Source organism: Flindersiella endophytica (genome assembly GCF_054779015.1).
The window spans coordinates 99,991-210,003 of sequence record NZ_BAAGYY010000036.1; the positions used below are offsets into that span (position 1 = coordinate 99,991).

Consider the following 110,013-nt stretch of genomic DNA (forward strand, 5'->3'; position numbering starts at 1 on the left):
GGCATGGCTAGGTTGAAGGTCGGAATCATCTTCGGCGGCGTTTCCGAGGAACATCCCATCTCCCTCAAGTCCGTGCGCGAGATCGCGAGCAGCCTCGATCTCGAGAAGTACGAACCGTTCTGGATCGGCATCACGCAGGCCGGTGTGTGGAAGCTCTGCGACGGCCCTGGCGAAGGCTGGGAGAACGGCAGTTCCCGTCCGGTCGTCCTGTCGCCGGACCGAAGCGTGCACGGGCTGCTCGTCCTGGAGCAGGGGGAGTACGAGACGATCCGCCTCGACGTGGTGCTGCCCGTTCTGCACGGCAAGCTGGGCGAGGACGGCGCGATCCAAGGCCTGCTGGAGCTTGCCGGCATCCCTTACGTGGGTTGCGACATCCCGAGCTCCGCATTGTGCATGGACAAGTCCCTCGCCTACACGGTCGTCAGCAGCGCGGGAATCGGGACGCCGAAGTTCTGGATCGTCACGGGGGACGACGACGTCGATCCGGCCAGCCTCACCTATCCCGTCTTCGTGAAGCCGGCCCGTTCGGGTTCGTCGTTCGGTGTCAGCAAGGTGTCGCAGCGGGAAGAACTGCCGGACGCCATCAAGACCGCGCGGCAGTACGACACGAAGGTGCTGATCGAGGAGGGCGTCGTCGGGAGCGAGATCGGATGTGCCGTCATGGGCAACGATCTGGAGCTGACCGTGGGCGAGGTGGACCGGGTCGCCCTGACGCACGGGTTCTTCAGGATCCACCAGGAAGACGCACCCGAGACCGGCTCCGAGAACGCCACGTTCATCGTTCCCGCCGACATCCCTGCCGAGGCACGCACCCTCGTCCAGGAGACGGCGAAGGCGATCTATCGCGCCCTAGGCTGCAAGGGAATCGCCCGGGTCGACATGTTCCTCAAGGAGGATGGACAGGTCATCCTCAACGAGGTCAACACGTTCCCCGGCATGACGTCCTACAGCCGTTACCCGAGGATGATGGCGGCCGCCGGACTGCCGCTCACCAAGCTGATCGACCGCATGGTGGCGTTGGCGCTGGCGGGAACGGGCGATGAACGATGACTTCGATTTCCCCGTCACCTGGTCGAGCCGGTTGACAGAGGAAGGCATGCAGATACGACTGGCGCACATCGCCGACGCCGCGGCCGTCAACGAGCTGCTTCAGCAGCTCGGCTATCCGCAGGACGGGGTGGCGACGACAGCATCGCGGATCCAGACCTGGGACGACGACCCCTCCAGTGCCGCCTATGTGGCCGACGCCGACGGAAACCTGCTCGGCGTGGTCGCCGTTCACATCAGTCCGTTCTTCGAACGGACCGGCTCCTGGGGCCGGATCGTGGCCCTGGTCGTGTCCGACCAGGCACGCCGCCAGGGCGTCGGTAGCCGGCTGGTCACGGCGGCGGAGTCGTTCGCCGCCAGTCGCGGCTGCGTACGCATGGAGGTCACCAGCGCCGACCGCCGCGACGACGCACACGGGTTCTACCGGAGCAGCGGTTACGTCAGCCAGACCGGCAGGTCGTCCCGGTTCCTGCGCGATCTCGACGGCACCCGCCGGTGACGGCTCCGCGCGTCGTCGTCGCCGGCGGGCATTCGGCCGGGCACATCGAGCCCACGATGAACTTCGCCGACGCGCTGCGCCGGTTGGAGCCCGCGGCCGAGATCACCGCGCTCGGGACCGTACGCGGCCTGGACACAACGCTGATCCCGGCTCGCGGCTACCCGCTCGAGCTCATCCCGCCGGTGCCGTTGCCGCGCAAGCTCAACCTTGCCCTGCTGCGGACACCGGGCAAGCTGCGCGAGTCGGTCCAGGCGGCCGTGGCGGTGCTCGACCGCGTACGGGCGGAGGTCGTGGTGGGTTTCGGCGGCTACGTGGCCACGCCGGCTTACCTCGCAGCCCGCAGGCGGGGCTTGCCGATCGTCGTACACGAGGCGAACGCCCGGCCCGGCGTGGCCAACCGGCTGGCGGCCCGGATGACGCCGCACGTGTTCACCGCGGCGCCGAGCGTCCGGCTGGCCAACGCCACCGCGATCGGGATCCCGCTGCGGCCGGCGATCACCGGGCTCGACCGGCCGGCGCTGCGTGCGGCGGCCCGGCAGCGGTTCGGGCTGCGAACCGACGGCCCGGTCCTGCTGGTCACCGGCGGTTCGCAGGGCGCCCGGGCGATCAACGTCGCGGTGTCCGGCGCGGCCGCGGCGTTACGGACGGCCGGCGTGCAGGTGCTGCACATCACCGGGCCGCAGCACGTGGTCGAGGCGCCGGACGGTGGCCCAGCCGACCCGCCGTACGTCGTCGTCCCCTACGTCGACGAGATGGAGTACGCCTACGCCGCGGCCGACTTCGTGATCTGCCGCTCGGGCGCGATGACGTGCGCCGAGCTGGCGGCCGTCGGCCTGCCGGCCGCGTACGTTCCGCTGCCGCTGCGCGGAGGTGAGCAGCGCCTGAACGCCGAGCCTGTCGTCGCGGCCGGAGGAGCGCTGCTCGTCGACAACGCCTACCTCGGCCCGCCCTGGATCGAGACGACACTGATCCCGGTGCTCACCGATCCCGGGCGGATCGCTTCGATGTCGGCCCACGCCTCGGCGGCCGGCGCGCCCGACGCGGACGTCGTCCTGGCCCGGCACGTGCTCACAGTGGTGGGGCGGCGGGCAGTCGCACGGTGACGCGGAGCCCGCCGGTGGTGCGAGGCGTGAGCGTGAGGGATCCGTTGTGGGCTTGGGTGATGCTTCTGACGATGGCCAGGCCGAGACCCACGCCCGCGTGGTCGGAGCGGGTGCGTTGGGTGCCGCGCTGGAACGGCTCGACCAGCGTGGAAACCAGTTCCGGCGTCAGCAGCTCGCCGGTGTTCTCCACGGTGAGTTCGACGGCCTCCGCCTGAACGCTGGTGATGACCCACACCGTGCCCGGTCCGGACTGGTTCTCGGGCAGGTTGTGCGCGATCGCGTTGTGTACGAGGTTGGTGGCCAGCTGCAGCAGGAGCGCGGGCGAGCCGACGGTGGGGGTGATGTCGCCGGAGGTTTCGACGGCCAGGCCGCGTTTCTCGGCGAGCGGGAGGAGTATCTCGGTGGCCTGTTCGGCGATCAGGGACAGATCGACGGGTTCAGTGGTGAACGACCGCTGGCCGGCGCGGCTGAGCAGGAGCAGTGCCTCGGTCAGGTTGATCGCCCGGGCGTTCACGGCGCGGAGGCGTTCGTCCAGCTCGTTGTCGCCGCGGTTCGGATCGTTGCGGGCGACGTCGAGGAGGGTCTGGGTGATCGCCAGCGGGGTGCGTAGCTCGTGGGAGGCATTGGCGGCGAACCGCTGCTGTTCTGCGACGTGCGCCTCGAGCCGCGCGAGCATGGTGTCGAAGGCGTCGGCGAGCTCACGGAACTCGTCGCCTCGGCCGGGCAGCCGGATCCGATGGGACAGCGAGCCGTCGGCGGCCAGCCGGGCTGCGGCGGTGAGGCGGGCCAGTGGGGCGAGCATGCGGCCGGCGAGGATCCACCCTCCTGCCAGACCGAACGCCAGCAGGAACGCCAGCACCGCGGCTGACGCCGGTGCGAACGAGCGCAGCATGCCGCGCAGGTAGGTCTCGTCGGTGGTGATGACGACCCACTCGGGCCGGTTGTACTGAAGTGACGCCCAGACGGCGACGAGCAGCAGAAACCCTGCGACCATGAGGAATCCGGCGTAGCTGAGGGTGAGTTTGAGACGAACGCTCGACCCAGGCTGCCTGTCCACCTCATCGATGCTAAGAACCAGCGCATATCGCCGGCATATCGAAATCCGCATACGCGCCGGCAACACGGCTTTGCGTTGACTGGTGGCATGAGTCAGACCGCATCAGCGCGAACCACCGAGGCTGACGGTGCCCTTCCTGACGGTGTGACGGTGTTCGACAGGCACCCCGGCGTAGCCAACCTCGTCCCTGATCTGCTTCAGGCTCTCCGCGCCGCGGCGATGGATGCCGCGGACGACGGGGTGGGCTTCTTCGTCAACAGTGGCTGGCGTTCTCCGGAATACCAGGACGAGCTGCTTCGCAAGGCGGTCGCGAAGTACGGGTCCGAAGCCGAAGCCGCCCGATGGGTCGCCACCCCCGACAGGTCCCCTCACGTTGCCGGGATCGCGATCGATCTCGGCTTCGCTGCCAGGGCGTGGCTGTCGGAGCACGGTGCCGCGTACGGGCTGTGCCAGATCTATCTGAACGAACCGTGGCACTACGAACTGCGGCCCGAAGCCATCGAGAACGGTTGCCCTCCCATGTATCCCGACCCTTCACACGATCCGAGGCTGCTGAGCGGAGGCGGCTCGTGATCCCGATGACGCTTGCCGAGATCGCCGGCGTGGTACGCGGTCGCGTGCACGGGCCGGCCGATGTGGTGGTCAGCGCGCCGGCGTACCTCGACAGCCGGAGCCCGATCGCCGGCGGACTGTTCGTCGCGATCGTAGGGGAGCACGCCGACGGCCACGCGTACGCTGACGGCGCCCACGCCGTGCTGGGCACGCGGCCGACCAGCGCTCCCACCATCGTCGTCGCGGACCCTGTGGTCTCGCTCGGACTGCTCGCACGGCACGTGCTCGACCAGCTGGCCGTCACTGTGTTCGCGGTGACCGGCTCGCAGGGCAAGACGGGCACCAAGGACTACACTGCCGCAGTTCTCAGGGAGCTGGCCGGGACGGACGCCGTGGTGTCCGCCGCGGGCAACCACAACAACGAGCTGGGGCTGCCGCTGACGGCGCTACGGGCTACCGCGGGAACCCGGTTCGCGGTCCTCGAGATGGGTGCGCGCCACACCGGCCAGATCGCCTACCTGTGCGGGATCGCCCGGCCACGGCTGTCCGCGGTGCTCAACGTCGGCAGCGCCCACCTCGGCAAGTTCGGCGGCCAGGAAGCGATCGCGCGGGCCAAGGGCGAGATCGTCGAGGCGTTGCCGGCCGGCGGGGTGGCGGTGCTCAACGCCGACGACCCGCTGGTGGCCGCGATGGCCACCCGTACCAAGGCGCGGGTGATCAGCTTCGGGCAGACGGGGGCGGTGACGTGGCGCGACCTGACGCTCGACGAGCTGGGCCGGCCTTCGTTCGTCCTGGAGTACGAGGGGGAGGCGTACCCCGTCACGCTGCTGCAGTCGGGTGCGCACCAGGCCGCCAACGCCGCTGCCGCCGCCGCGCTGGCGATCGGCGCGGGACTGCCGCCCGGTGCCGTCGCGGAGGCGCTCGGGCACGCGCAGGCCGCCTCGCCGTGGCGTATGCAGGTGGGCCAGCGGGCCGACGGGCTGCTCGTCGTCAACGACGCCTACAACGCCCACACGGAGTCGATGCGGGCCGGCGTCGAGGCGCTGGCGGCGATCGGCGAGCGGAGCGGTCGTCGTACCGTCGCGGTGCTGGGGGAGATGCTCGAGCTCGGCGACGAGCACGAGGCCGGGCACCGCGCCATCGGTGCCGTCGCGGCCGACCTCGGCATCGACGTCCTCGTGGTCGTGGGGGAGGCGGCGTCGGGCATCGCGGCGGGCGCGGGCGACCGGATCGGTGAGGTGGTCATCGTTCCGGGACGGGAGGAGGCGACCGCGTGGCTGCTGCGAAACGCCGCCGCGAAGGACGTCGTCCTCGTCAAGGCCTCGCGCGGCGTGGCCCTGGAGCAGATCGCCGACGACCTGCTCGCCGGCAACCGCGGAAACGAGGAGCCGGGAACGTAAGAGACGGAGGGCTGTCGCGGCGGCTGGGGGTCGCGACACACGGCCCGGTCGCTGTCTTCGACGCCGGCGCGACCCACATCTTCAGCGCGATCCGCAAGCGGAGCCTGGCCCAGGTTTGGCCAGAATTTCCTACCATGTGAGTAGGAGATTGACAGGCCCGGATCCGCGGGCTAGCTTCGAGGCTGTCCCAGTGCCTTTCCGAAAGCGCCGACCATGGACCAGCCGATCACCGCGCGCGTCCTCGTACGCCGTCGTCATGTTGATCTGCGGCGAGTTGCCAGTGCAGCCTGTCCACGCTGACGCGTTCTGACGCCGCCCAAATCCACCCGGCTTCGAGCCGTGGCTACGCCTGCCCTCTCGCGGCCAGGCGGTGATTCAGCCTGCCCACCTGGGAGGGACCCAGATCATGTCTGTCGAAGGCGCTCAGATCGTCGTCATCGTGGGGAATCCGCGGCCGAACTCCCGTACGAAACAAGTCGCCGAGCGGCTGGCCTCCGGCCTGGCCGAGTCGGTGAGCCCTGTGCTGGTAGGCGTCTCGGTGATCGACCTGGCCGGCTTCGGCGGTGCCGTGCTCGAGCGCGACGCGCCGGATGTGGACGCCGCACTGGAAACGGTCCGGAACGCAGGTGTGCTGATCGTCGCGACTCCGGTGTACAAGGCGAGCTACACCGGTCTGTTGAAGGCGTTCCTCGACCGGTTCAACGGCCCCGCCCTGGCAGGGATCGCGGCTGTTCCGTTGACGGTGTCGGCCGCGCCGACCCACCGGCTGACAGCGGACGTCCACCTGCGCCCGCTACTGGTCGAGCTCGGCGCCAGTGTCCCGACCCGTGCGTTCGCGATCGAGGAAAGCGCACTGGCCGACCTGGATCCGGTGCTCACCGACTGGCTGAAAACCGAAGCCGGCTTCGTCTCCGGCGCCCTGCGTAAGGGAGTAGACGCATGAGTGCGCTGCCCTGTCAGAGTGTCGGTTCACCGGTTGACGCCGGCCCGGAGCTCGACCCGGAGGAGTTCAGGTCCGCCCTTCGGCGGCATCCCGCCGGCGTCGCCGTCATCACCTGCGACGGCGGTCGCGGTCCGGCCGGATTCACAGCGACGTCGTTGATCAGCCTGTCGTTGCGGCCGCCGCTCGTGGCGTTCGCGCTCTCGCACACGGCGTCGACCTGGCCGAGCCTGCGCGACTCCGAGACCGTTGTCGTGCACCTGCTCGGCGAGGACCAGCAGGACGTGGCGCGGACGTTCGCCACCAGTGGCATCGACCGCTTCGCCACGCCGATGAGGTGGTGCCGGCTGGCCACGGGCGAGCCGCTGATCGCCGGTACACCGACCTGGATCCGTTGCGACGTCGAACGCCGGATCGCGGTCGGCGACCACGACCTGGTGGTGGGCCGCGCGGTGCAGGTCGGGCAGCAGGACGCCGCCGCGCCGCTGCTGTACCACGACCGGGCCTACAAGCGGGTCCACCACCGGAGCCGGCCGTGATCGGCTGGCATCGCTACCACATCTGGGGTGGCGGTGTCGTTCCGTCCAGATGGCACTCCGCGACCTCGATGTCGTGCTCGATCTTCGCGGCTCGGAAGCCGTTGCTCATGGAGTAGTGCACGCTCTGCGCGCTCCGGTGCGCCCGGTAGATGTAGAGCAGGTCCGCGCCCAGCGCGGCGTCGAGGATCTCGTCGAGCCGGTCGAAGGCCGCCTGCCGCTCTTCGTACCGGTCACCCTCGTCGACGAGGTGGTCACGCAGGCCGAGCAGAGCGAAGTGCCGGTCGCCACGAGCGATGCCGTAGTTCCAGTCGACGACGCCGGAGATCTTGCCGTGCTCGTCGAAGAGGACGTTGCCCAGGGAGTAGTCGAGGTGCACGACGTCGTCGCCGGTCATCTCGAACGGATGCCCGGCGTCGATTTCCCGTAGCCGTCCGAGCAGCCGCCGGCTCCGTTCGCTGTATCGGCCGAGCGTCTGTTGCCATGGGTTCCCGGCGTCCATCAGCGCCGGGAACGCGGGCGGCGGAGGAACGTCGGGCCGATCGGCGAGCAGGCCGGCGAACCGTTCGTTCATCGCCACCATCTCATCGACCACACCGGCGTCGCAGTAGGTGAGGTGGTTGCCCGGAAGCCGTTCCTGTACGACGGTCACCTTCCCGTCCGAGAGCCGCAACACCAGTTCGTGGCGCGGAACGGGCAGGCCGCGCGCACGGATCAGCGACAGCACGCCGGCTGTCTGCTGCATCAGTTCGAGTGGGACGTTCGGGCGCGTGATGGCACCGGGGCGTCCGTCCGGCCAGCGCACGAACGCCGCGCTGCTGACGCCGCCGACCTGCGCGGCCAGCCCGACCAACTCGAGCTCGCTGCCTGTGCTGGCGTTGATCTCGGCCACGACTTTGGTCGGAGCCCACGGATTCTCTGACGCGGTGAACTCCAGGCGATGCTCTTCCAACACTCCGCTCCCTTCCAGACCGGCGTCAGTCTGCACAGGGAGAACGGGCGAAAACAAGTCTTGTTCCGGCCTCGGCGACGTGGTGGAATTGGCGTGGCTCACTCCTGGAGGAGTCAGCGGGCGGGGGCCTCTGGCACGACATAGACCGTGGCCGAGACCGTCGCGTTCTCACGGATTTCCTGCTCGGCCGCCGTAACTGTGCGAAGCACCTCGCTCGCGTCGCCACCGTCGGCAACGGCGACTTTCGCGACCACCAGGAGCTCGTCCGGGGCGAGGTGGAGGGTGCGGAGGTCGTTGATCTGCTGGATCGCCGGCACACCGCACAGCGCCTGTTCGATCCGATCGATCTCCTCAGGTGACGCGGCTTCACCGATGATCATGCTCTGGATCTCGAGGGCGAGGACGACCGCGACGAAGATGAGCAGCAGGCCGATGGCCCCCGATCCCAGGGCGTCGAAGAGCGGGTTGGACGTCAGGATGGTCAGCGTCACGCCGATCAGGGCGAACGTCAGTCCGACCAGTGCGGCGAAGTCCTCGAGGAGGACGACCAGGAGCTCCGGCGCCTTGGCCTTGCGTACGTACGCGATCCAGCCGGAGTTCCCGCGCCCGCGGCGCGACACCGACACGGCCGTACGCAGCGAGAAGCCCTCGAGCGCGATCGCCACCAGGAGAACACCGATCGCCCAGTACCACGTCTCCAGCGGGTGCGGGTCGCTGATCTTGCGATAGCACTCGTAGAGGCTGAACAGACCCCCGATGCTGAACAGCACGACGGAGACGACGAACGCGTACAGGTAGCGCGAGCCGCCGAAGCCGAACGGGTGCTCGGTGCTGGGCGCGCGCGTCGCCCGTTTGCGGCCGATCAGCAGCAGCACCTGGTTGCCCGAGTCGGCGACGGAGTGGGCGGCCTCCGCGAGCATGGCGGAGGAGCCGGTGAACGCGAACGCCACGAACTTGCTGATGGCCACGCCGACGTTCGCCAGCAGAGCCGCCAGCGTCGCCCGTACGTTGCCGTCCCGGCGCCGTAGCCGCTTCGGCCGCTCCTGCTCGCCCACGTCCCTTGGGTTCCCCGGACCGAGACAGGCATGCGCAACGCGCCCTCGTTCGGCGCGGCCTGGAGCTCAGTGTCCGCTGACAGCTGTCGGCCGGACCACCAGGACAACGCGCTTGGGCGCGTCCGGCGGTGCGTCCGTGCCGTTCGGCGCGTCGTAACGCTTGGCCAGCTCGACGAAGAAGGCACCTGTCGGATCGGGGTCGATGCGCTCGACGACGCCGCGTACCTCGAGGTAGCGGTAGGGGTTGTCAGGGTCGATGATCGAGATCGCCACGGCCGGGTTCGCCTGGATGTTGCGGAACTTGCGGCGGTAGTTCGTGTGCGTGAAGCGGATGAACTCGCCGTCCCACGCGAACCACATCGGGTTGACCTGTGGGGTGCCGTCCTCGCGTACGGTCGCGAGGTCGGCGAACGTCGGCCGCTCCAGCAGGTCGCGAAGCTCGGCGGGGATCTCGGTCGCAGACGTCATCGGGTCTCCTGTCGGTCATCGTCTCGTCGCGACAACGCCTGCGCCTGCCGCCGCATTCCGTTCCCAGCTGTCCGGTCGTCTGTCCGGAAACGGACTGGTTGACCAGGATCCGCCCGGGTACTGCCGCGACGGAGGTATCGCCATGACATCCTCGGCCGACCCTGCGCAAGACGCTCTCGAGCATCTGGACGACCACATTCCCACCTGGTTCTACTGGCAGCTGACGCTGCTCGCGACCATCGGCGGGTTCCTGTTCGGCTACGACACCGCGAACATCGGTTCGGTGTTGAGCTTCGTCCCGTACGAGATGAGCGATCTGGTGACCGGCTATCTGGTCGCCGGTGCGTCGTTGGGAGCGGCTGTCGGTGCGTTCCTCGCCGGGCCGTTGACCGACCGGTTCGGCCGAAAGTCGTTGCTGATCGCGGACGCGGGAATCTACGCGGTGGGTGCGATCCTGTCCGCGTTCGCCTGGAACGTCGAAGTGCTGTTGATCGCGCGGACGCTGATCGGTCTCGCGATCGGCGCCGACTCGGCGATCGCGACCGCGTACATCGCGGAGTATGCCCCGCGCCGGCGGAGGGGTGCGCTCAGCATGCTCCAGCAGTGGATGATCACGGTCGGCATCTTCATCTCCTACGTCGTCGCCGTCGTGGTGCTGTGGACGATGCCGGGCCGCGCGAGCGGTCTGGACTGGCGGCTGATCCTCGGCCTCGGTGCCGTGCCCGCCGTGTTCGCGCTCGTCCTGCGGACCCGGATGCCGGAGTCGCCGCGCTGGCTGCTGCGGCAAGAGAGATACGACGACGCGCGCAAGGCGTTCGGGATGCTGGGCATCGAAGTGTCGGAGGAGCAGGTGCACGCGAGCGCCCGCAGGCTGGAGGCCTCCGCACCACCGCCGGCGCCGGCGGGCGAACCGGCGGCCGCGGCCGCGAAGACGGGTGACAGGAGCAGCCGGTGGACCGCCGGTGTACGGCGCGCGCTCGCTGTTGTCGTCGTGTTCTTCATGTTCCAGCAGATCACCGGGATCAACGTGCCGTTCTACTACGGCCCGAAGATCGTCGGACCGTTCTTCGGCGGTGGGGGAGAGGTGGAGTCCGCGATCAAGGCGGTCGCGGTGACGGCGGTGATGAGCCTGGTGAACGTCATCGCCACCTACTTCGCGTTCCGCTTCATCGACCGGATCGGCCGGCGCAAGCTCGCACTTGGCGGCTTCGCGGGCATGGGCTTGTTCATGCTGGTCGGCGCTCTCGGCAACGGCGCGCTGGCCGGCGTGGCCCAGGTCGCGGTCGTGCTGATCGCGCTGGACCTGTTCATCGTGGCGTTCGCCATCGGCGTCGGCGGGACCGGCTGGCTGATCCAGGGGGAGTACTTCCCGACCGAGGTCCGCGGCCGGGCGGCGGCGTTCGGCGCGGTGTCGGACTGGCTGGCGAACTTCGCGCTGGTGCTGGTGTTCCCGATCCTGTTGACGGCGCTCGGTTTGTCGTGGGTGATGGTGATCTTCGCCGCGCTGTGCCTGGCTGCCGTCGCGTTCGTTGCCGCGTACGTACCGGAGACCAAGGAGCTGTCGGTCGAGGAGATCACCAGGCTGTTCGGAAGAGCCGCCGAACGCGGCGCGCTGACGCCCTCGGGCCGGGGGCAGCCGGAGAGCTGAGCGGCTGTGTCGGTGGCCGCACAACGTGAGTCAGGTCGTCGAGGTGCTGTCGGATGCGCGGGCGTCGGGCCGCGGCAGCCCATGTTGAGCCCGGATCGCCTGTGTTTCTTCGGGTTCGGTGATCCTGAGGAGGATCGGGATGGTCTGGTTCCGAGCCCTCGGTTTCCAGCCGATGCCGTCCGAGCCGATCCGCGTGGTGCGGCCCGGCAGGCGTTGGAGGCACTCTGCGCGGGTCGATTCGTCGTGCACTTCGACGTCGACGTGTGATCGATTTCTACGACCTGCCGGTTGCCGACGTTCCGCTCTACAACCGTGGGCTGACGAAGGACCAGGCGATGGCGGCGCTGTCGGAGTTCGTGACGCATCCGGGCTTCGCGGGTATGACGTTCGCCGAGTTCAATCCCGACCACGGCGAGCCCGACGGCAGCACAGCCCGTGAGCTCGCCCGCGCGCTGGCCGGTGCGCTCCAGCCGTTCGCGAAGGTCTGATGCCTATCGGTGGGCGGCCCAGAACTCCTCGAGCTCGGCGTCCAGCGCGGCACCTGCCTGCATGGGCAGCGAGTGTGTCGTACGTGGCCAGACCTTGACCCGCGCGTTCGGAATCAGCCGGGCCTTCTCGGCCGATCCCTTACCCGCAAGGGACTTGTCGCTCGCCAGCGCGACATAGGCGGGCATGGGCAACGCCCGCAACTCCGCATCGGTCAGTGGACTCGGTGTGGGCAGGTTCCCCGACTCGAAGTGCTCACTCCCGGCCGCGATCATGCGGGCGATCGGATCGTTCGGGTCCACCTCGCTGTCCTCCACGCCGCCGATCTTGTTCAGGGCATGGTCGCGCCACGACTTCGGTACGCCGGGCAGCGACGCCAGTGCCGTCCATCCGAACGCCCATGCCGGGATGGTCCCCAGCGTCATGATCGGATCCAGCACGGTGAGGCTGGCAAGTCGCTCGGGATGGCGTACGGCCACGGCAGCGGCCAGCCCGCCGCCCTGCGAGTGACCCACCAGATGCACCCGCCCGAGCTTCAACCCGGCCAGCGCCTCGTCGACCCATGTCACGTTGTCGGTCATGTCACGCAGCGGGGTGGTCTGGATCGACAAGCCGCTGTCGCCGATGGCGTCCAACGCGTACACCGTGCGGTTGGCGGCGAAGTCCGGCAGGTTGGTGCTCCACATCGGCACACCGCTCGACCTGCCGGGCAGCAACACCACGGGTACGTCGTCGGCGGCGTCGTCGTTGACCCAGACGTAGGCGCGAACCGTGCCGAACGTCGTGGAGACGTCGCGAACCTCGGTGGGCTCGGGCAAGGTCGCCAGCGCCGCGTCATACGCCGCGACGTACTTCGCGCGCCCCTCAGGAGTCCTGAAGTGGCCGACGCCGGGTCCGCTCACAGCGAGCAGCGCTACCACGGCGCTGGTCGACAACACCGCCACGCCGGCCAGGAACACCACGGGCCAACGCCGCCGCTTCCGGTTGCCCGGCGAGCCGGCCGGACTCTCAGCGATCCCGGTGTTCTCAGCGCTCGCAGCGGTCATCGAAGCCTCCCGTCAACGACCCAGCCATTGCAATACGTTCATACTGTAACAGTTAACGGTACGGCCGTACCGGATAGGCTCGTCTCGTGCCGAAGATCGTCGACCACGAGCAGCGCCGCCTCGAGATCGTGCACGCGCTCTGGCAGGTGATCGCCGCGAGCGGGATCGAAGGCGTCAGCCTGCGCGTGGTGGCGCAGGCCGCCGGGATCTCGATCGGCCGGATCCAGCACTACTTCGCCAGCCGCGAAGAGCTCGTACACACCGGTCTCGAACTGCTCATCGGCCAGGCCGAGGCCGCCTACGAGGCGACCGCGGCCGCCTCGCCGCGCGACCGCCTGCTGCACGTCCTGGTCCAGCAGGTGCCGCGCACCGAGCTGGGACGGATCGGGGTCACGGTCTGGTACGCCTACCTGGCGGCCGCGATCACCGACACCCGGATCCGCGAGATCCTCGCCGAAGCGCTCCGGGCCGGCGAGACCGAGTGCGCCGCACACGTGAGGGCGATCCGCGGTCTCGGAAGGGCGGAAGCCCGCGCCGTGGCCCGCCGGCTGCTCGCGCTGTCCGATGGTCTGACCCTGCGCGTACTGGTGCACGGCCTCGGCCCCGACGCCGCGATCGCAGCGATCCGAGCCGAAGTCGCCGCCATCTGATCCTGTCCTGATTCTGTTTGATCCTGGTTGGAGGAAACGCATGGAATCCGGTCGCCAGCCGTGGCTGCACGAGCTCGTCACGACGTTTCGCGCGCCGACGCTCGCGCTCGGCGGGACGGACGGGCAGATCCGTGCCGAGGGCGCGCAGGGTGTCATGCACGCGGACGTACGCGTGCTCTCGCTTGCCGTGCTGCGGTTCGACGGCGAGGAACCGGTGCCCGTCGGTCACGAGCTGATCGGCGCGGACTCGGCGAGGTTCACGGGCCTGCTGCCCCACCTTGGCCCACCAGGACCCGATCCGACCGTGCGCGTCGATCGGCGCCGGGTGGCCGGGCGGGGCTGGGTGGAGGAGCGGATCGAGATCAGCTCGACCGCACTCGAACCCGTCCGGGCGGTGGCGACGGTCGACGTCGCCGCCGATCTGGCGTGGCTCGACACCATCAAGTCCGGCGGTACGCAGGCGACGGTTGCCCCCACCCGTCGCGCGCCCGATGCCCTGGGCTGGAGCGACGACGGCGTCGACGTCGTACTCGAAGCAGCCGGAGCCGTCGTGGACGAGACGCGCGGCAGCTTGAGCTGGCCGGTCGACCTCGCGCCGAAAGGAACCCAGACGTTGCACTGGCGCCTGCGCGCACGAGTCGGCGGCGCTCCGGTGAGCGGGCTTCCCGACAACCGGCGCGACGCGTGGGAGCACGTCCACGTCGAGGCGGCGGACCAGCGGTTGCCTTCGCTGGTACGCCAGTCGCTGGCGGATCTCGACGCGTTGCGCATGACGCCCACCGGCGCTCCCGACGACGAGTTCATCGCCGGGGGAGCGCCGTGGTTCTGCACGCTGTTCGGCCGGGACGCGATCTGGACCGCCAGGTTCATGCTGCCGTTCGGCACCGACCTCGCGGCCGGAACGCTGCGGGCGCTCGCGTCGTTCCAGGGCACGAACGTCGTCGCCGAGACGTGCGAGCAGCCGGGGAAGATCCCGCACGAGGTGCGCAACGATCAGAGCAGAAGGCGAGGCGTCCACGGCCTGCCGCCGTTGTACTACGGGTCGATCGACGCCACCCTGCTGTGGATCTGCCTGCTCCACGACGCCTGGCGCTGGGGGCTGGCCCCCGCCGTCGTACAGGAGCTGCTGCCGAACCTGCGGCGGGCCCTGGACTGGCTGGAGCGGTTCGGCGATCTCGACGGCGACGGGTTCGTCGAGTACGTCGACGTGACCGGACGGGGATTGGCCAACCAGGGTTGGAAGGACTCCGGCGACGCGATCCGGTTCTCCGACGGCTCGCTGGCCGAACCACCGGTCGCGCTGTGCGAGGTGCAGGGCTACGCCTACGAAGCCGCGCTGCACGGTGCCGTCCTGCTGGACGCCTTCGGCCTGCCCGGCGCGGACAGCTGGCGTACGTGGGCGGCTGCGCTGGCTGAGCGGTTCCGCGAACGGTTCTGGGTGCGCGACCGAGCCGGCGCCTACCCCGCGCTCGCGCTGGACGCGGCGAAGCGTCCGGTCGACTCGCCGACCACGAACATCGGTTACCTCCTTGGCACCGGCATGCTGAACGACGCGGAGACGAGCCTGGTGGTCGATCGGGTCACCGGCCCCGCACTCGACAGCGGGTTCGGGCTGCGCACGATGGCCGCCGACGCCGGCGGCTACTCGCCACTGAGCTACCACTGTGGTTCGGTCTGGCCGCACGACAACGCGATCGTCATCCGCGCACTGGCCGCCGCGGGCCATGCCGACCGGGCGCTCGGAGCGATCGAGGGACTGCTGTCGGCCGGTGCACACTTTGGCGGCCGGCTGCCCGAGCTCTACGCCGGAGGCGATCGTTCGGCGACGCCATGGCCGGTGCCGTACCCCGCCGCGTGCCGGCCGCTGGCGCCCACCGCCGGCACGGCGGCGGCGATTGTCCAAGCCCTGTTGGGCATTCAGGCCGATGTACCCGGCAACCGGCTGCGCCTGCGCCCGATCCGTTCTCCGTACGGCCCGCTCCGCGTCGACGGACTGGTGGCCGGAACCGAGCGGTTCGGCTTGGCCGTGGACGGGACCGGTGCGCTCGGCTCGGCACCCGATCTCTCACTCGACCTCGACCTGCCGGGCGGCCGGCGTTGAGCCAAGCCGACAAGCGCGCGACGCCCTGACCGATACCTGGACGGCTGCCTCGACTACGGACGGCAACTACGGCAAGATCGAACCTGACAAGGCCAACGGCGGCTGAACACCCGTCGGTTGGTGCACGTGTTCGGCCCCACGTCGGCGAGGAGCGCTGCCCATGTCCGAGACGCAGAGCCCGGAGATCCGCACCGATATTCCACACTCCGCCCGGATCTGGAACTACTGGATGGGCGGCAAGGACAACTACGACATCGACCGCCAGATCGGCGACGCGAGCCTGCAGATCGATCCGGATATCGCCACGATGGCCGTGCAGTCCAGGCAGTTCCTGATCCGCGCGGTCCGCTTCCTCGCCAGCGAGCGCGGCATCCGGCAGTTCCTCGACATCGGAACCGGCTTGCCGACCATGCAGAACACCCACGAGGTGGCGCAGAGCGTCGCGCCCGAGGCGAAGATCGTCTACGTCGACAACGACCCGCTGGTGCTGGCGCACGCACGGGCGCTGCTGGTCAACACCACCAACGAGGGCGTGACGACCTACATCAACTCCGACTTCCACAACCCGGAGCAGATCGTCGCCGACGCCCACAACGTCCTGGACTTCACCAAGCCGATCGCCGTCATGTTCATGGGCGTGCTCGGCCACGCGCGAACCTATGAGGACATGCGCCGGATCGTGTCGACGGTGGTGGAGTCCGTTCCGTCCGGCAGCTACCTCATCCTCTGGGACGGCACCACCGACAGCCCGGCCTACGTCGCGTTGTGCGAGGAGTACGGCAAGTCCGGCGGTGTTCCGTACACGCCGCGCACGCAGGACGAGATCAGCGCCGTCTTCGACGGTCTCGACCTGGTCGACCCCGGCTTCGTGTCGATCACCGAGTGGCAGGTCGACGACACGACCGTCGGAGAGTCGCGGCCGATCTCCGCCTACGGCGCGGTCGCCAAGAAGCCCTGAGGTCAGAGCTCGGCGAGAATCGAACGCAGGAGGGCCGGCGTCTGGTCGGGCGATGCCGCCTGGACGCTGAGCCTGTCCATGACGGTGAGGTATTGCGTGGTGTCGGCCTGCTTGTCGAGGTACAGCGCGCTGGTCAGCTGCTCGAGGTAGACGACGTCCGGCAGGTCGGGCTCGTTGAACCGGACGATCGTGAACGGGCCCCCTGCCGCCGCGTGCCCGCCGACGTTGTAGGGCAGCACCTGCATGGTGATGTTGGGCCGCTCAACCATCTCGATGAGATGCTGCAGCTGTTCCTTCTGCACGTCGGTGCCGCCGATCGGCCGCCGCAGCGCGGCCTCGTCGATGACCATCCACAGCGTGAGCGGGACAGTGCGGGTGAGGGCGTTCTGCCGGCGCATCCGGAGTGCGACCCTGCGGTCGACCTCGTCCCTGGGGCTGTGCTGGTTGGCCAGCATGATGACCGCCCTGGCGTACGCGGGGGTCTGGAGCAGGCCGTGCACGAACTGCGACTCGAAGCCCCTGATCAGTGCCGCGGACTGTTCGAGACCGAGGTAGGTCTCGAACCAGCCCGGCAGCAGGTCGGTGTACTGGTGCCACCAGCCGCGTGCGTTGGCGCGTCTGGCCAGTGACAGGAACGTTTCGCGTTCGTCGGGCTGGTCGACGCCGTAGAGCGTGAGCAGGTCGGCGATGTCGCGTTCCTTGAACCCCACGCGACCGAGCTCGAGCCGGCTGATCTTCGCGGCCGAGGCACGGATGGTGTAGCCGGCCTCTTCACGGGTGACACCGCGTGACTCCCGAAGCTGGCGCAGCTGGCCGCCGAGGGCGATCCGCAGGACAGTGGGGCCGGCGTCGGCCGGATGGGTGTGTGACTCTGGCGAGAATCCTTCCCCGTGCCGACTCGGGGTCGAGGAGTCGCCGGCTGATCTCGCCGTGTTCATCGGGCTCGCTCCAGGCGTGATCCAACAGTGATGATCAATCTTGCCCTATGCCGGGCTGTTCCAGAAGACCCGACGCACGCTCAGCTTAGTAGATCGTCGAACTCGCCGTCCTTGGCGCCCGCGATGAATGCGGCGATTTCGGCCTGTGTGTAGACGAGTGACGGTCCATCGACATGCCTCGAATTGCGCATCGCAATCGAACCGTTACCCAAATCCGCCACCTCGACGCAGCTTCCGTTCGGGTTGCTGTGCTGGCTCTTGCGCCAGACGAGCCCCGAATCGTGGGGCGGAAAGGTCGAATCGTCGGGGGAATTGCTCTGCATCAGCGACTCCTGCCTATCTGCCGCGACAGGCGGAACGACACCCCGTCAACCGTTCGCCCGCGGATGTCTCCTTTGCGTTTGCACGTGCAGATTAGCATGCATGCGTGCTTGCATTTGCACGCTACGTGCGCCAGACTCGACTCTGAGCATCTAACGGACACGGTGGGCGGCCACGCGCGGGAGATGATCGGCAATGGTGCTGGTGGGAATCGTGGTCGGCATCGTGATCGGCGTCGTGATCGCCGTGTCGGCGATGAGGAGCTGGTCATGACGACAGCGGTCGATGTGCAACAAGCACTCGACGACTTGCAGCGTGCGCTCAAGGAAGCAGACCTGCCTGGCGTGGAGGTGCTCCGTAACCCGCAGCACATCGGGGTCATCAGCGACGGCGGCGACTTCGCGATCTGGGTGTCGCCCTGGGGCCGGCCGATCGTCTACAAGGTCGAAGGCGCCGTCGACTCCTATCGATGCAGCGCCACCCGTAACGTCGCGGCCCTGCTTCGCCGCCTGACTCAGCCGTAGACCCGGAACGCGGTCCGCAGGAAGTCGCGATAGACCTCGACGGACGCCCGGAGCGCGACGGTCGCGTTCGGCGGGTGCGGGCACCACGGTCTGGTGTCGACGATCAGCTCGCCCAGCGTGCGGTTTCCGGCTGTCTCGACACTCACGAAGGCTCGGACGCCTTCGGTGATGATGTCCGGCCGCAGCAGATAGGCGACGCACATCGGATCGTGAACGGGTGAGGCCACCTCGTCCGGCGTTTCGGCGGCGGCCTGGTCGTGCTGGAGACGATGGCGGATCAGCTTGGCCGCTCCCTGGGCGGCGGGCGTGCCGATCCGGTCGAGCTCGTCACAGTCGAGGCTGGACAAGGGTGCGCTGTGCGTGGCGTCGAGCGGGAAGACGACGACATCGCGGATCCCGGCGCTGAAGACCGCTTCGGCCGCTTCCGGGTCGACCCAGAGGTTGAACTCGGCGGAGGCCGTGACGTTGCCGTTGGCGTGCGCGCCGCCCATGACGACCAGCCGCGGGATCCGTTCGGCCAACCGCGGCTCAGCCGCGAGTGCGAGGGCGACGTTGGTCAGCGGGCCCGTTGCCACGAGCGTCACGTCGGCGTTGGCGTCCTCGAGGTAGGTGTCGATCAGGAACGAGACCGCTGTTCCTGGCGCGGCGGTGGAGGTCGGCTCGGGGAAGTCGAGGTGGGACTTCTGGAACTCGCTGCCCTCGTTCAGGATCGCCCGTGGGATCGGGAAGTCGAGACGCAGGAAGGGCCGGGCGGCACCGGCGTACACAGGGATGCGCGCACCGACCGAGTCGAGCACACGCAGGGTGTTGTCGGTGGTGTGCCGCAGCGAAACGTTGCCGTTGACGGTGGTGAGGGCGACCAGCTCGAGCTCGGGATGCGCCGTCGCCGCGAAGATCGCGACCGCGTCGTCGGAACCGGTGTCGCAGTCGAGGATGAACCTGGTGGGCAACGTCGGCTCCTTGTTCTACCGGGCAACGGTGAGCGAATGCAGCTTAGGACAACGGGACCACCGTGAGGTCGTCGAAGTCGTGCTGCATGCCGGTCGACTCGATACTCCACGAGCTGAACGTCACGCCCGTGTACGCCGATGCGTCGTGCCAGCGGGCCGTGGTCGCCGGGAACGTGGTTCCGTTCAGGCTCAACACCGCCGCCGAGCCCGTGGTGTCGACCGACATGGGCATCCAGGTCTCGTTCGGCGGGATCGGCGAGATGGAGCCGATCTCCTGCCAGCCCGAGGGAGTACGGGCGCGCACCTTCAGCTGCCCGGCCGTGAAGTCGGGCCGGATGTGGAACTGCCAGGCGTCGACGGGATCACCGGAAGAGTCCGTGCCGAGGATCGTCACGACCAGGCCGGCGCCGTACGCGGAGCCGGTGTACTGCAGCCCGACATGCTGCGCCGGCACTGCCGGACGAGGCAGCGTCGCGGTCGCGATCGCCTCCGGATCGTTGTCGACCAGCGTCAGGCGGCGCTTGCTCGCGACGCCCGGGATGATCGTGTCGGCGACCCAGGCGTAACGAGTGCCGGTGAAGCCGCGCGGTGCCTCGTCGACCGGATCGTTCTCGAACGTCATCAGATCCGAGGCGTAGAGCTCGAGCTCGGTGACGGCGTTCAGCTGTCCACCGTCCGGTGCCGAGATCCGCACGAAGCGAGCCCGCGTCGGCTCGAACGTGGAGTAATGCATCGCGTAGTCGACCGACCCGCGCCGCTTGACCACCGGCGCACTCCACTTGCGGCCGTCGACGGACAGCTGCACGTCGGCGTCCTGCGGTGTGCCGTAGCCCAGCATCAGCCCGAGCCTGTCCAGCGTGTACTCCCGATCCAGCTCGACCACCAGCTTCCCGCCTGGCCGCAGCGCCGCGGCCGCGTGCCGCTCGGCGCTGCCGTCGACGGCGCCCTGGATCCGGTTCTCGGGAAACGCGGGAGGGCCGGCCACGACGTCTCCGGACAGCTTCACCGATCCCGCCTTCACCTTCGTCGTCAGGTCCAGCTTGCCGGCGCCCGGCGTCGCCGTGTCGATCATCCGCGCCCACACGCGGTGCAGCTGGCCGTACTCCTTGCAGCCCCAGATGTTCGCGCACGCGTCGCCGAACAGCACGGCCTGGTTGGGGGAGACGCTGACCAGCGCGGTGTTGCCGGAGGACCCGTGGTACCGCCCTGGCTGCGTCGGGTGCGGCGGGTTGGCGAAGGCCTTGTAGTAGTCGTCCCAGACCTCGCCGGTTCCGTCCCGGCTCACCAGCACGGTGTTGTCGGGCCGGCCGTAGCTGGCCACCAGCATGCCGTTCGGCTGCAGCACCAGCGCGGGGTCGACCGACTTGTCCGGCGCACCGGCCGGCGGGCGGATCAGCTGGGGCGGCGTCCAGGTCACGCCGTCGTCGGAGGAGTACGTCTGGTAGATGCCCTCGGCACCCTCCGCCCGCAGCAGCGCGACCAGCCGCCCGTCGGTCGTGCGCGACAGCATGCTCTCGTTGCTGCCGAGTGTCGCGGTCGGAGGCAGCAACGCGGGGTTGCGTACGGACCAGGTGGCACCCTGGTCCGTGCTCTGCAGCAGGACCGTACGGTTACGGGTCTCGCCCTTGGCCACGCCGTAGACCGGCATCAGCAGCGTGCCGTCCGTCAGCACGAGGATGCCGCGGTGCACGCGGATCCAGGAGAGTTGCACCTTGTCCTGGACGAGTTTCGCGATGCCCTCGGTCCAGGTCTTGCCGAGATCGGTCGACCGCCGGATCGTCATCGCGATCGCGCCCGTCTCCGGGTCGGTCGCCGGCAGGAACTCGACGGACAGCAGCGATCCGTCGTCGAGTCGCGCGGTGCTGATGACCATGTGCGCGTCCTCGGGATAGCCGAACGTCCGCGCGCCGTTGTGCGACACCCCGAGGCCGTCGACGGAGGCCGCGGAGGCGACGTCGCGGTTGGCACCCCAGCTGACGAACACCTTGCGCCGGGTCACGCCGTCGACCACCTCGTCGGTGACGAACGCCTGCGGGAAGCCCGCCAGGAAACCCGGTCCTGGGCTGTAGACGTTCCACTCGGCGCCGAGCGAGGTGGCCGGCTGGTCCGCCGGCTTCCCGTCGGTGACGGGCGTAACCTCGGCGAGGCTGGACGAGGCGGCCGCGGTGAGCGCCACCAGGCTCGCCAGAGCCAGCCGCCAGACGGTTCTCGTACGGGACATCGGGACCCCTCCTCAGTGCTCGCGGTCGACGTAGGTGCCGACCAGCGAACGTGCGGTGTAGTCGAAGCCGAACACCAGCAGCCGTCCGGGCCCGATCTCGACCACCGACGGGTTCGCCTGGTCGTCGACGAGCGTGTCGAGCACGGGCCTGGTGGCGGCGTCAGCCACCCGCCACGGCCGCGACGGATCCTCGACGACCGCGGCCGCGGTGATCCGCCGTTCCCCGAACCGGCGACTCTGATCGCCGAACGCCACGAAGACGGCACCGTCGTGGAGCACCAGCGTGTCGGCCGATGAGGTCATCAGGTTGGTGGGCTCCAACGGACTCCACGTGACCCCGTTGTCGTGGGAGCGCGTGAGCTGCGACGGGTGGTCGTCGTGGCGGATCAGCGCCGTGACGCTGCCGTCGGGCAGCACCGTGAGCACCGGCTCGGCGGCGCCCGGTCCCGGCGTCGGCAGGAAGACCTCGCCCGCGGCCGGCCAGGTGAGCCCGCCGTCCACGCTGCGCACGACGCTCAGCCGGGAGAACGTCGCGTCGGAGGGCAGCTTGCCGTAGAGCGGCGCCAGCAACGTGCCGTCCGGTGCCTCGGCGATCCGCCCGTGGCTCGCCGCCCAGCCGGTGCCACCCGCCGCGTCCGTTCCGGACATCGCACTGCCGATCCGGAGCGGGTCGGACCAGGTACGGCCGCCGTCGTCGCTGTAAGCCACGTACGCACCGATCTCGGCGCCGATCCGCCCCGGATCCGAGGTGAACCAGTTGAGGAACACCCGGCCGGTGGAGGACTGGCTGATCATCGGGTCCCGGTCGTCGCCGGGTGAGTCGTGCACGACGCGCGGCACGCTCCAGGTCTTCGCATTGTCGCGGCTGGACGTCAGGACGAGCCGGCCGCTCGGGTCGACGTGGCTCACGCCCTCCCGCGCGAGGAGCAGGATCGTGCGCTCGGCGTCGCCGAGCCTGCAGGCGTTGGGGAAGTGGTATCGCCTGCCGGCGCCGGCCCGTGCGATGACCAGATCCGGCTGAGTTGGGTCGTGCGGCATCGGCCGGCCTTTCGGTCGAACGTGTCCTGCCATGGGCAGCTAATCTGGAATCGAGTTCCATGTCAAGGGAACAACCGACGTCACGTGCCCGAAACCGGCACGCTGGACGCAGGCCGCGACACGGGCAGATCCTGAGCAGGCACTTGACAGCACGCGGCAGAGGCGGACACTGTTCTGAAATCAGATTTCAGATCGCACGAGTTGTCTCCGCGCAAGCGACGACGCAGGGCGAGGCAGCGGAAGAGGTAACCATGGGCAAGCGGATGAAGCTGATCGCCGCGGCGGCCGCCGCCCTGCTCGCGGTCGGCGCGGGCTGCGCGCCGGACGGGACGGGTGGCTCCACCGGCAGCTCCGGAAAGCAGACCCTCAACGTCTTCATGTACCAGAAGCCCGCCGGTGTGTTCAGCCCGATCACCGGCGCGAGTGGCCCCGACAACGAGGTCATGTCGCTGATCTACCAGAGCCTGGTGCAGGCCGATGCCAAGGGAACGCTGCAGCCGGTCCTCGCCGAGTCGCTGCCGGAGGTCTCGGCCGACGCCAAGACGTTCACGTTCCATCTGCGTAAGAACGTCAAGTGGAGCGACGGCAAGCCGTTCACGGCCAAGGACGTCGTGTTCACCTACACCAGGGCCGCCGACCCGAAGACCGGCAGCGCCAACTCCGGCAACTACACCGGCATCGAGGGCGCCGCAGAATACCTCGCGGGCAAGGCGAAGACGATCTCCGGCCTGAGCGCGCCCGACGACCACACGTTCGTGCTCAGGACGACGCAGCCGAACGTCGGCATCGTCGCCCAGATCGGCACGGTCTACGTGATGCCGGAGCATCAGCTCGCGAGCCTGCCGGTCGCCAACTTCGCGCTGAACAAGTACTGGAACGCGCCGAAGCTGGCCATCGGTCCGTACAAGTTCGTCGAGAACAAGGTCGACCAGTTCGTCCACGTGACGGCGAATCCGCAGTACCGGAAGAAGATCCAGATCAAGGACGTCTATCTCAAGGCCGTGACCGCCGACGTGGCCACCGCGCAGCTCAGCACCGGCGAGATGGACATCGCCTCGATCGCGCCGACCGACCTGGCGGCCGTGGAGGGACAACCGAACCTCAAGGTGTCGACGGTCGACACCGGCGGCTTCGTCCGGATGTCGTGGAACCAGGACCAGCAGCGCTTCAAGGACCCGAAGGTGCGGCAGGCGTTCCTGTACGCCATCGACCGCGAGGCGATCGTCAAGAGCGCCCTTGCCGGCAAGGGGAAGGTCCGCAACTCGGTGTTCGACCCGAAGTGGACGGCGTCCGACATCGACACCTACGCCTACGACCCCGCCAAGGCCAAGCAGTTGCTGAAGGAGGCGGGCTGGGACGGAAGCCAGGCCGTCAAGATCTCCTGGATCGCCGGCGGCAACCCCGACCGGGACGCTGCGGCCACCGCCATCCAGGACATGCTGAACAAGGTAGGCATCAAGGCCAAGCTCGATCAGGTGCAGGCCGCGTTCTTCACCGACGCCTACACCAACCCGTTGAAGTACGACCTGACGCTGTTCGGCGGCGGCAACTACAGCATCGACTCCTGGAGCACGCACGTCGTGACCGGATGCGACCAGTGGGTGCCCGACCACGGCGGCAACGTCGGTCACTACTGCGACAAGGACCTCGACGCGCTGATGAACAAGGCGAACGGGACCGTCGACGAGGCGCAGCGCGGCGAGCTCTACAAGCAGGCGTCGAAGCTGGAGAACGCCGACCCGTCGATGATGTGGCTCTACAACCCGAGCGGCGTCTGGGCGGTGAACGCGAAGCTGAGCGGCTTCGAGGGCCTCGACCCCAACGGTGCCGGCTGGTGGATGCCGGAGAACTGGAAGTTCACCAGCTGACAAGGCGACGGGAGACTCCCTGGTGCTGGCCTATGTCGTACGCCGTGTCCTGGCGAACGTCGTGGTGTTCTGGGTCATCACGCTGATCGTGTTCCTGCTGATCCATCTCGCGCCGGGCGATCCGGTGCGGATGCTGATCCCGCCGGAACAGATGAACAGCTCCACCGCGGCGTTCATCGCCAGGATGCGGCACGAGCTCGGCCTGGACCAGCCGTTGCTGGTGCAGTACTGGCACTGGCTCACCGGCCTGTTCACCGGCGACCTCGGCACCTCGTTCGCCGACGGCCGGCCCGTGCTCACCGTACTCGGCGAACGGATCGGGCCGACCGTGCTGCTGATGGGCCTCGCCCTGCTGCTGAGCCTGGCGCTGGCGATCCCGCTCGGCGTGGTCGCGGCCGCGCGCAGGCACAGCGCGGTCGACTACGGGTCGACGGTCGTGAGCCTCGCGGCGATCTGCACGCCGCCGTTCTTCCTCGGCATGGTGGCGATCTACGTGTTCGCGGTGAAGCTGCAGGTCCTGCCATCCGCGGGGATGTCGGACCCGATCGCGCCGAGCCTCGTCGACAGCGTGCGGCATCTCGTCCTGCCGGTGGCGATCCTCGGGTTCGCCGGCTCCGGTGCACTGACCCGATACGTACGGTCGAGCGTGGCGTCAGAGCTCCGCTCGGACTACGTACGCACCGCCCAGTCGAAGGGCGCGTCGGCGACCCGCGTGGTGTTCCGGCACGTGCTCCGCAACGCGCTGATCCCGGTCATCACGGTCGTCGCGCTGTCGTTGCCCGGCCTGCTGGCCGGCGCGGTCGTCGTCGAGCAGATCTTCGCCTGGCCGGGCATGGGACAGCTCGCGGTCGCCTCCGTCGGCCGGCACGACTATCCGGTGATCCTCGGATTCGCGTTGCTGGTGGCGATCCTGGTGCTCGTCTCGAACCTCGTCGCCGACATCCTTTACACGGTTGCCGATCCGAGGGTGGACCTACGATGACGGCCGACGTACGGGACCTGGGCGCCGCCGACAGACCGGCGCCACGGCAGCAGGCGCCGTCCCGCCTGGCCGTCCGCCGGTTCTTCCGGCACAAGCTCGCGCTGGCCGGACTCGCGGTGTTCGTGCTGATCGTCCTGGCGACGCTGGCCGCACCGTTGCTGGCCGGTCACAGCCCTACCGACGTCGACCTGCTGGCGACCCGGCAGCCACCCTCGGGTGAGCACCTGCTGGGCACCGACGCGTCCGGCCGGGACGTGCTGGCGCGCCTGCTGTACGCCGGCCGGGTCTCGCTCGGCGTCAGCCTGGCGGCGGCCGCGATCTCGGTGCTCACCGGCGCGCTGCTCGGCTCGATCGCCGGGATTCTCGGCGGCTGGGCCGACATGGTGGTGATGCGGGTCGCGGACATCGTGCTGTCGTTCCCGTCGCTGGTCGTTGTCGTCGTGATCGCCGGGATCTTCGGGCCGAGCGTGCTGACGATGACGCTCGCGATCGGCCTGATCGGCTGGCCGACGGCAGCGCGCGTGGTGCGCGGCGTGACGCTCTCCCTGCGCGAACGGGAGTACGTCCAGGCCGCGCGGGCCGTCGGCGCGAAGAGCCGCTGGCTGATCGTGCATCACGTCCTGCCCGCCGTGCTCGGCCCGCTGGTCGTGGTTGCGACGCTCGACGTCGCGCAGTTCATCCTGCTCGAGGCCGCGCTGTCGTTCCTCGGCCTGGGCGTTCAGCCACCCGCACCGAGCTGGGGCAACATGCTGAACCAGGCGCAGAGCCTCACGGTGATCAGCTCGATGCCCTGGCTCTGGGTGCCGCCCGGCATCGCTGTCGCGGTCACCGTGCTGTCGGTCAACTTCGTCGGCGACGGCCTGCAGGACGCCGTTGACCCGAGGCAGGGGTGAGGGAGCCGATGAACGACAGCAACCGCACATCCCTGCTCCAGGTCGAGGACCTGGCGGTCGAGTTCCGGACCGAGGACGGCATCGCCCGCGCGGTCGACGGCGTCGGCTTCACTGTGTACGAGGGTGAGACGCTCGGGCTGGTCGGCGAGTCCGGCTCCGGCAAGAGCGTGACCGCGATGTCGTTGCTGGGCTTGGTTCCGAGCCCGCCGGGCAGGCTGCGCTCGGGCACGGCGACGTTCCGCGACCGCGACCTGCTGCGGCTGAAAGGCCGCGAGCTGCGCAAGGTCCGCGGCGGTGACATCGGCGTGGTGTTCCAGGATCCGATGACCGCGCTCAACCCCGTGATCCGCATCGGCCACCAGATCAACGAGACGTTGCTGCTGCACGACCGGAAGCTCGGCTCGCGGCGGGCCACCGAACGTTCGGTCGAGCTGCTCCGGCTGGTCGGCGTACCCCATCCGGAGACGACCGTACGGATGTATCCGCACGAGCTGTCCGGCGGCATGCGGCAGCGGGTGATGATCGCGATCGCGATCGCCAACGACCCGGCGCTGCTGATCGCCGACGAGCCCACCACCGCGCTCGACGTGACCATCCAGGCGCAGGTACTCGGCATGCTGCGCAAGGCCCAGCAGGAGACCGGCGCCGCGACGCTGCTTATCACGCACGACCTCGGTGTGGTGGCAGAGCTGGCGGCCCGGGTGATCGTGATGTACGCGGGCCGCATCATGGAGGAAGGGCCGGTCCGTCGGATCTTCGCGCGGCCCAGGCACCCTTACACCACAGGGCTGCTGGCCAGCCTGCCGCGCCTGGATCGGGACGAGAAGACGTTGCGGCCGATCGGCGGCAACCCGCCGAGCCTGCTGACGGCCCAGCCCGGTTGCCCGTTCGAACCACGCTGCGCGCTCGGCCGGGGACGCGAGCTCTGCCAGACCGTACGGCCGGAGCTCGTCCGGGTCGGGGACGACCACACCACCGCCTGCCACTTCCACGCGGAGCTGCCATGACCGAGGTCGTACGCGTACAGGAGCTGGTCAAGCACTTCCCGATCCGCAAGGGCCTGCTCCGCCGGGCGGTCGGCGCGGTCCAGGCGGTCGACGGCGTGAGCTTCAGCCTGCACGAAGGCGAGACACTCGGCCTGGTGGGGGAGTCCGGCTGCGGCAAGAGCACGACCGGCCGCATGCTGGTGCGGCTGACCGAGCCGACGAGCGGGCAGATCCGGTTGCGTGGCGACGACATCGCGGGCCTGCCGGCGATCCACCAGGACGTGCAGATCGTCTTCCAGGACCCGTACTCCTCGCTGAGCCCGCGGATGACCGTGCACGACATCGTCGCCGAGCCGCTGCGAGTCAACCGGCGTTACGCCGAAGGGGGAGCGGAGCGCGTCGCCGAGCTGCTGGAGATGGTGGGGCTGACGGCCGAGCATGCCAGGCGTTACCCCCATGAGTTCTCCGGCGGCCAGCGGCAGCGGATCGGTATCGCGCGGGCACTCGCGCTCGGCCCGAGCGTGCTGGTGCTCGACGAGCCGGTCTCGGCGCTGGACGTGTCGATCCGCGCGCAGGTCGTGAACCAGCTCGACGCGCTGCAGGACGAACTCGGGCTCGCGTACCTGTTCATCTCGCACGACCTGTCGGTGGTGCGGCACATCTGCGACCGGGTGGCGGTGATGTACCTCGGCCGGATCGTCGAGGAGGGCGCGAAGGACGACATCTTCCACGGGCCCGCACACCCGTACACGCAAGCGCTGCTGTCGGCTATCCCCCTGCCCGACCCGGAGGCGGCCGAGCAGCGCGAGCGGATCGTGCTGACCGGCGACGTGCCGAGCCCGAGCAGTCCGCCGAGCGGCTGTCGTTTCCGTACTCGATGCTGGAAGGCGCAGGACATCTGCGCCGAAGTAGAACCCACGCTGGCACCCACGTCAGAGGGCTCCGGGCACGTCAGCGCCTGTCACTTCGCCGAGCCGTCCGACATCCTGCGGATTGGAGCAGCCACAGCATGAGCCTGCTTTCGTTTGCGTACGCGGCACTGGCCGCCGCACTCGGGGTCGCGCCCGTAGCAACCGGACCAACCGTCGTCGAGCCGGAGGCGATCGTGCAGACGACCGCCGTGCCCGGCGCGCCGTGCGACTCCTCGGTCTTCGGCACGAACTGCCAGGGCTACTTTCCCGACGTCGTGGTCGATCCGGACGGTGACGGCGTCGACGACCTGCTGATGGTCTACCGGTGGGCGAGCGCACACCAGGGCGTGCCGAGCCAGCTGAGGTTCGTGAAGAGCACGGACGGCGGGGCCACGTGGGGCACGCCGTCGACCGTGATGTCGTCGCAGACGCTGGACTTTCGGGACCCGTCGCTGGCGGTGACCCGCAGCGGCCGGCTGTTCCTGTCGTACTTCACCCAGACCGTCAGCACGGGTGCGTCGAACGCGTCGCAGGTGCGCTACCGCGACAAGGGGCAGACCGCGTTCACCTCGCCGGTGACGGTGAAGTCCAGCACGCTGCAGGCGCCGTACACGACCGCGAAGATCGTCCAGCTCGCCAACGGCCAGCTGCTGATGCCGGTCTACGGCACGCCCAAGGCCGGCGGGCCGCACCAGTCGGCGGTCATCGCGAGCACCGACGGCGGCGTCACCTGGGACGGCACGCTCACCGGACACCAGAAGACGGTCGGGTCGAGCAGCTCGATCTACTACCAGGAACCCGCGATCACGGAGATCGAGCCCGGCCACGTCCGCATGATCATCCGCTCGGCCACCAAGGACAGCAACGGTGGCACCGTGCACGGCCCGGGCTATCAGTCCGACTCCTACGACAACACCTACATGACGACCTGGACCGCGCCGTCGTCGCTCGGAGTGCGGATGCACGCGCCGGAGGTCTTCCGCATCGCCGGCACCAACCTGGTGCCGACGCTCTGGAGCCAGCCGAACGCCGGGCCCGCGGGCTCGGTCACCTCCAGGCCCGTCGTCATCCGGATGCGTCACACCGACGTGTTGTGGAACGACACGCCGAGCCACACGCTCTACACGCCGGCCTCCGGCTGGGACGCCGGCTACTCGGGCACCGTCGCGATCGGCACGACCCGCATGGTGACCGTGGTCTACGACACCTCCCGCCGCGGGATCTTCTCCGTTCGCTACAACGTCGCGGACGTCGACATCCCATGAAGATCCTGACGATCTACGCCCATCCCGCCGACACGATCACCAACTGCGGCGGAACGCTGGCTCGCCACGCGGACAACGGCGACGAGATCACCGCGCTCATCCTCACGCACGGCGGCCGGATCCACCCGAACAAGTACGCCGAGGAATGGCGCAGGGACGAACCCTCGGCGGAGATCGCCGGCGCGGGACTCGACGACATCGTCGAGAACAAGAAGGCCGAGCTGCGCAGGGCCGCCGAGATCATCGGCATCGGCAAGCTGGTCACGTTCGACCTCGACGACACGATGACGCGCGTGCACGAGAGCGTCGTCGAGCGCGTCGCCCGGCAGGTCGCGGAGGAGCAGCCCGACCTGGTGATCTGCGACTACCCGCTGAACGCGGCGGCGCCGTCGAGCGCGCACACGATCGCCACCATGACGGCGCTCGCGGGCATCGACCGGGCGAGCACGTACCTGCGCAACCTCGACGGGCGGGCGGAGGTGAACGTCAAGCAGGTCTTCTTCACCTCGCTGCCGACGTTCGTCTACGACGTGTTGTCGGCCTCCGGCGCGCGTAACGACGTGTTCGTCGACATCACGCCGGTGGTCGGACGGAAGGTCGCCGCGATGGACTGCTTCGAGAGCCAGGGCTACGCGGGGCTGTTCGCCCGCAAGCTGATCGAGTCGAACAACGGCGAGTTCGGCCGGACGGCAGGCGTCAACTACGCCGAGGCGTTCTGCCGGTATCGCAACGAGACGCATGCGTTGCTGCCGCTCACCGATGCGGCCAGGCAGGCCGACCCGCTGACGCGGCACGTGGCGTACTCACAGATCGACCTGCGCGCGACCTACCCGCGGAATCTCTAGGAGGGAAGCTATGCGGCTGCGTGGATTGGTGACCGGCTTCGGGCTCGCGGTCGCGTTGCTGGGGCTGCCGGCCGGCAGCGTCGCGCCGGTCGCGCTGACCAGGGCGACGTTTCCCGGCGGCGACGGCGGCTCGCCCGACGCACCGGCGTGGGTGACCGGGCCGGAGTGGAACGTGCTGAACTGGGGTCCCGGCCCGGTCGCCGCCATCGCGGCGGCGGCCGCGATCGACACCGTGGTGGACGGGCGTACACAGCAGAGGGTGTTCGTGTCCACCAACGCGAACCAGGACGTCGCGACCGCCGACACGGTGTCGAACATGTCGTTCTCGCTCGACTCCGGCCTGTCGTTCCTGACGACCGAACGGAACTTTTCCGTGTCGGCGTTGAACATGGCGCGACTGCCCGACGGCTCGATGATCTCGATCGAGTTCATCCCGGAGTGGGCGAACGACGCGCACACGGCCATCCACATCCTGACCTCCAGGTCGGCCGACCAGGGCAAAACCTGGCGGGCACCGGTGCAGGGCCTGTTCACGCCGCCGCCCGGCAAGGAGTTCGGCGGCACCGACCGCGGGCTGCGCATCCACCGGCGGCCGATGGTGCTGCCTGACGGCACCTGGCTGGTGCCGGCGTACGGAACCTTCAAGGGCGAGCGCGGCTCCAGCATGATCCTGCAGTCGACGGACCAGGGGGAGACGTGGACGCTGCGCTCGCAGATCCCGGCCGGCCTGTCGACCAACGAGGTCGGCTGGGCGCGTACGACGTCGGGTGAGCTGCTGGCCGCGATCCGGACGGCGGAGAATCCCGCGCGGCTGCAGGTCTCCCGTTCCTTCGACGACGCGAAGACATGGACCGCCGCGACACCCCTGATCGGCCCGGACGGCAAGCAGGTCGCCGGCATCTTCCCGGACCTCGTGCTGCAGCCGAACGGCGTTCTCCTGCTGGGTACCGGGCGGCCGGACGGGCGCGTGCTCGTGTCGTACGCCGGGGACGGGCGGACGTGGGACGACGTCCAGACCGTCTTCGCCAACTACCCGTCGGACACGTTGAACGGACGGTACGACGGCACGAGCGGCAACAACTCGATCGTCAACGTGGGTGCGAGCCGGTCGATCTTCTTCGGCGACACGTGCGCGGTCTGGGGCTGCGGGGCGTACAACGAGCAGTTCGGGGTCTACGCGAAGTACGTCAGCGCGGTGACGCCGGGCGTCGGGAAGCTCGACGTCGCGACGCAACTGCGTGAGGGCGTGGCGAGCGTCGAGGGAACGTTCGCGAAGCCGGTGCGACGGTTCCCGGAGACGCGGCCCGCGGGCGCGTTCGACGGGAGCTCGCGGCCGAACGCGGCGGCGGTCCTGCAGGCCGGCGATGGCACGGCGCCGTCGATGGTGCTGAAGCTGGACCGGCCGTACACGTTGGACCGGATCGGCCTGATGCTCGGGTCGGGCGAGCCGGCCTCGGGCGCGATCTCGCTGTCGCTGGACGGGAAGACGTGGTCGGAGCCGGTCGTGGAGACATCTGGCACGCGCGACTATGCCCTGCGCTACAAGGACTTTCCGGCCCAGCGCGCGCAGTACGTCAAGGTCGTCGCGCCGGCGGGCCGGGCGACTGCCGTGACCGAGTTGGAGCTGTACGCGAGCGACGTCCAGACGTTCGAGAACGACCCGATCTTCGACGTGCCGCGTGGTTTCGTCGACGCCAAGCACGCCTGGACGACCGATGTCGACGGCGGGCCGGGCGATGTGGAGATGGGCGGATACCGCAGCAGCACAGCGCTCCGGCTGTGGGACAAGTGGACCGACGACAACGCGACCGCGACCAAGCCGGCACCCGAGGCCGGACACCAAGTGACGTCGTTCCAGTGGGGGACGACCGACTTCCGCGGGCCGTTCGTGTTCGGCATCGACGGCCGCGCGGACTCGGGTCCGGCCAAGCCATGGCAGTTCCGGCTGGTGAACTCGAAGCCGGCGCAGACGCTGGAGATGTACGACGGCTCGGCGTGGATCGCGCTCGGCACGCTCAGCACCGCGATCCCGGTGCACACCTGGGTCCCGATCACCGTCGACGCGACGCTCACGTCCGCCACGGTGAGCATCGGCGGTCAGGAGTTCACCGCGTCCAAGCCGGCGGCGGCGGCCGACGCGCTGGCCGGCGTGACGTTCTCGACGGGCGACCCGACGGGGTACGGCATGCTCTTCGTCATCGACGACCTGACGATCAGCGGGAGCTGACCGCCGATATCCTCCCGGGCATGAAGCGTGCCCTGACCGCCTGCGTGGCGGCCGCCGTGGTCGTACTGGCCCTCGCGGCCTGCTCGGACCAGCCCGAGGCCTCGCCGACCCCCTCGGTCACAGCGACGTACACCACGCAGCCGCCGCTGACGCCGCCACCGCCGGTGCCGCAGAGTGCGAAGGTCGGCCAGGCGATCCAGGTCGCCGAGCTCAACAGCGAGGAGCTCGCGAAGGACGACCCTGAGCCGTGGTCGCGCGCCACGATCACGGTGTCCTCGGCCGAGGTCCGGCGAGGTGACCCGGCCATCAAGAAGGACTTCTGGCCCGAGAACAACGGCAAGTACCTGATCGTCACCCTGCGGACCGAGGTGACCGAAGGGCCGTTCATCATCTCCGACCAGCACTTCGAGCTGGTCGCGCCGGACGGCACGAAGTATCCGCTGGACCAGAACTACTTCTACCGGCAGGACCACTTCGAAAACCTCGCCGGCTCCGAGGACCAGGTCCCTACACCCGGCGCCTCCGAGCCAGGCTCGGGCGTGCTGATGTACAGCGTGCCGGCGGAGGGTGTGGCGAAGGGCACCAAGCTGCAGGCGAGCCTCTGGAAGGGCCAGACGTTCAGCTGGACCATCGCCTAGTGCGGCAGCAGGTGCCGGCGGCGAGGCCACTGGGTCCGGATGCCGAAGGCCAATGGGTTCGCCGCTGGACGTCGCCGGCGTGGACGCGGACCGTGGATGCCTGGGTGCGTGCCCGGCTCGCCGAGCTCGGCCGCCGGATCAGCGGCGAGCCCGTCACCTACCGCGCTCGCTTCTGGTCCGTGGTGCGCTGCTATCCGACCGCGGAAGGCCTGGTGTGGCTCAAGGAGAACAACCCCGCCCATCGGTTCGAGGCGGGTCTCGTCGCCGCGATGGCGCGGCTCGCGCCCGACGACGTGGTCGTGCCGACCGCGGTGGATCGCGAACGTGGGTGGCTGCTCACCGACGATCAGGGCACGACACTCACGCATCCAGACGTCGCCGATCAGCCGACCCGGTTGACGGTGGTTCGCGCACTGGCCCGTTTGCAGTGCGCGCTCCTCGGTAACCTCGACGTTGCCGAGCACACCGGGATGGTCCTGCTCCCACCGGACACCGCAGGCGACCGCATGCGCGGCATCGCCCGGGAGTGGGCGGCGCTGCCGCCGGAGCACACCCTGCGACTCGAGCCGGACCTGCTGAAGCGAGCCGAGCTGGCCGCCGACGTGCTGGATCGGCGTACAGCATCGATCAGCGACACCGTTCCGATCGACCTGGAGCTCAACGACGTCTACGCCGCCAACGTCTTCGCCGACCGCGCGACCGGCACGCTACGACCACGGTTCTTCGACTTCGGCAACGCGATCTGGGGCCATCCGTTCGTCTCGCTGCACGGGTTCGTCGAATCGGTCGTTGAGTGGACCGGTGCGCCGTTGGCTCGCGTGGACCGCGACGAGCTGTACGACGCTTACCTGTCGGTGTGGCGTGACCATCTCGACGCCGATCCGCGGGTGCTGCGTACCGATCTCGCTGCCACCGGGGTGCTGGAAGGCGTGCACCGGCTGGTCTCGTGGCTGCGCTTGGTACCGCACGCCGATCCGGTCGAGCTCCGGACCTGGGCCGAGATCCCACGGCGGTGGCTGGCCGGTGTCGCCGCCCTGGCCGGCTAGCCGGCCGGACGCAGGCCGAGCGCCTCCGACGGATCGTTGTCGATCAGGAAGTCGATCGTCTCCTGCTTGACCCGCGGCAGGTTGCCGGCCTCGAAGGCGGCGATCTCGCGGAGCCCCGCCACCGCCTCCGCGGGCGTCCACATCGGATAGTCGGAGCCGAACAGGAGCTTCGGCACAGCGCTCCATTCCTGCGCGCGTACCAAGGCGTGATAGCCGTCGAACGGACGCGCCCAGGCGGCCGAGACATCGGCGAACACCCGCGGGTTCTTGCGCAGCACCACCATGGTCTCGCGCTGCCACGGGTGCCCGAGGTGCGCGATGATCTGCACCAGCTCCGGATGCCGGGTCGCCACGTTGTCGACCAGCAGGGGATCGCTGAGCGCCAGGTCGCCGATCGGGCTCGGGGTCGCGCCCATGTGCCACAGGACGACGAGCCCGTGCTCGACGGCCGCGCGATAGACCGGATCGTGCGCCGGATCGCGCGGGTCGAAGCCCGCCAGCACGGGATAGAGCTTGATCCCGCGCAGCCCGCGCGCCACACCGTCCTCGAGCTGTTTCAGGACGTCCGGGTCGGACAGGTCGAGCGACATGAAGCCGACGGTGTTGGTCGAGGTCGCGGCACAGAACTCGGCGACGAACTGGTTCGGCATGCCGACACCCGCCTTGGTGGCCTTCAGGCCGAACACGAACGCGGTCGTGACACCGGCCTCGGCCATCTTCTCGTCGTAGACCTCCGGACGGACGTCGACCCAGTCGTACTGGTAGACCGGACGCCAGTTGTCGTCCCACTCCGGACCCCAGTGCTCGTGCTGCAGGCAGTGGGTGTGGACATCGAACAAGGCGGCCTCCCTGGCGGAAAAGCGCGCCGATCAGGCCGGCTCGGCGACCTGGGAACGGCGCAGGGTGCTGTAGATGCGACGCAACGCGGCCACGACCTCGGGGTCCGCGACGAGTTGTTCGGCGGCGTCCTGCAGCGCGTCGAGATAGCGGCGCTGGTCTTCCGGACCGAACTCGCCACTCGGACCGCTCACCGACAACGCGGCCAGCGTCTCGCCGTCGTGCCGGAGCGAGATCGCCAGGCACCGCAGCCCGACGTTGTGCTCGTTGTCGTCGAGCGCGAAGCCCTTACGGCGGATCCGGCGCAGCTCGCTGTCGAGCTCGGCTCGCCGGCTGATCGTGCGTTCGGTGAGCTTCTGGTAGGGCTCGGCCATCACGTGCGCACTCACCTGCTCGGGCGAGAGGTCCGCGAGCAGCACCTTGCCGAGCCCCGTGCAGTGGTTGTGGCTGCGCGCGCCGATCGACTGCTCGAAGCGCAGGGGACGATCGGGAAGGCGAACGCAGACATGCAGGATCTGGTCGCCGTCGAGCAGGCCGATGTTGCTGGTCTGCCGGGTCTGGCGGGACAGGCTGTCGAGGTAGTCGCCGGCGACCTGGGTGATGTCGAGGCTCGAGACGTAGGAGTCGGCGAGCTCCATCACCTTGTGTCCAAGGCGATACGCCGGCCGGTCGTCGACCTTCATCACGAACTCAGCCTCGGCGAGCGCGCTGAGCAGGCGGACGAGCGTGCTCTTGGGCAGCCCGCTGGCGTCGTGGATGTCGGTCAGGGTGAGCGGGGGAGTCCTGCCGCTGAAGAGTTCCAGCACACGGAGCCCACGGGTCAACGCGTGGGTGTGGTAGTTCCCGCTGCCGCTGGTCATGCTTGCTCCGTCCGTCCGAACACCGCGTGTCCACCGACCATAACCAGGTCGATCCCCCGCGGGAACCGGGCGGGATCGGAGTAGGTCGCGGTGTCGGCCAAGTTTTCCATATCGAGGACGACCAGGTCGGCAACCAGACCGGGCCGGATCCGCCCGCGATCGCGCAGGCCGATGCGGTCGGCCGGCGCGGCGGTGACTTTCCGGACCGCCTCACCGAGCGGGACACCATCGGAGCCGGTGTGCTCGGCCAGGAAGCGCGGGAAGCAGCCGTACGAACGTGGGTGTGGCACTCCGCGCCCGGTCGGCCCGGCGGGATCGAGCGCCTGCCCGTCCGACGCGATGACGCTGGCCGGATGCCTGAGCACGGCCGCGAGGTCCTCCGCGCTGCGCCCGTACGCGGTCATCGTCACCGCGTGCCCGTGCTCGCGCAGCAGGTCGAGCACGAGGCCCGCCGGGTCGTCGCCGGTCTCGTCCAGCCGCCTGCCCTGCAGCTCGGCCGGGCCGCGGCTGATCGAGATGTCGTCCCATCCCAGCGGATGGGCGTCGAACCACCGGCGCAGCCGTTCACGGGTCGCCGCGTCCCAGGACTCGCCGGGCGTCGTCCAGGCCGGCAGCAGCTGGCTCAGCGGGGCATTGCCGGCGAGGTACGGATAGACGTCGACGCCCACGTCCAGGCCGGCGGCGATCGCCTGGTCCACCAGCTCGAGCGCGCGCTCGACCTTGCCCCAGTTCCGCCGGCCGACCGCGACCAGGTGCGACAGCTGGGTCCGGCAGCCGGTCCGGCGGGCAACGTCGATCGCGGCAGCCACTGACTCCTGCAGCTCGTCGGCGTAGTCGCGAACGTGCCAGGCGAAGATCCCGTCGTACCTCGCGACGACGGCACCGAGCGCGAGCAGCTCGTCGTGGCCCGCGAACGTCAGCGGCGGGTACGCCAGGCCGGTCGACAACCCCAGCACACCCGCGTCGAACTGCTCACTGAGCAGCCGGTCCAGCGCCTGCAGGTCGGCCGCGGTGACGGTTCGGTCGCCGAACCCGAGGACGGCCGCACGCAGCGGCAGGTGGCCGGCCAGCGTACGGACGTGCTGTACGGGCCGGACCGCTGCGAGCGCCTCGAGGTAACCGTCGAGTGCGTCCCAGTCCCAGCGCACCTCCGGGTCGACATCGAGGTACGAGACCGCGTGCCGGAGCTCCTTGCGATCCGCGGCCGGCGACGGCGCGACGGACAGCCCGCAGTTGCCGACGATCTCGGTCGTCACGCCTTGCCGGACCTTGCTGGGCGCGTCCGGAGCCGACAGCAGCGTCAGGTCGGAGTGCGTATGGATGTCGACGAAGCCCGGGCACACCAGCGAGCCGTCGACCGGCACCACGAGCAGGCCGGCGGGTTCAGCCGGCAGCCCGCCGTCGACCATCTCGGCGATCCGGCCGCCGCGAACGACGACATCGGCCCGCCTGGGTGGCCGGCCGGAGCCGTCGGCGACGAGCCCTCCCGCGAGGATCAGGTCAGGCAACGTGGTTCACCAGCGTGCCCAGCTTCTCGATGGTGACCCGCATCTCGTCGCCGGGCTTGAGGAACGTGCCGGTCGCAGCGCCGACGCCTGCGGGTGTCCCGGTGAGGATGATGTCGCCGGGCTCGAGCGTCATCAGGCGGGAGGCCCACGCGATCAGCTCGGCGGTGGTGAAGATCATGTCCTTGCTGGATGCGTGCTGGCGGGTCTCGCCGTTGAGCTCGAAGCGGATGTCCAGCGCCTGCGGGTCAGGCACCTCGTCGGCGGTCACCAGCCACGGGCCCATCGGAGCGAAGCCGTCGAACCACTTGCCGGCCAGCCAGTCGAAGAACCAGACCGCCCGGTCGTCGGTGTCGCGCTCGAACGAGAGGTCGAGCGAACGGGCCGAGACGTCGTTGGCCGCGAGGTAGCCGAACACCACGCCGAGTGCGTCCTCGGCCGGCACGTCGCGGCAGCGCTGCCCGATCACGACGCCGAGCTCGGCCTCCCAGTCCATCTCCTTGGTGAGGTCGGGCAGGGCCACCTGGTCGCCAGGGCCCGCGATGCCGGTCGGCGGCTTGAGGAACAGCCGTGGAGACAGCCGCGACCTGTCCAGCGGCTGGCCGCCGGACTCGGTCACGTGGTCCTGGTAGTTGGCGGCCGCGGCCAGCAGCTTGCCCGGCCGCAGCAGGGGTGCCCGCAGCCGTACGTCTGCAGCGGGGACGGTCTCGCCGGTCTCCGCTGTCGCAGCACCGGCGGTCACGATCGCTTGCAGGTCGCCGGATCCGAGGTCGGCGATCGTGTCGCCGTCGAGCCGGCCGTGCCGTACCTCACCGCTGCCGGCACGTTCGTATGTCACGAGCTTCATCGGCTGACCTCCACGGGATGCTTGTGCCGCAACGAGAGCTGGGCGGCGTCGAGTACTCGGGCGACTGCCAGCGCCTGCGGCAGCCCGGCAGCGGCGGGCCGGCCGGCGTGTACGGCCGCCAGCCAGTCGTCCAGCATGAGAGTGACCGTGCTGTCGCCGAGGTAACGCCGGCGCTGCTGCTCGCCGGTCTCCACCAGCAGCGCGGGCTTGGTGGCGTCGATGTCGGCGACACCGTGCGAACCACTGACGCGATACCGGTGCACGGCGAGGCCGCCGGGATCGACCGTCGCGCGAGCCACTGTCCGGCCGAACGCGATCGTGCTCGTGAGGCCGTACTCGTGGTCGAGCATGAGCACGGCGAGATCCTGAGAGCCGGGCGCGATCGCGTGTACACGAAGGACGTCGAGCCCGGTGAGCGCGAGCACGATGTCGACCGGATAGCAGCCGAAGTTGTGCAGTTCGCCCGCTGGGATCGGGTCGCCACCGGCGACCAGGAAGTCGGCCTGGACGTTCCAGGGCAGGCCGACCTTGCCGCCGGCGATGGCCGTCGCGGCGGCACGCAGCATCGGATGGAACCGCAGATGGTGCGCGACGGCGACCACCACCTGGGGCTGCTTCGCGGCCACCTCGGCGAGGCCGGCGACCCGGCCGGCGGAGAGCGCGAGCGGCTTGTCGGCCAGCACGTGCCTGCCGGCGCTGATCACCTCGCCGACGACGTCCTCTCGAAGGCCGGGCTCGCCACACACGACAGCGGCGTCAGCGTCGGCCAACGCACTGTCCAGGCCGGGAAATCGCGGCACATCGAGGTCCTGGGCGACGGCTGCGGCACGGTCGTGCTCGGCGTCGGTGAGCGCCACGACACCGGCGATCTCGAAGCCCGGGTGGGCTCGCAGCGCGGGCGCGTACATCGCGGTCTGGTGGTCCTGGCGGCCGAGGCCGCCGAACCCGGCGAGAACGACTCTCATGGCAGCACCTCGGCAAGTCGCACCGGCTGTCCGGTCAGCATCGACTGCTCGGCGGCGACGCCCAGCGCGACCGACAGCACGCCGTCGTCGGCGGACGCCAGCGCGGCGCCGCCGTCGATCCCGTCCAGCCAGGCTTCCAGTTGCAGCACGAAACCGCCGCCCGCACCGGACACCGGCGCGATCGCGCTCGGACCCGCGCCGGTGGTGCTGCCGAACACCTGGCCGGCCTCGCCGTCGTAGGCCTGGCGGATCGTTCCGGCCGAGCCGACCAGGAGGACGTCGCGCTGTCCGAAACCGGCGGGCTGGTGTGCTCGGCTCATCTCGCAGACAGCGACGCGGCCACCGGGGTACTCCACGGTCAGTTCGAGGTAGTCGAAGATACGCAGCTCCGCTCCGGTCAGCTTGCGTCCTCGTGCGTAGACCGATTCCGGGCGCTCGCCCATCCACCACGTCACGGTGTCGAGCAGGTGGACGCCGTTGTGGAGCGCGTGCCCGCCGGAGCGCTCCGGATCGAGCACCCAGGCCCGCCAGTCGCCCCACAGCCAGCTGCCGAGGAACGCCAGCCGGATCAGGCGAGGCGTACCGATCTCGCCGCTGTCGACGACCTGCTTCACGGCCCGGGAGTAGTCGTACGCGCGATGGGTGTGGGCCGCGGCGACCACGCTCCCGGCCGCCCGGAAGGCGTCGCGGACGGCGATCGCGTCATCCACGGTGGTGGCGAGCGGCTTCTCGAGCAAGAGGTGCTTGCCGGCGGCGGCGATGCGAATCCCGAGCGGGGCGTGCGTGTCGTTGGGTGTGCAGACGATGCACCCGTCGGTCTCCGGCCAGGCCAGCGCCTCGTCGAGCGAGGTCGTCCAGGGCGTTCCGCCGTTGGCGATCGACGCGGCCCGGGCCCGTCCGGCATCGGCGTCGACGACACCGGCGAGGCGGGCCCGCCTCGAGACCGACAGGGCGGCGAGATGCTCTGCCGCGATGCCGCCGGTGCCGACCACGACGACTCCGACCTGGTCCTTGGCCTGGTCCCTGGCCTGGTCCGCGCCGGTCGGCCGTGGCGCGGAATCTGATTTCATATACCGGATCATAGGCAGCGGTTCGCGCCGGAAGTCAAGCGTTCGCCGATGCCGGACGCAGGTACTGGCGCATTGTCGGGACGATTACTTGAAACGTCGTTCCACATGTTGCAGTATCGAGGCGTCAGCCATCCGTCGACAGGAGTTGATCCCCTGATGCTCGAGGCAGCATTCCCCCGCGGGTCGCAGCTCGCCCAGCGCGCGGAGCACGTGATCCCCGGTGGCCTGAACTCCTTCAGCCGCTTCCTCGGCCCGCCCTACGGCTTCGCCCGGTCCGACGGCGCGTATGTGTGGGACTTCGACGGCAACCGCTACATCGACTACCACGCGGCGTTCGGCGCGATCGTGCTCGGGCACAACGATCCCGACGTCGACCGGGCGGTCGCGGCGGCTATGCGGCCGGTGGATCTCATGGGTGTCGGCATCACGTTGCCCGAGGTGGAGTTCGCCGAGCTCGCCTGCGAGGTGATCCCGTCGGCGGAGCAGATGGTGGCTTGCACGAGCGGAAGTGAAGCGACGTTCCATGCCGTCCGGCTGGCCCGTGCGGTCACCGGCAGGCGGCTGATCGTGAAGGTGCAGGGCGGCTACCACGGCTGGCACGACGCGGTGGCCAGGAACGTCATCTCGCCGCCGGAGCTCGCCTACGGCATGGACCCGATGAGCGCGGGGATCCTGCCGGAGAACCTCGAGGCCACGCTGATCGCGGAGTTCAACGACCTGACCTCGCTGGAGGAGCTCTACAGCAGGTATCCCGAACAGATCGCCGCGGTCATCGTGGAACCGATCCCGCACAACGTCGGCGCGCTGGTGCCCGATCCGGGTTACCTGGAAGGGCTCCGCAAGGTGACCGAGGCGGCGGGCAGCCTGCTGGTCTTCGACGAGGTGATCACGGGCTTCCGGCACGCGCTGGGTGGCTGGCAGCAGGTCAGCGGCGTACTGCCCGACCTGACGACGTTCGGCAAGGCCGTCGGGAACGGCTTCCCGGTCGCCGGGCTGGCCGGCCGGCGCGAGCTGCTGCGGCACTTCAACGCGGCCGGTGGCAACGTGCTGTTGGCGGGTACGTTCACCGGGCATCCGATGGCCTGTGCCGCGGCGATCGCGACGATCGGCAAGCTGCGTGACCAGAACGTGTTCGCTCGTACGGCCGAACTGGGGCAGCGGATGCGCGCCGGGATGCGCTCGATCATCGACGAGCTCGGCATCCCCGCCGTCGTCGCGGGCTACGGCTCGGTGTGGTGCACGTACTTCCTGGCCGGCGAGGTGCACGGCTACCGCGACCTGATGCGCAACGACGACGAGCGGTACAAGGCGTTCCACCGGCTGATGACCGACCGTGGGTTCCTGATGCTGCCGATGTCGCTGAAGCGCAACCACGTGTCGTTCGCGCACACCGAGGCCGACATCGACCTCACACTCGAAGCAGCGCGGGACGTGCTGAAGGAGCTGCTCAGGACGAGCTGAGCTTGGCACGAACGGTATCGGTCGACTGGCCGAGATCCTCCAGGATCGCGAGTGAACGCTGCCAGGCGTCGCGCGCTGCCTCGTGGTCTCCGGCGGCGTCGTGGGCGTCGCCCAGGTGGTCGAGGATCTGTGCCATGTCGTCGAGCTGAACGAGCTCTTCCATCAGCTCCAGTGCCTGCTGGTAGCACTGGATCGCTTTCGGATGGTTGCCGAGATGATGGTGCGCATATCCGAGCGTGTCCCAGGCGGCAGCCGCCATCGTGCTGTCGACCGCGAGCTCTTCGGTCAGCGCCAGCGCCCGTTCGCAGGACTCGACCGCCTGCTGGTACTCCCCGAGCTGGACCTGGTACCAGCCGATGTCGTTGAGTACCCCCGCTCGGCCGACCTCGTGGCCGATCCGGTCGTAGTGGTCGAGGGCTTGGAGCGCATGCTCCAGCGCTTGGTCGTACTGCTCCTGCCGCATGTGGAGCACGGCGAGGAGCCGGTACGTGTGGGCTTGGCCGCCGATGTCTCCAGTCTCGGAGAAGACACTGAGAGCCTGCTCGAGGCTGGTACGTGCCGCCTCGAACCGGCCGAGTTTCGTGTGGGCGTTGGCGAGGTTGCGGTGGGCGCGTGCCTGCAGCGCCTGGTCCCCGGCCCGACCGGCCGCCGCCAGCGCCGCCTGCCAGGCGTCAACCCGGTCCTGCCACCGAGCCATCCGGTCGAGGTAGTTCGACACCGACCACGCCAGTGCCCAGACCTGCGTGTCGAATCCGGCCGCTGAGGCGGAGTCGATGGCGGCCAGCAGGGTGCGATGCTCGGCGGTGTACCAGCTCATCGCCTGCCGATGGTCCTCGATCGCCTCGATGGTTGAGCCGGCGGCCGGTGGGGCGAGCTCGATGTCGTCCTGGCCCGGGTTGAGCAGCATCGCGGCGGGGTGGGCGGTGTGGACGTAGTGATCGAGCATCCGCTGCTGGCTTGCGCGGCGCTCGGCACCGGTGTCGTGCTCGTGAGCGAGCCCGGTGGCATACGCGCGGAGCAGGTCGTGGAAGGAATAGCGGCCGGGTGCGTGCTCTGCCAGCACGTTGGCGGCGGTGAGCTCGGCCAGCAGCTGATTCGTCCGGAGGCGTGGTACGCCGGCGAGGCTGGCCGCCGCCGGTGCGGTGAAGTCGGGGCCAGGGTGCAGGCCCAGCAGGCGGAAGAGCCTCGCCGCCTCGGCACTGAGCTGTTCGTACGACCACGAGAACACCGCACGTACGTCGCTGTCGGGGCCTTCGGCGGCCAGCGCGGCGAAGCGGTCGTGGCTGTCGCGCAGCTCGGTCACCAGTGCCGAGAGCGGGAAGGTCGGGCGGATGGCGGCGCGTGCGGCGACGATCGCGAGCGCCAGCGGCAGGCTGGCGCAGGCCTGGACGAGCTCGTCGGCGGCGCCAGGCTCCGCGGCGACCCGGTCCGGGCCGAGCCGCTGCTCGAGCAGGCTGTGGGCGTCGCCGGCGCTGAGCAGGTCGAGCGGCAGGAGCTGCGCCCCCTCGCGGCTGACCAGGCTGGTGAGGTCGTTGCGGCTGGTGGCGATCACCAGGCAACCGGGAGCGCCGGGCAGCAAGGGGCGGAGCTGTGCGCTGTCACGTGCGTTGTCGAGGACGACCAGCACCCTCCGGCCGGCCAGCAGGCTGCGGTACAAGGCGGTCTGGGCGTCCAGGCCGTCGGGGATCTGCTCCGGGGTGGCGCCGAGCGCTTCCAGGCAGCTGCGTACGGCGTTGCCCGGATCGAGTACCTGGCCGCTCGGATCGAAGCCGCGCAGGTTCACATACAGCTGGCCGTCGGGGAAGCGGCCGGCCATCCGGTGTGCCCAGTGGACGGCGAGCGCGGTCTTGCCGACGCCTGCCGTCCCGGAGACCGCGGAGATCACGACGGCGGTCGGCGGCGGGCGGTCGGCGGAGGTCGCGAGCAGGGCGTCGAGCCGGTCCAGCTCGGCGGCGCGGCCGGCGAAGCCGTTGACGTCGGCGGGGAGCTGCGCGGGTACGACGGGGGATCTCTGGGCTGCTGTCGCCGCCCGCGCCGTGGTCGGTGCGCCGTCGATGGTCGGGTTGGCCGCGGCGGCCGGGTCGGCGCCGTTGGCGATGGCCTCGAACCGGCGTTGAACCTCCGCGGTGCCGGGCCGGTCGGCTGGCGTGGGCCTGCGCATGGCATCGAGCAGTTCGGCCAGCGGGCCGAGCACGGCTGGGCCGGCTTCGGTGTGGCCGGGTACGTGCGGCGGCTCACCGACGACCAGCGCGTAGACGGTGAGCGCGAGCGAGTAGACGTCGGACGCCGGTGCCGGGCTGCCGGCCACGACCTCGGGTGCGGCGTAGGCCGGCGTGTGGCTGACGCCGGGGCCGGTGAGAGTCGGGGTCTCGTTGCCGGCGTAGCGGTTGGCCGCGCCGAAGTCGGTGAGCTTGGCGAAGCCGTTCTCGGCCAGCACGATGTTGGCCGGCTTGACGTCGCAGTGGACGACGCCTCCGACGTGCAGGTCGGTCAGTGCGCCGGCGATCTGCGCGCCGATCCGGGCGGCTTGCCGGGGCGTGTGCTTCGGCTGCTCGGCGAGGCTGCCGTGCGGTGCGTACTCCATCACCAGCCAGTCGCCCTCCGGACCGAGCTGGAGGCAGTCGTACAGCGTGATGACGTGCTGATGGTTGATGCCGGCCAGCACCCGCGACTCGGGGTCGCCCGGCGTGAAGCGCTTGAGTACGACGTCGCGGCCCATCAGCTCGTCGTGGGCCAGCCAGACCTCGTTCGGCCGGTCGGACGCGTTCTTGCCGGGTTGTCGCCGGAGCAGCCGGAACCGGCCACCGATCCGGTCACCTTCGACCATCGCACCTCTTACCTGGCTCGGCACCGCGGCTGAATAGTGGAGAGATGTCTGAGTATCCCTACCTTTCCGATTTCGGTGACTGGGTGGTCGCCGCCGAAGCCCGCGGCGGCCTGTGGAACGGGGGCGCGCCGGTGTCGCCCGCGCTGGTTCGTGAAGCGCTCGGTTTCGGGCTGGACGACGAGCGGCCTGCTGACGTGCGGGTGGAGCGGACGTGGGAGGCCGGCGGTGTGGCGGGCGAGGAGGTGTCGTGGTCGGTGGGGTACGGGCCGCGGACGCGTGCGTACGTGCTCAAGCCGGCCGGGGCGGAGGGCCTGTTGCCCGGTGTCGTCGCGCTGCACAGCCACGACGGCTTCAAGTTCTACGGCAAGGAGAAGATCGCCGACGGGCCTGCGGGCTGTGAGCCGGCGGTGGCCGCGCTGCGTTCGAACGCGTACGGGGACCGGGCGTTCGCCAACGCGCTGGCCAGAGCGGGCTTCGTCGTGCTGGCGCACGACGTGTTCCTGTGGGGGAGCCGGAGGTTCGCGCCACACGGCTCGGCACCGTCGGATCCTTCGGCGTACAACGCGGAGGCCGGCGGCTACGAGCACGTCGTCGAGAAGTACGCCGCCGTGCTGGGCACGACGCTGGCGGGCGTGGTGTCGTACGAGGACCGGGTGGCGCTGGCGTACCTTCGCTCCCGCGCCGACGTCGACGCCTCCCGAACCGGGTGTGCGGGGTTGTCGGGTGGCGGCTGCCGGTCGGCGCTGCTGCTGGCGACCTCCGACCACATCTCGGCGGCGGTGGTGGTCGGCATGATGAGCACCTATCCCGGCCTGCTCGGCGACCACGTGGCCAAGCACACCTGGATGTTCTTCCCGCCCGCGTACGCCCGCCTGGGCGACTGGCCCGACCTCGCGGCCTGCCGCGCCCCGACGCCGCTGCTCGTGCAGTACGACGAGGACGACAACCTGTTCACCATGGAGGGCATGCGCGCTGCCGACGAGCGGCTCGCCGCCCTCTACCGCGCGGCCGGCGCCGCGGAGGCTTACGTCGGGCAGTTCTATCCGGGCCCGCACAAGTTCGACGTACCGATGCAGGAGGCGGCGTTCGCCTGGCTGGGCGAGCAGTTGACGGGCTAGGAACGGGCCGCCGGGTGGATGCGGGTACTGGTGAGTGCCGCGAGCAGGAGCAGGACCGCGGCGGTGGCCAGGCTGACGCGCATGCCGGTGAGGAACGTGGCGGGGTTGGCGATCAGCGCACCGAACACGGCGATGGCGACGGCGCCGCCGATCTGGCGGAAGGTGTTGAAGACCGCGCTGGCGGTGCCGGAACGTTCGGCGGCGACGCCCTCGAGAACCACGCCGGTGACCGAGGGCATGGCCAGCGCCCCGCCGGCCAGCAGGATCATGCACAGCGCCGCGACGACCGGCATCGCCAGTGGCGCGGTCAGCAGGAGAGCCACGAGCCCGGCGACCATCGTCAGCAGCCCGGCAACGACCGGCACGCGGGCGCCGAAGCGGTTGGTGATCGGGGCCGCTGGCGAGGTTGCCCGCGATGGCGAAGAACGCCGACGGCAGGAAGACCAGCCCGGCATCGAGCGGAGACAGGCCGAGCTGCTGCTGCAGGTAGAGGCTGACCACGAACACGTTGCCGTAGTGCCCCACCATGAACGCGAACCCGACCGGCAGGGCGAGCCGGAACCCGCGTACGCGGAACAGTTCGAGCGGCAACATCGGGTGCCGCCCACGCGCCTGGACGAGGACGAACGCGACCAGCGTGACGACGGCGACGATCAGCGCGAGGATCACCGAGACGTGGGTGAAGCCAAGGTGCCCGCCCTCGATCAGCCCGTACACAAGTGCCGAGAGTGCGACGACGGCCAGGATCTGCCCGGCCCAGTCGAACCGGGCCGGCCTGGTGGGCGAGCTCTCCACCGCGAACAGGAACGCGAGCATGCTTGCGCACACCGGGAGGTTGATGAGGAACACCCACCGCCAGTCGGCCGTGGTGAGGAGACCGCCGAGCGGCTGGCCGATGAGCCCGGCCACGGCACCGCCGACCGCCCAGACGCCGAGTGCGCTGGCCCGGGCACGCGGGTCGGGGAAGGCCTCCCGGATCAGGGCCATCGACGCCGGCAGCATGACCGCGGCCGCCGCGCCCTGGACGCCGCGAGCGGCGATCAGCACCCCGATGCTGGGTGCGGCCGCGCATCCGGCGGATGCCAGCCCGAACACCAGCAGGCCCAGCCAGAGCGCCCGCTTGGCGCCGATCCGGTCGGCCAGGTTGCCGGCGAACAGCAACAGCGCGGCGAACAACAGCGTGTAGCCGTCGATCACCCACTGCTGCCCGTTCGTACCGCCGCCAAGGTCGCCGCGAATCCGCGCCAACGCGACGTTGACGATGGAAATGTCGAGCGTGATCAGGAAGAAACCCAACGACGCGATCGCGACCACCGTCCGCGCATGCGGAGTACGCGCGGCAGCCGGCATCGTGGATGCCGGGGACGGCGTCGTGCGATCCATCAGCGTCTCCGATCGGCAGCGCGGCGGGTACCCACCCCAGCAAACCGCAGACCAGCTCGATGAGGGAGGGCTCGGCGTCCAGGTACTGACAGGACACCCCACCCGGCCGCGAACGACGCGTGACCGCCGTCGATGCGCCGCTTTCCGCCTGCCTGCGGCTCGCTACAGGCCGCCTGCCTATCTCCGTCCGCGGAACGTGCGCCGCAGGTCGGCGACCCAGGCGTCGGGGACCTCCCACGGGATGAAGTGGCCACCGTGGTCGTGGGCGGTGAGGTTGACGTGGTTGTACCAGGCCGCCCGGTCACCGGCCAGGAAGTTGCCGACCCGCTGCTCGGCCGTGCTGACACCCGGCGGGTTCTCGTAGCCCACGAACGTGATGCCGGTCGGCGCCTCGATCACCGGCCAGTCGTGGGAGGGCGTCCAGGGGTAGCGGTTGTTGTTGGCGTACGTACGGATCGACGTGCCGATCGCGTTGTTGACCCAGTAGATCATCGCGTGCGTGAGCAGGTCGTCCTTGGAGAAGACGGTTTCGATGTCGCCACCGTTGTCGCTCCAGGACTGCCAGCGGTGCAGGAGCCACGCCAGCAGTCCGGCCGGCGAGTCGGACAGGCCGTACGCGAGCGTGCTCGGCTCCAGCAGATGGGTGGCCAGGTGCACGGCGAACCGCCGCTCCAGCTGGAGGATCCGCGCGTAGACCTGGTCGGGCAGGCCGTCCGGGATCGGCCGGCCGCCGGTGATGTCCCAGGCGCGGTCGCCGTTGAACAGCGTGAGCTTCAGGCCGGAGCCGATGTGGATGCTGTGCAGCTCGCCGGCTCGTATGCGTTGATGGCAGCCTCGGCCCGGCACCAGTCGTATTCGTCGCGCCCTAGTCCACCAGCTCCTGGAGGTAGGTGCGGCCGACGCCGTAGTAGCCGTCGTCGTTACCGGCGTCGTCGGGCCAGCGGGTCAGCGCGAGTCGCTGCCGGAGGTCGGTGAGGACCTCGTCGGGCACATGGAGCGGGGACTGCTCGAGCGGGAACATGTGACGGGACCTCACAGCGCCGAGATGGTGGCCGGTGCGCGTTCGGACCTGGACAGCGCCCGCACGACGGTGATCGCGCCGTACCGACGGATCGCGAGCCGGGAGAGCAGGTCGACGACCGTGGTGGCAGCCGACTCGGGTACGAGCGGGGTCGGAACGCCAACGCTGACAGCGAGATCGTCGGAGTGCACGACGAGCTCCATCAGCCGGCTGACCAGGAAGTCGTCGAACGTGAGGGGCCGCCCCCGCATCTCGACCACGAGATCGGCCGGCGCCTCGGCGATGAGAGTTCGCACCTGTCCGAGGGTGTCGTGCGCGTTCGTAAGGACGGTCGAAACGCCTTGTGCGGCAGCCTCTTCCATCCGTTCGCGGATGAAGACGTTGACCTGGTGCGAGGCGTCCTGGCCGAGCCAGTCGGCCTCGGCGTAGTAGTCGTCGACGAGCGAGACGGGCGCGCGGTCGGTCGGCGTGGCCTGCGGGACGTGGAGCACCTGGTTGGACAGGTGGAACGCGAGCCCTCCGACGGTGAAGTCCTCGAGTGCGCTCGGCTCGTTCCACCTGGCCTCGACGGCCGGTTCCATCAGCAGTGTCAGGGCTGAGTTGGCAACGGTCACGAAGTCGTCGCGTACTCCCAAGGCAGATTCCGTCCCTCTCACTATGCTGATCGCCATGGCGCGCTACGGATCCCAGTTTGGCCCAGACATCACGTTTCTCGGCGTGCCTCGTTGCGACCATACCTCGCCCGGCACCTATGCCGATGCCGACGTGGTGATCCTCGGTGCCCCGTTCGACGGCGGCACGTCACACCGGCCGGGCACGCGCTTCGGCCCGCAGGCGATCCGTACGACCGACTACCTCCCGCACGACGCGTCTCGGCCCAGCCTGGCGTTGCGTACGGACGCGTTGCGGGATCTGAAGGTCTACGACGCGGGCGACGTCGAGATGTTCTCCGGCGACGCGGCCAAGTCGCTGGCCGCCCTGCGTACGGCCGTCGCCGCGATCACGGCCACCGGTGCGCTGCCGCTGGTACTGGGCGGGGACCACGCCATCACGTCGGCCGACGCGTCCGGCGTCGCCGACGTACTCGGGCAGGGGCGGATCTCCATGCTGCACTTCGACGCGCACGCCGACACCGGCGACGTCGCGTTCGGCTCGCTGTGGGGGCACGGGGCGCCGATGCGGCGGCTGATCGAGTCCGGCGCGCTGCGTGGTGACCGCTTCCTGCAGATCGGCCTGCGCGGCTACTGGCCCGGCCCGGCGACACTCGCGTGGATGGCCGAGCAGCGCATGCGCTCGTACGAAATGACCGAGATCGTCCAACGTGGCTTGACGGATTGCCTGACCGAGGCGTTCGGCATCGCGACCTCCGAGTGCGACGGCGTGTTCCTCTCCGTCGACATCGACGTCTGCGACCCGGGCCACGCGCCCGGCACCGGCACGCCCGAGCCGGGCGGCCTGTCGGCCCGTGAGCTGCTCGACTCCGTACGGCGGATCTGCCTGGAGCTTCCGGTCGTCGGCATGGACGTGGTCGAGGTGAGCCCGCCCTACGACCACGCCGACATCACGGCGGCGCTGGCCAACCGCGTGGTGCTGGAGGCACTCTCGGCCATCGCCCGCCGACGCCGCGACGAGCGGGACGGCACGACGTGGGACCCGCGCCAGCCGTTGCTCGACGGCCGCTAGCTGTGCTGCTGTGGTTGCGGCGGCCTCACCGGTGCGGGTCGCCGACCTGCGCCGCACGTTCCGCGGACGGAGGGAGCGTCCGATATAGCGAGACGCAAGCGGCCTGAAAGCAGCCTCGCCGAGCATGGGCCGCATGGGGAACGAATACGTCTTCAACAGCGACTCCGACCTGGGCCAGGTCCATCTGGAGTACCTCAGTGCCTTGCTCGACGAGCACAGCTTCGCGAACCTCGATGCGATCGGGATCAAGCCGGGGCAGCGATGCCTCGACCTCGGCTCGGGTGCGGGAACGATCGCACGTGGCCTGGCCGAACGCGCCGGGCCCACCGGCCGGGTCGTGGCCGTCGACGTGGCGACGGACCATCTCGGCGCCGGGCTGGCGGGCCTGCCCGGCGTCGAAGTCCACCGGCACGACATCAACGACGGGCTCCCGGCGCCTGGTCCGTACGAGCTGATCCACGCGCGCCTGCTGCTCCTCCACCTGCCGAACCGCCTCGAGGTCCTCGACACCCTGGTCGACGCGCTCGCACCCGGCGGCTGGCTGATGCTCACGGAGTACACCGGCCCGCAACAGCGCGTCGTCACCGTGCCACGGCCGGAGGACGAGGAGTTCTTCTACCACCTGCAGGAAACCGCCCACGCCTTCCCGGCCCGCACGGTCGGCGTCTCATACGACTGGGCGTACGAGGCCGGGCCCGCGATGGCGGCCGCCGGGCTGGTGAACGTCCGCGCCGAGAGCCAGTCCACGGCCGCCGCGGGTGGCGAGGCTCCGTGGCTGCTGATGCGGAACCTCTACCGCCAGCTCTGGAACACGTTCCTGACAAACGACGTGCTCACCGAAGCCGAACTCCGCCGCTTCGACGACCTGATGGGCGACCCTCGGTTCAGCGCCTGGTTCTACACCACCGTCACCACGTGCGGCCGGCGTCCGGCCGGCTGAAAATCGGCTGGCGAGCTCGCGTCCGGCCGTGGGATGGTGCGGGCATGACCGGAACGCGGATCCGAATCCGCCGCGCGTCGGCCGGCGACGGAGACGCCGTGGCGGCCTTGGAGACCGGCCAGTACCGGCCGGAGGACGAGCCCGAGGTCGCGGCCATGCGGCGCCGTGCCGAACAGGCTCGCCTCGCCGGCGCCCGGTGGTCACCGATCCCACCGACGCCGGCCGGCTCGGAGGACGCCGATCCTCCGCGCGGCCCGATCGAGCGGTACGACCACGTGTGGGTGGCGGAGCGCGAGGGCGCACCCGGCGATCCAACCGTTGTGGGCGTCGTGGCCGCCCGCGCGGTAGGCGACACGACCACCGCCGATCTCGACACCGCCGAGGCCAGCGGGCTGTGGACCTGGACGCCGAGCCGGCCGCTGGTCGAGCTGCGCCATCTCCGGGTCGCCGCCTGGATCCGTCGGATCGGTTTGGGCAGCCGCCTGGTCCGGCAGGTCATCGACCACGCCGCGGCTACCGGCGCGAAGGCCGTCGTCCTGAACACCACCGCGGCCCAGCGGCCGGCGCGCAAGCTGTACGAGCGGTGTGGGTTCCGCGAGGTCGGCGTCACCTACGTCGGCGAGTACGAGCTGGTCTGGATGGAGCACCCGCTCCGCCCCTGAACGTTCGCAGGCGTCAGGTCACTCGGCGACGACCTGCACCCGCCGAACCTCGGGGTCAGCCGGGTCGGGCAGGTAGATGCCGGCGTCGGCACCGCTACGCAGGTAGTCCACGACCGCCTGGTTGATCCGCTCGCCCGGCACCACGACCGGCACGCCGGGCGGGTACGGGCTGATCAGCTCCGCACCGATCCGCCCGACGGCGTCCTCGATCGGTACGCTCACGATCTCGCCGAAGAACGCGTCCCGCGGCAGGATCGCCTGCTCCAGCAGCAGATCCTCCGGCGCGGGCAGGTCGATCTTCGCAGGCGGCGGCAACGCGGCGCGGTCAGCCGGCAGGTCGCGCAGGGCGCCGAGCAACGCGTCGACCGTCTCCGTCGTGTCGGCGTGCGTGAGCTGGAACGCCACGTGCCGGTGGTCGGCCAGGCCGGCGTTGATGTGCCGTTGCTCCCGCAGCCAGTCCGAGACGCCGAAACCGCTGGTGCCGAGCTCCTGGACGTCGACGACGACCATCAGCGGGTCGTATTCCGCCGCCATCCCAGCCGCGACGAACTCGTCTCCCAGCGGATGCAGGCCGGGAAGCCGGTCGATGCCGTCGCGCAGGCGCTTCGACAACTCGAGAGCGCTGCTCAGCAACTCGTGTCCCCGCTGGGCCATCTGGCGCCGCCAGGCGTCCAGCGCGGCGTAGATGAGCACCGACGGGCTCGTCGTGCCGAGCAGGTCCTCGCACGCCTTCAGCCGGTCCGCAGACACCAGGTCGCCCTGCAGGTGGAAGACCGAGCCCTGCTCCAGGCCTCCGCCCATCTTGTGCACGCTGGTCACGCAGACGTCGGCGCCGGCGTCCATCGCCCACGCCGGCAGGCTCTCGTGGAACGGCAGGTGCGCACCCCACGCCTCGTCGACGACCAGCGGGCGACCGTGGCGATGGCAGGCTTCGGCGGTCTCGCGCAGCGCGCCACAGGTGCCGTACGAGGTTGGCGTGATCAGCAGCACGCCCTTGGCCTCGGGCTCGGCCCGCAGTGCCTGCTCGATCTCCTCGGCGCCGGGCGGGTGGGCGAGCATCTGGTCGCTGTCCCAGCGCGGGGGTACCCACACCGGGTCGATGCCGGCGAGGATCAGGCCTGACACGACCGACTTGTGGGCGTTACGCGAGACGATCAGCTTCTCGTACGGCCCGGCGACGGCCAGCATGGCGCTCTTCACCGACAACGAGCTGCCACAGGTGGAGAAGAACGCCTGCTCGGCGTCCACTGCGTCGGCCATGAGTTCCTGCGCCCGGGCCAGGAACTGCCCGGACATCTGCCGGTCGTCCAGGCCGTTCAGGGCCAGCAAGTCGCCCGCGTAGACGTCCGGGCCAAGCGTCTGGAGCGCGCGCTCGTCGGCGCCTCTGCCCTGCTTGTGTCCCGGTGGCGTGAAGCTCAGGTCGTCGCGCCGGTGGAACGCCGCGACGGCTTCCAGCACGGGTGCCTGGGAGTGGTCCATGGCGCGCTCCTTCCTCGCGGGTTCCACGAGCTTCACACGTGGGTGTCCACCGCGACGTTCCCGGGACCGAGGGTCCAAAACGAATGCCCGGAAATGTCACGGGTAGGCCCTCCGAGTCCGCGTAAGCGACTTTCACGAGAGAGGGATGCCGGATGACTGGCAGTGACTTCGGGTCGATGGGGTACAGCCCGATGGACGAACTCCTGGCCCGGTTCTTCGGCGTCGGGCCGCCGAGCGTGGGCAGTTCCGGGCGGCCCGAGCACCGCATCGACATCGGGCGCCTGCTGAGCCAGGACGCGGTCGACCTGCTGCGGCTGGCCGTACGGAAGGCGTCGGAGTGGGGCGCGGAGTTCCTCGACAGTGAGCACGTGCTGTGGGCCGCTACGCAACAGGAGGTGACGCAGCACCTGCTCGAGGCGGCCGGTGCCGATCCGGCCGCGCTCGGCCGGGCCGTGGAGGAGGGTGTGCGGCGGCGCGAGGCGCACCAGACGCCGATACCGATCGCGCCCGCCGTCAAACGGCTCCTGCTGGACGCCCGGCAGGAGGCGAGGGCCGGCGGCGCCTCGTACATCGGGCCGCATCATCTGCTGTTCGCGCTCGCGGCCAACAACGAGTCGGTCGCCGGGCGCTTGCTGCAGAACTTCCGGGTGACGCCGGAGGCTTTCGGCGGCGGCCAGGGGACCGGGACGGGGACGGGCGCCGCGGCCGAGCAACGGGTGGCCGCGCAGGTGCCCAGCAACACACCGACCCTGGACCAGTACGGTCGCGACCTCACCGTCGCCGCCCGGGCCGGGCAGGTCGACCCGGTGATCGGGCGGGACGAGGAGATCGCCCAGACCATCGAGGTGCTGTCGCGGCGGACCAAGAACAACCCCGTACTGCTCGGCGAGCCCGGCGTCGGCAAGACGGCGATCGTGGAGGGACTGGCGCAACGCGTCGTCGACGGCGAGGTGCCCGAGACGATCCGGAACAAGCGAGTCATGCGGCTCGACCTGCCGGGCATGCTCGCCGGTACGAAGTTCCGCGGCGAGTTCGAGGAACGCCTGAAGAACGTGATGGACGAGATCCGCTCCCACGGCGAGGAGCTGATCATCTTCATCGACGAGCTGCACACGGTCGTCGGCGCGGGTGGCGGTGAGGGCGCGATCGACGCGTCCAACATGCTGAAGCCGGCGCTGGCGCGCGGTGAGCTGCACGTGATCGGCGCGACCACGCTGGACGAGTACCGCCGCCACGTCGAGAAAGACGCCGCGCTCGAGCGCCGGTTCCAGCCGATCTTCGTACCGGAGCCGTCGGTCACCGACACGATCGACATCCTGCGCGGCCTGCGCGATCGCTACGAGGCACACCACCAGCTCCGCTTCACCGACGAGGCGCTGATCGCCGCCGCCGAGCTGTCCGACCGGTACGTCACAGCGCGGTTCCTGCCGGACAAGGCGATCGACCTGATCGACCAGACCGGAGCGCGGATCGCCTTGCGGACGAGGACGACGCCGTCCGGCACGCGCGAGCTGGAGGAACGGCTCGAGCAGCAGCAACGGGAGAAGGAACAGGCCGTCGCGCGCGAGGACTACGAGCGCGCGAAGGAGCTCCGCGACGAGGTCGCTGAACTGCGGCGCCGGCTGGACGGCACGCGCGACAACCACCCCGGCGTACCCGAGGTGACGGCCGGCGACATCGCCGAGGTGGTCTCACGTACCACGGGCATCCCGGTCGCGCAGCTGACCGAGGAGGAGAAGGACCGGCTGCTGGCATTGGAGGAGCACCTGCACCAACGGATCGTCGGGCAGGACGAGGCGGTGGAGGCCGTGGCCGAGGCGGTCCGCCGCTCCAGAGCAGGACTCGGCGACCCGGACCGGCCGATCGGCTCGTTCCTGTTCCTCGGCCCGACCGGTGTCGGCAAGACGGAGCTGGCGCGGGCGCTGGCCGAGACGCTGTTCGGCGACGAAGACCGGATGATCCGGTTCGACATGAGCGAGTTCCAGGAGCGGCACAGTGTGGCCAGGCTGGTCGGCGCACCTCCGGGCTACGTCGGGTACGAGGAAGCCGGCCAGCTGACCGAGGCGGTACGCCGGAAGCCGTACGCCGTGATCCTGCTCGATGAGATCGAGAAGGCGCACCCGGACCTGTTCAACCTGCTGCTGCAGGTGTTCGACGACGGCCGGCTCACCGACGGGCAGGGGCGGACGGTCGACTTCAAGAACACCGTGCTGATCCTGACGTCGAACCTCGGCGCCGACGTCATCATGGCGCGATCCGGGGGAGCGGGTCAGAGCACGGCGGGCGCCAAGCCGCGGGAGCAGTTGACGCGCCTGCTGGAGCGGGCGTTCCGGCCGGAGTTCCTCAACCGGATCGACGAGACGATCGTGTTCCGCGGGCTCGACGCCGAGAACCTCCGGCAGATCACGCGGCTCCTGCTGGAGGAGAGCCGGCGTCGCCTACACGCGCAGGACATCACGCTGGACCTGGACGATGCGGCGGTGGACTGGCTGGCGGCACAGGGCTATCAGCCGGAGTTCGGTGCGCGGCCGTTGCGCCGGGTGATCCAGCGCAAGCTCGACAACACGCTGTCGCGGCTGTTGCTGAACGCGACGCTGCGTGCCGGCCAGCGGGTGCGGGTGGGCGTACGCGAGCACGATCTGGCCTTCACCGTGCTGGCGCAGGACGCCGAGCCGTCCGGGCCGCAGACTGAGCCGCACGCCCGAGCGCATCCGGACCGTTCCGACCGCGAGATCGAACGCGGCCGGCGTCGTGGAGAAAGGTCGGGCCAGTACCTGTAGAGCTTCCGCACTACACGTGGCCCAGCAGGTCAGTGGGCGGCGGCCACGGTTGCCGCCGTGGCCCCGGTGTCCGCATCGCCGTAGCCGGTGTTGCCGCGCACTTTCGCGGCGATCCAGCGGCCGGTGAGGAATCCGACGAGCAGGGCGCCGCCTCCCGCCAGCGTGCCCGTCAGTCGCCCCGTGGTCGACATCGGCCTGCACCTCCTGACCAGTCGCGCTGACCACTCCTCTCCTCCTGGATTCCCCGGAGCCTCGGCGCAAACCGATGCGACGTTTGTCCGATGTGTGCACGGGTAGCCAGCGCGCATGGCTGAGCTGCTGTCGCAGGCTCCACAGATCAGGCTCGACGACACGTGGATCGACTACGTCATCATCGGCGCTTACGTCGTGTTCGTGCTGGGGATCGGCATCGCGCTACGGCAGCGGATGCGAACCTCCGAGGACTTCTTCCTGTCCGGACGGTCGTTGCCGAGCTGGGTGACCGGACTCGCGTTCCTGGGCGCGAACCTCGGTGCGCTGGAGATCCTCGGCATGGGTGCCGGTGCCGCGCAGTACGGCATCATGCAGGCGCACTTCTACTGGATCGGCGCGATCCCGGCGATGGTGTTCGTCGCGCTGTTCATGATCCCGTTCTATTACGGCAGCCGCACCCACTCCGTGCCGGGATTCCTCAAGCTGCGGTACAACGAGGCCACCCGAGGCTTCAACGCCGTCTCGTTCGCCGTGCTGATGATCCTGATGAGCGGGATCAACATGTACGCCATGGCGATCGTGCTCAAGCTGCTGCTCGGCTGGTCGCTGACACTCAGCATCCTGCTGTCGGCGGTGATCGTGCTGGCGTACGTCGCGCTCGGCGGGTTGTCGTCGTCGATCTACAACGAGGTGCTGCAGTTCTTCCTGATCACGCTCGGCCTGATCCCGCTGGTGGTGGTCGGGCTGATCGACGTCGGCGGCTGGTCCGGGCTGCAGGAGAAGCTGAACAAGCCGCAGTTCTTCCATCTGTGGGCCGGCACCGGCGGCACGGACAACCCGATGGCGATCCAGTGGTTCGGCATCGCGCTGGGCCTCGGGTTCTTCCTGTCGTTCGGCTACTGGTGCACCGACTTCCTCGTCGTGCAACGCGCGCTTGCCGCCGAGGACGACGCGGCGGCCCGCCGCACGCCGTTGATCGCGGCGTTCCCGAAAATCATGTACGGCATCCTGGCCATCTTCCCCGGTCTGATCGTGCTGGCCGTCGTGCCCGGCCTGGGCAAGGGCGGTGGCGGGATCGAGAACTCCTACAACATGGCGGTTCCGTACGCGATCGCGGAGTACTTCCCGACCGGGATGGTCGGCGTCGGCCTGACGGCACTGCTGGCCTCGTTCATGAGCGGCATGGCCGGCAACGTCACCGCACTCAACACCGTGTGGACGTACGACATCTACCGCGCGTACCTCAAGAAGGACGCGCCGGACGAGCACTACATCAGGATGGGGCGGATCGCGACGTTCGGCGGTGTGCTGCTGAGCGTCGGCGCGGCCTATCTCGTGCTCGGCTTCCAGAGCATCATGGACTACGTACAGCTGCTGCACGGCATGTTCTTCGCCCCGATGCTGGCGACGTTCCTGCTCGGAATGTTCTGGAAGCGGACCTCGCCGTGGGGCGGCTTCTTCGGGCTGGTCGCCGGTACGAGCGTGGCGCTCGGCATCTTCGTCATGGAGCAGGCCAAGGTCATCGCGTTCGGCGCACCGATGGCGGGCAACTTCTGGCGGGCGATCTGGGCGTTCGGCACCTGCTTCGTCGTGACGATCGCCGTCTCGCTCGCGACGAAACCGAAGCCAGAGCAGGAGCTCGAAGGCCTGGTCTACAGCCTCACGCCGAAGAAACGCAGCGTGGAGCGGCACTGGTGGAAGAAGCCGGTGTTGCTGGCAGGCGTCGCGCTCACCTTGACGGTTGCGCTCAACATCGTCTTCTTCTAGTGGAGCTTGCGGACCTGGAGGCAAGCATGGCAGCCCAGAACCCGAACGAGACCGAGTCGCGAGGACGGCACGACCTGGCGATCGGCTACTACATCGGCGGCCTGATCCTGTTCCTCGGGCTGGTGCTCGTGCTCACCGGTCTGCTCGGGCCGGAACGGCCGTCCGAACGCCGGTTCGGCTTCGACATCAACCTGTGGTGGGGGCTCGTGATGGCCGGCTTCGGCGTGGTCGCGCTCCTGCTCAACTACCTGACCCGACGGAATCGAAAGGCCGGCGATGCGCACAGTCGAACGTGACGAGGTCCAGCAGCTGGCCGGCTCCGGTGAGGCGCAGCTGGCGGAGGTGCTGCCCGCGCCGGAGTACGAGTGGGCGCACCTGCCTGGTGCGCTGAGCCTTCCGCTGCGTGAGCTGAGCCGGGAGACCGTGGCGCGGCTGGACCGGCGCCGGCCGGTGATCGCGTACTGCCAGAACCAGCAGTGCGACTTGAGCCCGCGCGCGGTCTCCCGGCTGGGGCAGCTCGGCTTCGCCGAGGTCTACGACTATGCCGCCGGCAAGCTGGACTGGCTCGCGGCCGGCCTGCCACACGAGGGCTCGGCGTTGCTCGCCGGTGACGTCATGGTGGAGGACGTTCCTACCTGCGGCGTGTACGAGCGGGTCGAGGACGTCGGCGCCAGGATGCTCGGCCGCGCGTTCGACCTGTGTGTGGTGCTGGATGACGAGCAGGTCGTGCAGGGCGTCGTCGACAACGAGACGCTGGAGAAGGCCACCAATGCCTCGATCATGGCCGACGCGACGACGTTCGGGGTGCCGACGGTCCGGCCCAGTGAGGACGTCGACGACCTACTCGAGCGGATGCGCCGTGCGGACGCGGCCACGATGGTCGTGACCAGCGCAGACGCGCAACTGCTCGGCGTGCTGGTCCGAGTCCAGGCCGAGGCGATCGCGGCCGAACGCTGAAACTCCGTGTGCGTGCACGTTTGGGCTGGAAAAGGCGGGGAGCGTTCCGGCCTCGGGCCGGCCCGAGTTGGATAACGATTCGGAGTACATAGGTTCGCTCGTCCTGCCCCGGGTACCCCGAGCCAGATGGTGAGAGACCGGTACGGCGCCGGCGACCACCTGGCCGGTGAACCGGAGCAGGGCATGCAGGGTGAGCAGGCCGGGCCGCGCGGTACCGGTGCAGCCCGGCGACAGCCTCGAGTCCGCGCTGTCGCCGGGCTGGTCGCGTTCGAGGGGCGCGTCTGGTTGGCGCATACCTGAGGGCACACCGGGTACGCGCCGGTATGACTACTTCGGTTGCGGAGCTCGCGCGGCAACTGCGCGTCGACGCGGTTCGCGTCGCGGACCAGGCCGGGTCGGGCCATCCGACCTCCTCGCTGTCGGCCGCCGACCTGATGGCCGTGCTGCTCTCCGGCTTCCTGACCTACGACTTCGACGAGCCGGACCATCCGGGCAACGACCACCTGATCTTCTCCAAAGGCCACGCCTCGCCGTTGCTCTACGGGATGCTGCGCGCGGCCGGCGCGATCAGTGCCGAGGAGCTGTCGACCTACCGGCAGGCCGGCAGCCGGCTGGAGGGTCACCCGACGCCACGGCTGCCCTGGGTCGACGTGGCGACCGGATCGCTCGGGCAGGGCCTGCCCATCGGCGTCGGATTCGCGTTGACGGCAAGGGATCTCGACCGGCTGCCATACCACGTCTGGGTGCTCTGCGGTGACAGCGAGCTCGCCGAAGGCTCGATGTGGGAGGCGTTCGAGCACGCGGGCGCCGAACGGCTCGCCGGCCTGACCGCGGTCGTCGACGTCAACCGGCTGGGCCAGCGCGGCCCGACCCGGCACCAGTGGGACACCTCCGCGTACGCCCGCCGGATCGGCGCGTTCGACTGGAACACGATCGAGATCGACGGCCACGACCTGGCAGAGGTCAGCCAGGCGTACACGCAGGCGCTCGCGAGCGACCGGCCGACGGCGATCCTGGCGCGTACGCACAAGGGTCGTGGCGTGGCGAGCGTCGACGACCAGGAAGGCAAGCACGGAAAGCCGATCCCGTCGGCGGACGAGGCGGTCCAGGAGCTCGGCGGCGCCGGCTCGGCCCAGGTGAGCGTGCGCAAGCCGGCCGAACGGGTGGAGCCGTTCCGGTTCACCTCGCAAGGGCCGCTCACGCTGCCGGCCTACACCGTCGGCGAGTCCGTGGCGACCCGCACGGCGTTCGGCGAGGCGCTGGCCGCGCTGGGCTCGGCTCGCGGCGACATCGTCGGGCTCGACGGCGAGGTCGCGGACTCGACCCGCATGGAGACGTTCGCGAAGGCCCATCCCGAACGGTTCTTCGAGTGCTACATCGCCGAGCAGCAGATGGTGGCCGCGGCTGTGGGAATGCAGGCGCGCGGCTGGACGCCTTACGTCGCGACGTTCGCGGCGTTCCTTACCCGTGCGTACGACTTCATCCGGATGGCGGCGATCAGCCGGGCGAACCTCTGCCTGGTCGGATCGCACGCGGGCGTGGAGATCGGGCCGGACGGGCCGTCGCAGATGGCGTTGGAGGACCTTGCCATGCTGCGCGCCGTGCACGGCAGCACAGTGGTGTATCCGTGCGACGCGAACCAGACCGCTGCTCTGGTGGCGGAGCTGGCGAACCGCACCGGAATCCGTTACCTGCGTACGACCCGTGGAGAGCTGCCCACGATCTACGATCCGGGCGAGCTGTTCCCGATCGGCGGCAGCAAGGTGTTGCGCCACTCGCCCGAGGATGCCGTCACGCTGGTGGCGGCCGGCGTCACGGTTCACCAGTGCCTGGAAGCCGCGGACCGGCTGGCCGGCGACGGCATAGTCGCGCGGGTGGTCGACGCCTACTCCGTCAAGCCGATCGACGTGCCGGCGCTGCACGAGGCCGCGATGGAGACCGGCCGGATCGTGACGGTGGAGGACCACTGGCCCGAAGGCGGCCTGGGGGAGGCGGTGCTGGCCGCCTTGGCGACGGCGCCACTGATGCCGAAGACACAGCGGCTCGCCGTCCGCGACCTGCCGGGCTCGGCCTCGCCGGCCGAGCAGCTCCGGCTGGCCGGCATCGACGCGGAGTCCATCCGGGCGAGTGCGCTGGCGTTGACGACGGGGTGACGGCCCGAGCGTCAGGCAACCTGCGGGCTCCTAGCCGAACGTGCGCTTGCGTACGACGCCCTGCTGGACGACGCAGACCACGTTGGCCGGATCGCCGAGGAGCCGGATGTCGGCGAGCGGATCGCCTTCGCACACAACGATGTCGGCGAGCTTGCCGGCCTCGAGGGTGCCGATCCGGTCGGACAGTCCGAGCAGCTCGGCGGCCACGCGCGTGCCGGCCTGGATGGCGTCCGACGGCGCCATGCCGAGCGCGACCAGGTGGCCGAGCTCACGGAGGTTCTGGCCGTGCGGGCCGATCGCCGAGTCGGTGCCCATGGCGATCCGCAGGCCGCGTTCGATCGCCCTGGCGATGTTCTGGTTGGTGATGGCGACCCAGCGCATCTTCTTCTCGTAGTGGTACGGCGCCATCTTCGCCTGGTCGATGCCGTCGGACGTCGACAACGTGGGTACGACGAACGTGCCCTGCTCGCCGGCCAGGTCCATCGTCTGGTCGTCCAGGCCGTAGCCGTGCTCGATGCTCGTCACCCCGCCGCGCAGCGCGGAAAGGATGCCCGCCGTGCCCTGCGCGTGTGCCGCGACCGGGCGGCCGCCGTGGCGGCGCACCTCCTCGACGACGGCCCGGATCTCGTCCTCGGTGAGGCCCTCGTCCTCCGGCTGGTCGTGCGGGCTGCTCGTGCCGCCGGTCGCGCAGACCTTGATGACGTCGGCCCCCTCGCGCAGCAGCCGGCGCACGGCGACGCGTACCTCGTCGACGGTGTCGGCGACCTCGCCGAGCCCGCGGCTGACGTCGAATCCCTCGGGCGTCGAGAAGTCGGCGTGCCCGGCGGTGTGGCTCATGATCCGGATCGCCGTGTGCAGGCGCGGCCCCTCGGTCAGCCCGTCCGCGACGGCGGCGCGGTAGCCGGCGGCCAGCCCGCCGAGGTCGCGTGCGGTGGTCACGCCCGCGTGCAATGTACGGCGCAACCGGTCGGCCGTCCGGAAGACCTCGACCGTCGGGTCGATGGTGTATCGCATGGCGATGTCACGGGCCGACTCGAACGCCAGATGCACGTGGCAGTCGATGAACCCCGGCAGCACAGTACGTCCGCCGACGTCGACGACGTCCTCGCCAGCCTCACCGGCCGGGCCGGGCTCGAGCGCCGGAGCATCGGCAGCCGGTCCGGCATAGGTGATCGTGCCGTCCGCACCCACGCGGACGACCGCGTCGTCGAGCGGTGGTGAGCCGGTGCCGTCGACGAGCCGGGCACGGGTGATCCGGAACGGAGTGCATTTGTCCGAGGTTGGCATGCCCGGATTATGTCGCCGGCGGATGACGATCCGATGATCCTGTGCGTCGGGCGCATGTCATTGGACCGCATCCGGGGGTTCCGTTGGACCCTGGTTCGAAAGGGGTGCCAACGCCCTACTTGGAGTTATGTCCGGACACGGGAAGCTGCCTCGCCGCTCCATAACGGAGATCCACGACGACATCGGGCGGCTCAAGCACCGCGCCGACCAGCTCTCCCGCGATGGTCGGGCACTCGTGCGCAAAACGCACGCCATGCTGGCCCGCACCACGCAGGCGCTGGTGAGCTCCCGGCTCGTGCTCCGGCAGGCGTGGTCCGCCGGCGGTGGGGTAGTCCCTGGCGATGGGCCCGACAGGACACCGATGACCAGGCCGGACCGAAGCCGAACGGTCACGATTCCGTTCGGCACCGTCTGCCTGGATGCCGACCTGACCCTTCCGGACGCCGGGCAGGGCCTGATCGTGTTCGCACACGGCAGTGGGAGCAGCCGCCACAGCCCGCGCAACCGTTACGTCGCGAGGGTGCTCGAGCAGGCCGGTCTCGGCACCGTGCTGGTCGACCTGCTGACCGTCGAAGAAGACCAGGCCGACAAGCTGAGCCACCAGTTGCGCTTCGACATCCCGTTGCTGGCCAGGCGACTGACCGGTGTCATCGACTGGCTGCTCCGGCAGCCCGAGACGGCAGGCCGGCCGATCGGCCTGTTCGGCGCCAGTACCGGCGCGGCGGCCGCGTTGATCGCCGCCGCGGAGCGTTCCGAGCCGGTACGTGCGGTGGTCTCGCGCGGCGGCCGGCCCGACCTGGCCGGGGAGGCCCTGGCGTCGGTCGAGGTACCCGTGTTGCTCATCGTCGGCGGTCTCGACCACCAAGTCCTCGACCTCAACCGGCAGGCGACGGAGGAGCTGCGGTCGCCGGCCCGCCTGGAGATCGTCCTCGGCGCGACCCATCTCTTCGAGGAGGAGGACGCGCTGGAGCGAGTCGCCACGCTGGCCAGAGCGTGGTTCGTCCGCCACACCGGCGTGGAGCCTCCCAGCGACTGAGCACAGGCCGCCCGACTCCGTCTAAGCTCGGGCCTGAGCCGTGACTGGCGCGTACGGATGGACGAAACCATCGGGAAGCGGCTCCGTCCGCGAGGACGCGTCGCCGTGCGCCTGGGCTGCCTTCGGATCGATGCGAAAGAGGTGGCCCATGCCGCGCCTGGTGGGAATCGTCAACATCACAACGGACTCGTTCTCCGACGGCGGCAAGTATCTCGCCGCCTCCGACGCGCTCACGCATGCACGTGAGCTGCACGCACAGGGCGCCGACGTCGTCGAGCTCGGCCCGGCGTCGAGTCATCCGGACGCGGCCGCCGTCAGCCCCGCGGAGGAACAACGCCGGCTCGCCGATGTGCTCGACGCGCTGGCCAGCGTGGGCGTACCGGTCTCGGTCGACTCGTTCCATCCGGAGACCCAGCTGTTCGCGGCCGCGCGCGGTGCCGCGTATATCAACGACATCCAGGGCTTCCCGGACGCGCGCCACTACGCCGGCCTGGCCGCGACGAGCTGCCGGCTGGTCGTCATGCACTCCGTCCAGCGCCGCGGCCCGGCGACCAAGGTGGCCACGGACCCGGAGCAGGTCCTCGCGGGCATCGAGCGGTTCTTCACCGAACGGCTGGCAGCGCTGGAGGCGGCCGGCATCGCCCGGGACCGGCTGGTCATCGATCCCGGGCTCGGCTACTTCCTCGGTAGCAACGCCGAACCGTCGCTGCTGGCGCTGTCCGGCATCCGGCGGCTGAAGGCCCGGTTCGGTGTTCCGGTGCTGGTGTCGCCGTCGCGCAAGTCGTTCCTTCGTACGCTCACCGGATCCGGCCTGCCGCGGATCGGGCCCGCGACGGTGGCCGCCGAGCTGTACGCCGCCCGCGAAGGCGCCGACTACATCCGTACCCACGACGTGGCCGCGATCCGCGACGCGCTGACGGTCTTCGGTGCGCTGGATGCCCGCCGGGCCGTCAGCTCGCCGAGCTGAGCTTCCAGACCGCCGTCGCGACCGCGGTGCAGGCGATCGTGACCGCGGTCAGCGTGACGGCGGCGAACAACGAGAACACGTTGCTGAGCAGCCCGACCGTGATCGACGCGACCGCTACGCCGGTATAGATGCAGGTGATGAACGCCGCGGTCACCTCGCCTCGGCGCTCGGCCGGTGCGAGCTGGTTGACGTCCGCCTGCGAGCCGAAGTAGCCGAACCCGACGCCGAGACCGCACAGCAACGCGGCCAGCAACACCAGCCCCAGCGCGTGCGCCGGGAACGCCGCGACCAGCGCCGCGAGCCCGGCCACCAGCAGTGCGTGCGCGGCCAGCTGGGTCCCGCGCGGCGTCAGCCCGCTGCGTACGGCGAACGCCTGGGTGACGCAGGCGACGCCGAGCATGCACGAGGTGATCGCGCCGAGCAGGGCGAGGTTGTGGGTGCCGAGCAGCTGGCTCGCGTAGGTCGGCACGACCGACAGGTAGAGCGCACCGACGGCCCAGACCGCGGCTCCGGTGAGCCCTGCCTGCGCGAACCGTCCCCGGCTGCCGGCCGGGACCGAAGGCCACTGCAGCCGCCAGCTGCCGCTCGGCGTCGATGGCTCCGGCGCTCGCAGCACGGCGATGCCGACGCCCGCGGTGATGACGAGGCCGGCGAGGTACGGCAGTACGGTCGGCGCCGGTGCCCACTCGGCGAGCATGCCTGCCAGCACCGGCCCGACGGCCGCGCCTCCGGCCTGGCCCATCACCGCCCCGACCGCTGCCCGGGCAGCGTCGGCTGCCGGCTCGAGCTCCACCAGGGCTGCCGCGGCCGTGCCCGCGGTGGCGCCGAGCGCCGCGCCTTGCACGCCTCTGGCCACGAACAGCCAGACCGTGCCGCGGGCCAGCAGGAACACCACGGACGCGAGCACGGCGGCTCCGAGCCCGAGCGCGACCACCCGCCTGCGGCCGAACCGGTCCGACAGCTGCCCGAACAGCAACAACGAGGGCACCAGCACGATCGCGTACGTGGCGAAGATCAGCGTCAGCACGACGTTGGAGAAGCCGAACTCCTGGCGGTAGACGGCATACAGCGGCGTCGGCAGGTTCGCTCCGAGAAGCAGCGCGAACAGCGAGGCTGCGAAGATGACGAACGGCCAGCGGGTCCGGTTCACACGTGCCGGAACTTCGGTTCGCGAACCCATTGGTGCGGGTTAGCCGCGATTGTTCCGGCCAAACCCGGATGTGGGGGCTAGGTGGCGAAGATCAGGTAAAGATCCCAGGCGTTGTTCTTCGGCTGGCAGGCGTAGTCGTCGGCGCCGCCCGGATTGGTAGGCCAGAGCCAGGGCTGGGCGGCGGCATCGCACTCCGCTTCGGTCGGATAGGTCCCCTGGTACTGCCAGTAGTCCGCTGCCGCGACCCCGGTGGCGAGCCCGAGGCTGAGTACCGTCGTCACACCGATCGCCAGCGCACGCTTGCGAATCCCCATCGTAGACCTCCCTGCTCACGGTGCCGCTCTGGCTTGTCGTTCTCATCTGAGGCAAAGTTCGCGTGTCTGACAAGGCTTTCCGGTACGTCTGTCGCCTCCGGCAGCGGCCGGATCAGGACGCCGGCATCGAACTCCGTCGATCCTCGGGGTCGACCCCGAGAGCGGCCCGGCCGCCGTCGACCGGCAGCACCGTTCCGGTGACGAATCCGGCCGCGGGGGAGAGCAGGAACGCCACGACGTCGGCGATCTCCGAGGGCTGCGCGATCCGGCCGAGAGGGTGCACCCGGACCAGTTCGGCCTCGACGGTGCCGGCCGCCTCTGCCGGCAGGCCGCCCAGATGGTCGTCGAGCCTCGACGTGTGGACGCTGCCGGGCGCGACCGCGTTGACGCGGATGCCGACGGGGCCGTAGTCGACGGCGGCCGCGCGGGTGAGGCCCTCGATCGCCGCCTTCGCCGTCGCGTACGCTGCCGCTCCCGGCACGGCGCGGCCGGCCTGGTGCGACGACAGGTTGACGATCGACCCGGCGGTTCCGGCACGCAGGAACGCGCGGACGGCAGCCCGCGTACCGGAAAGAACGGGAACGAGGTTGTCCTGTACGGCACGGGCGAAGACCTGCGTGCCGGCCGCGTCGAGCCGCGGGTCGCGGAATATCGCGGCGTTGTTGACCCACCCGGCGAGCGGTGCGCCCGCCTCGGCGAGCTCGGCAGCTCGTCCGGTCACGGCGTCGTCGGCGGCCGAGCCGGCGACCACCTCGACACCAGGCGTCTGCGAGCGCAGCCATGCGGGTGGGTCCGCCTCGATCACGACGACCCGTACATACTGGCCGGCCAGCCTGCGCACGATGGCCGCGCCGATGCCCCTGCCGCCACCGGTGACGACGACGCTTTCCGCCTTGCCTGCGTGGACGTTCATGTCCTCGAGCCAACCAGCGAGCTCACCGGCCCGGCAACTGCTTGTATGTAAGCTGTTTCATCGATGGCCGCGCCGACGATCTACGACATCGCGCGAGAGGCGGGCGTCAGCGTCGCGACCGTGTCGAGGGTGCTGAACACACCGGGACGCGTCGCGCCGGCGACCCGCCGGAAGGTCCTGCACGTGATCGACCTGCGCGGCTTCGTACCGAAGGCCGACGCGGTGAGCCGTGCCAGGCGAGGCGTCGGGCGTTTCGGTGTGCTCGGACCGTTCTCCACGCACGAGGCTGCGCGGCGCCGGCTGAGCGGGATCCTCCGGGCGGCGGCGCCCGACGTGGAGGTCGTCGTCTACGACCAGGAGTCCGCCGCCGCCAGCGCCGATCCGCTGCTCGCGACGCTCCCGGCCACCGGGCACCTCGACGGCCTGGTCGTGCTGAGCCTACCCCTCGAGCCGGCGACTGCTGCCCGGCTACGGGAACGCGGCTGCCCGACGGTCCTGCTCGACACCGAGGCCGGCGAGCTGCCGTCCGTCGTGGTCGACGACGAGGCCGGCGGCCGGCTGGTCGCCAGGCACCTCGCCGAGCTCGGGCATCGCCGGCCGGCGTTCCTCGGCGAGGCGCAACGCTTGGCCGGCCGTGACTCACCGGCCCACCGTCGGCTGACCGGTTTCCGGACGGGCCTGGCCGATCACGACCTGGAGCTGCCGGAAACCGCCGTACACGAGGCGGCACCACGCGGCCGGCAGGCAGTCGCGGAGGCGATCGCGTTGCTGAGTTCACCGGATCGTCCGACCGCGGTCTTCGCCAGTGACGACCTGCTGGCCGCCGCCGTGCTCCGGGCGGCAGCCGGGCTCGGCATCCGCGTGCCCGACGAGCTTTCGGTCGTGGGCTTCGACGACGGCGACCTGGCCGAGACGATCGGGCTGACGACCGTACGCCAGCCACTGGAGGCGTCCGGGGCGCTCGCGGTCCGGCAGTTGCGAGGCCTCCTCGCCGGCGACGACGAGGTAGGCCGTACGGTCCTGCGGGTGCGGCTCACCCAGCGATCGACGACCGGTCCGGCCGGGTCGGTTGCGGGCCGAACCAGCTGAGTCCCTGCCCGTGTGCCCTGGCCCAGGCCAGCGGCGTGCCGTCGAGCGCGACGACGTTGTGGAACCCGCTGCCGTCGGGCAGGTCAGGCAACGTGTCGTACCCCATCACGTCCGGCCCCTCGACCGAGATCCAGTGCCCTGGCAGCCCGCGTACGAGGTCGGCAAACGCCGTCCGCTGTGGCTCCGGCATCTGGTACAGCACCGAGGTGTGGAAGACGACCAGCGTCGCGCCCTCGGGCGCCTTCGCCGCCAGCTCCGGCAGGGCGCTGACCGCGTCACCGCGTACGAGCAGCGGGGGATCGGCAGCGGCGACCGCGCTCGCGGCACGCAGCCGGTCGCGCCGGTGGGTGTGCTCCGGCCAGATCAGCGCGTCCAGCCAGGCGACGTCGTCGGGCTTGGTCACGTCCAGCGGGTTGAGGTCGAGCCCGGCCCGCCAGACGACCTCGGGCAGGCGGTCCGGCACCCGCTCGAGACCGGTCGCCTCGCATTCCAGGACCGGCTCACCCGAGCCGACCTGCTGGTCGCCGTAGCGGTAGGCGTACCGGTCGGGGTAGAGGTTCAGCCCTGCCGAGGCGCCGACCTCGACCAGCGCGAGCGGTCCCGGCAGGCTCGCCAGCACCGGCAGCAGGACAGCGCACCGCCCTGGCTCGTTGGTCTGGGTGGCCCGGACCCGCATCTCGGCCTGGACCGCCGGCCAGTAGGCCAGCACATAGTCGTGGAACGCCGCCGGGTCGTCGACCGGCCCGCCGAGCAACCGGACGACGCCGAACAGCAGGTTCGGCTGCCGCTTGGGCGGCGGCAGCGTGTCCAGCAACGCGAGCAGGTCGGCGTCCTCCGACACCGCGAGCGACAGGCGCTCATAGGTCGGCGAGATGCCGCGGGTTTCCCGGATGCCGAACTCGGCGTAGTTCTCGGCTGTCGTCATGCCGACATGATCGCCTCCCTGGGAGTCGAGGGCTACGGGAGGACCGGCAGATCGAGCCAGGAGGCCTCGCCCAGCCCTAGGGTGAACGTCTCGTCCGGCGGCCCGTAGCGCTCGAAACAGGACGCGTCGTGCCCGGCGACGGCGACGCGGACGCGGTGGCCGGCGGGCAGCAGCGCGGCCACCGGCAGCAGTTCGACCGCGAGCTCGAGGTCCGCTCCGGGCATGACCTCGCGGCCGTCGGACCGGGCGAAGCTCTTCGGCACTTCGAGACCTGCCCCGCGGTGGACGAACCGCAGGCAGCCCTCGGTCACGTAGATGACCTCACCGGATGGAGCGACGGCCTCGAGGTAGGCGTAGACGGCGCCGTCCGGCCCCGAGGTGGCCAGCCGCAGTGTGAGCACCGGGGCACCGACCAGGTGGACGTCCGCGTCCAGCGGCTCCGAGGTGAACGCCAACAGCGCTTCATCCGCTTCCTTGCGGCCTGGGTAGGTGGCGCCTTCGGACAGGTCGACCGCGAGCCAGCGGTTGGTGGCACCCGTCGATGCCGCCGGGTCGACGACCTGCCGTACGGTCGCCGCCGCGGCGGGCTCCGGCGCGAGCGCGCCGCCGGGGTTCAGGTGCCAGCGCCGGACAGCCGTTCCCGGCGGAGGCCACTCTTCGACGGTCTGCCACAGATCGGTCCCGAGCGTGCCGAACGTCAACGCCCGCCTGCCGTCGGGCGGCTCGGCACGCTCCACATACCTACTGAAGAACTCCACCAGGCGGCGATCCTGAGCCTCGGGCAGCAGCCGGTCTCCAGCCAGCGCGCCGTTCGGTAGCAGGGTGTCGGCGAACGTCCGGCCGCCATGCCCCCAAGGGCCGATCTCGACCTCCTGCTGGTTGGTGAACGTCGCGAACCGCCGCACCGCTCCGGCGGCGAACGCGCCGTCCAGCCAACCCGCGCGGATCAGCATCGGAACCCCGGTCGCCTGGATCGCTTCCTGGTGCGCGGCCGGCGTCGTGGCGAGCCAGTCGAGCCCGGGCAGGCTGTCGTCGCGGAACGGAGCCCGTCGCATCAGCGGCAGCATGTCGACGTTGCCCTGGTGCTCGGCGATCGCGGCCGCGAGCAGCGCGGCGCCCTCCGGTCCGTCGACCGGCTTGACGAGGTCGGGCTTGGCTCCCGGCGGCTGCTCGGCGATGCCGTCCAGTCGCCGGCTCCCGAGCATCCAGCCGGCGAACCGGCCCGAGGTGGCGCAGCCGCCCGGATAGAACAGCTCGCGGTACGGGTCGAGCGGGCTGAACAGCGCGGCCAGCGCCATCACGTGCGGATTGCCCAGGGCGGCGACCAGTTCGGCGGCCTGCCCTTCGTACGAGGTTCCGAAGACGCCGACGCGACCGTTGGACCAGTCGTGGGCTGCGGCCCAGTCGATGACCTCGCCGTAGTCGGCGATCTCGCGGGGGCTCAGCTCCATCGCGCGCGTCCCGAACGACGCGCCGGTTCCGCGCGCGTCGGAGAGGATCAGCGCGAACCCGGCGTCGGTCCACAGCCGGCCGAGCTCGTGGTTGCTGTCCGCTTCCGGCTCTGGGCCGGCTGCTGCCTTGGCGCGGTGGTAGCGAGTGCCGCGAAACGCGATGCCGACACGCTCGCCGCGGGCGATCCGTTGGACCGGCAACCAGACGTCGACGGCCAGCCGGGTGCCGTCGCTCATCGGTACGTAAACGGACTGCAACAGCCGCTTGGGGTCGATCGTCACGAGGACCGACTCTGCCAACGCGATCGGTCGTTCCGCAAAGGGTTTCACGGCCTATCGTTGCGGCGTGGGCGGAATCGTGCTGGGCAACGCGCGGCTCGTCGGTGGTGGCGCGGAGCCGGTTGATCTGGTGGTCGAAGCCGGCCGGATCAGCGCGATCGCGCTCGCCGGGCGAGGCGACGGCGACCAGGTAGAGCTGGACGGCCGCTACGTCCAGGCGGGCCTGTGGGATCACCACGTGCACTTCACCCAGTACGCCCTGGCCCGGTCCCGGATCGACCTGTCTCGGGTCGAGTCCGCGGCCGAAGCCGCGCGGGTGGTCGGGCGGGCGGTCTCGGAACGGCAGCCCGCGGCCGGCACCCGGGTCGCGGGCTTCGGCTTCCGCGACGGGCTGTGGCCGGACCAGCCCCACAAAGCGCTGCTGGACTCCGTCGTACCCGGCCTGCCGGTGGCGCTGGCCGGTGGAGACCTGCACTGCGTCTGGCTGAACTCCGCCGGGCTGGCGGTGATCGGAGCGGCCGGCCACCCGACCGGTGTGTTGCGGGAGGATGCCGTGTTCCCCGTCCTGCGAGAGTTCCAGGCACTGCCTGGCGAGGAGGTGGACGCGCTCGTGCTGGCGGCCGCGGCGGACCTGGCCGCGCGCGGCGTGGTGGGCATCGTGGAGCTGGAGACCCAGCGCAATCCCGAGGTGTGGGGCCGGCGCGCGGAGTCGGGCCGGCTGCCGCTGCGGGTCGAGTGCGGCGTCTACGCCGAGGACCTGGAGTGGGCGATCGGCCGGGGCCTGCGAACCGGCGATGCCCTGACCGCGTCTCCGCTGCTGCGGATGGGGCCGCTGAAGGTGCTCACCGACGGATCGCTCAACACCCGCACGGCCTACTGCGACCACGCCTATCCGGGCATCGACGAGTCCTCGGCGGAGCAGCACGGCCTGCTGGTCGTACCGCGGGAGGACCTGGTGCGGTTGATCCGGCGGGCCAGTGAGCACGGCATCGTCCCGGCCATCCACGCGATCGGCGATCGCGCGAACAGCCTGGTGCTGGACGCGTCCGCGGAGGTTGGCTGCCGTGGGCGGATCGAGCACGCCCAGCTGCTGCGGAACGAGGACTTCGAACGGTTCGCACTGCTCGGCGTGGACGCCAGCGTGCAGCCCTACCACGCGGTCGACGACCGGGACGTCGCCGAGGTGCACTGGGCCGGCCGGACCGGACGCGCCTACGCGTACGGCGACCTGTGGCGTGCGGGTGCCCGGCTGCGGTTCGGATCGGACGCGCCCGTCGCGCCGCCGGACCCGTGGCTGACGATCCAGGCGGCGGTCGCGCGTACGGTCGACGAGCGCGAGCCCTGGCATCCGGAGCAACGCCTGCCGGTCGAGGCCGCCCTGGCGGCGTCGACGCCCCACGGTGCGCTGCCACGCGTGGGGGAGCCGGCGGACCTGGTCGTGCTCGAACGAGATCCGCTGGCCGTCCCGGTGAACGAGCTGGGCGCGATGCCGGTCCACGCCACCATGACGGCCGGGGAGTGGACGACCAGCTGAGGCCGGGGTCACTCCGGACTTCGGCCGGGACCCGGATCGAGCTGCTTCTGGCCACCACGCCTCCGACCGCCGACCGCCCGCTTCGCGGCTGGGGAGAGCGCCGTGAACACCGACACGAACGAGTAGTAGAAGTCGCCCTCGCCGATCGTCTTCTGGTCGGCCATCCGCAGGCCGGCGGTCGTGGCCCGCCGGATGACCTCGTACGGATCGACGGGATTGGTCCGCAGCGCCACGACCAGGTTGCGGTCGATGGTCACCTTGTAGAGCGGCTTGTCGCGGGTGTAGCCGGGGTTGATGTCCGCGATGATCAGCGTCCCCTTCGGCGCGAGCAGCCGGGCGATGGCGTCGAAGTCCGGCAGCGCGGGCATCGACGAGAGCACCACCGACAGGATGATCACGTCGAAGCCGCCGGCGGGCAGCTCGAGGATCGCGTTGTTGAGGTCGTCGACGATGATCTCGAGATTGTCGCCGAGCGGGCAGCCCTCGAGGTTCTGCCGCAGCTCGCTGGCCATCGCGGGGCTGATGTCGACGTAGGTCCAGGAGATCGCGTCGTCGTTGAAGAAGTGGACGGCGATCATCTTGCCGGTGCCACCGCCGAGGTCGAGCACGCGAAGGCGGGACCGCTGCGAGCGGACCGCCTGGATCTGCGCGAGCGCGGCGAGCTGGGTCAGCCCCAGGTTTCCGGAGCTTCGCAGGTCGTAGTTGCGGGCGATCTTCTGGTAGAAGTCGCGGGCCTGGGTGACGCGGTACTCCCGGTCGACGGGCGCGTTGTCGTGCGGGCGGTTCCGCCCGTCGGACGACCAGATCGGCTTCACCGGCCTGATGGCGGCCGGCGCGCCGAGGCTCGGCGGCCACAGCGTGATCGGCCGTCCCTGCCGGAGTGCGACGACCACCACGCCGGCGCCGAACAGTCCCAGCAACGCGAGTACGACAGGTGCCTCCGCGCCGAACAACCTCAGCAGTGCCATCAGGTCCATGGTCGTCCCCCTGCAATTCCGATTTCGTTTCAGCATGCGGGGGGCTCTATCCCACGGATAAGGTTGAGTGTCCCTGTTTCGCGGTGAGTCTTCACGTGTCGGATGTCCCATGACAACCCGGATAGCTGACCCGGCGATGCCGTTGTTGCTGGTCGGCGACCTGTTTCCGATCCACCCGGATCGCGATGTGCTGGCCGAGTTCGGCTTCGACGTCTTCCGCGTCACCGACAAACGGTCCTTTGCTGGCGCGCTGGACGAAATGTCGTTCGGCCTGGCGATTGTCGGACATACCGGAGAAGCGGGCGGCCCGGACGCCTGTCGCGCGATCCGGTCACATCCCCGGCATTCCGGCATCTACGTCCTGATGGTGCTGGAGAGCCCTCTTGGCGAGCAGATCGGTAGCGCGTTCCGGGCCGGTGCCGACGACTTCGTGACCCGCGCGCTCGGCTTGCCGGGGCTCGAAGCCCGCCTGACCGCCGGCGTACGCAACGCGCGGCTGTTGCAGAGCGAGGCCCGGCTGCGGGCACTGATCGCCAACGTGCCGGGCGCGATCTACCGTTGCGCCAACGACGCGGCGTGGACTATGAACCTGATCAGCGACGAGATCCAGCGCATCTCCGGCTATCCCGCCGAGGAGTTCGTCGACAGCAGGGTTCGTACGTTCACCAGCATCATCCACCCCGACGACCGCGGGCAGGTCGAGCGTGGCGTCCGGGCGGCGACGGCGGAGAGCCGGCAGTTCGTGCTGGAGTACCGCATCGTACGCAAGGACGGGACGATCGCCTGGGTGCTGGAACGCGGCCAGCAGGTTCTGGACGGCACTGGGCAGGCCTGGCTGGAGGGCGTGATCTTCGATGTCAGCGACCGCAGGCAGGCCGACGAGCAGCTGCGGGAGTCGGAGCGCCGGCTGGCGGTCGCCCAGGACCGCGAGCGGATCGCGAGGGCGTTGCACGACGGCGTGATCCAGGTGCTGTTCGGCGTCGGCACACTGCTGCGCAACGCCGACGTGGAGCCCGGGCAGAGCGAGGCGGCCCGCAGCTGCCTGGCCACGAGCATCGACCGGATCGACTCGGTGATCAAGGACCTTCGCGGCTACGTCATGGAGCTGCGGCCCGGCCTGCTCGCCGACCGCCAGTTGCACGACGCGCTCGCGATGGTGACCGCGGAGTTCGAGGCGGAGAGCGGCATCGTCGTCGCCATCGACATCGACGCGGCGGCGGCCGCTCAGCTGACGCCGTACGCCGAGGACGTCCTGCTGATGGTCCGTGAAGCGTTGTCCAACGTGCGCCGTCATGCCGGCGCCAGCACCTGCCGGGTAAGCCTCAAACCGGCCGCCGGCGGCGTGACGTTGCTGGAGATCGACGACGACGGCCACGGCTTCGACCCGGCCCAGCCGAACCAGCGCGGGCAGGGGCTGCGTAACCTCGCCGAGCGAGCCGAACACGTCGGCGGCCGGCTGAACATCGTCAGCGGACCGAACGGAACCATGCTCCAGGCCCGGCTGCAGCCGTGAGCAGGCCAGGGGCGGCTCACGTGAGGACTGCTAGAGCTGGCCGGAGCTCCGGCGAACGAAATACGCGGCGGCCTGCGCCCGCCCGGACAGGCCGAGCTTTCCGAGGATGCTCGACACGTAGTTGCGTACGGTCTTCTCGCGCAGGTTGAGCTGCGAGCCGATCTGTTTGTTGGTGAGGCCTTCGGCCATCAGCGCGAGGATCCGGTCCTGCTGCGGGGTCAGGTCGGCGGCCCGTGCTCCTTGCGCGCCCGGCTCGCCGTGGGCCGGCGGGCGGCCGGCGGTCGCCCAGGCCGACAGCGCGCTCGCGAGCTCCGGGTCGATCAGGCTGCCGCCGTTGCGCAGGACGCCGATGGCCGTGACCAGCGCGTCGCCCCTCACCCGTTTGAGGACGTAGCCCGACGCGCCCGCGAGGATCGAGGAGAAGCGGGCCTCCTGGTCGTCGGACGCGGTGAGCATCAGCACCTTGATCTCCGGATGCTGGGCGCGGATCTCCCGGGTCGCCTCGATGCCGCTGCTGGTGCCGAGGTCGACGTCCATCACGACGATCTCGGGACGGAACTCGCCGGCCGCCGCGACCGCGGTCTCCTCCGACTCGGCTTCGGCGACCACCTCGATGCCGGGCTGTGCGTCGAGCAGCGCACGAAGGCCCTGCCGCACGACTTCGTGATCGTCGACCAGCATGACTCGTACTGGCGCCACACCGTCATCCTGGCACAACGACCTGCGGGTTTCGGTCACGTGAGGAAACGCTGGACCGCCCGCATCTTGTTCATCGCGTCGAGCGAGGCGACCTTGTACGACTCGGCCAGCGTCGGATAGTTGAAGACGGTGTCGACGAGGTAGTCGATCGTGCCGCCGCAGCCCATCACGGTCTGGCCGATGTGGACGAGCTCGGTGGCGCCGGTGCCGAACACGTGCACGCCGAGCAGCGTGCGGTCCTCCGCGTGCACCAGCAGCTTGAGCATGCCGTAGGAGTCGCCGAGGATCGCGCCGCGCGCCAGCTCGCGGTAGCGGGAGATACCGACCTCGAACGGCACGTTGCCCTCGGTCAGCTCCTCCTCGGTGCGCCCGACGTAGCTGATCTCCGGGATGGTGTAGATGCCGATCGGCTGCAGCGCGCCGAGCTCACCGACGACCGGCTCGTCGCACGCGTGGTAGGCCGCCCGCCGGCCCTGTTCCATCGACGTCGCCGCGAGCGCGGGGAAGCCGATCACGTCGCCGACGGCGTAGATGTGCGGCACCGGCGTGCGGTAGAACTCGTCGACCGTGATCCGGCCGCGGGAGTCGGCTTCCAGCCCGGCGTTGGTGAGCTCGAGCGAGTCGGTGACGCCCTGCCGCCCGGCGGAGTACATCACCGTGTCGGCAGGGATCCGTTTGCCGCTCTCGAGCACGGTCAGCGTGGCGCCGTTCTGCCGCTCGACCCGAGCGACCGTCTCGCGGAACCGGAACGTCACGGCGAGGTCGCGCAGCTGGTACTTCAGCGCCTCCACGATCTCCAGGTCGCAGAAGTCCAGCATCCGCTCGCGGCGCTCGACGACGGTGACCTTGGCGCCCAGCGCGGCGAACATCGAGGCGTACTCGATGCCGATCACACCGGCACCGACGACGACCATCGAGTCCGGAATCGCTTCCATGTCGAGGATCTGGTCGGAGTCGACGATGCTCTTGCCGTCGAACGCGACCGAGTCGGGCCGGGCCGGCCGGGTGCCGACCGCGATCACGATCCGCTCCGCGGTCACCTTGCGCTCGCTGCCTTCCGCGGAGATCACACCGACCGTGTGCGGATCGAGGAAGCGACCCTGGCCGAGCAGCATCTCGACGTGGTTGCGGCCGAGCTGGCTGCGGATCACGTCGATCTCGCGGCTGATCACGTGCTGGGTGCGCGCGGACAGGTCCGAGACCGTGATGTCTTCCTTGAGGCGGTACGAGTGACCGTAGAGCTCGCGCTGGTTGAGCCCGGTGAGGTAGAGGATCGCCTCCCGGAGGGTCTTGGACGGGATGGTTCCGGTGTTGATGCAGACCCCGCCGACCATGTGGCGTTTCTCGACCACGGCGGTGCGCCGGCCGAGCTTGGCACCGGCGATGGCGGCCTTCTGGCCGCCCGGCCCGGACCCGATGACGAGCAGATCGTAGTCGTACATGCGACTCCCGATGAGGTGATGGTCTCCTCGCGCCCCCTCTTAGGAAAGCAGAGCATCGGATGGAAGCAAAGCGGCGTCCGGGGCAAATCGCGCCTGGATTACGATGGCCGACGCGATGAACAACCCCTTGAACGACCTGACCGTCGGCGAGCTGATCGAGCTCCTCGAGTGTTACCCCGACGACGCAGTGGTCCGGATCGCCCACGACAGCGGGCTCGCCCGCAGCGCCGAACGCATCGTCAACATCGCGGTGCTGAAGGGCGGTCCGCGCAAGCTCTACAACTGGACCGACGAGTCGGACGTCGTCTGGATCGCCACCACGCGGGTGGACCGGACGGCCGAGGACACGCACGCGCCGGTGCAGGCTTGGGACCACAAGTACAGTCTTTGAACATGTGCCGGAACATCACTACTCTCCGCGGCCTCGAGCCGGCGGCCACGCCGGAAGAGATCCAGGCGGCAGCGCTCCAGTACGTCCGCAAGGTCACCGGTGTGGGTGCGATCAGCGCCTCCACCCGCGAGCCGATCGAGCGCGCCACCGCCGAGATCGCCAAGATCACCGCGGCGCTGCTGGAGGAGATGCCGGACCGGCGAGTGCCTCCGAAGTCTGTGCCACCACTGCGCCGGCCCGAGGTCCGCGCGCGGCTCGGGTTGGGCTGACCTCGCTGCCGCGTTCCCAGCGATGGAACGCGGCCCGGCACATCAGCAGGGCGACGCCGAACACCGGCAGCCAGGCCAGCCGGGCGAGCACCCACGGCACGCTGTCGGGCGGCGTGTGCAGGCCCGGCAGCGGTCGTCTGGCGAGCAGGCCGGCCGCCGTCACCGCCAGCATCGCGGTCTGGTGCCAGAGGAACACCGTCATCGCCGACAGGTTGAGCAGCGCGACGGCGGCCCAGGCGCGTGGCCGGGTCAGCGCCCGGCGGAGCGGGCCGAGGAGCAACAGCGCGCCGCCGCACTGCGCCAGCCCGAACGTCACCGCCACCAGCGTCGGTGGGTTCAGGTTCGAGACCGGCGCGCCAGGCACACCGACCATCGTCGTGGGGTAGCCGGCCAGCCAGACCAGCGCCGCGGTCGCTGCCGCGCCGCCGAGTAGAAGCGTCCAGCCGGCCTTTCGGCTCCGCAGCTTGCCGCGGGCCCAGGCCGCGCCGAGGCAGAACGGCACCAGCCAGCCGGCCGCCACGTTCACCCAGCCGAGCTCGGCCGGCCCGCCGAGGCCGAACCGGACCACGTCGACGAGCGCGACCACGAGCGCCGGCCAGACCGGGTGCAGCCGGCCGACCAGGGGAGTGGCCGCCGTCAACCCCGTGAAGACGAGCAGGAACCACAGCGGTGACAACACCAGCTTGACCAGCGCTCGTACGGTCGGGACGCCCGCGCCGCCCAGGAGCAGCGCTGTGGCGAGCACCGTCCACACCAGCAGCAGGACAAGGACCGGGAGGAACAGCCGGCGGGTCCGGGCGGTGAACCACTCGAGATACGTGGCGCCTCTTGCACAGGCCGAGGCGTAGCTTCGTACGCTCAGCAGGCCGCCGACGAAGAAGAACACGGCGAGCGTCTGCAGCAGCCACGAGACCGGCGCCAGCCGCGGCAGGTAGCCGAGCGGGCTGGCGTTGTGCACCGTCCCGCTGTCGACCGTGATCGCGGTGACCAGCCAGTGCCCGAGCACGACGCCGAGGATCGCCAGCCCGCGCAGGGCGTCGATCGCCCGGTCCCGGTCCGGAGGGGTGGCGGCGTCGATCCGGTTCACGAGGCTCACGCGGCACCACCGCCCGCGAGGATCCGGGCGATGGTGCGCAGCGCTGTCGAGCCGGGCCGAAGGTAGTCGCTGTGGCCGCCGTCGCCCGCCGCGAACGTGTGCGCGCCGAATGCCGGGGACATCGGGTCGGCCCCGAAGCCGAGGGTGGTGACCGCCAACGGGATGCTGCCGTGCGGCACGCGGGCGATCCAGTCGCTGGTGCCGCGGCCGGCCCAGACGGTCGCGGTCGTACGCAGCTCGGAGGCGTGGTCGTAGCCTGTGCCCGGGCTGCCCGTCAGGACGACGTTGGCGAGCGGCAGACCCGCGGCCGCCCGCGCGCAGACGACCGTGCCGTACGAGTGACCGACCAGTGAGATCTCGGCGGCCGGCACGGCGTGCGCCAGCGTCTCGACGAACCGGCGAAGCGCCGGTGCGGCTCGGTCGGCGGCGTCGACGGTGAGCAGCTCGGGGCTGACCGTCCCGGGCGTCCGGTAGCCGAGCCAGGCGATCACAGCGGATCCGCTGCCAAGCCGGCGTTGCAACGCGACCGCTCCCGCCCGGAACCTCGCGTACGTGTCGAGGCTCGTGTCGGCGCCGGGGACCAGCACGGCGATCCGTCTCGCCGAGGCGAGGTCGCCGACCACCTCGGCCGTGCGCCCACCGTCGCGGCCGTCGAACGTCAGGACCTGGCGGGTCGGGCCGGCCAGCGTCCGCAGCGTGCGGACTCGGGCCTGGTCACCGTGCTCGGCGGCCGTCTGCTCGGCGGCCAGGATCTCCTGGCGCGTGGTGGCGTACCGGCCGGCCAGCGTTGCCGGAGTCGCCTCGTGGATCGGGGCGACCGCGGCCGCGGCCGGCACGGGAGCCGGAACGCCTGAGGCGTTGGCCGTTCCCGAGATCGGCACGACAACCGACGTGGCGACGAGCATGGTGAGCAAGGTGCGGCGCAGGCGTGACTTCATGGCGCAGAAGCTAGGAAGCGGACGCCGTCGCCGGCATGCCGCTGGAGTGCTCACTTCGTACGTAGCTCTGCGGTACTACGGGTATGACGGGGCCCGAAGTCGAGACGGCCAGATCGGCCAAAGGCTGACCGGCGGCGGACGTGAGCCGGAGACTTGGAGCCGCCGCGGGTATCGTCGCAAACTGTAACGGACAGTCACAGTTTGCGGAGAGTATGCGATGGCTTTGGACCTGTTCCGGCTCGATGACCGGGTCGCACTGGTCACGGGTGGCACCAAAGGGCTTGGGCTCGTGATGGCCGAGGCGCTGGCCGATGCAGGCGCCGACGTCGTGGTGACCGGACGTCAGCAGGAGACGGCGGCCGCGGCCGCCGCGGGCATCGCCGAGCGAACCGGCCGCCGAGCCGAGGGGATCGCGGCCGACGTGACCGACCGGGAGCAGGTCGTCGCGATGACCGACCAGGTGATCGAAGGCTTCGGCCGGATCGACATCCTCGTCAACAACGCGGGCGTCAACATCCGCAAGCCCATCGAGGAGTTCGACGAGGAGAGCTGGGACCTCGTGCAGAACACCAACCTCAAGGGACCCTATCTCTGTGCCCAGGCGGTCGGGCCGCACCTTAAGAAACAGCGCTCCGGCCGTGTCATCAACCTCTCCTCGATGCTCGGCATGACCGCACTCCCCGGCCGGACCGCCTACTGCTCGTCGAAGGCCGGCGTCATCGAGCTCACCAAGGTGCTGGCCCTGGAGTGGGCGCCGTACAACATCACGGTCAACGCACTGTGCCCGGGACCGCACGCCACCGAGATGAACCTGCCGGTGATCAACGACCCCGAGGCCAGCCAGTGGTTCACCGACCGCATACCGCTCGGTCGCTGGGGCGACCCGAAGGAGCTCGGCGGCGCGGCCGTGTTCCTCGCCTCCGACGCGTCCAGCTTCATGACGGGCGCCTCGCTCGTCATCGACGGCGGCTGGACCGCGCAGTAGTCACACCCTGAAGGAGTCGCCGATGCGCTTCGGCCTGACCGCATCCGGTTCGAGCTACAGCATGGGCTTCGACCGGGGGTCACCTCGCGACAAGATCACACCCGTCGAGCTGATGGAACGTGCCCGGGCCGCGGGCTTGGAGGGCGTGGAGGTGCCGGCCGCGCTGGTCAGCGACGCCGACGTTCCGAAGGTCGTGGACTACGCCGCCCGGCACGGCATGTTCGTCAACCTGGCCACCGGCGGGTACGACGCGGCCAAGCTCACCGACATGGTCGCGTTGGCCGGCCGGCTCGGCGCCAAGCTGGTGCGCACAGTCGTCGGAGGCGCCAAGTACGGCGGAGACCGGCGTCCGCTGGCCGGACGGTGGCAGGAGTTCCTCACCGAGATCCTGGACGGCTTCCGGCCCGCGGTCGCCGCGGCCGAGCGGGCCGGGATCGTGCTCGCGGTCGAGAACCACCAGGACTTGGCGTCGGAGGACCTGCTGTGGCTGTGCGAGCAACTCGGCACCGAGCACTTCGGCATCACGTTCGACATGGCCAACCCGCTGGCGACGGCGGAGGAGCCGATCGACTTCACCAACCGCGTCGCACCGTTCGTCCGAAACGCCCACCTGAAGGACTACTGGATCTACCTCAGCGACGTGGGCTACCGGCTGGTGCGCTGCCCGCTCGGCAGCGGAGTCATCGACTTCCAGGCCATGCTCGCGATCCTCGGCAAGCACTGCCCGGACCTCACGTTGTCGGTCGAGGTCGGGGCGCTCGAGGCGCGGCACGTCCGCGTGTTCGCACCGGACTTCTGGCCGGACTATCCCCGGCGTTCGGCAGCGCAGCTCGCCGGAACGCTCGGGTTCGTGCACGCCAACGCCCGGGTCGGCGGCGACTGGCGGACGCCGTGGGAACGCGACGAGCCGGTCGAGTCGATCATCGCCTACGAGGAGGAGCAGCTGGCCGAGAGCCTGGCGAACCTCCACGCCATCCGGGCGCTCCGCGAAGCACGAAGGGACGCGACACCATGACAGCTGGGGGACTCGAAGGCGGACTCGCGGGGGGACCAGCCGGAGCCTCGTTCGACCTGTCCGGCAAGACCGCGCTGGTGACGGGGTCGAGCCGCGGCCTCGGCCGGCACTACGCGATCCGGCTGGCGCAGTGCGGCGCGGACGTCATCGTCCATGACGTCGACAAGTCCGCGGCCGCGGCGTTCGGCGAGGCACCGTCCGGAGATGCGGTCGCGGACGAGATCCGCGCGCTCGGCCGGCGCTCGGGCTTCGTCGTCGGCGACCTGACCGACCCCGCGGCCGCCGAGTCGGTCGTCCAGCAGGCCGTGGAGCAGCTCGGCCACGTGGACCTGCTGGTCAACAACGCCGGCGGTGACATGGGCGCGCGTACGCCGCGGCCCGAGCCCAACAACGGGCTCGACATCAGCGCAGAGGACATCGAGTCGGTCGTGCAGCGCAACCTGCTCACGACGATGTACATGTGCAAGTACGCCGGATCGCACATGCGCGAGCGCAACACCGGCAGGATCGTCAACGTGGGCTCGATCGCGGGCCACGTCGCGGCTCGGGCCGGCATCATCTACGCCTCGGCCAAGGCCGCGATCGCGCACTACACGCGGTGCCTGGCCGAGGAACTTCGGCCGTACGACGTGAACGTCAACTGCCTGGCGCCCGCGCCGACCTACAGCGGGCGGTTCCTGGCGACGCGCGACGTACCGGACGAGAGCGAGAAGTCGCGGCTGCAGCGGATCGCCCAGCCCGACGACATGGCCGAGCTCGTGCTGTTCCTGGTGAGCCCGCAGGCGGCCTACCTGACCGGAGAGACCATAGTCTGCTGGCGATGACGGCAAGCCGCCGGCGATGTGCGGCCGGCGCGAATCTGCTGGCGATACCCTTCCACCGATGAAGCTGCCGTCGCTGTTCCGCTGGGTGTTGCTGCTCGCTGCTGTCGTCGTGGTCGTGGACCAGGCGACCAAGTGGTGGGCGGTTTCCGCGCTGACCGACGCCGAGCCGGTCCAGGTGATCGGCGAGCTGATCCGGCTGCGGCTGCTGTACAACCCGGGCGCCGCGTTCTCGATCGGCACCGGCTTCACCTGGGTGTTCGCGATCTTCGCCGGAGTCGCCGTGCTCGCGATCGCGTACGTCGCGCGGCGAGTGCGGTCGCGGGCGTGGACGGTGGCGCTCGGGCTGCTGCTCGGTGGCGCGTTCACGCATCTGCTGGACCGGCTGTTCCGGCAGCCGGGGTTCGCCCGTGGGCACGTGGTGGACTTCATCGACTACGCCGGCTTCTTCGTCGGCAACGTCGCCGACATCGCGCTGGTCGCCGGCATGGCGCTGACGCTGCTGCTGAGCCTGCGCGGAGTCCGGCTTGCGCCGGAACCCGAGGAGAAGCCGAAAGAGCCGCAGGACGACGCCGCCTAGGCGAGCGCGACGATCGCGAACGACTCGGGCGGCAACGTGAGCGTCGAGCCGCTCCTGCGTACCCCGCGCGAGCCGTAGACGACCTTGGCGACCGGCGCGCCCAGCTTCTTGCGTGCCTGCTGATCGCCGAGGTTGCACGCGACCCGCAGCCGCCCGCGGTGCAGCACGATCGTGCGGGCGGACTCTTCGACCTCGACCCGGAATCCCGGCAGCCGGGGATCGCTCAGCTCGGAGTACTCCCTCCGCAGCGCGATCAGCCGCCGGTACACCCCGAACAGCCCGGCATGCGGCTCCCGGACCGGCTCCGTCCAGTCGAGCTTGGAGCGCTCGAACGTCGCCACGTCCATCGGGTCGGGTACGTCGCCGTCCCACCCGTGGTTCGCGAACTCCTCCCGCCGTCCCGTGCGTACCTTCTCGGCCAGCTTCGCGTCCGGGAACGACGCGAAGAACTGCCACGGCGTGCCGGCACCCCACTCCTCGCCCATGAACAGCATCGGCGTGTACGGCGAGCACAGCACGAGCGCCGCGCCACACGCCAGCAGCCCGGGCGACAGCGAGGCGCTCAGCCGGTCGCCGCTCGCCCGGTTGCCGATCTGGTCGTGGTTCTGCAGGTACGCCAGGAACCGGTGCGCCGGGATCCGCTCCGTGTCGACCGGCCGGCCGTGCCCGCGGCCGCGGAACGCCGACCAGCCGCCGTCGTGCCGGAACACCTGCTCGAACGTGCGGGCGAACGTCGGCAGGTCGCCGAAGTCGACGTAGTAGCCCTGCCGTTCGCCGGTCAGGGTCGCGTGCAGGCAGTGGTGCAGGTCGTCGTCCCACTGCGCGTGCAGGCCGTATCCACCGGCTTCGCGCGCGGTCACCACCCGCGCGTCGTTGAGGTCGGACTCCGCGACCAGGCTGAGCGGCCGGCCGACGTGAGCCGCGAGGGCGTCCGCCTCGACCGCGAGATCCTCCAGCAAGTGGGTCGCCCGGTGGTCGACGAGCGCGTGTACGGCGTCCAGCCGCAGCCCGTCGATGTGGAAGTCGCGCAGCCAGGACAGCGCGTTGTCGAGGACGTAACGGCGGACCTCGTCCGACCCGGCCCCGTCGAGGTTGAGCGACGGGCCCCAGACACCCGTGCCCGCGAAGTACGGCCCGAACCGGTCGAGCAGCGCGCCCGGGCCGAGGTGGTTGTAGACGACGTCGAGCAGCACGGCGAGGCCGCGCCGGTGACATGCGTCGACCAGCCGCTTCAGCCCGTCGGGACCGCCGTAGGCCTCGTGGGTGGCGTACCACAGCACGCCGTCGTAGCCCCAGCCGTGCGGGCCGTCGAACGCGTTGACGGGCAGCAGTTCGATCGCGTCGACGCCGAGGTCGACCAGGTGGTCGAGCCGTTCTGCGACAGCGTCGAAGGTGCCCGCGGGAGTGAACGTGCCGACGTGCAGCTCGTAGATCACACTGCCCGGCAGCGCCCGGCCGGTCCAGGCCTGGTCGGTCCAGTCGAACGTCGTGTGGTCGTAGACCTGCGAAGGGGCCCGGATGCCGCGCGGCTGCCGCCGGGACCGCGGGTCGGGCAGCAGCCGGCGGGCGCTGTCGAGGCGGAAGGCGTAGTCGGTTCCCGGCCCGGCGGCAGGTACGTCGACATGCCACCAGCCGCGTTCGCCGCGCTCCATCGGATGGTCGGCACGACCGGCCCGCAGCTCTACCTGCTCGCGTTCCGGCGCCCACACCGAGAACTCCATGCGCCCTCTCCGTCCGGTCGTCAGCTGCGATGGAGCAGCGCGACCGGATACGTGGCCAGCAGCCTGGACAGCGCGGGCGCCTGCTCCTCGACGGCATACCCGGTGAGCAGGTCGGTCCACCTGCGCGGCCCGGCCGGAAGCGGAAGCACGGTGTCCGAGTAGCCCGCTGCCCAGCCGCCGCGCGCCGCCAGCCCGACCGGCAACCGGGTCACCACGGCGACCAGCTCGCTCGCCCGGCCGCGGCTGAACGCGAACGCATGGTCGGCTAGCGGCCCTTGCGCTTCCAGCGGCCGGTAGCCGGTGAAGCACTCGGGCCGGTCGCGGCGCAACCGCAGCGTGCGGCTGACCACGAGCAGCTTGGCGGCGCCGGACGCGTCGAGCCCGGGTTGCTTGCCGCCGTCGAGCTCGGCGAGCAGCCGTCGCCTGGCCTCGAAGTCGACCGGCCGCCGGTTGTCGGGGTCGACCAGCGAGCCGTCCCACAGCTCGGTGCCCTGATAGACGTCGGGTACCCCGGGCCCTGCCAGGTGCACGAGCTTCTGGCCGAGTGCGTTCGACCAGCCAGGCGGTGTGATCCGCTCGGCGAACGCGGCGACCCCGGCGCTCAGGACCGGGTCGGCCAGGACCGCCGCTGACCAGTGCTCGACGGCTGCGTCGAACTCCGCGTCGGGATCCGTCCAGGACGTGGCGAGCTTCGCCTCCTTGGCGGCCTTCAGCAGATAGTCACGCAGCCGTGCGGTGGTCAACGGCCAGGCACCCACCAGGGTCTGCCAGGCCAGCTGCTCCAGGCTGGGTTCGGGCAGCGGCAGCCGCGCGTGCCAGCGTTCGACCGCGGCGGAGAAGTCGCCGGGGAGCTCGCTCAGCACGGCCAGCCGGGCGCGAACGTCCTCGCCGCGTTTGGTGTCGTGCGTGGACAGCGTCGTCATCGTCACGGGCCAGCCGGCGGCCCGGGCGGCGGCGCGTTGGTGCACCTCGGCGGGCGTGGCACCGAACCGGCCCGGGTCGCCGCCGACCTCGTTCAGAGCGGTGAACCGGTTGTAGCGGTAGAACGCGGTGTCCTCGACTCCCTTGGCCATCACCATGCCCGAGGTCTGCTGGACGCGGGTGGCCAGCTCGCCGGCGGGGTCGGCCAGCATGGCCGCCGCGATCGCGTGCAGCTCCGTCACGAGTTCGGGCCGTGCCGCCTCGGCCGACTCGACGGCCTGGTCGAGCGCCCAGCGGTGCTCGGGCAGGTAGCTCCGGTAGACGGGAAACGCCGCGAGCAGCTCGACCACGGCGTCCTCGACCCGCTCGGGGGGATGGTCCGCCACGAGGCGGGCGATCCGGCGTACCTCGGCGACCAGGATCCGCCGGCCGACCATCCGGCGGCAGTCACGTTCGACCGCGTCGAGCCCGACGTCACCGGGTTCACCCGCCGGATCGACGAACAGGCCGCAGACCTCGCGAAGTGCGTCGTACCCTGTCGTGCCGTCGACGGGCCAGGACGCCGGCAGCTGCTCGCCGACGCCGAGGATCTTCTCCACGACGAGCCACGCCTCCGGAGCGGCTTCGCGCAGGCGGCGCAGGTAGCCGCCCGGATCCGCGAGCCCGTCCGGGTGGTCGACCCGCAGTCCGGTTACGTCGCCGGCCCCGACCCAGCGCAGCACCTCACGATGTGTCGCGTCGAAGACCTCCGGGTCCTCGACCCGGACGGCGGCCAGCGTGGTGATGTCGAAGAACCGGCGGTACGTCAACTCGCGGTTGCCGAGTCGCCAGGAGACCAGGCGGTAGTGCTGGCGTTCGTGCACCTGTTGCGGCGTGCCGTCCGCGGTGCCGGGCGCCAGTGGGAACCGGTGCTCGTGATACCGCAGCTCGCCGTCCTCGACCGTCAGGCCGTCCAGTCCGTCGTCGCCGAGTACGGGGATCAGCAGCGGCCCGCGGCTCCAGTCGATGTCGAAGTAGTTGGAGTAACGCGACTCGTGTCCGTTCGCGAGTACGTCGGCCCAGAAAGTGTTCGCCGCCGCGTCGGCCACACCCATATGGTTGGGCACGATGTCGACCACCAGACCGAGGCCGCGCTCGCGCAGCCTGCGGGCCAGCCGCTGCCGGCCGTCCTCGCCGCCGAGCATCTCCGACGCCCGGGTCGGATCGACCACGTCGTAGCCGTGGGTCGAGCCGGGGGAGGCCTGCAGCAGTGGCGATGCGTAGACCGCCCCGGCACCGAGATCTGCGAGGTAGCCGGCCAGGTCGGCGGCGGCGTCGAAGCCGAGGTTCGGCCCGAACTGCAGGCGGTAGGTCGAGGTCGGCGAGATCACGAAGCGCCCATACCCAGGAAGATCGTGTGCATGTCGATGAACAGAGTCCCAGTCAGTGCGGATGATGTCGATACCGTTGTCCGGTTGTCGATCTCGGCGTTGTCACAGCCGCTGCCGGAGGGCGCGGACTGGAACGCCAAGGCGAGCTCGCTGGAATGGACCTGCTGGGAGACGGTCGAGCACCTGGCCGACGACCTGTTCTCCTACGCCGCCCAACTCGGCCCGCGGCCGGCGCCGCAGGAACGCGAGGTGCGGTTCGCCTGGGCCCGTAAGTACCCAGGCGGACCCGCGAACGCGATCAACGCCGACCCGGAGGCCGGACCAACCGGGCTGTTGCAGGTGCTGGACGCCTGCGGCGCGTTGCTGACGGCGATGGTGCGGACCACACCGGCGGACGTGCGCGCCCACCACGTCTACGGCCTGTCCGACGCGGAGGGCTTCGCGGCGATGGGTGTGGTGGAGACGCTTGTGCACACGCACGATGCGGCAACAGGGCTCGGGCTCGCCTGGAACCCGCCGGCCGGGCTGTGCGACCGGGTGCTGGCCCGGCTGTTCCGCGACGTACCCGCGGACGCCGACCGGTGGCAGGCGCTGCTGTGGGCGACCGGACGGGCGGAGCTGCCCGGCCGGCCGCGGCTGACCACCTGGCGTTGGTACGGCTGACCGCTGCCTGGCTCAGGAGGCGGCCTCGTCGCCCATGGCCTGGAACGGCGTCGGCGGCATGGTGAGCGGCAACGCGGCGAGCCGCATCAGCAGCCAGGAGTTGTCGTCACCGGCGGTCTTGTTGAGCCGGAGCCGGCCGCAGTCGACGCAGCGGTGGACGAGCACCCAGCGCCCGTTGCCGCGAACGGTCACCGCGATCGGCTCCATGCCGCCGGTGCACTTGCTGCCGCGGTCGCCGGGCGCGTTGCGATCCAGGTGTCTGGACCACAGGCAGGCGGGGCAGTGGTTGCGATGAGTCGTGCCCGGCGCGTCGAGCGAGACGGCTACGCCGCAGTGACCGCAGGGAAACGAGCGAGAGAAAGCCAAATCGAACCTTTCGGGGTGAGTGCACCTACACGGGGAAACATCGGTCCGCCTCCTTTCGCTCGCTGACAAAGTCGATGAGTTAGCAGATCACAGCGCGGGCAGGGCGGCAAACGATTTAGTCTCTGATCCATGTCAGATGCAGCGTCGCGCAGGGGCACAGAGAACGTCGTGCCCGACATCCCGTTGATCCGTCCGGCGGGCCGTGAGCGGCGCGCGACGTTCTTCGAGCTGTTCTTCGATCTCGTCTACGTCTTCGCCGTGACACAGCTGTCGCACCACCTGATCGCGAGCCAGCTGAGCTGGCAGTCGGCGATCGAGACGACGTTCATGCTGATCGCGGTCTACTGGGCGTGGAACTACACGACCTGGATGGCCAACTGGTTCGACCCCGACACCGTGCCCGTACGCCTGGTCCTGGTCTTCGTCATGCTGGCCAGCCTGCTGATGGCGGTGGCGATTCCCGAGGGCTTCGGCGAACGGGCGCTGCTGTTCGCGAGCGCGTACGTCGGCCTGCAGGTCGTCCGGAACGCGTTCGTCGTCGCCGTCACGCCGCGCGGGCTGTTCAACCACAACTTCCGCCAGATCCTGGCGTGGAGCGTCCTGTCCGCACCGCTGTGGATCGTCGGCGGTCTGGTCGACGACCTGCGCTGGCCGCTGTGGGTGCTGGCGCTCGGGCTCGACCTGGTCGCGCCGTTCGCGAGGTACTGGCTGCCTCGCCTCGGCCGCACGGAGATGAGCCAGTGGCAGATCTCCGGAGACCACTTCGCCGAACGGTTCCAGCTGTTCGTGATCATCGCGCTCGGCGAGAGCATCGTGTTGACCGGCGTCACGGCGTCGGCGACCGAGCTCGACACTCCGGTGGTGATCGCCCTCTGCCTGGCGTTCCTGGCCTCGACGGCGCTGTGGTGGCTGTACTTCAGCGGAACGGCGCGGGTCCTGGCCGAGCGGATCGCCGGCAGCGGGCTCGAGGAGGCAGGGCTGCTGGGCCGCGACGTCTACACGTACCTGCACGTGCCGGTCGTCGCCGGCATCGTGATGGCCGCCGTCGGTGACGAGCTGGTGCTCGCGCATCCCGGCGAGCCGCTCGGCCTGCGTGGGGCGCTGGTCACCCTGGGCGGACCTGCTCTCTACCTGCTCGGGCTGGTCGCGTGCAGAGCGCGGGTGCGCGGCGGCGTGGCCGCGCCCTACGTCGTGACCGCCCTGGTGCTGCTCGCCGGCGTGCCCGTGGCGGCACGCGTGGCCGGGCTGGCCGGCCTGGCGTTCGTCGTGCTCGTGCTGGTGGCGCTGGCCGGAGTCGAGCACGTCCAGCGCGGGCGGCCGGTTCAGGCCAGCAGCCAGTAGACCTCGGTCTCGAACGCTTCGGGGTCTTCCGTCCAGTCGCCGTAGACCTCCCAGCGGGTGTGGGCGGGCGACAGTTCGTGGCCGTTTCCGGCGCACCACGCGACGACAGCGTCGTGTGCCGGGCCGATGCCCGCGGGGGAGCCGCGATGGACGGTGCGTGCGGCGCGGCCTGCGGGCGTCGTCGACGGCTCGACCCGGCCGGCGGGCTCGAAGCCGGCTTCGACCTGCACGCCGACCTCGACGTCGGCCTGGCCGTCGGCGCGGTCGGAGTAGACCATCACGTTGTGTCCGGCCTTGGCCGGACCGTCGTCGGAGCGCAGGAACGCCCAGACGTCGTCGAGCATCGGCTTCCACAGCGCGTGGAACTCGGTCAGGTCGACCGACGCCCGGACGACGGCCGTCGGCGTGGGCGCGGCCGTCGTGAGCGAGATCTCGTAACCCATAGGGCAGTGTAGGCGCGGAGGCACCCGGTAGAGTCCGCGCTCGTGTCGAGGGCCAAACGTCGCGCGTTGATCGCGCTCGGTGTCGTGGGTGGGCTCGTGTTGTTCGGCTGGCTCAACAACACGTCCCGGTTCGTCAAGTCGAGTGGGCCGCCGGAGCTGCTGGCGCATCGCGGGGTGGCGCAGACGTTCGACCTGGCCGGCGTCCGCAACGACACGTGCACGGCCGAGCGGATCCATCCGCCCGCGCAGCGCCACCTGGAGAACACGATCGACTCGATACGCGCCGCGTTCGACGCCGGCGCCGACATCGTCGAGTTCGACGTGCATCTCACCAAGGACGACCGGTTCGCCGTCTTCCACGACTGGGAGCTGGACTGCCGCACCAACGGCCGCGGCGTCACGCGTGACCACACGATGGACGAGCTGCGGAAGCTCGACATCGGCTACGGCTACACCGCCGACGGCGGGAAGACGTATCCGTTCCGGGGCAAGGGCATCGGGCTGATGCCGTCGCTGGACGAGGTGCTGGGAACGTTCCCGGACCGGCAGCTGCTGATCGACGTGAAGAGCAACGACGCGGCCGAGGGCCGGCTGCTGGCTGCCGCTCTGTCGCAGCTGCCGGAACGCCGGCTGGCCCGGCTCGCGGTCTACGGCGGCGACGAGCCGATCGCGGCGCTGCGGGAACAGCTGCCCTCCGTCCGCGTGATGTCGAAGGCGACGATGAAGTCCTGCCTGCTGCGGTACGAAGCGGTGGGCTGGACCGGCTGGGTGCCGTCGGAGTGTGAGAACACCGAACTGCACGTACCGGAGGGGTACGGCCGGTGGCTGTGGGGCTGGCCGAACCGTTTCGTGGAACGGATGGAGCAACACGGCACCCGCGTCGTGCTCGTGGGAGGCTCGGGCGAGTTCTCGGCCGGCTTCGACACCGCATCCGATCTCGCCCGCCTGCCGGACGGCTTCTCCGGCGTCGTGTGGACCAACCGGATCGACCAGGTGGCCGGGAAGCTGGAACCCTGACCTACGGCCGCGGCCAGCCGCCCACCTGCGCCGTCACCGCACCGGCGACCTCCGGGACCGTGAGCCCACTGGTGTCGATGCGGAGCCCGTCCGCCGCGCCGGTTCGCTCGAGCCGTTGCTGGGTTTCGTAAGCCTGGCGGGCGATCGAGCGCAGCTCGGCGTCGCTCCTGCCTTTCAGGGGGTTGGGGATGCCGGGGCCCTGGGAGCGTGCACTGCCGAGTACGCGCTCGGTGAGCTGCTCCGCCCCGGCGACGAGCCGGCAGAGGGTCAGGCGGGAGCCTGGCAGCGCCGCGGCGTAGAGGGGCAGCAGGCCGGGCTCGTCGAGTTCACCGGAGACGACGACGCACGGGGCGCCGGCCTCCCGGAACCCGCGCCAGACCGCTCCGAGGTTCGCCGCTGTGAGCTCGTGCGCGTCCGCGTTGCCGCTGGGCCCGTGGTAGCCGAGCTGGGCCAGATCGACGAACGCGGCGTTGATCCCCGCCCGCCACAACGTGGCCGCGATGGTGAACCCCGCCGCCTTCTTCCCGACACAGCGCGGACCGCACAGCCACAGCAGCGGGGTGGGGGGCTCCGCCCGAACGTCCTGCGGCTCGACGTCAGGATCGGTCTCCTCGATGGCCCAGCCCTCGCCGGCCGGCGACCATCCGGTGCGCGTCAGTACGGAGGTGGCAGCGGCCACGATGTCCATGCCGCTCGTATCCACACTCAGCTCGGCGAAGTGCGCGGTGTCCATGGCCTCCGCGTCCTCGAGGGCGCGGTCGAGTGCGCCGGGGAAGAGGCCGCGCTCGACATACCGGCCGCGTAGGTCGTCGCGTTCCGCCCGCAGCCGGCACAACGTCACCGCGGCGTCGGGCAACCGGTCGAGGAAGCGCCGCAGCGCGGCAGCGGAGTCGGCGTTGCCGGTCACCACCAGCCCGCGCACCCCGCCGGATCGGAGGCTCGACCAGAGCCGGCCGAGGTTCCCGGCCCGGAGCCGGTCGTTCGGCGGATCTGGCCCGGACCTGCGACGATCGACACCAGCACCGAGGGCGGCGCGGTCTCCAGCGCTTTCTCGATCGGGGGCCCGCTCGGCATCAAAGCCTGCTTGCCGAAGCTGGTCGATCTGGTGAACACCGGCCTCCGCGCATAATGGAGCCCATGGCCGAAGACCTGCGCAAACCGTACGCACCCGACGCCGAAGTCGTCGAGCTGTGCCGCGACCTGATCCGGATCGACACCTCCAACTACGGCGACGACCAGGGGCCGGGCGAGCGCAAGGCCGCGGAGTACGTCGCGGAGAAGCTCTCCGAGGTCGGTCTCGAGCCCGAGCTGTACGAGTCGGAGCCCGGCCGGACGACCGTTGTCGCGCGCTGGGAGGGCGCCGACCCGGCCGCCGACGCGCTGCTGGTGCACGGCCACACCGACGTGGTCCCCGCGATGGCCGAGGACTGGAGCGCCGACCCGTTCGCCGGTGAGATCCGTGAGGGCTGCCTGTGGGGTCGTGGCGCGGTCGACATGAAGGACTTCGACGCGATGGTGCTGTCGGTCGTCCGGGCTCGCCGGAGGTCCGGGCACGCGCCGCGCCGGCCGGTCGTGCTCGCGTTCACGGCCGACGAGGAGGCTGGAGGACGTAAGGGCGCGCACTGGCTGGTCGAGCAGCACCCCGAGACGCTCGAAGGCTGCACCGAGGCGATCGGCGAGGTCGGCGGCTACTCCCTGACGATCCGCGACGACCTGCGGCTCTACCTCATCCAGACCGCCGAGAAGGGCATGGCCTGGATGAAGCTGCGGGCGCGTGGCACCGCCGGGCACGGCTCGATGCGCAACGACGACAACGCCATCACCGAGCTGGCGCAGGCCGTCGCGCGGATCGGCCAGCACCAGTGGCCGCTGCGGCTCACGCAGAGCTCGAAGGAGTTCCTGGCCGCGGTCTCCGACGCGGTTGGCATCGACCTGTCGACCGACGAGGCCGAGCTTTCGGCAACGCTCTCGAAGCTGGGCTCGGTGTCGCGGATGATCGCCAACACCCTGCGCAACAGCACGAACCCGACGATGCTGCAGGCCGGCTACAAGCACAACGTCATCCCCGGCGAAGCCGTCGCGGCGATCGACGGCCGGTTCGTACCCGGTGGCGACGACGAGCTGCTGGCGACGGTCGACGAGCTGATCGGCGACAAGATCACCCGCGAGATGGTCAACTACGACTCCGCGCCGGAGACGGAGTTCTCGGGCGCGCTGGTCGAGGCCATGAAGACGTCACTGCTGTCGGAAGATCCGGCAGCACGCGCGATCCCGTACCTCATGTCGGGCGGTACGGACGCCAAGGCCTGGGCCCGGCTGGGGATCCGCTGCTTCGGGTTCGCGCCGCTGAAGCTGCCGCCGGAGCTCGACTTCGTGGGCATGTTCCACGGGATCGACGAGCGGGTGCCGACCGACAGCCTGGAGTTCGGGGCGCGCGTACTGGACAGGTTCCTGGACAGCGCATAGGCGCCGGGACACACCGGAAAGCCGGTGGGAGGTGCGTAGCGGCCGGCCGCCTTCGCGGTCTAGCCGAAGATGTGCGAGCCGGGGAGGTAGGTCGTTGTCTTCCTGGCGCGGATGATCTTGCGTTTCAACGTGACCACCCGCTGGCCGTCGGGATAGACCCGCATGCGGTCCAGTTCCCATCCGGCATATTCCGCCCGGTCTACCAAGAGCTGCCGCACCACCCGGCGGGACAGTGTGCGCGGCAGCCGCAGCTTCTCTATTTCGTACTCGCTACTGCTCGCCATCGCTCCATGGTGGCACGCCTAGGCCACCTCGCGGCCACCTTGCCGCTACCCGGCCTGTCCTTTCCCGGCCGAGATCAGCAACCGCCGCGTGACGGGCATGCGAGGGAGCGCAATCGTGGCTTCCGCCTGGAAGGCGGCCAGTGCTTGGTCGTCGCGAGAGTCGAGCGCGAGGGCGGCCTCGTAGAGAGCCCGGCGGCGCACCTCCCACTCGGGATGTTCGGTCACCTCGACGCCGGTGAAGCCGGCCTCGTCCAGTCGCTGCTCGAGCCGGTCGGGGTATCGGCCGGCTTCGCCGCGCGGACCGTCCCAGATCGTGAGCGCCAGATGCTTTCCGGGGCGGAGTACGCGGTGGACGTCGGCCAGTGCCGCGGGTAGGTCGGGCGCGAACTGCACCGCGTCCACGCACAGCACACCGTCGACCGAAGCATCGGCGAAGCCGGCAGCGCCCAGCTCTCCGAACTCCCCGACGGTGAACCTGGCGCGGTTCTCGAGCCCGAACAGCGCGCGCCGCTCGCGGGCATGCGCGACCGCGACCGAGGACGGGTCCACGCCGACCAGCGTCGCGCCGGTCTCGCGGGCCACCCACAGGCCAGGCCCGCCTCGACCACACGCCAGGTCCAGCAGCCGGTCACCCTCGCCCAGCTCGAGCCGGTCGGCGATCAGCCGCAACCCGTCGAGCGGGACGAACGAGAACGGCTCGACCTCCGCCGGCAGCGTCTCGTCGAACACGGTGGTGAACAGCTCGCGGAGCTGTGTACCTGCCCGGGCGTAGTTCGTGAACGCGCCGTCGAAGCTCATGGCTTCGCAGGTCGCCGGCCGGCGACGAGCACCCGGTGGAGCCGTTCCAGCATCGGCAGGGCGAGCTCGGCTTCTGCGCGCAAGTTCCGCAAACCGACGTCATCGTCGTCGATCTCCTGCGGGTCGACAGCCAGCGTCGCCCGGTGGAGCGCACGCTGGTGCTCCAGCCACTCCGGGTGCTCGGTGGTCTGGACATCGACGAAGCCGGCGGCGGTGAGTTGCTCGCCCAGCCGAGCCGGAAACTTGAAGCTTCCCTCCCAGCACGTCACGGCCAGCCGACCCCCGGACCGCAACGCTCGCAGGATGTCGGCGAGCGTCGCTTCCAGGTCGGGCGCGAACTGGATCGAGTCGATGCACAGCACGCCGTCGACGCTCTCGTCGGCGACCCCAGCCGCCTCCAACTCGCCGAACGCTCCGATGGTGAACTCGGCGCGCACCTCCATCCCGAACAGCGCGCGCCGCTCGCGAGCATGCGCGACCGCGACCGAAGACGGGTCCACGCCGAGCAACGACGCGCCGGCTTCGCGGGCCACCCACATGCCGGGGCCGCCCCGGCCGCAAGCCAGGTCGAGCAGCCGGTCACCCCTGCCGAGCGCCAACCGTGAGGCAACCAGCCGCATACCGTCCGCCGGAACGAACGAGAACGGCTCCACCTCGGCCGGCAACCTGTCGTCGAACGCCGTGGCGTAAAGCTCCTGCACCTTGGCGGACGCCGCGTAGGCGCTGTACAAGTTGTCGTATCTCACACCCGCTCCGGATATCCGAGGTCGATCGCCGACACGTCGTCGAGGGCCGCGGTGATCTCGGCCGGCAGCTCCACGTCCTCCACGGTGAGCGAGCCCGACAACTGGGCCGCCGTCCGCGCGCCGACGACCGGTGCGGTGACGCCCGGCCGGTCGCGTACCCAGGCCAGCGCCACCTCCAGCGGCGACATCCCCAGCCCTTCGGCGGCCCGGCACACCGCGTCGACGATGCGGTACGCACGCTTGTCGAGGTAGACGCCGACGAACCGCTCGAAGTGCGGCGACGCCGCCCGCGAGTCGGCGGGCGTGCCCATGCGGTACTTGCCGGTCAGCACGCCACGCCCCAGCGGCGACCAGGGGAGTACGCCGAGCCCGAGCGACGCCGTCGCCGGCAGCACCTCGCGTTCGATGCCGCGCTGCAGGAGGGAGTACTCCACCTGCACCGACGCGATCGGCGCGCGGTCCGGCCAGCCGAGCTGGTGCGTCGCGGCCCGTGCCGTCTGCCACCCGGAGTAGTTCGACACGCCGACGTAACGGGCCCGGCCGCTGGTCACGGCGTAGTCGAGCGCCGTAAGCGTCTCCTCCAGCGGTGCCGCGTCGCTCCATGCATGGACCTGCCACAGGTCGACGTGGTCGAGCCGGAGCCGTCGCAGCGAGTCGTCGAGCTGGTCGAGCAACGTACGCCGGGACAGGTCGATCACGCGGCCACCGCGAAAGCGCTGGATGCCCGCCTTGGTCGCGATCACCAGGTCCTCGCGCGCGACGACGCTGCCGACGAGCCCGCCGAGCACCCGCTCGCTGTCACCGTCGGCATAGCTCGCCGCGGTGTCGATCAACGTGCCACCTGCCTCCGCGAACGCGACGAGCTGGTCGCGCGCTTCGTGCTGGTCGGTGTCGCGGCCCCAGGTCATCGTGCCGAGCGCGAGGCGGGAGACCCGGAGACCGGTCCGTCCCAAGTAACGCTGCTGCACGGGTCGAGACTAGTCGGTCGGTGTGGGCCGTTAGGCTCACCCGACGGTTCGGCTGTGCCCAAGACATGACCTGAGTACCACGACTGGAGGGGCGATCGCTATGCGCCTTGGCCTGACGCTCGGTTACTGGAGCCCCGGCGGACCCGGAAACCAGTTCCTCCTGGTCGAGGAGTCGGACCGGCTGGGGTACGACTCGGCATGGGTCGCCGAGGCGTACGGCTCGGACGCCGTGAGCGTGCTGGGCTACCTCGCGGGCCGCACGCAGCGCATCGATCTCGGTGCCGCCGTCCTGCAGATCCCGGCCCGGCAGGCTGCGATGACCGGCATGACGGCCGCGACGCTCGACCTGCTGACCGACGGCCGGTTCCGCCTCGGCCTCGGCGTCTCGGGCCCGCAGGTCTCGGAGGGCTGGTACGGCATGCCGTTCGCCAAGCCGCTCGGCCGCACCCGGGAGTACGTCGAGGTGGTCCGCTCGGTGCTGCGCCGCGAGACCGTCCAGCACGAGGGCCAGCACATCACGCTGCCGTTGCCGGACGGTCCCGGTAAGCCGCTGAAGCTCGCGTTGCGGCCCAAGCGTCCCGACCTGCCGATCTACCTCGCCGCCGTCGGGCCGGCCAACCTCGAGCTCGCCGGTGAGATCGCCGACGGCTGGCTCGGCGTGTTCGTCGCGCCGGAGCAGGCGTCGGAGAGCCTCGGCCACGTCGCCGCAGGCCGGGCCAAGGCCGGCAAGCACGACTCCGCCTTCGACGCCGTGGCGACGGTTCCCGTCGTGATCGGCGACGACCTCGAGGCGTGCGCGGAGCCCGTACGCGGCTACACCGCGCTCTACCTCGGCGGCATGGGCAGCCGCAAACAGAACTTCTACAACGCGCTCGCCGTTCGGATGGGCTACGGCGAGCAGGCAAAGCAGGTCCAGGAGCTCTACCTGGCCGGCAACTACCGGGACGCGATGGCCGCGGTGCCGCAGGAGTTCATCGACCGCACCGCACTGCTCGGCCCGCCCGAGCGGATCGCCGACCGCCTGCACGCGTACGCGGAGGCAGGCGTCACCACGATCTCGGTCCTGCCGTTCGGGTCGACTCCGGAAGATTCGGTGCAAACCTTGCGGACAATGGCCGACGTCCTGGCGGCGTCAGGTCTGGGAGGGTAACGCGTGGTCCACGACGTCGGATACATCGAGGCGATCCTGCTGGGATTGCTGCAGGGGCTGACGGAGTTCCTGCCGATCTCATCGAGTGCGCACATCAGGATCGCCGGTGCGCTGGCCGGCTGGGGAGATCCGGGGGCGGCGTTCACGGCGGTGATCCAGCTCGGCACGGAGACGGCCGTCCTGCTGTACTTCCGCAAGGACATCTGGTCGATCATCAAGCACTGGACGATCGCACTGTTCAAGAAGGACGTACGCAAGCATCCCGATGCCCGGATGGGCTGGTTCATCATCGTCGGGACACTGCCGATCGGCATCCTCGGCTACCTCTTCCAGGACACGATCGAGACCGCGCTGCGGTCGCTGGTCTACGTCTCGATCGCGCTGATCGTGTTCGCGGCGATCCTCGGGTTCGCCGACCACTACGCCAAGAACCGCAAGAAGTTGCGCGACCTGACCTGGCGGGACGCGTTGTTGTTCGGGTGCGCGCAGGCGCTGGCGCTGATCCCCGGTGTGTCGCGGTCGGGTGGCACGATCACTGGTGGCCTGCTGCTGGGCTACACCCGGGAGGCGGCGGCGAAGTACTCCTTCCTGCTGGCGATCCCGGCCGTGGTGGCCTCGGGTGCGCTGGAGCTGCTCGACATCGGTGGCGAGAACTCACCGGCCTGGGGTCCCACGATCGTCGCGACGATCGTGTGCTTCTTCGTGGGCTACGCCGTGATCGCGTTCTTCATGGCGTGGATCAAGAAGCACAGCTTCACGCCGTTCGTGCTGTACCGCGTGCTGCTCGGAACCGCGGTCCTGGTGCTGCTCGCCTTCGGCGTGATCACGCCGTTCGAGTAGGACGCTTCCGGGCGACCAGCAGCCGGCAGCGCGGACTGCCGTCGGAGCGCCGGCCGAGGTCGTCGAGGGGGAGCGTGCCGACCTCGAAGCCGGCCTCGGCCAGGTCGCGGCAGACGTCGTTGAGGCTCCAGGTGCGGTAGTACATGATGAAGCGCGGGCGCCACAGGGCGTTGCGCACGCGCATCGCGGAGTCGAAGGCCAGGGTGACCCAGTAGGCCCGCGACCCCACCCGTGGCGGTCCGCCGATCGGGAACGCGAACAGCCCACCCGGTCGCAGCACCGCGTGCACCTGCCCGAACAGCGCCGGCCGTTCCTCTGGCAGGAAGTGACCGAACGCCCCGAAGCTCACCACCAGGTCGAACGCCGCCTGGAACGGCAGCGCCATCGCGTCGGCCTGTACCCAGCGAGTCGATCCGGGGACGACCAGGCGCGCGCGCTCGAGCATGCCGGCACTGAAGTCCACGCCGGTGGGCTGGCCCGCGCAGACTCGCCGCAGGACGTGCTCGACGCCCGCGCCGGTACCCGTGCACAGGTCGAGACCGTTGGTGAACGGCCCCAGGTCGAGCAGAGCACGGGCGGTCGCGTCCAGGACGAGGTCGGGCGTACGGAACGCCGTGTGGTCGAACTTCGGTGCGAGCAGGTCGTAGCCGCGCTGCGTGGACGACAGCGCCTGCCTGGCGAGCTCGGCCAGCGTCGGGCCTTCGGGTGAGGAGAACAGCGGCACGGCCGCCACGCTAGTAGGGGCAGCTTGACGTCAGAGCGCCGCGGCCACCCTGTCGCGCAGCTCGGGGAGCCGTGCGTACAGCACGTCACCCGGGCACTGCGTGTTGACGTAGTCGCGATGTCCGACGATTCCCTCGTGCGGATCGAGGCCGTAGACAGTGCACAGCCAGGCGCAGGTGGCCACCAGCGAGTCGAACAGCGCGACCGTGGTGTCGACGTCGGTGTAGAGGCCTTCGTTCTCGATGCCGATCGTGTGGCTGTTGTGGTTGGCCGTCTGGGCGCCCACGCAGTGCCGGCCGGAGTTGATCGCCTCCAGGCTGCGGTTGCGGCCCTCCATGACGTACCCGCCCCGGCTGATCGTGAGCTGCTGTCCGGAGTCGCACCACCCGTTGGTGTCCATGTGCAGGTCCTGGATCCAGTGCGACAACGCGAACGCCTGGTTCAACGAGTAGTCGGTGCTGTTCGCGCTGGCCGTGTGATGGACGACGATGTGGTCGGGCGGAGTGGCGAGCACCTGGGCGGGCGCGCACGGCGGGCGTGCGCTCCACTCCGCGCGGGTGTAGACCCGGGGTGCGGCGGCAGCGTGCGCGGTACCGGTCAGGGCGGGTGCTCCGGCCACCGCCAGGCCAGTGATCACGGTTCCGGCCTGCAGTAGTCGGCGACGTGAGAGCTTGTCCATGCTTTTCACGTTCGCGCAGATTTGTTGCGGCGTGAAGCGTTCCGGCAGGAAGCTGTCACCGGCCGGTCAGGTGAGGCGAGGGCCGAGCCGGTCCCGGGTCAGCGCGCGGGCGCCGAACCGCACCAGGAGCACGGCCACGGCCAGGAACGCCAGGCCGGTGAGGAGGCTGAGCCAGGTGCTGAGGAACAACAGGCCCGTGAACTGACCGACCACCAGCGCGACCGTCGGCAGGACGGCGAGGCCGGCGATCTGCTGCGCACCCTGAACGGTGCGCGAACGGGCGGAGATCAGCACCGCGAGTGAGAGCGCCGCGGCGCTCAACGCGGGCCCGAGCCAGCCGGCGATCAGCAGCCAGTGCAGCGTGGGCAGCAGGGGACCGTGCGCGATCGGCCACATCATCACGTCGCTGATCAGCAGGTAGATCAGCTGGCTCCCGGCCGAGACCGCGAGCGCGGGTATGAGCGCGCTGCCGAGCTTGGCGACCAGCAGCTCGCGGTCGGTGACGGGTGCGAGCAGCAGCGCCTCCAGCGTGCCGCGCTCCCGTTCGCCGGCCACCGCGTCGGTGGCGAGGACCATCACGACCACCAGCGGAACGATCAGCGTGAACGGCGGCAGCAGGTAGATCAGGAAGAACGCCGCGACCTTCGCACCGCTCGACCCGGGCAGGCTGTCCAGCAGTTGCGGCGGCGCGGACTGCGTCAGCTCGGCCAGGTCACCCGGTGGCACGGCGACGCGGGCGATCAGGCCGGCCAGCAACGGGAAGACGACCACGAACAGCGTCGGCATGATCAGCAGCGGGCCCATCACGGCCCGGCTGCCGCGTACGACCCGCAGGTCGCGGAGCACGATGGCCCAGATCGCCCGCCAGTTCACCGCTCGCTCCCGGCAGGCGAGCCGGACCGCTCGTACAAAGCCACGTAGACCTCTTCGAGGCTCGGCTCGTGCGGCCGGACGCCGTAGATCCGGACGCCGCCGATCGCCAGCCGGCGGACCAGTTCGGGTAGCCCGTCCCGGCCGGGCCCGGCAGCGCGCAGCACGACCGTGCCGCTGCCGTTGGCCCCGGACAGTTCGGACACCGGACCCTCGAACAGCTCGCGCGCCGCGCCGGCATCCTCGCGCGCCACCTCGATGTCGACCGCGCCGGTGGCGAGCCGACCGGCCAGCTCGGCCGGCGTGCCGGCCGCCGCCACCTTGCCGTGGTCGAGCACCACCACCCGGTCGCACAGCAGCTGAGCCTCGACCAGGTCGTGGGTGCACAGTACGACCGTCCGCCCGCTGTCCCTGGACAGCCGACCGATCAGCTCGCGAACCATGCGTACGGCCAGTGGGTCGAGCGCCGCCGACGGCTCGTCGAGCAGCAGGATCTCCGGCTCCGGCAGGAGGACGCGGGCCAGCGCGAGGCGCTGCCGCATGCCGGCGCTGAACCCCTCTACCTTGTCGTCGGCACGGTCGGCGAGTTCGAACTCCGCCAGCGCCGCCTCGATCCGGCCGGGCATCTCCGCGCGCGGGAGCCCGAACAGGTCGGCGGCGAACTCCAGGTTGCGCCGTGCCGTGAGCCGCAGGTCCAGGAACGACCCGGTAGGCAGCACACCGAGCTTGCGGCGGACGGCGATTCCGTCGGCCACCGGATCCAGCCCGGTCACCCGCACCGAGCCCGCGGTCGGTGTCAGCAGTCCCGCGATCACGCGGACCAGCGTGGTCTTGCCGGCGCCGTTGTGCCCGAGCAGCCCGACCACCTCGCCGGGCGCGATCGACAGCGTGACGCCGTCGACAGCCCGAACCTCACCGCTGTGCTCACTTCGGGGGCGACCCCGGACCCCGAAATGCCGGGCGACGTCCGCGAGCTCGATGACGGCGGTCACTTACAGCCAGCCCGCGCGCTTGAACAGCCGGTGCAGGACGAAGCACGCGACCACCATGACCACCATCACGCCCGGATAGCCGAGCTTCCACTTCAGCTCGGGCATGTAGGTGAAGTTCATGCCGTAGACGCCGGCGATCATCGTCGGGACCGCCACGATCGCGACCCAGGCCGAGATTCGCCGCATGTCCTCGTTCTGCTGCACGCTGACACTGGCCATGTGTGCCGACAGCGCCGACGTCAGCAGGTCGTCGATCGCGTCGATCTGGTCGGAGGTGCGCATCACGTGGTCGGCCACGTCGCGGAAGAACGGCGCGGTCTTGGTCGGGACACCCTGCACACCGCCGTCGGCCAGCCGGCCCATCGGCGCGGCCAGTGGCAACACCGCCTTGCGGCACAACAGCACCTGCCGCTTGAGCCGGTAGATCGACTGCGCGTCGCTGGTGCGCTCGGACGAGAACACCGACTGCTCGATGTCGTCGACGTCGATCTCGAGCTCGGCGGCGATTTCGGCGTACTCGTCGACGACGTGGTCGCAGATGGCGTAGAGCACTGCCGTCGGACCGTGCCCGAGCACCGACGCACGCTGCTCCAGCTCGGCCCGGGTGTGCCGGAGCTCCGAGCCCTCGCCGTGCCGGACCGTCACGACGAAGTTCTTGCCGACGAAGACCAGGATCTCGCCGGCGCCGACCTCGGACTTCGTGTCGTCGTACCAGAGCGTCTTCAGCACCATGAACAGCATCTCGCCGTAGCGCTCGAGCTTCGGGCGCTGGTGGGCCTCCAGCGCGTCCTCGACGGCCAGCTCATGGAGGTCGAACGCCTGGGCCACCTTGCCGAGCTCGGACTCGTCGGGCGCGTGGAGGCCGAGCCAGCAGAACACCTCGGTGTCGTGGTGGATCGCCTCGGCCGCGGCATCGACGTTGTTCGGGCTCGCTACGCGCTTGCCCTCGCGATAGATGCCACAGTCGACGATCACCCGACCTATTGTGCTCGCACCAGGGAAACGGCAACCGTCAGGCGGTCCGGCGGGGTCGCGAACGTGTACGCGGCGCGGAGCTTCCGGGTCTGGACGTCGTAGGTCAGCACCTGCCCGCCGCCCTCGGTCGTGACCGCGACGGTACGCACATCGGGCCAGCCGATCAGGTCGCCCCAGGCGACGCCCTCCGCGCGGAGCTCGTGCCGGCCCGCCACCTCTCCGGTAGCGGTGTCGACCAGCCCGAGCCCGTGGGTGCCGGCCTCGCGGTCCCAGAGGAAGATCGCGAACTGCTTGCCGTCCGGCGACAGGGGATAGCCGGTCCGGCCCTTGGCCCAGCGCTGGCCGTACAGCTCCTCCGGATCGATCGTGCGGACGGTTCGCCCGGTGGCCACGTCCTCCAGCTGGAAGACGTTCGGCTGCGATCCGTACAGGTCGTAGGTGAGCAGCCAGTCCCCGGTCGGCTGCAGGCCGGCGACACAGCAGTCGATGCCGAGCGTCCGGGCGCGCATTCTCGTCGTGTCGACCAGGATCGCCCGCCGGTGCGCGCCGGACGTGAGAACGGCCTGGTAGTCGATCGTGAGCCAGCGGCCGTTCGGCGACCAGGTCACATGCGGGTCGAGCTGATCCAGTGCTTGCCGGGGGACCAGCACGGGCTGGTCGACCGCGCCCGAGCTCAGGTCGCGTACGACGAACCGGCCGTCAGGCTGGAAGTACACGAGCCGCCGGCCGTTCGGCGAGAGCGAGACCGCGGTCGCCGACTGCAACGTCCAGTGCTTGCCCTTCCAGTCCAGCAGCCGCCACGACCAGCACGGCTTCGTGGCGTCGGCGCAGCTCGTGCTGTACGCGAGCACGCCGGGCGGCACGCCACGGTCAGGCAACGGCGGTGCGGTACGCGGGAACCGGATCTCACCTGCGGCACCGGTGCCACGCGGTCCCAGCTTGGCCCGCGGCGGACGTGATGCCGTGGCCGTCGGTGTGGGCACCGAGCGCCGGCCGGTCGGCGGTGCGGCGGTCGGAAGCCGCAGGACGGAGACCATGCTCGCGGTCGGCCTGGCCGCGGCCGGATCGCGCGTCGACATGTGTTCGACCCGGTCGACGAGTACGGGCACGAGCACCGTCGCGAGCAGCAGTACGGCGGCCAGCCCTCCGAGGGCACGGCGGTTCGTCATCTGGATCCCCCTGCCGGAGCTCTTCCGGCCACGCTCAACCGCTCCGGCCGCCGGTTGAGCTGGTAGGTGAGCCGGGCGGTCCCGTCCCGGACGTCGATCGAGTAGACACCCGCCGGGCCGTTCCCGCCGAACAGCGTGAGTACCGTGTGCGGACCGGACCAGCCCAGCAGCTCGGCCGTCGCTTCGCCGGCCGCGTCCAACCCGTCCAGGCGCCGGCGGGTGGAGACTTCGCCGGACGTCGTGTCCACGAGGTCGAGCTCGCCCACGCCGTCCCGAAAGTCGAGCGTCGCGAGCATCGAGCCGTCCGGCGAGATCTGGCTCCGGTTCGAGCCGCTGGCGACGACCCCTTCGGTGGCGGCCGGCAGCTCGCCGGTGACGTCCCCGGACCAGTTCAGCCGCAGCGTCCGCTCGTGACCGGCCTGGCCCGTGGGCTGCGGCACCAGCGGGAGCCAGCCGGCCTCACGGCCTGGCAGGCCGGCCAGGCAACACGCTTCGGACAGTGGATACGTCGCCATCGTGGTCGTGTCGACGAGAGCCGCTTCGCGGGTGTTCTCGCCGGGCTCCCGCGGGAGCGAGTAGTCGATGCCGAGCCAGCGGCCGTCCGGCGACCAGGAGATCGACACCCTGTACCGGTGGATCACTCCCTGCGGGAACTCCAGCGGCCGGTCGACGTCGCCCGATGCCAGGTCGCGCACGACCAGATAGCCCGACCCGTTGCTCTCGTGCTCGCTCAGGTAGGCGATCCGTTTCCCGTTCGGAGCGACCGCCACGGCCCCTGAGTCGAGGCCGTTCCCCGCGGCGCCGGTGACGTTCCACTGCTTGCCGTCCGCGGTCAGGAGCCGCCACGGGTTCGCGCAGGAGTTGCCCGTGCAGGCGGTGGCATAGGCGAGTACGGCGGGCTGGTCGATCCTGGCGGGCAGGGCCGGCTGGTCCTGGGCACGGATGTCGACCTGGGGAACTCCGGCGACCGGCCTGGCGGTCGAGGTGGGTGTGGGGCGTACGGGCTCCAGGCCACGGTTCTGGAGCTGGTTCGGGATCAGCAACGCGGCCGCGGCCACGGCCGCCGCCATCAGTGGTGCGGCGATCATCGCGCGACGCCGGCGCCGGATCGCACCGCTCACCGCGCGGTCGGCCAGGTCGTCGATCGGTCCGGCCCGGTCGGCCACCGCGTCCAGCAGGTCCTTCAGATCGGTCATCCGGCACACTCCTGGGCGGTTCGGGCCGCTACCGGCTGGGATTCGGCACCGGTCACGAGAGTCGCCAGCTCTGGTGCGACCGCGCGCAGCCGGGCCAGCGCCCGGTGGGTCTGGCTCTTGATCGTGCCGACCGAGCACCCCATGACCCGGGCGGCGTCGGCTTCGCTGAGGTCCTCGTAGAACCTCAGGAGGATCACCGCCCGCTGCTGCCTGGTCAGCTTGCCGAGCGCGCGCTCCAGGCTCAGCCGCAGCGTCGTCAGGTCGGTGAAGTCGGTGGCGGCGGAGCTGGACGCCGGCTCGGGCAGCACCTCGGTCGGAATCTCCGAGTTGGGCTTGCGTCGCAACCAGGAGACGTACTCGCGATAGAGGGACGTACGGATGTACGCCTCTGGACTGCCCTTCGCGCGCAGGCGTTCCCACCGGCCGGCGACCCGGCTCAGGACGTTCTGCAGCAGGTCCTCGGCGAGATGCTGATCGCCGGTAAGCAGGTACGCGGCACGCGTCAGCGCCTGCCCGCGTGCCGCGACGAACTCGCGGAACCCCTCGTATCGATCCACGTGCGCATCCCTCCCTGTGCATCTCACACGCAGGGAGGGATGGCCGGGGTTGCCGGACAGATGCGACTATTCCAGGGTTTGGTAAGCGATGCTCAGCGAACGGGCGCGGCGCGGGAAGTGGAACACCTGCTCGCGCGTGCCGCTCTCGAGGTCGAATCGCTCGATGTTGGCCGCGCCTTTGCTCTCGACCGTCATCGGGAGGTCGACGCCCCGGAGGTCTCCGCTCTCGATCAACGCGATCTCAGGTGTGATCCAGCCGGCGAACCTGGGCGACTCCCAGGCCTTCCAGTTGTCGCGGATCGGGTAGCGGACGAGTACCCGCTTGTCCTTCATCCGCACGACCGAGACCTCGGCGGTGAGCCCCTTCGGGAAGCCGATCGAGGCGAATGCCTCGCCGTCGGGCGAGATCGCTCCCTGGAAGCCGTCCCAGCTCTTGCCGTTGGGCAGCTTCGACGGCAGTTCGCCGCGCACCTTGCCGCTGTGATCGACCAGCTTGATCGGGTGCTCACGGAGTCCGTCGCTGAAGGGGATCAGGGCTTCGGTGTCCGGCAGCCCGTAGAAGCAGCACGGGCCGGGCATCTGGCGGGTTCGCATCGTCTGGGTGTCGACGAGTTCGGCGTTCTGGGGGTTCACCGTGGTCGTGTGGTTGCCGATCACATCGGTGTCCGCCATCGCGACGCCGATCCAACGGCTGTCGGGCGACCAGCTGACCTGTGGCGGCCCGTCGTCGAACTTCCACGGCGTGTCGGCCCAGGAGAAGGCCTCCCGGACGCCGCCACTCGCCAGGTCCCGGACGACGAACGATCCGTTGTCGCGAAAGTACGCGATGCGAGTGCCGTCGGGTGAGACCGTGAGGTTGCCCCGGCTGTACTGCTGCGCCTTTTCCTTGTCGTCCGGCCAGGCCGCGTCCTCGACCGTCCAGTGCTTGCCGTCAGCAGTCATCAGCCTCCACGGCTCGCAGCTGTCCACACCGTGCTCGTCCCCCTTGCAACCGGCGCTGTACGCCAGCAGCCCCGGTCCCACGCCCTGGTCCGGCAGAGGCGCTGCCGTCTTGGGAAACGTGACGGTCATGGGCAGCTGGAACGTGCTCGTCGCCGGCATGACCTCGTTGCCCGAACGCTGCCAGGGCAGCAGGCCGCCGGCGGCCAGGCCGAGCGCCGACGCGGCTACCAGTCCGGTGGCGCACAAGGGTGCGACCAGTCCGAGCCTGCGCTTACGCCGGCTGCGCGTGGACCGGGCCAGCGCGCGATCGGCGATCGAACCGAGCGGCGGTGCCTGGTCGGCGTAGTCGGCGAGTGCGTCCCTGAAGCGGGTCATCGGTTTTCTCCCATCTGTGCGACGAGTTCGGTGTCAGACAGCAGGTCGCTGAGCTCCGGGCCGAGCGACCGCAGCTTCGCCAGTGCGTCGTGGGTCTGGCTCTTGACCGAGCCGGTGGAGCACCCGAGCAGCGCGGCGGTCTGGCCGACCGAGCAGTCCTCGTAGAACCGCAGGACCAGCACCGCCCGTTGCCGTGGCGCCAGCCTGGCGAGTGCGCGGTCGAGTGTGAGCCTGCTCAGGCTGTGCTCGGCGAAGTCGGCCGTCGACTGTTCGGGTACGTCGTCGACGGGCAACTCGGTGCTGCGACGCAGACGTCGCCACGAGATGTACTCGCGGACCAGCGCCGTACGGGCGTACGCCTCGGCCTTCTCCTCCTGCCTGATCCGCCACCAGCGGTCGGCGACCTTGATCAGGACGTCCTGCAGCAGGTCCTCGGCCTGGTGCCGATCGCCGGTCAGCAGGTATGCCGTGCGCATCAGCGAGCGCCCACGCGCCGCGACGAACTCGCGGAAGGCATTGTCTCGATCCACCCGAATCACCCCTCCTGTCTCGACCAAACAGACGAGTCCGCCCGGAGTTTCGGTTGGGTCGCCGGTGGTCGCACGCCGGTACGCTCGCATGCGATGGCTACTTTGCTGCTCGTACGACACGGCCGGACCACCGCCAACGCGACCGGTCTGCTGGCCGGACGCACTCCTGGAGTGCATCTCGACGACGAGGGCCGCAAGCAGGCCGACGCGCTGGCCGCCCGGCTCGACAAGCTGCCACTGGTGGCTGTCGTCACCAGTCCACTCGAACGCTGCCGTGAGACCGCGGAGGCGGTCGCGGGCATGCGCCTCGACCCGACAGAAGACGAGCGGCTGGCCGAGGTGAAGTACGGCGACTGGCAGGGCAAGGAGCTCAAGCACCTGGCCAAGGAGCCACTGTGGAAGGTCGTCCAGCAGCATCCGAGTGCGGTGACGTTCCCCGGTGACGGCGGCGAGGCGATGCTCGCGGTGTCCGAGCGGGGCGTGGCGGCCATCCGCCAGTGGGACGCGCGAATCGAGGCCGAGCACGGCCCGGACGCGATCTGGGTGGCGGTCAGCCACGGTGACGTGATCAAGGCGATCCTGGCCGACGCGCTCGGCATGCACCTCGACCAGTTCCAGCGCATCCTGGTCGATCCGTGCTCGGTGTCGGTGATCCGTTACACGCCGATGCGCCCGTTCGTGATGCGTACCAACGACGTCGGCGGCGACCTGTCCTCGCTCGTACCCACCAAGAAACGACGGCGCCGGGCCCGCTCCGTCCGGGCCGCCGAGGCCGAGAGCGAGGCCGCGATCGGGGGCGGTGCGGGAGGCGCGCCAAGTAGTCCCACACGCAGAACAGCACGCGGTAAGAAGGCGTAGGGTTCTAAGTCATGACGCGTGTCGTCCACTTCCACGACGCTCCGGACCGCTTCGTCGCGGGCACGGTCGGAGAGCCTGGTGAGCGTACCTTCTTCCTGCAGGCACGCTCCTCCGGTCAGATCACGACCGTATCGATGGAGAAAGAACAGGTTGCCGTCCTCGCCGAGCGAGTCGACGCAATGCTGGACGAGGTCCTGCGGCTGACCGGTGGCGACGCGGTGATCCCCGCGCTCGCGCCGACAGAGCTGTCCGACGACGAGCCGCTGGAGCAGCCGCTGGTCGAGGAGTTCCGTGTCGGCACGCTGCGCCTGGCATGGGACAGCGAGGCCGAGCGCGTGGTGATCGAGGCCTACGAAGTCACCGAGGAGGAGGCCGACCCACCGCCGCCGATCGAGGAGGACCCCGAGGCGGAAGGGCCCGAGACGCTGGTCGTCCGCATCACCGGAGCACAGGCGCGGGCGTTCGCCAAGCGGGCGCTGGCCGTCGTGTCGCAGGGCCGGCCGCCCTGCCCGTTCTGCGGCAACCCACTCGACCCCGACGGGCACATCTGCCCGCGCCAGAACGGCTATCGGCGTAGCGCGTGACCAGAGGAGAGCTCGACGCTGACGAAGCGCTGCGTCTGGTGGGCGAAGGATCGATGAACGTCGAGGGCCGTCTGGTCGACGCCTCGAACGCCACGTTCTACTGCGAGGTCAGCCTCGACGGCATGACCGGGGCGTGTGTCTACAAGCCCGTACGCGGCGAGCGGCCCCTGCGCGACTTCCCCTCCGGCAGCCTGGCCAACCGGGAGGTCGCGACGTACCAGCTGTCGGCGGCCACCGGCTGGAACCTCGTCCCGCCGACCCTGCTGCGGGACGGCCCGTTCGGTGAGGGCATGTGCCAGCTGTGGATCGAGCACGACACCGACATCGGCATGGTCGACGTCGTGCCGCGCGAGCAGGTGCCCGACGGCTGGCGGCGGGTGCTCGACGCCTACGACGGTGACGGCGACGAGATCGCACTCGTGCACGCCGACGACCCCTCGCTGCGGCAGCTGGCGATCTTCGACGTGATCTGCAACAACGCCGACCGCAAGGGCGGGCACGTCCTGGTCGCGGCCGAAGACCAGTCGCTGTTCGGCGTCGATCACGGCCTCACCTTCCACGTCGACCACAAGCTGCGCACGGTGCTGTGGGGCTGGGCGGGTGAGCGGCTCTCGGCAGAGGAGCTCGAAGTCCTGGAGAAACTGCAGGCCGGCCTGTCCGGCGGGCTCGGCGAAGCACTGGCCGAGCTGATCGATCTCGACGAGATCGTGGCGCTGTCCGCGCGGATCAGCCGCCTGCGCCGGGAAGGCGCGTTCCCAGAACCCGGCGACGGCTGGCCGTCGATCCCGTGGCCGGTCTTCTGAGGACCGATTTCCCGGTGTTTTTTCCGGCGTTCTGTAGGGTCGAAAATCATGGAATCGTGGCGTGCTCCCGAGTTGTCCCGGCTGCCCGGGACTGGTCAGATCCCCGTCGTTCACGACGTGGCGTCCGGACGGCGGAAGTCTTCCTGGCCGGGCGGCGACGAGGCCAAGCTCTACGTCTGCGGCATCACGCCCTACGACTCCACCCACATCGGCCACACCGCCACTTACATCGCGTTCGACTTGTTGCACAGGGCGTGGCTGGACGCCGGCCTGAACGTCCACTACGTGCAGAACGTCACAGACGTCGACGACCCGTTGCTGGAGCGGGCCGAGCAGACCGGCGAGGACTGGAAAGCGCTGGCCGATCGGCAGGGCGGGCTGTTCCGTGCCGACATGGCCGCGCTCTTCGTCGTGCCACCGCGGGAGTACGTCGCCGCGACCGAGGCCATCCCGCTGGTGATCGAGGCGATCACGCGGCTGGGCGAGCTGGGCGCGACGTACGAGATCGACGGTGACGTCTACTTCTCGGTCCGAAGCGACCCGAAGTTCGGGCAGGTCTCCGGCCTGTCGCGAGCCGCGATGGAGACGAGCTTCGCCGAGAACGGTGGCGACCCGGAGCGGCCGGGCAAGCGCGACCCGCTCGACAGCCTGCTGTGGCTGGCGCACCGCCCGGGTGAGCCGGCCTGGGAGTCGCCGTTCGGCCCCGGGCGGCCCGGGTGGCACGTCGAGTGCTCGGCGATCTCGCGGCTGCACCTCGGCATCACGGTCGACGTGCAGGGTGGCGGCTCCGACCTGGCCTTCCCTCACCACGAGATGTGTACGGCCCTGACCCGGGTGCTGGCGGGCGGGGGAGACGCGGTGGCGGCGCACTCCTACGTCTACCAGGGCATGGTCGCGCTCGACGGCGAGAAGATGAGCAAGTCCAAGGGCAACCTCGTGTTCTCGTCCGAGCTGCGTGCCGATGGCGTCGACCCGTCGGCGATCCGGCTCGATGTGCTGTCGCACCACTACCGCGACGACTGGGAGTGGACGCAGGCCGGCCTCGACAGGGCGATCGCCCGGCTGGAGCGCTGGCGTGCCGCGGCCGCCCGGCCCGCCGGAGCCGAGGGTACGAAGGTGCTGGCCGGCGTCCGCGACGCCCTCGCCGACGATCTCGACGCTCCGGCGGCACTCGGCGTGATCGACGCCTGGGCAGAGGCCACCCTGGCCGAACCAGGGCCGGACAGCGATGCGCCGGGCCTGGTCAGCGATGTCGCCAGGACTCTCCTCGGTGTGGAGCTCCGGCAGGACTGACGCCCGGCGTTTCGGGCTCGCGCGGACTGGTCAGGAATCAAGAA

111 protein-coding genes, 1 pseudogene and 1 riboswitch (1 of these 113 only partly in view) are annotated in these 110,013 nt (G+C 70.1%); of the genes and pseudogenes, 57 read left to right on the forward strand and 55 right to left on the reverse strand.

Going from position 1 to position 110,013, the window contains the following annotated elements; genetic code table 11:
- The 4 genes in view from ACYVF6_RS38920 to ACYVF6_RS38935 are tightly spaced (each overlapping or abutting the next) and all read left to right on the forward strand, a layout consistent with a single transcriptional unit that may run on beyond the window.
- Positions 1–11 carry the 3' end of a D-isomer specific 2-hydroxyacid dehydrogenase family protein gene (locus ACYVF6_RS38920; protein ID WP_460529335.1) on the forward strand. 973 nt of this gene lie to the left of the window's left edge, so only the last 11 of its 984 coding nucleotides appear in the window; its start codon lies beyond the left edge, outside the window; it ends in the stop codon at positions 9–11.
- Positions 4–1,050: a D-alanine--D-alanine ligase family protein gene (vanA, locus tag ACYVF6_RS38925; protein WP_460529338.1), complete on the forward strand. Its 1,047-nt coding sequence runs from the start codon at positions 4–6 to the stop codon at positions 1,048–1,050. Before ACYVF6_RS38920 ends, vanA begins: the two co-directional genes overlap by 8 nt.
- On the forward strand, positions 1,040–1,546 hold the full coding sequence (locus tag ACYVF6_RS38930; protein ID WP_460529341.1) for a GNAT family N-acetyltransferase: 507 nt from the start codon (positions 1,040–1,042) through the stop codon (positions 1,544–1,546). Before vanA ends, ACYVF6_RS38930 begins: the two co-directional genes overlap by 11 nt.
- Positions 1,543–2,649, forward strand: a complete 1,107-nt coding sequence (locus ACYVF6_RS38935; RefSeq protein ID WP_460529344.1) for a UDP-N-acetylglucosamine--N-acetylmuramyl-(pentapeptide) pyrophosphoryl-undecaprenol N-acetylglucosamine transferase — start codon at positions 1,543–1,545, stop codon at positions 2,647–2,649. The genes ACYVF6_RS38930 and ACYVF6_RS38935 overlap by 4 nt, the downstream gene beginning before the upstream one ends.
- Here ACYVF6_RS38935 and ACYVF6_RS38940 read toward each other — a convergent pair.
- Positions 2,615–3,706 carry a sensor histidine kinase gene (locus ACYVF6_RS38940; RefSeq protein WP_460529347.1) on the reverse strand — a complete coding sequence of 364 codons (1,092 nt, stop codon included), beginning with the start codon at positions 3,704–3,706 and terminating at the stop codon, positions 2,615–2,617. The genes ACYVF6_RS38935 and ACYVF6_RS38940 overlap by 35 nt on opposite strands.
- 87 nt (positions 3,707–3,793) lie before the next feature.
- On the opposite strand from ACYVF6_RS38940, the gene ACYVF6_RS38945 reads away from it, so the two are divergent.
- The 5 genes from ACYVF6_RS38945 to ACYVF6_RS38965 all read left to right on the forward strand — a co-directional run bounded on the left by ACYVF6_RS38945 (position 3,794) and on the right by ACYVF6_RS38965 (position 7,137).
- A complete protein-coding gene (locus tag ACYVF6_RS38945) occupies positions 3,794–4,279 on the forward strand; it encodes a M15 family metallopeptidase (protein ID WP_460529350.1) in 486 nt (161 codons plus the stop codon).
- A gap of 5 nt (positions 4,280–4,284) precedes the next feature.
- Positions 4,285–5,658, forward strand: coding sequence for a UDP-N-acetylmuramoyl-tripeptide--D-alanyl-D-alanine ligase (locus tag ACYVF6_RS38950; protein ID WP_460530502.1), 1,374 nt, complete (start codon positions 4,285–4,287; stop codon positions 5,656–5,658).
- Positions 5,659–5,871: 213 nt separating this feature from the next.
- Entirely contained in the window at positions 5,872–5,958 is an 87-nt protein-coding gene (locus ACYVF6_RS38955; RefSeq protein WP_460530506.1) for a putative leader peptide, read from the forward strand.
- Between the two features lie 106 nt (positions 5,959–6,064).
- Positions 6,065–6,601 carry an NADPH-dependent FMN reductase gene (locus tag ACYVF6_RS38960; protein WP_460529353.1) on the forward strand — a complete coding sequence of 179 codons (537 nt, stop codon included), beginning with the start codon at positions 6,065–6,067 and terminating at the stop codon, positions 6,599–6,601.
- Positions 6,598–7,137 carry a flavin reductase family protein gene (locus tag ACYVF6_RS38965; protein WP_460529356.1) on the forward strand — a complete coding sequence of 180 codons (540 nt, stop codon included), beginning with the start codon at positions 6,598–6,600 and terminating at the stop codon, positions 7,135–7,137. Before ACYVF6_RS38960 ends, ACYVF6_RS38965 begins: the two co-directional genes overlap by 4 nt.
- Positions 7,138–7,150: 13 nt before the next feature.
- Here ACYVF6_RS38965 and ACYVF6_RS38970 read toward each other — a convergent pair whose 3' ends face one another.
- The 3 genes from ACYVF6_RS38970 to ACYVF6_RS38980 all read right to left on the reverse strand — a co-directional run bounded on the left by ACYVF6_RS38970 (position 7,151) and on the right by ACYVF6_RS38980 (position 9,609).
- The gene (locus ACYVF6_RS38970) at positions 7,151–8,086 is read right to left on the reverse strand and encodes an aminoglycoside phosphotransferase family protein (protein WP_460529359.1); all 936 of its coding nucleotides are present in this window, start codon (positions 8,084–8,086) and stop codon (positions 7,151–7,153) included.
- A gap of 113 nt (positions 8,087–8,199) precedes the next feature.
- Positions 8,200–9,141 (reverse strand): cation diffusion facilitator family transporter, encoded by a 942-nt coding sequence (locus ACYVF6_RS38975; protein ID WP_460529362.1) that lies wholly within the window; start codon positions 9,139–9,141, stop codon positions 8,200–8,202.
- 66 nt (positions 9,142–9,207) lie between these two features.
- A complete protein-coding gene (locus ACYVF6_RS38980) occupies positions 9,208–9,609 on the reverse strand; it encodes a PPOX class F420-dependent oxidoreductase (RefSeq protein ID WP_460529365.1) in 402 nt (133 codons plus the stop codon).
- Positions 9,610–9,751: 142 nt separating this feature from the next.
- Here ACYVF6_RS38980 and ACYVF6_RS38985 point away from each other — a divergent pair, with 142 nt between their 5' ends.
- Both ACYVF6_RS38985 and ACYVF6_RS38990 read left to right on the forward strand, forming a co-directional pair.
- A complete protein-coding gene (locus ACYVF6_RS38985; protein ID WP_460529368.1) occupies positions 9,752–11,257 on the forward strand; it encodes an MFS transporter in 1,506 nt (501 codons plus the stop codon).
- Positions 11,258–11,520: 263 nt separating this feature from the next.
- On the forward strand, positions 11,521–11,745 hold the full coding sequence (locus tag ACYVF6_RS38990) for an arginase family protein (protein ID WP_460529371.1): 225 nt from the start codon (positions 11,521–11,523) through the stop codon (positions 11,743–11,745).
- Between the two features lie 3 nt (positions 11,746–11,748).
- Here ACYVF6_RS38990 and ACYVF6_RS38995 read toward each other — a convergent pair whose 3' ends face one another.
- Positions 11,749–12,789, reverse strand: a complete 1,041-nt coding sequence (locus tag ACYVF6_RS38995) for an alpha/beta fold hydrolase (protein WP_460529374.1) — start codon at positions 12,787–12,789, stop codon at positions 11,749–11,751.
- Positions 12,790–12,875: 86 nt separating this feature from the next.
- Here ACYVF6_RS38995 and ACYVF6_RS39000 point away from each other — a divergent pair, with 86 nt between their 5' ends.
- The 3 genes from ACYVF6_RS39000 (at position 12,876) to ACYVF6_RS39010 (ending at position 16,498) form a co-directional block, all read left to right on the forward strand.
- Positions 12,876–13,439, forward strand: coding sequence for a TetR/AcrR family transcriptional regulator (locus ACYVF6_RS39000; protein WP_460529377.1), 564 nt, complete (start codon positions 12,876–12,878; stop codon positions 13,437–13,439).
- A 40-nt stretch (positions 13,440–13,479) separates the two neighbouring features.
- Positions 13,480–15,540, forward strand: a complete 2,061-nt coding sequence (locus ACYVF6_RS39005) for an amylo-alpha-1,6-glucosidase (RefSeq protein WP_460529380.1) — start codon at positions 13,480–13,482, stop codon at positions 15,538–15,540.
- A gap of 160 nt (positions 15,541–15,700) precedes the next feature.
- Positions 15,701–16,498, forward strand: a complete 798-nt coding sequence (locus ACYVF6_RS39010; RefSeq protein ID WP_460529383.1) for a class I SAM-dependent methyltransferase — start codon at positions 15,701–15,703, stop codon at positions 16,496–16,498.
- Positions 16,499–16,500: 2 nt separating this feature from the next.
- Here ACYVF6_RS39010 and ACYVF6_RS39015 read toward each other — a convergent pair whose 3' ends face one another.
- Positions 16,501–17,436, reverse strand: coding sequence for a helix-turn-helix domain-containing protein (locus ACYVF6_RS39015; RefSeq protein ID WP_460529386.1), 936 nt, complete (start codon positions 17,434–17,436; stop codon positions 16,501–16,503).
- Between the two features lie 80 nt (positions 17,437–17,516).
- A complete protein-coding gene (locus tag ACYVF6_RS39020) occupies positions 17,517–17,759 on the reverse strand; it encodes a DUF397 domain-containing protein (RefSeq protein ID WP_460529389.1) in 243 nt (80 codons plus the stop codon).
- A 267-nt stretch (positions 17,760–18,026) separates the two neighbouring features.
- On the opposite strand from ACYVF6_RS39020, the gene ACYVF6_RS39025 reads away from it, so the two are divergent.
- Positions 18,027–18,281, forward strand: a complete 255-nt coding sequence (locus tag ACYVF6_RS39025) for a hypothetical protein (protein WP_460529392.1) — start codon at positions 18,027–18,029, stop codon at positions 18,279–18,281.
- Here ACYVF6_RS39025 and ACYVF6_RS39030 read toward each other — a convergent pair.
- Genes ACYVF6_RS39030 through ACYVF6_RS39040 form a run of 3 tightly spaced genes read right to left on the reverse strand, consistent with a single transcriptional unit; the run spans position 18,272 to position 22,490 of the window.
- On the reverse strand, positions 18,272–19,231 hold the full coding sequence (locus tag ACYVF6_RS39030; protein ID WP_460529395.1) for a nucleoside hydrolase: 960 nt from the start codon (positions 19,229–19,231) through the stop codon (positions 18,272–18,274). The genes ACYVF6_RS39025 and ACYVF6_RS39030 overlap by 10 nt on opposite strands.
- A 43-nt stretch (positions 19,232–19,274) precedes the next feature.
- Entirely contained in the window at positions 19,275–21,452 is a 2,178-nt protein-coding gene (locus tag ACYVF6_RS39035; protein WP_460529398.1) for an exo-alpha-sialidase, read from the reverse strand.
- Positions 21,453–21,464: 12 nt separating this feature from the next.
- Positions 21,465–22,490, reverse strand: a complete 1,026-nt coding sequence (locus tag ACYVF6_RS39040; RefSeq protein ID WP_460529400.1) for a sialidase family protein — start codon at positions 22,488–22,490, stop codon at positions 21,465–21,467.
- Positions 22,491–22,741: 251 nt separating this feature from the next.
- On the opposite strand from ACYVF6_RS39040, the gene ACYVF6_RS39045 reads away from it, so the two are divergent.
- From ACYVF6_RS39045 to ACYVF6_RS39090, 10 genes are read left to right on the forward strand one after another with little or no spacing between them, the layout of a single operon-like run.
- Positions 22,742–24,358: an ABC transporter substrate-binding protein gene (locus ACYVF6_RS39045; protein WP_460529403.1), complete on the forward strand. Its 1,617-nt coding sequence runs from the start codon at positions 22,742–22,744 to the stop codon at positions 24,356–24,358.
- Positions 24,359–24,380: 22 nt separating this feature from the next.
- Positions 24,381–25,340, forward strand: coding sequence for an ABC transporter permease (locus tag ACYVF6_RS39050; protein WP_460529406.1), 960 nt, complete (start codon positions 24,381–24,383; stop codon positions 25,338–25,340).
- Entirely contained in the window at positions 25,337–26,233 is an 897-nt protein-coding gene (gene opp4C, locus ACYVF6_RS39055; protein WP_460529409.1) for an ABC transporter permease, read from the forward strand. Before ACYVF6_RS39050 ends, opp4C begins: the two co-directional genes overlap by 4 nt.
- Before the next feature lie 8 nt (positions 26,234–26,241).
- Positions 26,242–27,240: an ABC transporter ATP-binding protein gene (locus ACYVF6_RS39060; RefSeq protein WP_460529412.1), complete on the forward strand. Its 999-nt coding sequence runs from the start codon at positions 26,242–26,244 to the stop codon at positions 27,238–27,240.
- Positions 27,237–28,232 carry an ABC transporter ATP-binding protein gene (locus ACYVF6_RS39065; protein ID WP_460529415.1) on the forward strand — a complete coding sequence of 332 codons (996 nt, stop codon included), beginning with the start codon at positions 27,237–27,239 and terminating at the stop codon, positions 28,230–28,232. The genes ACYVF6_RS39060 and ACYVF6_RS39065 overlap by 4 nt, the downstream gene beginning before the upstream one ends.
- Complete coding sequence (locus tag ACYVF6_RS39070; protein WP_460529418.1) at positions 28,229–29,395, forward strand: sialidase family protein; 1,167 nt, start codon at positions 28,229–28,231, stop codon at positions 29,393–29,395. The genes ACYVF6_RS39065 and ACYVF6_RS39070 overlap by 4 nt, the downstream gene beginning before the upstream one ends.
- Positions 29,392–30,240 (forward strand): PIG-L deacetylase family protein, encoded by an 849-nt coding sequence (locus tag ACYVF6_RS39075; protein WP_460529421.1) that lies wholly within the window; start codon positions 29,392–29,394, stop codon positions 30,238–30,240. Before ACYVF6_RS39070 ends, ACYVF6_RS39075 begins: the two co-directional genes overlap by 4 nt.
- 10 nt (positions 30,241–30,250) lie before the next feature.
- Positions 30,251–32,467, forward strand: a complete 2,217-nt coding sequence (locus ACYVF6_RS39080; protein WP_460529424.1) for a sialidase family protein — start codon at positions 30,251–30,253, stop codon at positions 32,465–32,467.
- Between the two features lie 20 nt (positions 32,468–32,487).
- The gene (locus tag ACYVF6_RS39085; protein WP_460529427.1) at positions 32,488–33,105 is read left to right on the forward strand and encodes a hypothetical protein; all 618 of its coding nucleotides are present in this window, start codon (positions 32,488–32,490) and stop codon (positions 33,103–33,105) included.
- Positions 33,105–34,151, forward strand: a complete 1,047-nt coding sequence (locus tag ACYVF6_RS39090) for a hypothetical protein (RefSeq protein WP_460529430.1) — start codon at positions 33,105–33,107, stop codon at positions 34,149–34,151. The genes ACYVF6_RS39085 and ACYVF6_RS39090 overlap by 1 nt, the downstream gene beginning before the upstream one ends.
- On the opposite strand, the gene ACYVF6_RS39095 is transcribed toward ACYVF6_RS39090, so the two are convergent.
- Genes ACYVF6_RS39095 through ACYVF6_RS39120 form a run of 6 tightly spaced genes read right to left on the reverse strand, consistent with a single transcriptional unit; the run spans position 34,148 to position 40,235 of the window.
- A complete protein-coding gene (locus ACYVF6_RS39095) occupies positions 34,148–34,990 on the reverse strand; it encodes an amidohydrolase family protein (RefSeq protein ID WP_460529433.1) in 843 nt (280 codons plus the stop codon). The genes ACYVF6_RS39090 and ACYVF6_RS39095 overlap by 4 nt on opposite strands.
- 30 nt (positions 34,991–35,020) lie before the next feature.
- On the reverse strand, positions 35,021–35,848 hold the full coding sequence (locus ACYVF6_RS39100; protein WP_460529436.1) for an IclR family transcriptional regulator: 828 nt from the start codon (positions 35,846–35,848) through the stop codon (positions 35,021–35,023).
- Entirely contained in the window at positions 35,845–37,356 is a 1,512-nt protein-coding gene (locus ACYVF6_RS39105) for an N-acyl-D-amino-acid deacylase family protein (RefSeq protein WP_460529439.1), read from the reverse strand. Before ACYVF6_RS39105 ends, ACYVF6_RS39100 begins: the two co-directional genes overlap by 4 nt.
- Positions 37,349–38,200 carry a fumarylacetoacetate hydrolase family protein gene (locus tag ACYVF6_RS39110; protein WP_460529442.1) on the reverse strand — a complete coding sequence of 284 codons (852 nt, stop codon included), beginning with the start codon at positions 38,198–38,200 and terminating at the stop codon, positions 37,349–37,351. The genes ACYVF6_RS39105 and ACYVF6_RS39110 overlap by 8 nt, the downstream gene beginning before the upstream one ends.
- Entirely contained in the window at positions 38,197–39,165 is a 969-nt protein-coding gene (locus ACYVF6_RS39115) for a Gfo/Idh/MocA family protein (RefSeq protein ID WP_460529445.1), read from the reverse strand. Before ACYVF6_RS39115 ends, ACYVF6_RS39110 begins: the two co-directional genes overlap by 4 nt.
- Positions 39,162–40,235 carry a Gfo/Idh/MocA family protein gene (locus ACYVF6_RS39120; protein ID WP_460529448.1) on the reverse strand — a complete coding sequence of 358 codons (1,074 nt, stop codon included), beginning with the start codon at positions 40,233–40,235 and terminating at the stop codon, positions 39,162–39,164. The genes ACYVF6_RS39115 and ACYVF6_RS39120 overlap by 4 nt, the downstream gene beginning before the upstream one ends.
- A 156-nt stretch (positions 40,236–40,391) precedes the next feature.
- Between ACYVF6_RS39120 and ACYVF6_RS39125 the strand changes: the two genes are divergently transcribed.
- Positions 40,392–41,696: an aspartate aminotransferase family protein gene (locus ACYVF6_RS39125; RefSeq protein WP_460529451.1), complete on the forward strand. Its 1,305-nt coding sequence runs from the start codon at positions 40,392–40,394 to the stop codon at positions 41,694–41,696.
- Here ACYVF6_RS39125 and ACYVF6_RS39130 read toward each other — a convergent pair.
- Complete coding sequence (locus tag ACYVF6_RS39130; protein WP_460529454.1) at positions 41,683–44,523, reverse strand: protein kinase domain-containing protein; 2,841 nt, start codon at positions 44,521–44,523, stop codon at positions 41,683–41,685. The genes ACYVF6_RS39125 and ACYVF6_RS39130 overlap by 14 nt on opposite strands.
- 44 nt (positions 44,524–44,567) lie before the next feature.
- On the opposite strand from ACYVF6_RS39130, the gene ACYVF6_RS39135 reads away from it, so the two are divergent.
- Positions 44,568–45,641: a dienelactone hydrolase family protein gene (locus ACYVF6_RS39135; RefSeq protein ID WP_460529457.1), complete on the forward strand. Its 1,074-nt coding sequence runs from the start codon at positions 44,568–44,570 to the stop codon at positions 45,639–45,641.
- Here ACYVF6_RS39135 and ACYVF6_RS39140 read toward each other — a convergent pair.
- The 5 genes and pseudogenes from ACYVF6_RS39140 to ACYVF6_RS39160 all read right to left on the reverse strand — a co-directional run bounded on the left by ACYVF6_RS39140 (position 45,638) and on the right by ACYVF6_RS39160 (position 48,680).
- On the reverse strand, positions 45,638–46,006 hold the full coding sequence (locus ACYVF6_RS39140; protein ID WP_460529459.1) for an MFS transporter: 369 nt from the start codon (positions 46,004–46,006) through the stop codon (positions 45,638–45,640). The genes ACYVF6_RS39135 and ACYVF6_RS39140 overlap by 4 nt on opposite strands.
- Before the next feature lie 88 nt (positions 46,007–46,094).
- Positions 46,095–47,024: pseudogene (locus ACYVF6_RS39145) on the reverse strand (MFS transporter); the annotation flags it as partial.
- A 177-nt stretch (positions 47,025–47,201) separates the two neighbouring features.
- Positions 47,202–47,870: a hypothetical protein gene (locus ACYVF6_RS39150; RefSeq protein WP_460529462.1), complete on the reverse strand. Its 669-nt coding sequence runs from the start codon at positions 47,868–47,870 to the stop codon at positions 47,202–47,204.
- Positions 47,871–47,889: 19 nt separating this feature from the next.
- Entirely contained in the window at positions 47,890–48,045 is a 156-nt protein-coding gene (locus tag ACYVF6_RS39155; protein WP_460529465.1) for an epoxide hydrolase N-terminal domain-containing protein, read from the reverse strand.
- 11 nt (positions 48,046–48,056) lie between these two features.
- Positions 48,057–48,680 carry a DinB family protein gene (locus ACYVF6_RS39160; RefSeq protein WP_460529468.1) on the reverse strand — a complete coding sequence of 208 codons (624 nt, stop codon included), beginning with the start codon at positions 48,678–48,680 and terminating at the stop codon, positions 48,057–48,059.
- 34 nt (positions 48,681–48,714) lie between these two features.
- Between ACYVF6_RS39160 and speB the strand changes: the two genes are divergently transcribed.
- The 3 genes from speB to ACYVF6_RS39175 all read left to right on the forward strand — a co-directional run bounded on the left by speB (position 48,715) and on the right by ACYVF6_RS39175 (position 51,330).
- Positions 48,715–49,728, forward strand: coding sequence for an agmatinase family protein (speB, locus tag ACYVF6_RS39165; protein ID WP_460529471.1), 1,014 nt, complete (start codon positions 48,715–48,717; stop codon positions 49,726–49,728).
- Between the two features lie 133 nt (positions 49,729–49,861).
- Positions 49,862–50,668 carry a class I SAM-dependent methyltransferase gene (locus tag ACYVF6_RS39170; RefSeq protein WP_460529474.1) on the forward strand — a complete coding sequence of 269 codons (807 nt, stop codon included), beginning with the start codon at positions 49,862–49,864 and terminating at the stop codon, positions 50,666–50,668.
- A 44-nt stretch (positions 50,669–50,712) separates the two neighbouring features.
- Positions 50,713–51,330, forward strand: coding sequence for a GNAT family N-acetyltransferase (locus tag ACYVF6_RS39175; RefSeq protein WP_460529477.1), 618 nt, complete (start codon positions 50,713–50,715; stop codon positions 51,328–51,330).
- An 18-nt stretch (positions 51,331–51,348) separates the two neighbouring features.
- Here the strand turns inward: ACYVF6_RS39175 and ACYVF6_RS39180 are convergent, their stop codons facing one another.
- A complete protein-coding gene (locus ACYVF6_RS39180; RefSeq protein WP_460529480.1) occupies positions 51,349–52,809 on the reverse strand; it encodes an aminotransferase class I/II-fold pyridoxal phosphate-dependent enzyme in 1,461 nt (486 codons plus the stop codon).
- Positions 52,810–52,961: 152 nt separating this feature from the next.
- Between ACYVF6_RS39180 and ACYVF6_RS39185 the strand changes: the two genes are divergently transcribed.
- Positions 52,962–55,589, forward strand: coding sequence for an ATP-dependent Clp protease ATP-binding subunit (locus tag ACYVF6_RS39185; protein WP_460529483.1), 2,628 nt, complete (start codon positions 52,962–52,964; stop codon positions 55,587–55,589).
- A gap of 29 nt (positions 55,590–55,618) precedes the next feature.
- Here the strand turns inward: ACYVF6_RS39185 and ACYVF6_RS39190 are convergent, their stop codons facing one another.
- Complete coding sequence (locus ACYVF6_RS39190) at positions 55,619–55,780, reverse strand: hypothetical protein (RefSeq protein ID WP_460529486.1); 162 nt, start codon at positions 55,778–55,780, stop codon at positions 55,619–55,621.
- A 115-nt stretch (positions 55,781–55,895) separates the two neighbouring features.
- Between ACYVF6_RS39190 and ACYVF6_RS39195 the strand changes: the two genes are divergently transcribed.
- From ACYVF6_RS39195 to ACYVF6_RS39215, 5 genes are all read left to right on the forward strand, one after another.
- A complete protein-coding gene (locus ACYVF6_RS39195) occupies positions 55,896–57,548 on the forward strand; it encodes a sodium:solute symporter family protein (protein ID WP_460529489.1) in 1,653 nt (550 codons plus the stop codon).
- A 26-nt stretch (positions 57,549–57,574) separates the two neighbouring features.
- Complete coding sequence (locus tag ACYVF6_RS39200) at positions 57,575–57,844, forward strand: hypothetical protein (protein WP_460529492.1); 270 nt, start codon at positions 57,575–57,577, stop codon at positions 57,842–57,844.
- A complete protein-coding gene (locus tag ACYVF6_RS39205) occupies positions 57,825–58,505 on the forward strand; it encodes a rhodanese-like domain-containing protein (protein ID WP_460529495.1) in 681 nt (226 codons plus the stop codon). Before ACYVF6_RS39200 ends, ACYVF6_RS39205 begins: the two co-directional genes overlap by 20 nt.
- Before the next feature lie 126 nt (positions 58,506–58,631).
- The gene (locus ACYVF6_RS39210; RefSeq protein ID WP_460529498.1) at positions 58,632–58,805 is read left to right on the forward strand and encodes a hypothetical protein; all 174 of its coding nucleotides are present in this window, start codon (positions 58,632–58,634) and stop codon (positions 58,803–58,805) included.
- Between the two features lie 23 nt (positions 58,806–58,828).
- Entirely contained in the window at positions 58,829–60,658 is a 1,830-nt protein-coding gene (locus ACYVF6_RS39215; RefSeq protein WP_460529501.1) for a transketolase family protein, read from the forward strand.
- A 30-nt stretch (positions 60,659–60,688) separates the two neighbouring features.
- Here ACYVF6_RS39215 and ACYVF6_RS39220 read toward each other — a convergent pair whose 3' ends face one another.
- Complete coding sequence (locus ACYVF6_RS39220; protein ID WP_460529504.1) at positions 60,689–61,945, reverse strand: metal-dependent hydrolase family protein; 1,257 nt, start codon at positions 61,943–61,945, stop codon at positions 60,689–60,691.
- 127 nt (positions 61,946–62,072) lie between these two features.
- On the opposite strand from ACYVF6_RS39220, the gene ACYVF6_RS39225 reads away from it, so the two are divergent.
- Together ACYVF6_RS39225 and folP are read left to right on the forward strand one after the other, a co-directional pair.
- The gene (locus tag ACYVF6_RS39225; protein WP_460529507.1) at positions 62,073–62,981 is read left to right on the forward strand and encodes a dienelactone hydrolase family protein; all 909 of its coding nucleotides are present in this window, start codon (positions 62,073–62,075) and stop codon (positions 62,979–62,981) included.
- 30 nt (positions 62,982–63,011) lie between these two features.
- Positions 63,012–63,105: riboswitch (ZMP/ZTP riboswitch) on the forward strand.
- Between the two features lie 24 nt (positions 63,106–63,129).
- Positions 63,130–63,948, forward strand: coding sequence for a dihydropteroate synthase (gene folP, locus ACYVF6_RS39230; RefSeq protein ID WP_460529510.1), 819 nt, complete (start codon positions 63,130–63,132; stop codon positions 63,946–63,948).
- On the opposite strand, the gene ACYVF6_RS39235 is transcribed toward folP, so the two are convergent.
- From ACYVF6_RS39235 to ACYVF6_RS39245, 3 genes are all read right to left on the reverse strand, one after another.
- Positions 63,932–65,128: an MFS transporter gene (locus ACYVF6_RS39235; RefSeq protein WP_460529513.1), complete on the reverse strand. Its 1,197-nt coding sequence runs from the start codon at positions 65,126–65,128 to the stop codon at positions 63,932–63,934. The genes folP and ACYVF6_RS39235 overlap by 17 nt on opposite strands.
- 47 nt (positions 65,129–65,175) lie before the next feature.
- The gene (locus tag ACYVF6_RS39240) at positions 65,176–65,412 is read right to left on the reverse strand and encodes a hypothetical protein (protein ID WP_460529516.1); all 237 of its coding nucleotides are present in this window, start codon (positions 65,410–65,412) and stop codon (positions 65,176–65,178) included.
- Between the two features lie 112 nt (positions 65,413–65,524).
- The gene (locus ACYVF6_RS39245; protein ID WP_460529519.1) at positions 65,525–66,325 is read right to left on the reverse strand and encodes an SDR family NAD(P)-dependent oxidoreductase; all 801 of its coding nucleotides are present in this window, start codon (positions 66,323–66,325) and stop codon (positions 65,525–65,527) included.
- A 63-nt stretch (positions 66,326–66,388) separates the two neighbouring features.
- On the opposite strand from ACYVF6_RS39245, the gene ACYVF6_RS39250 reads away from it, so the two are divergent.
- A complete protein-coding gene (locus ACYVF6_RS39250) occupies positions 66,389–67,414 on the forward strand; it encodes a LacI family DNA-binding transcriptional regulator (protein WP_460529522.1) in 1,026 nt (341 codons plus the stop codon).
- Here the strand turns inward: ACYVF6_RS39250 and ACYVF6_RS39255 are convergent.
- Positions 67,359–68,339 carry a DUF2332 domain-containing protein gene (locus ACYVF6_RS39255; RefSeq protein WP_460529525.1) on the reverse strand — a complete coding sequence of 327 codons (981 nt, stop codon included), beginning with the start codon at positions 68,337–68,339 and terminating at the stop codon, positions 67,359–67,361. The two genes, ACYVF6_RS39250 and ACYVF6_RS39255, sit on opposite strands and share 56 nt — an antisense overlap.
- Positions 68,340–68,371: 32 nt before the next feature.
- On the reverse strand, positions 68,372–70,072 hold the full coding sequence (locus tag ACYVF6_RS39260; RefSeq protein WP_460529528.1) for a CocE/NonD family hydrolase: 1,701 nt from the start codon (positions 70,070–70,072) through the stop codon (positions 68,372–68,374).
- A 64-nt stretch (positions 70,073–70,136) separates the two neighbouring features.
- Here ACYVF6_RS39260 and ACYVF6_RS39265 point away from each other — a divergent pair, with 64 nt between their 5' ends.
- Positions 70,137–71,603 carry an amidohydrolase gene (locus tag ACYVF6_RS39265; RefSeq protein WP_460529531.1) on the forward strand — a complete coding sequence of 489 codons (1,467 nt, stop codon included), beginning with the start codon at positions 70,137–70,139 and terminating at the stop codon, positions 71,601–71,603.
- 8 nt (positions 71,604–71,611) lie between these two features.
- On the opposite strand, the gene ACYVF6_RS39270 is transcribed toward ACYVF6_RS39265, so the two are convergent.
- Positions 71,612–72,571 (reverse strand): class I SAM-dependent methyltransferase, encoded by a 960-nt coding sequence (locus ACYVF6_RS39270; protein WP_460529535.1) that lies wholly within the window; start codon positions 72,569–72,571, stop codon positions 71,612–71,614.
- A gap of 118 nt (positions 72,572–72,689) precedes the next feature.
- On the opposite strand from ACYVF6_RS39270, the gene ACYVF6_RS39275 reads away from it, so the two are divergent.
- Positions 72,690–74,093 (forward strand): PAS domain-containing protein, encoded by a 1,404-nt coding sequence (locus ACYVF6_RS39275; RefSeq protein WP_460529538.1) that lies wholly within the window; start codon positions 72,690–72,692, stop codon positions 74,091–74,093.
- A 30-nt stretch (positions 74,094–74,123) separates the two neighbouring features.
- Here ACYVF6_RS39275 and ACYVF6_RS39280 read toward each other — a convergent pair whose 3' ends face one another.
- The gene (locus ACYVF6_RS39280) at positions 74,124–74,792 is read right to left on the reverse strand and encodes a response regulator (protein ID WP_460529541.1); all 669 of its coding nucleotides are present in this window, start codon (positions 74,790–74,792) and stop codon (positions 74,124–74,126) included.
- A 35-nt stretch (positions 74,793–74,827) separates the two neighbouring features.
- Positions 74,828–76,234 (reverse strand): Si-specific NAD(P)(+) transhydrogenase, encoded by a 1,407-nt coding sequence (gene sthA, locus ACYVF6_RS39285; protein ID WP_460529545.1) that lies wholly within the window; start codon positions 76,232–76,234, stop codon positions 74,828–74,830.
- 115 nt (positions 76,235–76,349) lie between these two features.
- Here sthA and ACYVF6_RS39290 point away from each other — a divergent pair, with 115 nt between their 5' ends.
- Positions 76,350–76,625, forward strand: coding sequence for a hypothetical protein (locus tag ACYVF6_RS39290; protein WP_460529548.1), 276 nt, complete (start codon positions 76,350–76,352; stop codon positions 76,623–76,625).
- A gap of 2 nt (positions 76,626–76,627) precedes the next feature.
- Positions 76,628–76,894, forward strand: coding sequence for a DUF2277 domain-containing protein (locus ACYVF6_RS39295; RefSeq protein ID WP_460529551.1), 267 nt, complete (start codon positions 76,628–76,630; stop codon positions 76,892–76,894).
- Here ACYVF6_RS39295 and ACYVF6_RS39300 read toward each other — a convergent pair.
- Both ACYVF6_RS39300 and ACYVF6_RS39305 read right to left on the reverse strand, forming a co-directional pair.
- Complete coding sequence (locus ACYVF6_RS39300; RefSeq protein WP_460529554.1) at positions 76,791–77,990, reverse strand: acyltransferase family protein; 1,200 nt, start codon at positions 77,988–77,990, stop codon at positions 76,791–76,793. The genes ACYVF6_RS39295 and ACYVF6_RS39300 overlap by 104 nt on opposite strands.
- Positions 77,987–78,928 (reverse strand): alpha/beta hydrolase, encoded by a 942-nt coding sequence (locus tag ACYVF6_RS39305; protein ID WP_460529557.1) that lies wholly within the window; start codon positions 78,926–78,928, stop codon positions 77,987–77,989. The genes ACYVF6_RS39300 and ACYVF6_RS39305 overlap by 4 nt, the downstream gene beginning before the upstream one ends.
- 217 nt (positions 78,929–79,145) lie before the next feature.
- Here ACYVF6_RS39305 and ACYVF6_RS39310 point away from each other — a divergent pair, with 217 nt between their 5' ends.
- Genes ACYVF6_RS39310 through lspA form a run of 4 tightly spaced genes read left to right on the forward strand, consistent with a single transcriptional unit; the run spans position 79,146 to position 82,329 of the window.
- A complete protein-coding gene (locus ACYVF6_RS39310) occupies positions 79,146–79,913 on the forward strand; it encodes an SDR family NAD(P)-dependent oxidoreductase (protein ID WP_460529560.1) in 768 nt (255 codons plus the stop codon).
- Positions 79,914–79,935: 22 nt separating this feature from the next.
- The gene (locus ACYVF6_RS39315; RefSeq protein WP_460529563.1) at positions 79,936–80,928 is read left to right on the forward strand and encodes a sugar phosphate isomerase/epimerase family protein; all 993 of its coding nucleotides are present in this window, start codon (positions 79,936–79,938) and stop codon (positions 80,926–80,928) included.
- A complete protein-coding gene (locus ACYVF6_RS39320; RefSeq protein ID WP_460529566.1) occupies positions 80,925–81,752 on the forward strand; it encodes an SDR family NAD(P)-dependent oxidoreductase in 828 nt (275 codons plus the stop codon). Before ACYVF6_RS39315 ends, ACYVF6_RS39320 begins: the two co-directional genes overlap by 4 nt.
- Positions 81,753–81,810: 58 nt before the next feature.
- On the forward strand, positions 81,811–82,329 hold the full coding sequence (gene lspA, locus ACYVF6_RS39325; RefSeq protein ID WP_460529569.1) for a signal peptidase II: 519 nt from the start codon (positions 81,811–81,813) through the stop codon (positions 82,327–82,329).
- Here the strand turns inward: lspA and treZ are convergent.
- Complete coding sequence (gene treZ / locus ACYVF6_RS39330; protein ID WP_460529572.1) at positions 82,326–84,050, reverse strand: malto-oligosyltrehalose trehalohydrolase; 1,725 nt, start codon at positions 84,048–84,050, stop codon at positions 82,326–82,328. The genes lspA and treZ overlap by 4 nt on opposite strands.
- A 20-nt stretch (positions 84,051–84,070) precedes the next feature.
- The gene (gene treY / locus ACYVF6_RS39335; protein WP_460529575.1) at positions 84,071–86,341 is read right to left on the reverse strand and encodes a malto-oligosyltrehalose synthase; all 2,271 of its coding nucleotides are present in this window, start codon (positions 86,339–86,341) and stop codon (positions 84,071–84,073) included.
- Positions 86,342–86,425: 84 nt separating this feature from the next.
- On the opposite strand from treY, the gene ACYVF6_RS39340 reads away from it, so the two are divergent.
- Positions 86,426–87,004: a maleylpyruvate isomerase N-terminal domain-containing protein gene (locus ACYVF6_RS39340; protein ID WP_460529578.1), complete on the forward strand. Its 579-nt coding sequence runs from the start codon at positions 86,426–86,428 to the stop codon at positions 87,002–87,004.
- A gap of 12 nt (positions 87,005–87,016) precedes the next feature.
- Here ACYVF6_RS39340 and ACYVF6_RS39345 read toward each other — a convergent pair whose 3' ends face one another.
- A complete protein-coding gene (locus ACYVF6_RS39345; protein ID WP_460529581.1) occupies positions 87,017–87,370 on the reverse strand; it encodes an RNHCP domain-containing protein in 354 nt (117 codons plus the stop codon).
- Positions 87,371–87,499: 129 nt separating this feature from the next.
- Between ACYVF6_RS39345 and ACYVF6_RS39350 the strand changes: the two genes are divergently transcribed.
- Complete coding sequence (locus ACYVF6_RS39350; RefSeq protein WP_460529584.1) at positions 87,500–88,711, forward strand: low temperature requirement protein A; 1,212 nt, start codon at positions 87,500–87,502, stop codon at positions 88,709–88,711.
- Here ACYVF6_RS39350 and ACYVF6_RS39355 read toward each other — a convergent pair.
- Complete coding sequence (locus ACYVF6_RS39355) at positions 88,693–89,154, reverse strand: GyrI-like domain-containing protein (RefSeq protein WP_460529587.1); 462 nt, start codon at positions 89,152–89,154, stop codon at positions 88,693–88,695. The genes ACYVF6_RS39350 and ACYVF6_RS39355 overlap by 19 nt on opposite strands.
- A 42-nt stretch (positions 89,155–89,196) precedes the next feature.
- On the opposite strand from ACYVF6_RS39355, the gene ACYVF6_RS39360 reads away from it, so the two are divergent.
- Positions 89,197–90,171, forward strand: a complete 975-nt coding sequence (locus tag ACYVF6_RS39360; protein ID WP_460529590.1) for a glycerophosphodiester phosphodiesterase family protein — start codon at positions 89,197–89,199, stop codon at positions 90,169–90,171.
- A 1-nt stretch (position 90,172) separates the two neighbouring features.
- Here ACYVF6_RS39360 and ACYVF6_RS39365 read toward each other — a convergent pair whose 3' ends face one another.
- Together ACYVF6_RS39365 and ACYVF6_RS39370 are read right to left on the reverse strand one after the other, a co-directional pair.
- The gene (locus ACYVF6_RS39365) at positions 90,173–91,093 is read right to left on the reverse strand and encodes a hypothetical protein (RefSeq protein WP_460529593.1); all 921 of its coding nucleotides are present in this window, start codon (positions 91,091–91,093) and stop codon (positions 90,173–90,175) included.
- Positions 91,075–91,245, reverse strand: coding sequence for a hypothetical protein (locus ACYVF6_RS39370; RefSeq protein ID WP_460529596.1), 171 nt, complete (start codon positions 91,243–91,245; stop codon positions 91,075–91,077). Before ACYVF6_RS39370 ends, ACYVF6_RS39365 begins: the two co-directional genes overlap by 19 nt.
- Before the next feature lie 63 nt (positions 91,246–91,308).
- On the opposite strand from ACYVF6_RS39370, the gene ACYVF6_RS39375 reads away from it, so the two are divergent.
- Complete coding sequence (locus ACYVF6_RS39375) at positions 91,309–92,637, forward strand: M20/M25/M40 family metallo-hydrolase (RefSeq protein ID WP_460529598.1); 1,329 nt, start codon at positions 91,309–91,311, stop codon at positions 92,635–92,637.
- A gap of 59 nt (positions 92,638–92,696) precedes the next feature.
- On the opposite strand, the gene ACYVF6_RS39380 is transcribed toward ACYVF6_RS39375, so the two are convergent.
- Genes ACYVF6_RS39380 through ACYVF6_RS39395 form a run of 4 tightly spaced genes read right to left on the reverse strand, consistent with a single transcriptional unit; the run spans position 92,697 to position 95,433 of the window.
- Positions 92,697–92,921: a DUF5703 family protein gene (locus ACYVF6_RS39380; protein ID WP_460529601.1), complete on the reverse strand. Its 225-nt coding sequence runs from the start codon at positions 92,919–92,921 to the stop codon at positions 92,697–92,699.
- 45 nt (positions 92,922–92,966) lie between these two features.
- On the reverse strand, positions 92,967–93,719 hold the full coding sequence (locus tag ACYVF6_RS39385) for a class I SAM-dependent methyltransferase (RefSeq protein WP_460529604.1): 753 nt from the start codon (positions 93,717–93,719) through the stop codon (positions 92,967–92,969).
- A complete protein-coding gene (locus tag ACYVF6_RS39390; RefSeq protein ID WP_460529606.1) occupies positions 93,716–94,465 on the reverse strand; it encodes a class I SAM-dependent methyltransferase in 750 nt (249 codons plus the stop codon). The genes ACYVF6_RS39385 and ACYVF6_RS39390 overlap by 4 nt, the downstream gene beginning before the upstream one ends.
- Complete coding sequence (locus tag ACYVF6_RS39395) at positions 94,462–95,433, reverse strand: aldo/keto reductase (RefSeq protein WP_460529609.1); 972 nt, start codon at positions 95,431–95,433, stop codon at positions 94,462–94,464. Before ACYVF6_RS39395 ends, ACYVF6_RS39390 begins: the two co-directional genes overlap by 4 nt.
- A gap of 100 nt (positions 95,434–95,533) precedes the next feature.
- Between ACYVF6_RS39395 and ACYVF6_RS39400 the strand changes: the two genes are divergently transcribed.
- Both ACYVF6_RS39400 and ACYVF6_RS39405 read left to right on the forward strand, forming a co-directional pair.
- Positions 95,534–96,583 carry an LLM class oxidoreductase gene (locus ACYVF6_RS39400; protein WP_460529612.1) on the forward strand — a complete coding sequence of 350 codons (1,050 nt, stop codon included), beginning with the start codon at positions 95,534–95,536 and terminating at the stop codon, positions 96,581–96,583.
- A gap of 3 nt (positions 96,584–96,586) precedes the next feature.
- The gene (locus ACYVF6_RS39405) at positions 96,587–97,423 is read left to right on the forward strand and encodes an undecaprenyl-diphosphate phosphatase (RefSeq protein WP_460529615.1); all 837 of its coding nucleotides are present in this window, start codon (positions 96,587–96,589) and stop codon (positions 97,421–97,423) included.
- On the opposite strand, the gene ACYVF6_RS39410 is transcribed toward ACYVF6_RS39405, so the two are convergent.
- The 10 genes from ACYVF6_RS39410 to ACYVF6_RS39455 form a co-directional block, all read right to left on the reverse strand.
- Positions 97,407–98,147, reverse strand: a complete 741-nt coding sequence (locus ACYVF6_RS39410; RefSeq protein WP_460529618.1) for a class I SAM-dependent methyltransferase — start codon at positions 98,145–98,147, stop codon at positions 97,407–97,409. The two genes, ACYVF6_RS39405 and ACYVF6_RS39410, sit on opposite strands and share 17 nt — an antisense overlap.
- 30 nt (positions 98,148–98,177) lie before the next feature.
- A complete protein-coding gene (locus tag ACYVF6_RS39415; RefSeq protein WP_460529621.1) occupies positions 98,178–98,825 on the reverse strand; it encodes a peptidoglycan recognition protein family protein in 648 nt (215 codons plus the stop codon).
- A 66-nt stretch (positions 98,826–98,891) separates the two neighbouring features.
- Positions 98,892–99,698 (reverse strand): ABC transporter permease family protein, encoded by an 807-nt coding sequence (locus ACYVF6_RS39420; protein WP_460529624.1) that lies wholly within the window; start codon positions 99,696–99,698, stop codon positions 98,892–98,894.
- A complete protein-coding gene (locus ACYVF6_RS39425) occupies positions 99,695–100,687 on the reverse strand; it encodes an ABC transporter ATP-binding protein (protein ID WP_460529627.1) in 993 nt (330 codons plus the stop codon). The genes ACYVF6_RS39420 and ACYVF6_RS39425 overlap by 4 nt, the downstream gene beginning before the upstream one ends.
- The gene (gene corA, locus ACYVF6_RS39430) at positions 100,688–101,662 is read right to left on the reverse strand and encodes a magnesium and cobalt transport protein CorA (protein WP_460529630.1); all 975 of its coding nucleotides are present in this window, start codon (positions 101,660–101,662) and stop codon (positions 100,688–100,690) included.
- Between the two features lie 5 nt (positions 101,663–101,667).
- Positions 101,668–102,831 carry a WD40 repeat domain-containing protein gene (locus ACYVF6_RS39435; protein ID WP_460529633.1) on the reverse strand — a complete coding sequence of 388 codons (1,164 nt, stop codon included), beginning with the start codon at positions 102,829–102,831 and terminating at the stop codon, positions 101,668–101,670.
- Positions 102,828–104,027: a WD40 repeat domain-containing protein gene (locus ACYVF6_RS39440; protein WP_460529636.1), complete on the reverse strand. Its 1,200-nt coding sequence runs from the start codon at positions 104,025–104,027 to the stop codon at positions 102,828–102,830. The genes ACYVF6_RS39435 and ACYVF6_RS39440 overlap by 4 nt, the downstream gene beginning before the upstream one ends.
- A complete protein-coding gene (locus tag ACYVF6_RS39445; RefSeq protein WP_460529639.1) occupies positions 104,024–104,584 on the reverse strand; it encodes a SigE family RNA polymerase sigma factor in 561 nt (186 codons plus the stop codon). The genes ACYVF6_RS39440 and ACYVF6_RS39445 overlap by 4 nt, the downstream gene beginning before the upstream one ends.
- A 66-nt stretch (positions 104,585–104,650) precedes the next feature.
- Entirely contained in the window at positions 104,651–105,901 is a 1,251-nt protein-coding gene (locus ACYVF6_RS39450) for a hypothetical protein (RefSeq protein WP_460529642.1), read from the reverse strand.
- A complete protein-coding gene (locus tag ACYVF6_RS39455; RefSeq protein ID WP_460529645.1) occupies positions 105,898–106,431 on the reverse strand; it encodes a SigE family RNA polymerase sigma factor in 534 nt (177 codons plus the stop codon). The genes ACYVF6_RS39450 and ACYVF6_RS39455 overlap by 4 nt, the downstream gene beginning before the upstream one ends.
- A 93-nt stretch (positions 106,432–106,524) precedes the next feature.
- On the opposite strand from ACYVF6_RS39455, the gene ACYVF6_RS39460 reads away from it, so the two are divergent.
- Genes ACYVF6_RS39460 through mshC form a run of 4 tightly spaced genes read left to right on the forward strand, consistent with a single transcriptional unit; the run spans position 106,525 to position 109,969 of the window.
- Positions 106,525–107,289: a histidine phosphatase family protein gene (locus ACYVF6_RS39460; RefSeq protein ID WP_460529648.1), complete on the forward strand. Its 765-nt coding sequence runs from the start codon at positions 106,525–106,527 to the stop codon at positions 107,287–107,289.
- An 11-nt stretch (positions 107,290–107,300) separates the two neighbouring features.
- A complete protein-coding gene (locus ACYVF6_RS39465; RefSeq protein ID WP_460529651.1) occupies positions 107,301–107,873 on the forward strand; it encodes a DUF3090 domain-containing protein in 573 nt (190 codons plus the stop codon).
- The gene (locus tag ACYVF6_RS39470; protein ID WP_460529654.1) at positions 107,870–108,676 is read left to right on the forward strand and encodes an SCO1664 family protein; all 807 of its coding nucleotides are present in this window, start codon (positions 107,870–107,872) and stop codon (positions 108,674–108,676) included. The genes ACYVF6_RS39465 and ACYVF6_RS39470 overlap by 4 nt, the downstream gene beginning before the upstream one ends.
- A gap of 48 nt (positions 108,677–108,724) precedes the next feature.
- Positions 108,725–109,969 carry a cysteine--1-D-myo-inosityl 2-amino-2-deoxy-alpha-D-glucopyranoside ligase gene (mshC, locus tag ACYVF6_RS39475; RefSeq protein ID WP_460529657.1) on the forward strand — a complete coding sequence of 415 codons (1,245 nt, stop codon included), beginning with the start codon at positions 108,725–108,727 and terminating at the stop codon, positions 109,967–109,969.
- Positions 109,970–110,013: the final 44 nt, after the last annotated feature.

Excerpts from the sequence above, each read along its gene's own strand:
- vanA (WP_460529338.1), top strand. The coding sequence starts at position 4 with ATGGCTAGGTTGAAGGTCGGAATCATCTTCGGCGGCGTTTCCGAGGAA.
- ACYVF6_RS38930 (WP_460529341.1), top strand. The coding sequence starts at position 1,040 with ATGAACGATGACTTCGATTTCCCCGTCACCTGGTCGAGCCGGTTGACA.
- ACYVF6_RS38945 (WP_460529350.1), top strand. The coding sequence starts at position 3,794 with ATGAGTCAGACCGCATCAGCGCGAACCACCGAGGCTGACGGTGCCCTT.
- ACYVF6_RS38950 (WP_460530502.1), top strand. The coding sequence starts at position 4,285 with ATGACGCTTGCCGAGATCGCCGGCGTGGTACGCGGTCGCGTGCACGGG.
- ACYVF6_RS38955 (WP_460530506.1), top strand. The coding sequence starts at position 5,872 with ATGGACCAGCCGATCACCGCGCGCGTCCTCGTACGCCGTCGTCATGTT.
- ACYVF6_RS38960 (WP_460529353.1), top strand. The coding sequence starts at position 6,065 with ATGTCTGTCGAAGGCGCTCAGATCGTCGTCATCGTGGGGAATCCGCGG.
- ACYVF6_RS38965 (WP_460529356.1), top strand. The coding sequence starts at position 6,598 with ATGAGTGCGCTGCCCTGTCAGAGTGTCGGTTCACCGGTTGACGCCGGC.
- ACYVF6_RS38980 (WP_460529365.1), bottom strand. The coding sequence starts at position 9,609 with ATGACGTCTGCGACCGAGATCCCCGCCGAGCTTCGCGACCTGCTGGAG.
- ACYVF6_RS38985 (WP_460529368.1), top strand. The coding sequence starts at position 9,752 with ATGACATCCTCGGCCGACCCTGCGCAAGACGCTCTCGAGCATCTGGAC.
- ACYVF6_RS38995 (WP_460529374.1), bottom strand. The coding sequence starts at position 12,789 with ATGACCGCTGCGAGCGCTGAGAACACCGGGATCGCTGAGAGTCCGGCC.
- ACYVF6_RS39005 (WP_460529380.1), top strand. The coding sequence starts at position 13,480 with ATGGAATCCGGTCGCCAGCCGTGGCTGCACGAGCTCGTCACGACGTTT.
- ACYVF6_RS39010 (WP_460529383.1), top strand. The coding sequence starts at position 15,701 with ATGTCCGAGACGCAGAGCCCGGAGATCCGCACCGATATTCCACACTCC.
- ACYVF6_RS39015 (WP_460529386.1), bottom strand. The coding sequence starts at position 17,436 with ATGAACACGGCGAGATCAGCCGGCGACTCCTCGACCCCGAGTCGGCAC.
- ACYVF6_RS39020 (WP_460529389.1), bottom strand. The coding sequence starts at position 17,759 with ATGCAGAGCAATTCCCCCGACGATTCGACCTTTCCGCCCCACGATTCG.
- ACYVF6_RS39025 (WP_460529392.1), top strand. The coding sequence starts at position 18,027 with ATGACGACAGCGGTCGATGTGCAACAAGCACTCGACGACTTGCAGCGT.
- ACYVF6_RS39035 (WP_460529398.1), bottom strand. The coding sequence starts at position 21,452 with ATGTCCCGTACGAGAACCGTCTGGCGGCTGGCTCTGGCGAGCCTGGTG.
- ACYVF6_RS39040 (WP_460529400.1), bottom strand. The coding sequence starts at position 22,490 with ATGCCGCACGACCCAACTCAGCCGGATCTGGTCATCGCACGGGCCGGC.
- ACYVF6_RS39045 (WP_460529403.1), top strand. The coding sequence starts at position 22,742 with ATGGGCAAGCGGATGAAGCTGATCGCCGCGGCGGCCGCCGCCCTGCTC.
- opp4C (WP_460529409.1), top strand. The coding sequence starts at position 25,337 with ATGACGGCCGACGTACGGGACCTGGGCGCCGCCGACAGACCGGCGCCA.
- ACYVF6_RS39060 (WP_460529412.1), top strand. The coding sequence starts at position 26,242 with ATGAACGACAGCAACCGCACATCCCTGCTCCAGGTCGAGGACCTGGCG.
- ACYVF6_RS39065 (WP_460529415.1), top strand. The coding sequence starts at position 27,237 with ATGACCGAGGTCGTACGCGTACAGGAGCTGGTCAAGCACTTCCCGATC.
- ACYVF6_RS39070 (WP_460529418.1), top strand. The coding sequence starts at position 28,229 with ATGAGCCTGCTTTCGTTTGCGTACGCGGCACTGGCCGCCGCACTCGGG.
- ACYVF6_RS39075 (WP_460529421.1), top strand. The coding sequence starts at position 29,392 with ATGAAGATCCTGACGATCTACGCCCATCCCGCCGACACGATCACCAAC.
- ACYVF6_RS39080 (WP_460529424.1), top strand. The coding sequence starts at position 30,251 with ATGCGGCTGCGTGGATTGGTGACCGGCTTCGGGCTCGCGGTCGCGTTG.
- ACYVF6_RS39085 (WP_460529427.1), top strand. The coding sequence starts at position 32,488 with ATGAAGCGTGCCCTGACCGCCTGCGTGGCGGCCGCCGTGGTCGTACTG.
- ACYVF6_RS39100 (WP_460529436.1), bottom strand. The coding sequence starts at position 35,848 with ATGACCAGCGGCAGCGGGAACTACCACACCCACGCGTTGACCCGTGGG.
- ACYVF6_RS39110 (WP_460529442.1), bottom strand. The coding sequence starts at position 38,200 with ATGAAGCTCGTGACATACGAACGTGCCGGCAGCGGTGAGGTACGGCAC.
- ACYVF6_RS39115 (WP_460529445.1), bottom strand. The coding sequence starts at position 39,165 with ATGAGAGTCGTTCTCGCCGGGTTCGGCGGCCTCGGCCGCCAGGACCAC.
- ACYVF6_RS39120 (WP_460529448.1), bottom strand. The coding sequence starts at position 40,235 with ATGAAATCAGATTCCGCGCCACGGCCGACCGGCGCGGACCAGGCCAGG.
- ACYVF6_RS39125 (WP_460529451.1), top strand. The coding sequence starts at position 40,392 with ATGCTCGAGGCAGCATTCCCCCGCGGGTCGCAGCTCGCCCAGCGCGCG.
- ACYVF6_RS39130 (WP_460529454.1), bottom strand. The coding sequence starts at position 44,523 with ATGGTCGAAGGTGACCGGATCGGTGGCCGGTTCCGGCTGCTCCGGCGA.
- ACYVF6_RS39135 (WP_460529457.1), top strand. The coding sequence starts at position 44,568 with ATGTCTGAGTATCCCTACCTTTCCGATTTCGGTGACTGGGTGGTCGCC.
- ACYVF6_RS39155 (WP_460529465.1), bottom strand. The coding sequence starts at position 48,045 with ATGTTCCCGCTCGAGCAGTCCCCGCTCCATGTGCCCGACGAGGTCCTC.
- speB (WP_460529471.1), top strand. The coding sequence starts at position 48,715 with ATGGCGCGCTACGGATCCCAGTTTGGCCCAGACATCACGTTTCTCGGC.
- ACYVF6_RS39170 (WP_460529474.1), top strand. The coding sequence starts at position 49,862 with ATGGGGAACGAATACGTCTTCAACAGCGACTCCGACCTGGGCCAGGTC.
- ACYVF6_RS39175 (WP_460529477.1), top strand. The coding sequence starts at position 50,713 with ATGACCGGAACGCGGATCCGAATCCGCCGCGCGTCGGCCGGCGACGGA.
- ACYVF6_RS39180 (WP_460529480.1), bottom strand. The coding sequence starts at position 52,809 with ATGGACCACTCCCAGGCACCCGTGCTGGAAGCCGTCGCGGCGTTCCAC.
- ACYVF6_RS39185 (WP_460529483.1), top strand. The coding sequence starts at position 52,962 with ATGACTGGCAGTGACTTCGGGTCGATGGGGTACAGCCCGATGGACGAA.
- ACYVF6_RS39190 (WP_460529486.1), bottom strand. The coding sequence starts at position 55,780 with ATGTCGACCACGGGGCGACTGACGGGCACGCTGGCGGGAGGCGGCGCC.
- ACYVF6_RS39195 (WP_460529489.1), top strand. The coding sequence starts at position 55,896 with ATGGCTGAGCTGCTGTCGCAGGCTCCACAGATCAGGCTCGACGACACG.
- ACYVF6_RS39200 (WP_460529492.1), top strand. The coding sequence starts at position 57,575 with ATGGCAGCCCAGAACCCGAACGAGACCGAGTCGCGAGGACGGCACGAC.
- ACYVF6_RS39205 (WP_460529495.1), top strand. The coding sequence starts at position 57,825 with ATGCGCACAGTCGAACGTGACGAGGTCCAGCAGCTGGCCGGCTCCGGT.
- ACYVF6_RS39210 (WP_460529498.1), top strand. The coding sequence starts at position 58,632 with ATGGTGAGAGACCGGTACGGCGCCGGCGACCACCTGGCCGGTGAACCG.
- ACYVF6_RS39215 (WP_460529501.1), top strand. The coding sequence starts at position 58,829 with ATGACTACTTCGGTTGCGGAGCTCGCGCGGCAACTGCGCGTCGACGCG.
- ACYVF6_RS39220 (WP_460529504.1), bottom strand. The coding sequence starts at position 61,945 with ATGCCAACCTCGGACAAATGCACTCCGTTCCGGATCACCCGTGCCCGG.
- ACYVF6_RS39225 (WP_460529507.1), top strand. The coding sequence starts at position 62,073 with ATGTCCGGACACGGGAAGCTGCCTCGCCGCTCCATAACGGAGATCCAC.
- folP (WP_460529510.1), top strand. The coding sequence starts at position 63,130 with ATGCCGCGCCTGGTGGGAATCGTCAACATCACAACGGACTCGTTCTCC.
- ACYVF6_RS39235 (WP_460529513.1), bottom strand. The coding sequence starts at position 65,128 with ATGGGTTCGCGAACCGAAGTTCCGGCACGTGTGAACCGGACCCGCTGG.
- ACYVF6_RS39240 (WP_460529516.1), bottom strand. The coding sequence starts at position 65,412 with ATGGGGATTCGCAAGCGTGCGCTGGCGATCGGTGTGACGACGGTACTC.
- ACYVF6_RS39245 (WP_460529519.1), bottom strand. The coding sequence starts at position 66,325 with ATGAACGTCCACGCAGGCAAGGCGGAAAGCGTCGTCGTCACCGGTGGC.
- ACYVF6_RS39250 (WP_460529522.1), top strand. The coding sequence starts at position 66,389 with ATGGCCGCGCCGACGATCTACGACATCGCGCGAGAGGCGGGCGTCAGC.
- ACYVF6_RS39255 (WP_460529525.1), bottom strand. The coding sequence starts at position 68,339 with ATGACGACAGCCGAGAACTACGCCGAGTTCGGCATCCGGGAAACCCGC.
- ACYVF6_RS39270 (WP_460529535.1), bottom strand. The coding sequence starts at position 72,571 with ATGGCACTGCTGAGGTTGTTCGGCGCGGAGGCACCTGTCGTACTCGCG.
- ACYVF6_RS39275 (WP_460529538.1), top strand. The coding sequence starts at position 72,690 with ATGACAACCCGGATAGCTGACCCGGCGATGCCGTTGTTGCTGGTCGGC.
- sthA (WP_460529545.1), bottom strand. The coding sequence starts at position 76,234 with ATGTACGACTACGATCTGCTCGTCATCGGGTCCGGGCCGGGCGGCCAG.
- ACYVF6_RS39290 (WP_460529548.1), top strand. The coding sequence starts at position 76,350 with ATGAACAACCCCTTGAACGACCTGACCGTCGGCGAGCTGATCGAGCTC.
- ACYVF6_RS39295 (WP_460529551.1), top strand. The coding sequence starts at position 76,628 with ATGTGCCGGAACATCACTACTCTCCGCGGCCTCGAGCCGGCGGCCACG.
- ACYVF6_RS39305 (WP_460529557.1), bottom strand. The coding sequence starts at position 78,928 with ATGAAGTCACGCCTGCGCCGCACCTTGCTCACCATGCTCGTCGCCACG.
- ACYVF6_RS39310 (WP_460529560.1), top strand. The coding sequence starts at position 79,146 with ATGGCTTTGGACCTGTTCCGGCTCGATGACCGGGTCGCACTGGTCACG.
- ACYVF6_RS39315 (WP_460529563.1), top strand. The coding sequence starts at position 79,936 with ATGCGCTTCGGCCTGACCGCATCCGGTTCGAGCTACAGCATGGGCTTC.
- ACYVF6_RS39320 (WP_460529566.1), top strand. The coding sequence starts at position 80,925 with ATGACAGCTGGGGGACTCGAAGGCGGACTCGCGGGGGGACCAGCCGGA.
- lspA (WP_460529569.1), top strand. The coding sequence starts at position 81,811 with ATGAAGCTGCCGTCGCTGTTCCGCTGGGTGTTGCTGCTCGCTGCTGTC.
- treZ (WP_460529572.1), bottom strand. The coding sequence starts at position 84,050 with ATGGAGTTCTCGGTGTGGGCGCCGGAACGCGAGCAGGTAGAGCTGCGG.
- ACYVF6_RS39350 (WP_460529584.1), top strand. The coding sequence starts at position 87,500 with ATGTCAGATGCAGCGTCGCGCAGGGGCACAGAGAACGTCGTGCCCGAC.
- ACYVF6_RS39355 (WP_460529587.1), bottom strand. The coding sequence starts at position 89,154 with ATGGGTTACGAGATCTCGCTCACGACGGCCGCGCCCACGCCGACGGCC.
- ACYVF6_RS39370 (WP_460529596.1), bottom strand. The coding sequence starts at position 91,245 with ATGCCGAGCGGGCCCCCGATCGAGAAAGCGCTGGAGACCGCGCCGCCC.
- ACYVF6_RS39375 (WP_460529598.1), top strand. The coding sequence starts at position 91,309 with ATGGCCGAAGACCTGCGCAAACCGTACGCACCCGACGCCGAAGTCGTC.
- ACYVF6_RS39380 (WP_460529601.1), bottom strand. The coding sequence starts at position 92,921 with ATGGCGAGCAGTAGCGAGTACGAAATAGAGAAGCTGCGGCTGCCGCGC.
- ACYVF6_RS39385 (WP_460529604.1), bottom strand. The coding sequence starts at position 93,719 with ATGAGCTTCGACGGCGCGTTCACGAACTACGCCCGGGCAGGTACACAG.
- ACYVF6_RS39400 (WP_460529612.1), top strand. The coding sequence starts at position 95,534 with ATGCGCCTTGGCCTGACGCTCGGTTACTGGAGCCCCGGCGGACCCGGA.
- ACYVF6_RS39415 (WP_460529621.1), bottom strand. The coding sequence starts at position 98,825 with ATGGACAAGCTCTCACGTCGCCGACTACTGCAGGCCGGAACCGTGATC.
- ACYVF6_RS39435 (WP_460529633.1), bottom strand. The coding sequence starts at position 102,831 with ATGACGAACCGCCGTGCCCTCGGAGGGCTGGCCGCCGTACTGCTGCTC.
- ACYVF6_RS39440 (WP_460529636.1), bottom strand. The coding sequence starts at position 104,027 with ATGACCGATCTGAAGGACCTGCTGGACGCGGTGGCCGACCGGGCCGGA.
- ACYVF6_RS39450 (WP_460529642.1), bottom strand. The coding sequence starts at position 105,901 with ATGACCCGCTTCAGGGACGCACTCGCCGACTACGCCGACCAGGCACCG.
- ACYVF6_RS39460 (WP_460529648.1), top strand. The coding sequence starts at position 106,525 with ATGGCTACTTTGCTGCTCGTACGACACGGCCGGACCACCGCCAACGCG.
- ACYVF6_RS39465 (WP_460529651.1), top strand. The coding sequence starts at position 107,301 with ATGACGCGTGTCGTCCACTTCCACGACGCTCCGGACCGCTTCGTCGCG.
- mshC (WP_460529657.1), top strand. The coding sequence starts at position 108,725 with ATGGAATCGTGGCGTGCTCCCGAGTTGTCCCGGCTGCCCGGGACTGGT.